Raw genomic sequence first — 114,994 nt, 5'->3', positions numbered from 1 at the left:
ACGGTCCCCGACAACCGGGAACTGGTCGACAATTACTGCGAGCGCCTGCTGGCGGCGGAAGGTCTGGTCATCTGCACGCCGGTCTGGAACTTCGGCTTTCCCGCGATGCTGAAAGGTTACTTCGACCGTGTCTGGCTGCCAGGCGTTTCGTTTCATCTGGAAGATGGCACCTTGACGCCGACCTTGCGCCATATCCGCAAGATGGCGGCCGTCATGACCTATGGCGGCAGCCGGTGGCGGGCGTTTCTGGTTGGTGATCCGCCGCGCAAGGTAGTCAATCGGGTCATCCGGGCACAGATCAAGATCGGCGCACCCGTGAAATATCTGGCCCATTACGACATGAACAACTGCACCCCGGCCTCGACCGGTGCCTTTCTGGAGAAGGTCGGCAAGGAAATGGAGCGGTTCTGACACCGCTCCAGGCTGGCTGGGCTAGAACACCTTCGCCGCGGTCACTTCCACTTCCACCAGAAATTCCGGACGCGTGAAGCCACCAACCACCAAAAGGGTCGAGACCGGTTTCAGCGTTCCGGTGTAGCGGTCGCGGACAGCCATATAGTCGGCGAAATCCTCGCGCCGGGTGACGAAACCGGAAATGCGGATGACGTCATCGAAGCTCATCTCCGCTTCCTTCAGGATGGCGGCGATGGCCTCGAAGCAAACTTCGGCCTGACCGGTCACGTCCGGCGGAATCGTATCGTCCGGCCGGATGCCGAGCTGGCCGGAGGTTACCAGCAGGCTGGCGCCGGGCGGCACGTAAAGGCCGTGATTGTACTGCCCGAAGGGTGTTCGTACGGAAGGGGGATTGAAGGATTTCTTGTCGGTTGGACCGGCCATGAGCGCAGGTTCTCCAGAAATTGCATCTTGTCATGCATGTTCCGGCATAAGAGCCGGAAAGTCATTGAAAAAATGCAGCTTTTCTGAATTTACGATCGTCTCGCGAACCAGTTTTTCAGTACCGGAAAGGTGCCTTGCCGGGGCCTACTCCGGATACCAGAGCTTTGCCTTTTCCGCACCCCGTTCAATGATCACGTGACCGTTGGCAAAGACCCGGTAGCCGTGGCTCCAGTCGCCGTCCGGCCATTTGATTCGCACGTTGGCACGTTCCGCTACACCCAGGCCGAAGTGAACGAAGCCCATCTGGCCGGAGGCATGACCTGCCCCTACCTGGATGTCCTTCACCACGGTCCGGTTTCCCGTCTTCACGCTGATCTTGGCACCAACTGCGCGGGAGTTGGGTTTGCCCGGCTGGCGCACGTCCACAGCCAGCCAGTTGCCGAGCTGTTTCGGTTCTTCTGCCGTGCCCTGTCCGGTATTGCGGAACAGGCTCACCGGTCCGGATCGGTTGACGACAACCAGATCCACCAGTCCGTCGGCGTTGAAATCCGCCAGACCCGCCCCGCGTCCGCGCCGGTTCAGCGCAATCCCGGCGGTGTCGCCGGTTTCCACAAAGCGGCCGTCCCATTGGCCGAGCAGAAGATTGTCCGGGTCATAGGCCGCGAAGTCGGGCATGGCTTCCACATTGCCCTTGGCAATGAAGAGGTCCCAGAGCCCGTCATTGTTGACGTCCTGAAACTCGGAATGCCATCCAGTTGAGGGTTTCAGGTCTTCGCCCGCATAGGGCCGGTGCGCAGTAACGCCGAGGTCGAAGGCAATGTCCTGATAGACCGGCACGGTCTCGTCCGATTCCGGATCGAGCTTCTGCAGCTTGGTGTCGCCCATGCTGGTGAGCGCATACTCTGGAAAACCGTCCACATCCAGGTCGATGGACGCAATGCCCATGCCCCAGATCTTCAGGTGTTGCCAGCCATCGGATTTGCGATAGGGGCGAGGCGGTCTGCCGGGCGCAACGGCCCAGAGCTGCTCCTCGCCACCGCGGTAATATTGCCGGTCGTTCGAGATCCTGAGTGCAGGTTCGCCGGAGCGGTTCCAGTCGGTGAACAGCATCGACAAGCTGCAATATCCCGGCGACAGGCGCGTTGCTTCCGCGTAGAGCGGGCTGCCGTCCTCCGTCTTTTCCGGCCGGAACAGGAAGTTGTCGTGACAGGTGCCCCAAGGCGAGCCGGGGGCAGAACGATCGACATAATTGCCGAATGCAAGCGTTGGATAATCGAGCCCTGGTTCGTAGGTGGCGGAAAAGGAAGTGCTCCATTCGCGGCCGCCGTCGAAGCCAAGGGCCCGGTTGGCGACCTCGAAGGTACAGGCGCCCTTGCCTTCCAGGATCAGGTTTTCACCCAGGCGCAGCACGACGAGATCCAGGATGTCGTCGTTGTTGATGTCGAGCGGATAGGCGCCGAGCACGCCGGTGGCCTGTTTCTCGTTGAGGCCGGTTTCCACCGCGGTGAATTTCAGCGGTCCTGCCACACGGCTTTCGTTGCGAAAAAGCTGCGCCGGGTTCTTGCCGCCGGCAAAGAACAGATCCGGCTTGCGGTCGCCATCGCAATCGAAGATCGCGGTGCCGCCACCAACGAAGAATTCCCACGCACCGTCATAGGAATGTTCGATGCCCGCAGCCGAAGCCTCTTCCACAAACGAGGGGACGGGCGCAACGGAAACCTGACGGGTGTCGTCTGCCAGAGCCGGGGCCGCAAGGCTTACGCTCAACAGCGCACCGGATACGGAAAGGCTGTAAGGCTTCATTCCGCGATCTCCAGGCTGCGCAGGAAAGCGATGATCGTCTGCTGCTCTGTTTCCGTCAGACCTGCATAGGCCTTGCGGCTGTCGGAAGCAGCGCCGCCATGGGCCAGAATCGCCTCTTCCAGCGTCGTGATATCGCCCCGGTGCCCATAGGGCGCCGTGCTGCCGATGCCCCAGAGTTCGGACGTGATGAAAACGTCGCGCGCAACAAAGCGTTGGGCCAGCAGTTCATTGCCGAAGGTGTCGCTGGCCGCATCGGCAATCGTGTGGCGCTTCAGGTCGCCGTAAAGGGGAACCAGCACCCGGCCCTGGTCATCGCGCGGCAGGGCCTTCACCCAGTCCAGCGTGCCGAGGTCAAGTTCGAGCGGTGCCTTCACGTCGCTCTGGCGCAGGGTACCGGCGGTGTCGAACGGGCCGGGATCCTGAAAGATGAGGCTTTCGAGCGGCAATTCGGGAATGTGGCACGAGCTGCAGCCAATGGTGCCGAAAAGCGCTTCTCCCTTTGCTGCCGCCTGCTGCCAGACATCCGGCAGATCCTGTTTTCGGGTGGGCGCGGGAAGCGTTGCCTGGAAAGCGACCAGCGCCGAGATCTGACCTGGCGAAATTTCGCCCGTATGGCCATCACCGTCGAAGTCGTCCGATCCTGTCCATTCGGCGCCGAACCGCTCGACCGCCTGTATGCCATGATGATCGTTGGTGGCGTTCACGCTGAACTGGCGAAGCGACGCAAAGACACCCTTCTGGCTGAAAGGTCGCAAGGTCAGGTCGTCGTCGATGCCCTCGAGACGGGAAACGTCCAGTGTCCCGTCAGGAAAGGCGGTCAACTTGCCGAAGGAGACGCCCTTTGTTTCGAGGCTGACGGTTTCTTCCTGACCGCTTTTCCGCACCCTGGCCAGCAGATCCGTCCGCTGGCTGCGCAGGTCCGTGGTCATTTCCCGGGCAAGCAATTCGATCAGCCCGGCTCCCTGAAGCGCGACCGTGTTGCGCTCGTTGGAAAACTGCGGATCCGTGGTGTCGAAGTCGGCGCTTTCGAAGCCTTCGGACACGAACACGTTTGCTGTGAACGCACCGGAACCACCGATCACAGGCTCATTGTGGCAGGAAGAGCAGGAATTGGCGTCCATTCCAGCAAGACGCTGGAACGCCTGCGGTGCCTTGCGGCGCACTTTTGTCGGCACGATAGCCCGTGTCGCGTCCGGCCGGCCTGCGCCATCCAATGTGGTGAACTTGGCCCTGAACAGCTCTTCTCCAAGCGGCTGCAGCACGGTGATCGCATCTTCGCCCGATTGCGCCAGGGCGTCGATATCGACGTCTTCCTTGATGGCCCGTTCGCTCCAGGGTGCGGGATCGGCAAGTGCTGATGCAGGCAGGGTGATGCCGAGGACGAGAGCAGAGACTGCGAGCCGGGATTTGCCTGTCATGCCGTCGCCTCCTTGCGGTCGAGCCGGGCTATGCGGCCTGAGGGCGGAGTTGCGTTGCCAAGAAAATCCTTGTCGAGACGTTCCATCGACTGGGCGATCAGGCCGCTGCGAATGAAGTCCTCATTCCACGGCATCACGTCCAGGGAGAAATTGTTCCTGAGATCGGAAACAAGAGCCTCTTCCAGCCCTTCCCACATGCCTTTTTCCATGAAGGAGAAGGCACGCATCGCTGCGCCGGTCAGCACCACGCGCTTGGGGTCGATCATCGCAATCACCCGGGCAAGACCATAGCCCAGAACCCGGCCCGCATCGTGAAACGCGTTGCAGGCGTCCTTGTCTCCCGAGCCGGCCAGTTCGATCAGCCGGGCAAGGCCGCTGACGCCCGCCTTGATGGTGCCCGGATCGGTGTTCTCCGGCAGATGAGAGGCAGCCCGCACCAGCGCGTAATCGGATAGATAGGCCTCAAGGCAGCCCTTCTTGCCGCATCGGCAGAGGGCTCCGCCGGGCAGATGGTTGGCATGGCCGAACTCGGCGGCCGTGCCGCTTGCTCCCGAAAACAGCCGGTTGTCGAGGTAAAGCCCCATGCCGACACCGTAATCGAGCATGATCACGGCAAATGTCCCGCTGTACTTGTTCGGGTCCGACCAGTGCAGCGCCTCGGTGATCATGTTGGTGTCGTTGGAAATGTAGCAATCCGCCCCGAAGGCTTCGTGCAATGGACCGACGACAGGGATCTTGCGCCCGGCAAAGGCGGGGCTCCAGGCAACGACGCCGGTTTCCGTTTCGACGACACCCTGTGCGGCAACGCCGATTTCCCGAACCCGTGACGGGCCGATGCCGGCCTCGTCGAGGAACTGCCTGATCGCAGTGATCAGGGTTTCGGGAAAGCTGTCGGCATCTTCGGTGGCGCTGTCAAAATGGCTGCGCCTGTCGCACACCACCTCGCCGGCGAAATTCACCAGCGACAGGTCGATGTTGTTGACCGACAGACGGACGCCAACCGTATAGACCGCGTCCGGCTTGAGCTTCAAAAGGGTGCGTGGCCGTCCACGCGCCTGGGGTGTTTTGGGCTCCTCGCTCTCCAGGCTCAGGATCAATCCCTGGTCCAGAAGATCGGAGGTGATGGCCGTCACCGTCGCGGGGCTCAGCCGTGTCATCTGGCCGAGATCTATCCGCGCCATAGGGCCGTTCCGGCGCAGGGCCTGTAGAACAATACTTCTGTTTTGCCGCCGGATCTGATCCCGGTCCGCCTTGCGTGTCATGCTCGCTCAGCTCTTCCCAAGGTGTTTCCTCTGTCCCGGGTTTCTCCCGGTTTTCCTGCTTCTCACTGGGTGTGTCAAACCCCGCGGAACAGTGTTTTGCAAAACCATGTTGACAGGAGCAGCGCTTTCCTGCAACTTTTTTTCGGGCACCAAAAAAAATAACAATAAGGCTGTCCTTTCTGAAGGCGCCTCGAAAAGGCGCTTCGACACTGACGCATTTCAGGCACATCCGTCCGACGTGGGATGCGCCAACTGGAGGAAACATCGCAATGCGTAAAATCACCACTTTGCTGGCGGGCGCTCTGCTGTCCGCGACCGCACTGAACCTGGCCCACGCAGAAGACGTCATTGTCGGCGTGAGCTGGTCCAACTTCCAGGAAGAACGCTGGAAGACTGACGAAGCCGCCATCAAGGGCGCCCTTGAGGCAGCCGGCGCGACTTACATTTCCGCCGACGCGCAGAGCTCGTCCGCAAAACAGCTTTCCGACGTTGAGGCACTGATCGCACAAGGCGCGACCGCCCTCATCATCCTGGCGCAGGATTCCCAGGCAATCGGCCCGGCCGTGCAGGCTGCTGCCGACGAAGGCATCCCGGTTGTCGGCTACGACCGCCTGATCGATGATCCGCGCGCCTTCTACCTGACCTTCGACAACGTAGAAGTTGGCCGCATGCAGGCTCGTGCCGTTCTGGCTGCCGCGCCGAAGGGCAACTACGTCATGATCAAGGGCTCCCCGACCGACCCGAACGCGGACTTCCTCCGCGGTGGTCAGCAGGAAGTCCTGCAATCCGCAATCGATGCGGGTGACATCACGATCGTTGGCGAAGCCTACACCGACGGCTGGCTGCCGGCGAACGCACAGCGCAACATGGAACAGATCCTGACCGCCAACGACAACAAGGTCGACGCGGTTGTTGCCTCCAACGACGGTACGGCCGGCGGTGTTGTGGCCGCTCTGACCGCACAGGGCATGGACGGCATTCCGGTGTCCGGTCAGGACGGCGACCATGCCGCTCTGAACCGTGTTGCAAAGGGCACGCAGACGGTTTCCGTCTGGAAGGACGCTCGCGAACTCGGCAAGGCCGCCGGTGAAATCGCCGTCAGCCTGGCCAGTGGCACCGAGATGGGCGGCGTCGATGGCGCAGCTGCCTGGACGTCTCCGTCCGGCACCGAGCTGACCGCCAAGTTCCTGGCACCGCTTCCGGTCACCAAGGACAACCTGACCGCGGTCGTCGATGCAGGCTGGATCTCCAAGGATGATCTGTGCCAGGGCGTCGAGAACGGCCCGGCTCCCTGTAACTAATAACACTACGCTTAATGTGCGGCCCCGGTTACTGTTAACCGGGGCCGTAATAACAGGGACAGCTGCTGCGAAAGCCGCTCCCCGGGATGGGCCACCCGATGCGTAAGCGTAATGGTCTCCAAGCAGGAGTAACCTCTATGTCTGACACCGCACTGTCAGGGCCCAAAAGCCCGACAGCACGAAACTTGTTTGCCGCATTGCAGCTGGACACACGGCTTCTCGGCATGATCGGGGCGTTCATCGTCCTGTGCCTGGTGTTCAATGTGATTACGGATGGCCGGTTCCTGACGCCGCGCAACATCTTCAACCTGACGATCCAGACCGTGTCCGTTGCCATCATGGCCACCGGTATGGTGTTCGTTATCGTCACCCGCCACATCGATCTGTCCGTCGGCTCCGTTCTGGCGACGGTTGCGGCGGTCATGGCGGTTGTCCAGACCGATGTCCTGCCGCCGCTGCTCGGCCTCGGCAATCCGGCTATCTGGATCCTGGCCATTCTGGCCGGTGTGGTTGTTGGTGTGCTGATCGGTGCCTTCCAGGGCTGGATGGTCGGTTATCTCGGCATTCCGGCCTTCATCGTGACGCTTGGTGGCCTCCTGGTCTGGCGCAACGTTGCCTGGTTCATCACCTCCGGTCAGACCATCGGCCCGCTCGATGAAACCTTCACCATGATCGGCGGTATCGGCGGCACCATGGGCGAAACGGGATCGTGGATCTTCGGCGTTCTGGCCGTCGCCGTTGCGCTGTGGATGCAGGTCTCCTCGCGCCGCCGCAAGGCTGCGCATGGGTTCCCGGTCAAACCCGGCTGGGCGGAAGTCACCATGGGTGTCATCACGACCGGGGCAATTCTCGGGTTCGTCTGGGTGCTGAATGCCTATGACATTCCCACCGCCCGTCTTGAGCGGATCTTCGAGGCCCGGGGCGAAACCATGCCGGAAGGCCTAGTCATGGGCTACGGCATTCCCTACTCGGTGCTGCTTCTGATCGTGGTTACCGTCGTCATGACCATCGTCGCGCGCCGCACCCGTCTCGGACGCTACATTTTCGCAACCGGCGGAAATCCGGATGCCGCGGAGCTCTCCGGCATCAACACCAGGTTTCTGACCGTCAAGGTGTTTGCCATCATGGGCGGCCTCAGCGCGCTCGCAGCCGCTGTCGCGGCCGCACGCCTCGGCTTTTCGACCAACGACATCGGCACGCTGGACGAACTCAGGGTCATTGCCGCGGCAGTGATCGGCGGCACCGCGCTTGCGGGCGGTGTCGGCACGATCTACGGCGCCATCCTGGGCGCGCTGATCATGCAGTCATTGCAGTCGGGCATGGCCATGGTCGGCGTCGACGCCCCGCTGCAGAATATCGTCGTGGGCACAGTGCTCGTCATCGCCGTCCTCGTCGACATCATCTATCGCAAGCGCACGGGAGACTGAGACATGGACGCGCCTCTCGTAGAAATGAAAGACATGTGCATCTCCTTCGGCGGGGTGCAGGCCGTGGATCATGTCTCTGTCGATCTTTATCCGGGTGAAGTCGTGGGTCTGCTTGGCCACAACGGTGCCGGCAAGTCGACCCTGATCAAGATCCTTTCCGGTGCCTACAAGGCCGACAGCGGCGAAATCCGCATCAACGGCAAGGAAGTGCACATTCACTCGCCGCGCGACGCGCGGGCGCAGAACATCGAGACCATCTACCAGACGCTTGCTCTGGCGGATAATCTCGATGCCGCGTCCAACCTGTTCCTCGGCCGTGAACTGACCTCGCCGCTCGGCTTTGTCGACGACGATGCCATGGAAGCGGAAACCCGCAAGATCATGGGCCGGCTCAACCCGAACTTCAAAAAGTTCCATGCGCCGGTGAAAGCCCTGTCGGGCGGTCAGCGCCAGTCGGTGGCCATTGCCCGCGCGGTCTATTTCAATGCCAAGATCCTGATCATGGACGAACCGACCGCCGCGCTTGGCGTGCATGAAACGCAGATGGTGGCTGAACTCATCCAGGAACTGAAGAAACAGGGCCTCGGCATCTTCCTGATCAGCCACGACATCCACGACGTCTTCCAGCTTTGCGACCGTATCGCGGTCATGAAGAACGGTCAGCTTGTCGGCACCGCCCGCACGACCGACGTCACTGATGACGACGTGCTCGGCATGATCATTCTGGGTAAATGCCCGGAAGGGGCGATCCCGGGTCCAGGTGCTCTTGTGGACGATACAGTGGTCGGATAAACCGACAGGACCCGCGGGCTCTTGCCCGCGGGACTTCCTCATGGTTTGAACAGACGGCCTGGCCCTGTTCGGACGGTGTGGACCCTCATGCCGACACCCGGTCACGGGCCATCGGCATTCTTTTTGATTGTTTTTGAGGAACGCACCTCATGTATATCGGCCTCGATATCGGTACCAGTTCGGTCAAAGCCATTCTTCTTGGTGAGGACCAGTCCCTGATCGCATCGGCAACCGCGGAGTTGACGGTCCAGCGTCCCCATCCGGGCTGGTCGGAACAGGATCCGGACAGCTGGTGGCGGGCTTGCGAAACCGTTCTGGACGCGCTCAAGGCGGAAGCGCCGAAGGCCATGGCCGCGGTGCGTGGCATCGGCTTGTCCGGCCATATGCACGGTGCCACGCTTCTGGATGCCGCCGGTAAGCCGCTGCGCCCCTGCATCCTGTGGAACGACGGCAGGTCGGGCAAGCAATGCTCGGAACTGGAAGCGGCCGAGCCGAAATTCCTGACGCTCGGCGGCAACCGGGTGATGCCGGGCTTCACTGCGCCGAAGCTGCAGTGGGTGCGTGAGAACGAGCCGGAAATCTTCGCCAGAACCACCATGGTTCTGCTGCCCAAGGACTATGTCCGTTTCAAGCTGACGGGCGAGTACGTCGGCGAAATGTCGGATGCCGCCGGAACGCTCTGGCTGGATGTCGCCAGACGCGACTGGAGCGACGCGCTTCTGGCCGCAACGGGCCTCACCCGTGAGAACATGCCGCGCCTTGTCGAAGGCTCCGAAAGCTCGGGCACACTCAAGGCGGATCTTTGTGGCCGCTGGGGTTTCGACGCCGCTCCGGTGGTGGCCGGCGGCGGTGGCGACAATGCCGCTTCGGCCTGCGGTGTCGGTGCGGTCGATCCGGGTTCGGCCTTTGTCTCGCTCGGGACCTCCGGCGTGCTGTTCGTGACCAACGACCGCTTCTCGCCCAACGTCGACAGCGCGGTTCACGCCTTCTGCCATGCCGTGCCGGACACCTGGCACCAGATGGGGGTGATCCTTTCGGCAACCGACAGCCTCAACTGGCTGGCAAAGGTGGTGAAGCGCAATCCGGGTGAACTCACCGGTCTGATTGGCAATGTGGAAGGGCCTTCGCCCGTTTCCTTCATGCCTTATCTCGGCGGCGAACGGACGCCGCACAACGACGTCGACATCCGCGCCGGCTTCTTCGGCATTTCTCACGGAACCGACGATGCCGAACTCTGCCACGCGGTACTCGACGGTGTCGCCTTCGCGCTGAAGGACTGCCTGGAAGCGCTCAGCGTTGCCGGCACCGGGATCGAACGGGTTCTGGCGGTCGGCGGCGGGTCTCGCTCAACGGTCTGGCTGGAGATCATCGCCAGCCTGCTCAAGGTTCCGGTCGACGTTCCGGTGGATGGCGACTTCGGCGGCTCGCTTGGCGCGGCCAGGCTCGGTCAGGCCGCCGCGCTCGGTAGCACCGAGGGCATTTTCACCAAGCCCGCCCTCAAGGCCAGCATCGATCCGGTGCCGGCCCTCACACAAAGATATGCCGAAGGCTACGAGCGCTGGCGCAAGCTTTATCCGGCGCTCAAACAAGCCGGCTTTTAGGAAGCATATTCAAGGAGATGACAACATGAGCACTGGGTTCTTCGGCGATCTTCAGCCGATCCAATACACCGGGCCGGCAAGCACCGAGCCGCTGAGCTATCGCCACTACAACAAGGACGAGGTCGTCCTCGGCAAACGCATGGAAGACCATCTGCGTCTTGCCGTGTGTTACTGGCACAGCTTCTGCTGGCCGGGCTCCGATCCGTTCGGCGGCGAAACCTTCAACCGGTCCTGGATGGCGGCTGGCGGCGATCCGATGGAACAGGCCAAACTGAAGGCAGACGTTGCCTTCGAGATGTTCCAGATCCTGGGCATGCCGTTCTTCACTTTCCATGACCGCGACGTTGCGCCGGAAGGCCGGACGCTTGCCGAAAGCAATGCCAATGTGAACGCGATTGCCGACATCTTCGAAAAGAAGATGGCCGACACCGGCATCAAGCTCCTTTGGGGCACGGCCAACATGTTCTCCAACCGCCGCTTCATGGGCGGTGCGGCCACCAATCCGGATCCGGACGTCTTCGCCTATGCCGCCGCACAGGTGAAGAACGCAATGGACGTCACCTATCGCCTCGGTGGTGAAAACTATGTGCTCTGGGGTGGCCGCGAAGGTTACGAGACCCTGCTCAACACCAACATCAAACAGGAGCTGGACCAGTTCGGCCGCTTCCTCAACATGGTGGTCGAGTACAAGCACAAGATCGGCTTCAAGGGCACGATCCTGATCGAGCCGAAGCCGCAGGAGCCGTCCAAGCACCAGTACGACTACGACGTCGCCACCGTCTATGGGTTCCTGAAGGCCTATGGGCTGGAAAACGACGTCAAGATGAACATCGAGCAGGGCCACGCCATCCTGGCCGGTCACTCGTTCGAGCACGAACTGCACATGGCCCGTTCGCTCGGCATCTTCGGGTCCGTCGACATGAACCGAAACGACTATCAGTGCGGCTGGGATACCGACCACTTCGGCATGAACGTGCCGGAACTGGCGCTCGCCTATTACGAGATCCTGATGGCGGGCGGCTTCACCACCGGCGGCACCAACTTCGACGCCAAGCTGCGTCGCCAGTCACTCGACCCGGTCGATCTGATCCAGGCGCACGTCGGCTCAGCCGACGCGATTGCCCGCGGTCTGAAGGCCGCGGCAGCCATGATCGAGGACGGCCGACTGAAGGGCTTCGTCGATGACCGTTATGCCGGCTGGCAGAAGCCGGAAAACGCCGACATCCTCAAGGGCGGCTCCTCGCTCGAGACATTGGCCGAGCGCGTCCACAAGGCTGACCTGGAACCGCAGCCGAAATCCGGCAAGCAGGAATACCTGGAAAGCCTGGTCAACCTGTTCGTCTGATGCAAACTGCATCCGGGGCGCTGGTTGCAGCGCTCCGGATGGGCTTCTCAGCTGATGTCCGGGATGTGCCATCCGCGATTTGTCGCCACAGGGTTTCAGCTATCCGCGAATTTTTCCCGGTACTCGCCGACGGTGGTATTGAGATGCCTCTTGAACGCCCGCTGCATTTGCTGGAAATCGGAGAAACCGGAAACACGGATAGCGCTTCCCACCGGCGCACCGCCTGACAGGACATCCGCTGCCCGCTTGAGCCTGTAGCGTTCCAGATATTTCACGGGCGTTAGCCCCGCGCTTGCGGAAAACCGTCGGCTCAAGGTCCTCGGGGTCAGACCGGCAACCTCAGCCATCAACTCCAGTGTCCAGTCGCGTCCGGGATTGTCCTGCAAGGCGTCAAGCAGCCGGCCAAGTTCGCGGTCGCCGGAAAACTGCGCTTCAAGCAAGTCCGCGAACTGGGTTTGGCCACCGGCTCTTTTCAGATAGACGACCAACTCGCGGGCAACGGCAAGAGCCAGGGCTCCACCATGGTCCCTCTTGATGATCTCCAGCGCCAGATCGATGCCTGAGGCAACGCCTGCGGACGTCATCACCTCGCCGTCGATATGATAAAGCTCGTCGGTGGACCAGCGAACCTCAGGAAATTGCTGCCGCACCTGTCGGGCGCGCCGCCAGTGGGTCGTGGCTTTCCGGCCATTCAAAAGGCCAGCATTGGCCAGGACCAGCGCACCGGAGCAGATCGAAATAACCCGTCTGTCCTCCATTTCCGAAGGCCAAGTTGCAAGAATATCCAGGATCATCCGGTCATGCATTGCTTGATCGACACCAGTCCCACCCGGTATCAGAAGATCCCGCCGCCCGTCTGTCGATGCGGTCGTGTCCACTTGCAATCTGAGCCCGCACGAAGAGGTGACCCCCATCCCGTCCATGGAAACGAAGCGCAACCTGTAGCGTTCGGTGCCGTCTTCGTTTGCCGAACTGAAAACCTGCGCGGGACCTGCCACATCCAGGATGTTCAGGCCGTCGAAAAGCAGGATGTCGATCTGGCGAAGCGTTTTGTCCATAATTGACGACACTATGTCATTATAGACAGTCGGTTCAACCGTTAAACAGGAGTGATCCCTGGCGTAACCGGTACGGACGGCCTCATGCTCACGAGAAACTTTCTCCTCATTCTCCTTGCGAATATCGTGCTCGGCTCGGCAATGCCGATGCTGATCATCCTTGGCGGTCTGGCAGGAGGCTGGCTGGCTCCCCACGTGTGGCTCGCAACCGCGCCGCCGTCGACGCAGATGCTGGTCGGCATCATCGTGGCAACGCCGGTATCTCTCTTCATGGGGCGCTTCGGCAGGCGAGCAGGTTTCCTGCTTGGCGCGGCAATGCTGGTCTTTGGCGGTGTCTTCGCGGCATTGGCGCTTGTACTGCAGAGTTTCATCCTGCTCTGCCTGGCACATGCGGCTCTTGGGGCCGCATTGATCAGCGTGAACTATTTCCGGTTTGCGGCCTCCGAGGCGGTTCCCGCCGAACATCGGGCTCAGGCGATTTCCTTCACACTGGCTTCCGGACTGGTGGCCGCGTTGCTGGGGCCGCAACTGTTCAATGAAGCAAAGGACGCACTGGCGCCAATACCGCTGGCAGGAGCCTATCTTGCAATCGCCATGCTCGGAGTTCTTGGGGCGTTGCCGGTCTGGTGGTTAAGGATGCCGGCATCGCCACTCAAGGTGGCCCACAGGCGCGCGGAAAGCGCGGTACGGATCCTGAGCCGTAATCCCAGGGCGGTCGGAGCGATCGGGCTTGCAGCTTTGTCACAGGCGATGATGGTTCTTCTGATGACCCCGACACCCTTGGCGATGATCGGTTGCGGGTTCGCCGAAGGCCAGGCCGCGGATGTCATTCGCTGGCACGTGGTCGCAATGTTCGCACCCGGGTTCTTTACGGGGTTTCTGATCCGCCGCTTCGGCGGAACCAGGATCGCCGTCCTGGGGCTCGTTCTCCTGTTCGCTTCCGCGCTGACGGCATGGTCCGGCATCGGCCTGCTCGAATTCTACGGTGCCCTCGTTCTGTTGGGCGTGGGCTGGAATTTCGGTTTCATCGGAGGAACGCATTTGCTGCTGGCAGCCTTGAGCGACGAGGAAAGGCCGCTGGTCCAAGGCGTCAACGATACGCTTCTTGCGGTTTCATCCTCCGGAGCCTCGCTTCTCTCGGGCGTGCTGTTTGCGGGGATCGGCTGGACGGGTCTGGCTGCGGTGTCCGCTCCTGTCCTGGCGCTGCTCGCACTGATCCTGGTGCTTCGTTTCCGGCGCCGCGAAACCGTTGCAAGGGCGTGAGACGAAAGTCGGGCCTAGTAGCTCTGGAACAACTGAACGCCGTCCGGGTCTGACAGGTTGTGCAGGCGGTGTGCGGCATGGCGGGCGAAACGATGGGTTACCGATTTCCGGGTCGCTGCCGCCAGCTTGTGTTCCGGTGCTTCGCGCAGGATCTCCGCCCCGAAGCCGTCGGAAACAATCAGCCCGGCCTCCTCGGGAAAGATCTCCAGCGGGACGTCCGGATGCGTCGCGAAATACAGCCGGTCGCAATGAAGGCGGTAGTCCGGCCACTTGGTATCCGCCCGGAAATCGGCGATCGAGGATTTGACCTCGACTATCCAGAGCTCATGTTTCGGCCCAAGCGCCAGGAGGTCCGCCCGCCGGGCGGAGGCAAGGGTGACTTCCGGCAGGCAGGCGAAATCGAGTTGTCGCAACAGCCGCGCGGCCCCGCGCCAGACCTTCAGCGCGGTTTCCGACTGACGTCCGTCCTTGAGCGGGTCATCCAGCTGAATCCGCCCCGCTAGTGGCTGATGATCGGGTTCCATGCGCATTTTGTTCCACATTTGTTCGTTTTTTGCAAGTTTTGCCGTTGGCGACATTGACCTTTCCTGCCAACTTGCGCGATGTTTCGGCGCATCGGATAATCCGGTTGGATCTTGTCACTCCGGGAGGGGGTAGCGGTTGAACAATTTCACACGAAATGCCTTGTTGGGCGTTGCACTGGCGTTTGCGTGCGGGCCTGCGCTTGCAGGCAAGGGAGACTTGATGTTCCAGGTGCCGAAATCCGCACCCCTTCTGCAAGGCCGGGCACTGGATCTGCGTTTTGCGGATTTCGCGCAAGGAATTTGGGTGCGCGAACTGCAGGATTGTCCGGCTCCGCGGATCGACCGAAGCGCACCCGGCTCGACGCTGGCCATCTACCGCGGCCTTCTGGAAACCCCGGGGCGCATCTGCCAGGTCTATGGGGCTGAAAAGAGCGGCAAGATGACCCAGCGTGCGGCCATCAATTGTCTGCTGACGGATGGCGGCGAGGCGATCGAACTGGTCACCGTTCAGCCCCGTGGCACCGAAGGGCTCATGGTTCAGGAAGGCGAAAAGCCGCCGGTCCATTTCCGCTTCTGCGAGAAGATCGTGCCGATCCTCCAGTTGTCAAACAGCAACTGACACCCTTTTGCTGGTTGGTTTGGGGTCGAGCGGCTCTCGCCTCAAGCGCCTGACAGCAAAAAATGCCTCATCCTGAGGAGCGGTGGATCAGACAGAAATGCGGTAACAACCGGGTCGACCCTCTCACAGCAAAATAGCCAGAGCCGGATCAGATCTCCGGCCCGCTCCACAGGTTCGACTTCGCGGTCTTCTTCGGCGTGCGGCTTTCCGAGATATGCGCCGTCAGCGGGTCGAGCGTGCACAAGGCGTCGTACTGGCTGAGGAACACCTGCCCGCTCAAATGTTTCAGGAAATCGGTCCGCTTCAGTCGGTCCATCACCGGTCCCTTAACCTCCGAAAGGTGGAAGGAAACACCGGAATCCGACAGACGGTGGTTGATTTCCTCAAGGCTCTCCAGGGCACTGGCGTCGATCTCGTTCACGGCCGGGCACATCAGCACCACGTGTTCGATATCGGGCTTTTCGGCCACCAGTGCATAGATCCGGTCTTCCAGAAACCGCGAATTGGCAAAGAACAGGCTTTCATCGACCCGTAGCGTCAGCACCCGGTCCCCCGTCACCACGGCGTGCCGGTCAACATTGCGGAAGTGCTCGGTTCCCGGCACGACGCCGACAATCGCCATATGTGGCCGGCTGCTGCGGTAGAGATAAAGCGCGATCGACAGGGCAACGCCGGTCACCACGCCCGGCTCGACACCGAAGAACAGGGTGATCAGGATCGTCGCGGCCATGGCCGCGAAATCGCTCTTAGAATAGGCGAAGGTCCGCTTGATCGCGCCGAGATCGACGAGCGACAGCACGGCAACGATGATGGTGGCGGCCAGAGTTGCCTGTGGCAGATGCGTCAGCAGCGGGGTCAGGAACAAGGTGGCCAGCGCAATGCCGACGGCGGTGAAGGCACCAGCCGCCGGGGTCGCTGCCCCGGCATCGAAATTGACGACCGAGCGGGCGAACCCGCCGGTGACCGGATAGCCACCGGAAATGGCGGAGGCAATGTTGGAGGCGCCGAGGCCGATCAGCTCCTGATCCGGCTCGATCCGCTGACGCTTCTTGGCTGCCAGCGTCTGCGCAACGGAGACGGATTCCACAAACCCGATGACCGAAATCAGCAGCGCGGGACCGGCAAGCGCCAGCCACAACTCGCCGTCGAAGGCTGGCAGATGCGGCACCGGCAGGCCGGAGGGAATGTCCCCGACAACACGCACGCCTTTCTCGCCGAGTTGAAAGACGGCGGACAGGATCGTGGTCACCGCGACGGCTGCCACCGGCCCGGCCTTGGTCAGGATATCGGCAAAAAACGGTTTCATTCCCATACCAAGCAGCAGCTTCTTCAGGCCTTTGCGCACCCAGAAGAGGAAAGCCGTGGCCGATACGCCGATTGCGAAGGTGATCCAGTTGATCTCGCCAAGGTGCTGCAGGATGGAGCCGAGGATGTCGTAAAGCGTATGCCCGTTCGCCTTGACGCCGAGGATGTGCTTGAGCTGGCTGGACGCAATCAGCAGGCCCGACGCGGTGATGAAGCCGGAAATCACCGGATGGCTCAGGAGGTTCGCCAGGAACCCGAGCCGGAACAGGCCCATGGCGATCAGCATCAGGCCCGACAGGAAAGCGAGAATGATGGCGGCACCCAGATATTCCGGGGTGCCCTGCCTGGCCAGTTCGCCAACGGCGGAAGCCGTCATCAGCGAGACCACGGCAACCGGCCCGACGGCCAGCGCTCGGCTGGTGCCGAACAGGGCGTAGGCGACAAGCGGCAGGATGGATGCATAAAGGCCGACTTCGGGCGGCAGGCCAGCCAGAAGCGCGTAAGCAAGAGACTGCGGGATCAGCATGATCGTCACGATCACCGCCGCAACGAGATCGTTTGTCGCCGTTTCCCTGTCATAGCTTTTGCCCCAGTCGAGAATGGGCAGATAGCGCTTTAGGCGGATCATTTTTCTTGGCCTTTGTCGGGGCTGGTAAAAACTCGAGCCGGGAAACCGGCTCGAGTTGCAGGTTGGTTCGATGGGCCCGTTTCCCGGGCTTGTTATGCTGCCGATACTTTTTCCGGCTTGGCCAGCCATTCCTTGCCGCGCAACATGGCACGCCAGTAAATGGGAGGTAGGATACGCTCCTTCAGGAGCCATGCGGTGCGCGTTGGCTTGGTCCCGTCCACCAGCCAACGCGGGAAGCTCGGCAACAGCGTTCCACCGTAGCCGAACTCGGCCAGGACGATCTTGCCACGTTCAACGGTGAGCGGGCAGGAGCCGTAGCCGTCATATTGGGCCGTCGCGCTGTGCCCTGCGATATCGGAAACGATGTTTTCCGCGACCACCGGTGCCTGTTTGCGCGCAGCCGCGGCCGTCTTGGCATTCGGTGCGTTCATCACATCGCCGAGCGACCAGATGTTGTCGAAGGTCTTGTGGCGCAGCGTGGACTGGTCGACATCGACCCAGCCGGCGGCATCCGCCAGCGGCGAGACGCGGATGAAATCGGGCGCCGTCTGCGGCGGCGTCACATGCATCATGTCGAACTCGACTTCCACCTGGCGTGGATCCTTTTCCGGTTCCTTCACCTCGAAGACGGCCTTTTTGCCAGGCCCGTCGACTGCAACCAGATTGTGGAAGAAGTTCAGGCCGGCATCGTATCGCTTCACGTAGTCCATCAGCGCAGGCACATAGTCCTTCACGCCGAACAGCACACCGCCGGCATTCATGAACTGGATGTCGATCTTGTCCAGAGTGCCGGACTTCAGCCAGTGGTCTGCCGAAAGATACATGGCCTTTTGCGGCGCACCGGCGCATTTGATCGGCATGGGCGGCTGGGTGAACAGCGCCCGTCCAGCCTTCATGGTCTGCACCAGGTGCCAGGTGTAGGGAGCCATGTCGTATCGATAGTTGGACGTCACGCCGTTCTTGCCGAGCGTGTCGACAAGGCCTTCGACCTTGTGCCAGTCGAGCTTCAGGCCCGGGCAGACCACCAGCCGTCCGTATTTGACCACACGGCAGCCGTCCAGAACGACGGCATTGTCCTTCGGTTCGAAGGCGGCGACTGCCGACTTGATCCAGTGAACGCCCTTCGGAATGAGGGAGCCCATGGTCTTGGCGGTGTCCGAGGCCTCGAAGATGCCGCCGCCGACCATCGTCCAGCCGGGCTGGTAGTAGTGAACGTCCGCCGGATCGATGATGGCGATTTCCAGGTCCGACTTGCGGGAAAGCAGACTGGAAGCCACCGAGATGCCGGCCGCGCCACCGCCCACGATGACGACGTCGAAACGCGCATCCTCGGCAGTTTCGGTCGGTGTGCGGCCGCCGTTGGCGATGCGCCGCACCACGCCAGCCATGTCGTAGCCGGCGGCCTTGGTTTTGGAGAGGATGTCGGAGAGCGGCAGCTTTTCGGCCTGGGACAACGACCAGAGCGTTGCCGAGCGCGTACCGGTCCGGCAATAGGCCAGGATCGGTTTCGGCAGGCTTTCCATCAACCGCCCGAACTCTTCGGCATCCGTATCGCCCACCTTGCCGGCAACGATGGGCAGATACCGCGCTTCCATACCGAGCTTGCCGGCAGCCGCTTCGATTTCCTCGAACGAGGGCTGGTCGGCACCTTCGCCATCCGGGCGATTGCAGATCACCGAGCGAAAGCCCTGTTGTGCAAAGTCGGCCATGTCCTCGGGTTTTACCTGGGGAGCTACCGATATCTGGGAATTGATTGCTTTCATGGGTCCTGTCCGCCTCCTCCCGGCGATGAAGTCTCGACCGATTTTCTGCAGACGCCCTCCCCGCGTGGATACGCGGGGATCAGCCGCCTGCTTCGGTTCTGCTAGAGGGGCCGGTCATTGGCCTCGATCAGAGGCCGTTGACCGGCACCTTCAGGAAGGTCTTGCCGCTTTCATCTGCGGGCGGCAGCTTGCCGGCGCGCATATTCACCTGCAGCGAGGGGATGATCAGCTTTGGCATGTCGAGCTGGGCATCGCGTTCCGTGCGGAACTTGACGAATTCTTCTTTCGTCTTGCCGCCACCGACGTGGATGTTGTGTTCCTTCTCGGCACCCACCGTGGTCTCCCACTGGATGTCGCGGCCGTTCGGGCCATAGTCGTGGCACATGAACAGGCGCATGTCGTCCGGCAGGGCCAGTACCTTCTGGATGCTGTCGTAAAGCGTTGCCGCATCACCGCCCGGGAAATCGGCACGGGCCGAGCCACCATCCGGCATGAACAGCGTATCACCGACAAAGGCGGCATCGCCCATCACATGCACCATGCACGCCGGAGTGTGGCCGGGCGTATACATGGCAAAGGCGGTCAGCTCGCCGATCTGATAGACGTCCCCGTCACGGAACAGGCGGTCGAACTGGCTGCCGTCGCGCTGGAATTCCGTGCCTTCGTTGAACACCTTGCCGAAGGTTTCCTGGACGACGGTGATCTTGTCGCCGATGCCCAGCTTGCCGCCCAGTTTCTGCTGGATATACGGCGCTGCCGACAGGTGATCGGCATGAACATGTGTCTCGATCAGCCATTCCAGCTTGAGATCCTTCTCGCGGATATAGGCGATGATCTGATCTGCATGGTCATAGGTGATGCGGCCGGCGGCGTAGTCGATATCCATCACGCTGTCGACAACGGCACAGGCGTTGGAAGCCGGGTCCTTGACCACGTAGCTGATCGTGTTGGTGGCCGGATCGAAAAAGGGTGTGACGTCAGGTTTGACACCCATGTCGACCGGATAGTTTGAGTTGCTCATAACAATCTCCCGTTTGTTTTTGCCGGCCGAGCCGGGTCAGGCTTTTGCGGGTTGCTGGCGATGGCCGAGGACGATCATCCATCTTGCGGTCAAGATGCCGGCAACGATAGCACCGGCGGTCAGCAGAGGCTCCATGCCCAGACCCAGCACCGGAACGAGACCACCCGGACAGAAACCGCTCAGGCCCCAGCCGATGCCGAAAACCGCTGAGCCGCCGATCAGTTTGGCGTCGAGATCGGTTCTCGAAGGCAGGTTGAAGCCCTGTGCCAGCAGCGGCGTGTTCATCCGGAAGACCAGACGATAGCCGATGGCCGTGACAAGAAGCGCACCACCCATCACGAAGGCAAGGCTCGGGTCCCAGGTGCCGGCCACATCGAAGAAGTTCAGGACCTTGGCAGGGTCGCCCATGCCCGAGATCAGGATGCCGCAGCCGAAGAGGAGGCCAATGGCAAAAGCGGAAAGAAGTTTCATGCCGTTATCCTCCAAAGACGTGGCGGGTCAGGTAGACGGTCACACCTGCAGTTGCCATGAACGTGACGGTTGCCACGATGGACCGTGCCGACAGGCGCGAGATGCCGCAGACACCATGGCCGCTCGTGCAGCCGGAACCATAGGTCGTGCCGATACCGGTCAGAAAACCGCCGATCACCAGCAGAAGCGGGGAGGACGGCACGGTGATTTCCGGCAGCTGCCCGGTTACACCAAGCATGATCAGCGGGCTGGCGACCATGCCGGCCAGAAAGGCGGCGCGCCAGGCCCAGTCCTGGTTGAACTGCGTGGTCAGAAAGCCGCTGGCAATGCCGTTGATGCCGGCAATGCGCCCGAGCACGGCCATCAGGGCAACCGTGGCAACGCCGATCAGCGTTCCACCCAGGAAACTCATAAGGGGTGTAAAGTCAGTCATGATGTGCCCTTGATTACGATATATTCAAATATATGAATATACGAAAAAAGTATCAAGGGGTAATTTTCGATCGCGCTTCCGGGAACGGGGAGCTGACACGCGAAAAACAAACTCGGCCATTGGTGCCTAACCTGCTGGAATAACGGCATCTTTTGGCGTGAAGCGAAGCCTGGATCCGAATAGGTCTCACAAGAGAATGACGGCCCATTAGGACATTTTTGGGACCGCGTTGTGTGGAGGCTCAACAGATCAACCGTCTCTAAACCAGCGCAAGGGGCTGGTCCGGAACGTGTTGCAGGCACCAGACCCGAACTGCTGCGATGGCGAGATTACTGAGCCTGCGGTGCAGCCACGGGCGTATCTTTTGCAGGTACCCCGGACGCAGCCGGAGGTACCGGACCATAGCTGAAGCCAAGCACGACTTCCGTGCCGTCCGCTCGCTTTCGCGTTATCGCGCCAGGCAGCAGATGGGCCGGATTGTCGGTCGGGTCCGGAGTTTCGATATCCGTTTTTGGACCGGAGAACTCGCCCATCGGGCGCAGGATATCCTCATGTACCACGCTGCCGAGGTACAGCGGATGCAGGCTGCCCGCTTGCAGGATGGCATAGCGGCTCGGCCAGAGCCGCAGCACCCAGCGTCCGCTTTTGTCTGCGTTGGCGGAATGATCCTTGCGGATGAGAACGAGAGACGGTTGGCGACCGTTCTGGCTTCGGGGCAGGATCGGCAGCGAATCCGGCGGTGTCTTGCCTTCCACGAACCCGCCTGCACTCGAGAGGGACCATTTCGGCGGTTTCTGCCAGCCATCGGCTTCTGCAGCCTGGGCAAATCGGTCCAGGGACCCGGTATATTGGATCACCAGCGGTTCCTCGGTATCGCCATTCAGTTCGATCCGCTCAGCAGGCAATGCCCGCCAACCGCCTGCAAGCCAGCCCGTTGCTGTCAGCGCTTCGGTGTTGGTACGCGGCTCATAGATCTGAAGTGCCTTGTCATAGGTACCTGAAAGGTGCCAGGTGCCGAAGATGCCGAGTGTAGCAACGACAATGACGGCAAGTGTCGTCCGGCCGATCTTCTCGTTGTGGATCGGGCCGAACACGAAGGCGAAGGCGGAAACCATACCAATGCCGAACAACAGTCCGGCCAGGACGTCCGACATCCAGTGGGCGCCAAGGTAGACACGCGAAAAGCCGATGGTAATGACCAGTGTCGCGGTGATGGTGAAAATGCTGGCCTTGGCCCAACGGCTGAGATCGTGGGCGATCAACACGGCGCAAATGCCGTAGAGCACCGCGTTCAGCGTCGCATGGCCACTGGGGAAACTGTAGGCGTCGGCCCCCGCATAAAGTTCGATCGGCCGCGAGCGATGCAGCATCAGCTTGAACAGGGGTACGAACATAGCGGTGCCGGCCATCGCGATGACGAAGCCGATGCCGCGTCGCCAGGCTTTCCTCAGGAACAGATAGGCGGCAACCGCAACTGTGACGGCGGTAACGACGATCCCGTCGCCGAGCGATGTCACGAACACCATGATCCGGTCGCCGACCGGCGTGCGCAGGCTGTCGAACAGGTTCAGGATGGCAAGGTCGGCCCGCACCATCGGTTCGCCGGGGGCGATTTCTCCGACGATCCAGAAGAAGGCCGGCAAGGAAATCAGCAGGATCAGCGCGGAGGCCAGCATGCCTGCCGAGCGTGGATGCGCGGGGTCAAAATTGCGCGCGATCCATTGGGATACCCGGTCCTGACGCCTGGCGAAGCGTTTGACGATGGCCGCATGGGTGTTGGGAAACAGCGGCAGGACTATCAGGATAAGCCAGCGGCCGAGCATCACCGCCAGGAAGACGATGACCAGGAGAGCGCCGAGCACCAGGGCCAGCCGTCCGCTGATCTGGCCGATGGCATCAAGTGCGGAACCTGCAATGATACCGGGGGCGATATGCACGATTGTCCAGGCGAAGGCGGAGGTGACGTTGACCACCGAAAAGCGGGTGAAATTCATGCCGGCCATGCCGGCGATGCCTGGAACCACCGATTTTACACCAGGCACGAAGCGGCCGATAAAGACGCTCTTGCCGCCGTGTTTCTTGAAGAAATTCTCGCCGCTTTCCACAATGTCCGCATATTTGTTCAGCGGCCACATGGTCTTGATCTTGTCCTTGAAGGTGTAGCCGATCCAGTAGGAGATCGCATCGCCTGCGGTCGCTCCCAGGGTTGTCCAGATGAACAGCGGCACGGGATCCAGCTTGCCGAGCCCGACAAGCGTTCCGGCGCCCACCAGCACCACCGTCGTCGGCACGAAAAGGCCGATCAGGAACAGCGCTTCGCCCATGGCGGCCAGAAAACAGATCAGACCTGCCAGAGACGGGTTTTCCGCGATGAAGGTCAGAACAGGATCAAGAAATTCGGTCACGGGGTCGGTCGTGTTGGTCGAGAAAAGTGAAAAACTGTCAAATGCCGGGTGCCTTCAAAGACGTGAAGCAAACGGTTACCGCTTCATATAGTTGCGCCTTCTTCCATCCGATAGCGAAAAATTGAAATCTCCTGCCATTCGGGAACATTGAAGCAAGAGATGGTTTTTTAAGTGCGGGTGTTTCAAGATGCAGCCAGTGCGTCTTTTCTTTTGAGGTCTTCATGTTTGAATCCGCCCGCCTGCCGCAGAACATGGACAAGAAAACCTTCAAGAAACTGGAGCCTCAGTTGCGCGAGGCGCTGCTGGCAGCCCAGCTACCTGTTGTCGAGAAACAGCCGTTCTCGACGATGATCCTGGTTGATGGCCTGGATGGCGCGGGCAAGGGCGAAGCGGTTGCCCGGCTCTATGGCTGGATGGATGCGCGCCATCTAGTCTGCAACGCCTATGGCGAATTGATGGACGAGGCCCGGCTGCGTCCGCCGCTGTGGCGCTACTGGCGCGATCTGCCGCCCAAGGGCGAGACGGCCATCGTGTTCGGGAGCTGGTATCAGACTGTTCTGCGGGACTGGATCTACAAGAAGATCGACGAGGACGCCTTCGACAAGGCCCTGACCCGGATCCGCCGGTTTGAGGAAATGCTCGCCAACGAGGATGTGCTGATCCTGAAATTCTGGTTCTACCTGCCCAAGAAGGAACAGGAAGAACGGCTGAAGCACATCGAGAAAAAACATGCCGCGCGCCATGTGCTGGCCGACTGGGCAGCGTTGAAGCACCACAAGAAGGCGAGTGAGGCCGGCGAAAAGATCATTCTGGAAACCAGCAAGGGCTACGCACCCTGGTTTGTCATCCCCTCGCAGGATCCCGAGTACCGCGATGCCGCGCTGGCACAAACGGTTGCCAATGCCATGAAGCTGAAGCTGGAGGACGGTGAACCGCATTCGATTGCCGCACCGCCCGTGGTCGGCGGGCTGAAGCGCGAAACGGCGGTCGATACCATCGACCTGACGGAAAAGCTGGAGAAGTCGGAATACGAAGAGCTTCGCGACAAGTACCAGAAGCAACTGTCCGATCTGTCGGACATGAAGTCCCTGTCCAAGACGGGTGTTGTTCTGGTGTTTCAGGGCAATGATGCCGCCGGCAAGGGCGGTGCGATCCGCAGGGTGATCCGTCCGCTCGATCCGCGCATCTACAAGGTTCACCCGATCTCGGCACCGACCGACGAGGAAAAGGCCCGCCCTTACCTGTGGCGCTTCTGGCGGCGCGTGCCGGCCAAGGGACATTTCGCCATCTTCGACCGGTCCTGGTACGAACGCGTGCTGGTGGAGCGTGTCGAAGGCTACGCCGGACACGACGACTGGCTGCGCGCCTACAACGAAATCAACGAGTTCGAGCAGGAACTCACGGACTTTGGCTACATTGTCTGCAAATTCTGGCTTGCCATTTCCGAGGACGAGCAGCTGCGCAGGTTCAAGGCGCGCGAGGACACGGCCTACAAGCAGCACAAGATCACGGATGACGACTGGCGCAATCGCCTGAAATGGGACCAATACGCCATCGCCGCCGGCGACATGATCGATCGCACATCAACCCACTACGCCCCCTGGACGCTGGTCTCCTCCGAAGACAAGCGCCATGCCCGGATCAAGGTTCTGAAAACGATCTGCGACCGGCTGGAGGAAAGGCTTTGAGAAGAAAAAGACTTCAAAACGACCCTCATCCTGAGGAGGACCGGTCTGGTCCGTCTCGAAGGATGGGCCGCTTGTACCGGACTATGCCGCCCATCCTTCGAGACAGCGCTGCGCGCTTCCTCAGGATGAGGACCGTCTTGCTGAAGGGGCTGGTGAAAATGCTGCTCAGCAAGCATCGCCAGGCATTTGAACCCGTGTGGAAGGCGGTCGATCGCGCTCAAAATTCAGACACTTTCCAGGACGCGTCCCACCGTTCTCACAGAGCGCCCGCCAGGTAATCCATCGCCGCCTGCACTCCGCCCCGCCCATGGGGAATGCCCAGTTTCTGGAAGCCGAGTTCGATGGCTGACAACGTGCCGAGCAGCATGACGGCGTTGACGTGGCCCATGTGGGCAATGCGGATGCCTTTGCCGGACAATTCGCCGATCGTTCCACCGATGGTGACGCCGCAAACTTCCTTGGTAAAGGTCCTTAGCGCCGCCACGTCGCCTTCGTTGAACCGCACAACGGTGACGGAGTTCGAGCGGGCATGCGCGTCGGTGATGTTGAAGTCGACCGCGCCCTTTTCCGCCCAGACCGCAACGGCCCGCCGGGTTGCCTCGCCCAGAAGGGCATGCCTGTGCCAGGTCTTCTCCAGCCCTTCCTCGAAAATGAGATCGAGAGCCTTGTGAAAGGCAAACAGAAGGTGCTCGGGCGGCGTTCCGCAGTATTTCTGGTAGTGCTCCGGCCCTTGCCGGAAAGTCCAGTCGGTGTAGTTGGTCCGCAGCTCCGCCGTTTCATGTGCCTTGTCGGCTTTCGGGCCGGCGGCAACAAAGGAGAGGCCTGGCGGGCACATCAGACCCTTCTGCGATCCCGTCAGCGCCACATCGACACCCCAGGCGTCCATCTCGAACGGCATGCAGCCTAGCGAGGCAATGGTGTCGACCATGAACAGGGCAGGGTGTGAAGCTGCGTCGATCGCCTTGCGCAAGGCGGCAATATCATTCCAGACCCCGGAGGCCGTATCGACCTGAACCACCAGGATAGCCTTGATCTCGTGGGCGGTATCCTGTTTCAGCCGTTCCTGCAGGTGGGCAGGGTCGACCCCCTTGTCCCAGGCACCGGGCAGAACCTCTATATCGAGGTCCAGCACGTTGGCAGCTTCTCCCCAGCCAAGGGCAAAGCGGCCGGACTCCAGCACGAGCACCTTGTCGCCACGCTTCAGCGTGTTGCACAGGGCGGCATCCCAGGCTCCATGACCGTTGGCTGCGTAGATGTAGGTCTTGCCTTCGGTCCGGAACAGACGCTGCAAACCGTGCAGGCAGAACCCGGTTGTTTCCAGCAAAGGGCCTTCATAAATGTCTACCGCAGGCCGGTGCATGGCCCGCAGGATTTCCTCCGGCACATTGGTCGGTCCTGGAATCATCAGAAATTCTTTGCCATTGCGAAGCGTCATGGCCGGGTCCTCGTTTGAAGGCAGATCCTGAACGGAAGGGGATGGGACGGCCTTGGCCGCCGAAAGATGTGTTGCTGTGAAAATTGCCCGCCTGCAGGCATCCGTCAAGACGCCAGTTGGTCAGCTCGCCGGATTAACATGCGCGATACGATGGTTTGTGCGACCGCGAAATAGTGTGGGAAAGAGAGCTTCGGACCGGAAACGGCTTTCACCCAGAAGCGGTGCAGGCAATAAGGGTTGGCAAGCTGCTGGAAACAATGATCTATTCGACCATGCTTTGTTGCGGGTGTGGTTACGTGTCTTCTGGTTGTAAAGAAAATGTCTTGTTTCCGTTAAGTAAGTTCTCCAAGTTAGAGGCCGTTTGGTCTCGTCGTTTAGGCGTTGCAGCATGATCCTGGTTGAAGAAGGACAAAGCCCGCTGATTGTCTGCCTGCCCCATTCGGGCACGGAGATCCCGAACGCTGTCGAAAAAAGGCTGAATGCCACGGGCCGTCTTCAGGCCGATCTCGCCTGGCGCCTGGAACGCGTGTTCGACTTTCACGGAGAGTTGAGCGCGACAGTGCTGCGCTCCACCATTTCCCGCTACGTTGTCGATCTGGACCGCGATCCCAAGACACCTGTCAGCGCTGCGCAGGATCCGACGCGCGCCTTGTGTCCCGCCACCACGCTGGATGGCAAGCGCATCTATCAGGAAGGCGAAGAGCCTGGCCCGACCGAGATCGAACAACGCACGCTGCTTTTCTATACGCCCTTCCACAAGGCCCTGCGCCGCCAGATCGACCGGCTTTTGCGAAGTCATCGCAAGGTGATCGTGCTGGATTGCCAGTCCATGCGTTCGAACATCAAGGGCGTTACCGAAAATGGACTGCCGCTGGTCAGTATCGGCACGGCGGGCGGAAAGTCGTGTGATCCGGACCTGCGCAATGTGCTGGTCGGCTCGTTCAAGGGGCGGGAAGGGTATACGGTCAGCGTCGATGAGCAGACCCAGGGTGGTTTCATCACCCATACGTTCGGTCGACCGGACCGCGGCCTGCATGCGATGACGTTGCTACTGGCACAACGCTCTTACCTGCGCCATGAGTCACCGCCTTTCGAGCCGGACAAGGTGCGAATGGCCCGTCTGACGGCCGTCCTGCAGGATGCAATGACGCGGCTGGTGGACTGGACGTCGGTGGGCGGTGCTTCATCTGGTCAGAACCAGATTGAAAGCCTGCCCTTGCCGGTGGAAGAGCCTCTGGTGGAGACGACGGACGCTGAAGACAGCGGCAGCAACGCTGGCCCGGTTACCGACAATGCCGAAGCGTTGACGGAAGGCGCGGCAGAAATCCCGGACGATATTTCGGCAGAAACGCCTGACGCGGCACTGGAAAAGGCGGAGATCAGCCCCGCCAATCCATTGACCCTGCCCAAGGTATCCAGCGCCCAGACGAGCAAGGTCGAGGACGGACCCGTCACGCCCTTGCTGGTGGCCGAGTAAGCTTCAGACGGTCAGACCACGTTCTTTTCGATAATCGGTGTTCCGGCAGCCAGCCGGTCGAACGCCAGCGGTGAGAGATCCAGCGTCTGATAGCCGCCTGTCACGACCAGTTCCGCAAGGCCGCGCCCAACCGCGGGTGACTGCTGCAGACCATGTCCTGAAAACCCGAGTGCCAGATAGAACCCGTCCAGCCCCTGCACTGCGCCGACAAAGGCGTTGTGGTCGAAGAGGTTCATGTCATAGCAGCCGGCCCAGGCAGCCCCCGGCCGGATTGCCTCGAAAGCGGGAACGCGCGTTGCCAGTGTCGGCCAGATATGTTCTTCGAAAAGGCCATAATCGACGTCGAAATCGTGGCAGTCCGGATCGCGATCTTCAGGCGGCGCCGAACCGCAGATGTAGCCGGTGCCTTCCGGGCGCGCATAGGTGCCGTTCGGATCGATCAGCAGCGGAAAACGCTCCAGCTTGTCCTTGCATTCAAAGGTAAAGACGCAGCGCTTTTTGGAAACGATCGGAACGTCCATTCCGGCCTGACGGCAAAGCTCGGCCCCGCCGGAAGCTCCGGCGCAATTGACGACGACAGGTGTCGACAGTCTCTCGCCCGTCGATAGCTCAACGCTCCAGCCGCCATTGCCGTCGGATGCCACCCTGGCCTTTGCGGCAATGTAGTCGACATCCAGCGACCGGGCCTTCTTGCGGAAGGCCTGCATCAGGCCATAGCCGTCGAACCAGCCTTCGCCTGTAACGCCATGGCAGCCTGCGGCGAGGTCGGAAACCTCCAGCCAGGGGAACTTTGCCTTGAGACCGTCCGGGTCAAGAAAGGCGATATCCGCGCCGAGCTGCTGCTGCAGGCGGTGATTTTCCTGAAGGATATTGAGCTTGTCGGGCGTTGCCAGGAACAGGTAGCCACCCTCGTGAAGATCGATAGCGGGCCTGTCGCCGTTCACGTTGAGCGCTGCTCCGATCTCCCGCAGAAAGCGGATGCCGTAAAGCGAAATCTCGATGTTGATGGCGCTGGAGAACTGCTGGCGAATGGACGCTGCCGACCGCGCGGAAGCGCAGGTTTCATAGGCGGGATCCGCCTCTATAACGACGATGCGTCCGGAAAAATCGTCGCGCATGGCCAGGTGGCAGGCGACGGACGAGCCCATGACGGCTCCCCCGATGATGACGACATCCGCAGTCTGGTCCGCCATGGAGCCTCCTCAAGCGCTGTCAGGAAAAACAACGGGCCTGCTGACGCAAACCCTTTTCAAGAGAACCGAACGAGAGACGGGCGGCTTGGCCGCCCGCATCAAATGTCATGACTTCAGGGTCTTAGAAGAACGCCTGCAGGCCGGTCTGTGCGCGGCCGAGGATCAGCGCATGAATGTCATGCGTGCCTTCGTAGGTGTTGACCGTTTCCAGGTTCTGGGCGTGGCGCATGATGTGGTATTCTTCCTGGATGCCGTTGCCGCCGTGCATGTCACGAGACTGGCGGGCGATATCCAGGGCCTTGCCGCAGTTGTTGCGCTTGATCAGCGAGATCATTTCCGGCGCCACCTTGCCAGCGTCGAACAGCTGGCCGACACGCAGCGCTGCCTGCAGGCCGAGCGTGATTTCGGTCTGCATGTCCGCCAGCTTCTTCTGGAAGAGCTGGGTCTGTGCCAGCGGGCGGCCGAACTGTTCGCGGTCGAGGCCATATTGACGGGCGCGGGTCCAGCAGTCTTCTGCAGCGCCCATTGCGCCCCAGGCAATGCCGTAGCGTGCGCGGTTGAGGCAGCCGAACGGGCCTTTCAGGCCGGAAACATTCGGCAACAGGGCATCTTCACCCACTTCCACACCGTCCATGACGATTTCACCGGTGATGGACGCGCGCAGGGAAAGCTTGCCGCCGACCTTCGGTGCGGTAAGGCCCTTCATGCCCTTGTCGAGCACGAAGCCGCGGATGGCACCATCATGAGCTTCCGACTTCGCCCAGACGACGAAGACATCTGCGATCGGAGCGTTCGAGATCCACATCTTCGAGCCGGTCAGCTTGTAGCCGCCGTCGATTTTTTCCGCGCGGGTGCGCATGCCAGCCGGATCGGAACCTGCATCGGGCTCGGTGAGGCCGAAGCAGCCGACAAATTCGCCGCTTGCCAGTTTCGGAAGGTATTTCTGGCGCTGTTCTTCCGAGCCATACGCATAGATCGGGTACATGACCAGCGAGGACTGCACGCTCATCATGGAGCGATAGCCGCTGTCGACACGCTCGATCTCGCGGGCAACGACGCCGTAAGCGACATAGGATGCACCGGCGCAGCCGTATTCTTCCGGCAGGGTGACGCCCAGAAGGCCGAGTTCACCCATTTCGTTGAAAATGCCCCGGTCGGTCTTTTCCTCGCGGTAGGCTTCGATTACGCGCGGCAGCAGCTTTTCCTGGGCAAATGCGCGAGCCGTATCCTGGATCAGCTGTTCGTCTTCCTTCAGCTGTTCGCGCAGGTGAAACGGGTCCTGCCAGTCGAAGGAGCCGCCACCGGCCGGTGAGGACTTAACATTCGCGGGTGCGTTCATGGTCGTGTCTCCCAGGCCGTGATCCGGCCAATGATGTGCGGCCGCTTGACGGCCAGGGTCATTCTATTTCCTCTAGTCTTGCCTCAAATCCGTTTGCGTAAAAGCGAAACCTCGTCCATCATTCATGACGAAATGGAATGAAGTAGGGGAATTTGCCATGCGGCGCGCCTTCGTCCCGCCGGCAGACACGCTGATCGCGTTCGAATGTGCCGCCCGGCATCTGAGCTTTACCCGCGCCGCGGAGGAACTGCACCTGACGCAGGGCGCAGTGTCCAAGCAGGTTCGCCAGCTGGAAGACAGGCTGGGCGTCGAGCTGTTTCGGCGGGTTCGCCAGCGCATTGTCCTGACCGACGCGGGCCGGATCTACCTTCACGATATCCGAGGGGCGCTGGAACAGATGACCGCGGCCACGCGGCAGGTGATGTCCTACGCCGGCAGTGCGGACGTCCTCAACCTTGCGGTTCTGCCGACCTTTGGCACCCGCTGGCTGGCGCCGCGGATTGCCGATTTCGGGCGCCGGTATCCGGACGCTGGGCTGAACCTGAGTGTACGCCTGCAGCCGTTCGATTTCGACGAGGAGCCGTTTGACGGCGCCATTCACCACGGCGACCCGGTCTGGGCGGGGGCGATCGCCGAGCGGCTGTTCGACGAGGAAGTCATCCCCGTTGCCTCACGCGTCTTTCGCGATCGGCACCAGATCCGCACACCTGCCGATCTTGCCCGCGTGCCGCGCCTGCAGCTTGCAACACGCCCGCTTGCCTGGCGGCAGTGGTTTGATCTTGCAGGCGTGGAAACAGATGCCGCCTTCCAAGGCGCGCGTTTCGAACAGTTCGTCATGATCTCCGAGGCTGCGATCCACCACGCCGGGGCCGCGCTGATCCCGCGTTTTTTCGTCGAGGCGGAACTGGCCTCAGGACGTCTCGTCCGGCTTTTCGACCTCTCCCTGTCACAACAGACGGCGTATTATTTCGTCTATCCGGAGGGGCGGACGATGCGGCCGGTGGTATCTGCATTCCGAAAATGGCTGATGGAGGAAGCGCGCACCGCACGGACGCGCCGGGAAACAATGCTGCCGGGCTGAAGCAGGCGTCAAGACAGGGCGCTCCGCACGACGGTTCCCCTGGACCTGACTTTTAAGCCATCGGCAGAAATTGAAACCGGCGGGCACATGACCCACTTTTCAGCGGAACGATTGCACCTTACCGGCGTTTTGCTCACAGGCACCAATCGGAGAGACCCGTCCCGCTTTCAAACTGCCGTATTCCCGCCCCGGGTTATGATCTGCTGCCATGCCTGATGGCAATTTTCCCTGCTCGTGTAAGAAAGAAGCAGGGACAAGGAGACGTAATTGGAAAAGCATCATCTGCGCCTGATCCTCAATGGCAAGTCCGCCGGCCGCGACGATGTCCGCAGTGCGGTAGAGGCCGTACGGTCCATGGGCCACGATGTCTCCGTCCGCGTGACCTATGAGGCCGGCGATGTCGAGAGACTGGTTCGCGATGCCCTGCGCGATCACGAGAGCGAGCGGATCGACACGCTTGTCAGCGGCGGAGGCGATGGCACCTTGAACGAGGTTCTGGATGCGGCCCTGCATGGTTTGCCCGAAGGGGAAAAGCCTCCTTTTTCATTTGCGGTTCTGCCTCTTGGAACGGCAAATGATTTTGCCAATCACATTGGCCTTGACCCGGCGGACATCACCTCCTGCCTGCGGTTTGCCGTGCGCGCTTCCGCCAAACCGACCGACATTGGCGAGGTCAACGGCTGTGTGTTCGTCAACATGGCAACTGGCGGCTTCGGTTCACAGGTGACATCACAGACCGACCCGAACCTGAAGCGTGTTCTTGGCGGGGCTGCCTATCTCTTCACAGGTCTGCAGCGGTTTTCGGAACTTTCGGCCTGCGAAGCCCGTATCGAGGCGGATGATTTCTCCTGGGAGGGCTCGTTCCTGGCGCTCGCCGTGGGCAATGGCCGCCGCGCAGGTGGCGGCATTCGGCTATGCCCCGATGCCAAGCTCGATGACGGCTTCCTCGATCTGACCATCGTTCCCTTCCCGCAGTCGGGCAAGGTCATCGATCTTTTGTCGGTGCTGCTGGACAGCGGCGTTGACGACATCAACGGCGGCCCGATCCAGCGCAAGGTGCGCAATCTGAAAATCGAGACCCAGCAGCCCGTGCAGTTCAATCTGGACGGCGAGCCGATGAATGGACAGTCCTGGCAGATTGGGATAAGGCACCACCAGATCGACCTCAGGCGCTGACGGTCGCCGCGCCCGGCAGCAGGCAGAAACGACGTCTTTCCGTCAGGCATGCAAGGTGCGGGAAGGCGCAGGGCACGGCTTTCAAGAGACGGACAGCATGGACGAATACCAGCTCAAGAATTTCCTCAAGTTCGCGCCTGCCAGGCTGGGGCTGGTGCCGAAGAAACACCTGCTCGTCCACATTCCCAAGAACGGCGGCATGTCGGTGCGCCATGCCAAGGCGCTGGAAGGCAATCTGGTTCTTGCCAACCGGCGCCGCCTGAAAAGCAAGGCTTATGCAAACGCGCTGATGACCTTCATGAGGGATCGCGGGCTTCATCCAGGCTACGAACATGCCCGGCTGCGGGATATCGACCTTTCGGTGCGTGCCGGCACGGTGCCTTTTGCGGTTGTTCGCAACCCCTGGGCACGGACTTTTTCCAGATTCAAGTTCTACCTACAGACAAGCGGATCCCACGAGGCGGAATTCGATCTGACGGTGAAGGGGTTCGAGGAATTTTTGGAGACGCGCCACGAGTGGGGCAAGGTTGATTTCTTCTGGCACCGCGCCTCGCTCGGCTGGTACCCGCAAAGCGACTATGTGATCGACGAGAGGGGGCAGGTGGCGGTCAATATCCTGCGTCAGGAAAAACTGGGTCCGGAACTGGCAAGATATCTTGGGGCAGATGACACGCTCGAACAGCGCAATATCTCCCGCAATGCCCGTGCCGACCAGCGAAAATTCTACACCGACAGGAATATCGAGATCGTCGCCGACTGGTACAAAACCGAAATCGAACTGTTCGGCTTCGATTTCGATACGCCAGCAACACGGAACGTCTTTTTCAGCTGACCTTAGTGCGAGAGTATTTTGTGGGCTTGAAGATGCGCCTTACTCTGTCCGGCTCCAGACGCTGTTTCCATCGATAACTTCCTTGGTTATCCCAAGTGCATCGCGGTGTTCCCGGCCGATGTCGATCGCCACATAGTCTCGCCGCGCGCCGATGAACCTGTTCCTGAATTGTGCGGTAAAGGCATTCAGGTCTGGGTTCATGTAGTTCAGTTGTTTTTCCGGATCGAGTGTCTCATCCATCAGCTCGGCACATCTTGCGGCGAAATCGCTGCGCAGGAAGGAGGGGCTGGTTCCGAAGATCGGCCGCTTCTTGTTGAGACCCTTGCCAAGATCCATTCCGAGGAATGTCCTGCGGCCGGGTTCATAATGATAGAAGGACCGATAGCCCCAGTTCTTTTCCCGGGTCAACAGGCTGATCTGGCGAACGTCGCGTGTAATTGCCTTATTGACTTCTTCTGGGCGGACCTCCCGGTTCAGCACCCAGTCGTCTTCCAGGTGGAAGCACCAGTCCGCAGCCGGCTGTCGCCAGAGCCAGCGGATTGCTTTTGTAAAGTGAGGCTTGTCAGGCTTGCGGGTGACGACATTGGCGAAATGCTGTTTGCAGATCTCCTCGCAGGCATCAACCTCCACAGGTCCGCCTTCAAAGGGATCGATGTTGACGTAAAGCGTTCCGATCTCGAAATGCCTGAACAACCGCTGTGAAAAGCTTGCCAGAGTTTTCTCCAACAGCGCAGGCCTTGCCCCCGAAACGAGGAGTACGTCGATTTTCACTGCGTCTGTCATCAAACCTATCTGCAAATGAAGCCGGAAGTGACCACCATTAATCCACCCGTGCTTGAAATCGCCTGAATTCGCCTGGCGGTTCGTTGCCGTCGCGGTTATGCCAAGCCATCAGCTCGAACGCCAGTGATCTTTGACCTGCGCGCTGCTATATCATTATGACTTTTGCTGTTGCCAGTGCATGTTCAACGCACTCGGAGGTCAGGGTTCTCTTTCATTTGATTTTAGAACCGACTATAACGCCCGGATTATTCGGCGCACATTGGGGCGGTCAGACCACTGCGATTGCCCCACCGATTGAGTCCACTGAGAAAACACTTGCGCCCTACAAATGAAACGCATATCCGCATTGCTTCACGGGGAAGCTTTCACGAAGTTAGATTGAGACAAAAGAGTCCGATGCAAAAAACAGCTTTGATCACCGGGATCACTGGCCAGGACGGCGCCTACCTCGCAGAACTGCTGCTTGAGAAAGGCTATACGGTTCACGGTATCAAGAGACGGTCATCGTCGTTCAACACAGGACGGATCGATCATCTCTATCAGGACCCGCACGACCGTGATGTGCAGCTGCACTTGCACTATGGCGACATGACGGATTCCACCAACCTGATCCGTATCATGCAGGAAACGCAGCCGGACGAGGTCTATAACCTGGCAGCGCAGAGCCATGTTCAGGTATCCTTTGAAACCCCGGAATACACGGGAAACGCGGACGCTCTCGGTACCCTGCGCCTGCTTGAGGCCATCCGGCTTCTCGGGTTGAGCGAGAAAACGCGCTTCTACCAGGCATCCACGTCTGAGCTCTACGGCAAGGTACAGGAAGTTCCGCAGTCGGAAACCACACCCTTCTATCCAAGAAGCCCCTATGCCGCGGCAAAGCTTTACGCCTATTGGATCGTCGTCAACTACCGTGAAGCCTACGGCATGCACGCCAGCAACGGCATCCTTTTCAACCACGAAAGCCCGATCCGCGGCGAAACCTTTGTGACCCGCAAGATCACCCGCGCCGCCGCCGCGATCAAACTGGGCCTTCAGGACAAGCTCTACCTTGGTAACCTGGACGCCGAACGTGACTGGGGGCATGCAAAAGACTACGTCCGCGGCATGTGGCTGATGCTGCAGCAGGACAAGGCGGATGATTATGTTCTGGCGACGGGGAAGACTACCTCGGTGCGTGATTTTGTTAATTGGTCATTCTCTGAAGTAGATATCGCGTTAGATTGGCAAGGTTCCGGGGTAGATGAAAAAGGGATCGATGCGGCAACCGGAAAGGTTGTTGTTGAGATCGACCCTCGGTACTTCCGTCCGACCGAAGTCGATCTACTGCTTGGTGATGCCACGAAAGCATTCGAAAGACTGGGCTGGAAGCATGATCGAAGTGTTCGCGATCTCATTTCGGAGATGGTTACAAGCGATCTGCGGGAAATGAAGCCTTAGCCTTAAATGCTTCAGGGATTCGGACTATAATGCCAAGAGTTTTGCTGACCGGCGGTTCCGGTATGGTTGGGAAGAATTTGCTCGCGCATGAGCGCCCCGACAACCTTGAATTTATTGCTCCCGACAGCTCGAAACTCAATCTTCTGAATTTCGACCAAACCGAAGCTTTTCTGAAGCGAGAGAAGCCGGACATCATTGTGCACGCCGCCGGCGTCGTTGGCGGGATTCAAGCCAATATCGCGAACCCAGTACGCTTTTTGACCGACAATTGGAATATGGGTAGCAACTTGATAACGGCTGCACGGTCTGCAGGGGTTCCTCAACTCCTGAATATCGGCAGTTCTTGTATGTATCCCAAGGATCAGGACACGCCCCTCAAAGAAGCTCAGGTTCTCAGCGCCTCATTGGAACCCACCAATGAGGGCTACGCTCTTGCCAAGTGTGCCGTTGCAAGGCTTTGCGAATATATCGTTCGTGAAACGCCAGAGTTTCAATATAAAACAATAATTCCATGCAACTTGTATGGACGCTTCGATAAATTTGATCCTGCTGTCTCCCATTTGGTTCCTGCTGTCATACGCAAAATTCATCAGGCAACACTTGCCAAAAACAAAACGGTTGAGATCTGGGGAACAGGAGAGGCGCGCAGAGAATTCATGTTTGCAGAGGACTTGGCGGACGCAATCGTTTTCTTCTTGGGTAAGTTTGAGAAGCTGCCAGCGATAGCAAATGTTGGTGTTGGAAAAGACTTCACCATTAATGAATACTACGAAATAGCATCTAATGTTATAGGCTATTCCGGCAAATTTACGCATGATCTGACCAAGCCGGTAGGCATGAAGCGAAAATTGCTAGATGTCAGCCTGCAGTCCGAAATGGGCTGGAAGCCCAAGACGAGCCTGAATGACGGTATTTGCCAGGCCTACGAATATTTCCTGTCCCTTGGAGAATGAAATGAATTACCCACTTGCAAGTACAACTTGGGACGAGCGTGAATATGAGGCGCTTCAGCGAGTAATTGAGTCCGGCATTTTCACAATGGGGAAGAAAGTCGCTGAGTTTGAACAGGAATTTGCAAGATTTGTAGGCAGCAATCATGCAGTCATGGTCAATTCCGGCTCTTCTGCAAATTTGCTCATGGTTGCGGCGTTGCGATATAGGTCGAACGCACCCATTCTGCCGGGCACGGAAGTAATTGTCCCCGCAGTGTCCTGGAGTACCACCTATTATCCCCTTTATCAGTATGGACTGAAACTTAGGTTCGTTGACGTCGATGCCGAAACTCTGAATTACGACCTGGAACAGTTGGAAGAGGCAATCACGCCCGCAACTAAAGTTATCATGGTTGTAAATCTACTCGGAAATCCCAATGACTTCGCAGCTATAAACAAAATTGTCGAAGGCAGGGACATCTTGCTACTAGAAGACAACTGCGAGTCTTTAGGTGCACTTTTTGACGGTAAACAAGCTGGTACGTTCGGACTCATGGGAAGTTACAGTTCGTTCTTCAGCCATCACATCTCCACAATGGAAGGTGGCTTGATCACTACCGACGACGAAGAATTATATCATATTCTTCTTTGCCTTCGTGCACACGGTTGGACGCGTAACTTACCAAAAGAAAATCATGTCGCCCCAATGAGCGATAATCCTTTCGAGGAATCGTTCCGGTTCATTTTACCTGGTTACAATGTACGCCCTTTGGAGATGAGTGGCGCAATAGGGCTCGAACAACTCAAGAAGCTTCCAGATATGGTGCTTGAGCGTCGGAGAAATGCTGAAAAGTTTCGTGATTTGATGAAAAAATACCCATCCCTGAGAATTCAACGGGAAATTGGCCAGAGCAGCTGGTTTGGGTTCGCATTCACCGTCAAATCAGACATGGGCTATGATAGAGGGCAGATCATTGCTGCAATGAACAAGTCAGGTATCGAAGTACGCCCTATCGTCGCTGGCAATTTTACAAAAAACCAAACGATGAAGTGGTTTGACTATTCAATTCATGGCGAGCTCAAAAATGCAAATGATCTTGACCAAAATGGTTTCTTCATTGGGAATCATCACTTCTCGCTATCGGATGAATTTGAAGTCTTGGATCGGGTTCTAACTGCGGTTGTTAACGGTCAAATTTAGTTTATTCTTGCAGAGAGTTGTAATTTGCAATTCAAGAAATGAGATTTGGTTCTCTAGATATGTTTGAGAATCGTAATTTTAAACAGCTAATCGAAGTGTCCGCGAATTATCGTAGCGGTTTTGTCCTCAAACCTTTGCGGAGATATTGTTGATAAAAGCAGCTTTTGTGTCTTCGTCGGAAAATTGGGTTTGGACGCGTCAATTTCCCAATCTAGAACCAATCTGGAACAATGTTTATTTTGATTTTTCCAATAATTTGGAAAATTGTGATATACTTTTTGTGTTTGATGCATTGCCAACAAAATATTGTGGTAAAATTAAAGCTCGAAAATGCGTGTTTATAGCGTCAGAACCTCAGAACGTGAAAGTATATTCTTCGAAGTTCTTGAGGCAATTTGATCTCATCGTGACGACTGACAAGACTAGCCAACACCCAAATGCTATCTATCAGCAGCCTGGATTGCCTTGGCATGCTGGTGTTTGGAGCGAATTCAACCGATTAAGTAATGTTCCACTTACCTTCGATTTTTTCAGTGACTACCAACCTAAGAAATCTAAATTGATCTCTGTAATTTCGTCAGATAAGGCCTTTACGGAGGAACATAGAGCGAGATTGCGCTTTGTGGACGCTCTTAAGTCTCATTTCGGAGATAGAATTGACTATTTTGGCCGGAACATTTGTTCGTTTACAGATAAAATGGAAGCTCTTTCACAGTATAAATATCATATCTCATTAGAAAATTGCGCAATCTTAGATTATTGGACCGAAAAACTCTCAGACCCTTTCTTAACTCTGACATACCCAATATATCACGGTTGTCCAAACGTAGATGACTACTTCCCAGAAGGCGCACTATCAAAAATCGACATTCGAGATACGGAAGAATCTATTTCGAAAATAGAGCATATTATTAACTCGAGTTTAGCCGAAGAATCCGAAAGTCTATTGAAGGAAAGTAGGCGAAGAGTCTTGTTTGAACACAATTTGTTTTCTATTCTGGCCAAAATAGCCATCTCATTAAATCAAGATGAATCCGGAGGTTACAAAAAACTTGAGTCGGAAAAGTTTTTCATAAAGAATACCTCAACTCTCAGACGATATCGTAAACGCCTATCGCGTAGGATTGTAAATTTATTGGGCGAGTAGCCAAATGCTGTTTACAGAAAAACAGTTCGATTGGATCAGTTGGAATTTTTCTGCCAATTTTCCCAAACAAACTCATAGCACCATGTTCTATGATGTGTTTTCGAAAGTTTCTCTGTGAGCGTGTTCCGAAGTTCTTTTGCATTATCTACAAAGTCATGAAACTGTACTTGTATATTTTCGAATTTTTCAATCAATCCCGACGAAATCATGTGATCTAGGAGTTGATATTCAGAACCTTCTATATTTATCTTGATAAGATCGACATTCTTGATATGTAAAGAGTCGAAAACATCTGAAAATTTCTTAACAGTCACAGTTTCGATGCCATTCGTGTCAGATTTATGTAGTATGGATGAGCCATCACCTTCATTGGAGAGGGTAAATCGACCGTTCTCGTCAGATAGTCCAAAATTAAAACAATGTACTTTTGAGTTTTGAGTAAACCTTTTTTCACATTTCTCAAAAAACTCAACACTAGGCTCGAACAGATAAACGCAGCAACGATACCGAATGTTGATTTGGTTTGCAAAGTCACCTTGAAACCCTCCCAAATCAAATACGGTTGAATCCTCATTAAGTGGATATGATAATCTCAATGTCTCATCTCCCTTATCCCGAAACCACCGTTTTACTTCTGTAAGCGGCGCTTCATTCTTCGAGTTTTGAAGTGAAGATTGTTTACAGATAAGAAATAGACGTTTTGTCCAGCTTAGCATTGCGAAAAATCTTCCTAGCGTTGAGCTTAATGTTATTATCGGAGGATAATTGCACACAACTAAAGCCTGAAGCAATTGCCTAGAATAGGCCTTTGTGCGACTGCAAATTTTATACATAACCAAGAAATATGATCAACTATCCATTATACGCCGCGTTAAAATGGCCTTTTCAACAAATGTTTCGAATACGAGCGCTATTTGGTGACATCCGTATTTCAGTGTAACCTTAATGTGAAGAAAGTGGTATGTATGAGCCGTTGTCGACAGGTATTAGTTGGTAGCAATTAACGAAATGGCACGGTCGCATCGAATGAAACAGCTCAAAACAATAGACACCTATGTTGTAAACTTGGAGCGATCAGAAAAACGTAGATCTGAAATGTCTACGAAACTTGATGCATTGAACATTCCCTATGAGTTTTTTGATGCGGTTGATGGTCGAATCGAAAATCACCCCCTGTTTGTAAGATATAGTGAGCGTTCTGCGCTAAAGCATTATGGGTTCGAACTCGCGCCTGGGGAACTTGGTTGTTATGCCAGTCATTTCCTTCTTTGGCAGCTCTGCGTTGAAAAAGATAAGCCAATTCTGATTTTAGAAGATGACATTGAGTTCAACTTTAATTTCAATTCAGCATATGAGCTTGCTGTTCAAAAAGTTCACGAATACGGTCTCCTCCGTTTATCCGGACACAAAATCAGAAAATATGCGATCTGCGAGCAAATAAGAGAACTAAAAATCGTTCGTTTTAAGCGAGGTCCGCACGGGACATCGTCATATGCACTTTCACCTCTTGCAGCAAAGAAGCTGATTAGTAAGGCTGAAGTTTGGTACGAACCGGTTGATGTTCATTTGGATAGATTTTGGAGTCACGGCGTTGAGAGTTTCGGGATTCAACCCTTCCCTGTCTCGCACGTTGCTACTTCGGAGGCTGATTCCGAAATTTGGCAAGGAAAACGGCGCGGTAGTCGTCCAAAAGAATTCAAGAAAAATACTCGCTTCATTCGTTTGAATGACTCTTTGCGGCGATTTTTTGTAAACATTCCATATATAGGTCGTTGGAAACATAAATAGTTTTTCGAAATATCTGGAAAGAGACGTATCAGAGAAAGTATAAGTCAGTTGATTATTGTTCAAATAACTGGTGGGCTAGGCAATCAGATGTTTCAGTATGCTATGGGACGATCACTGTCTGAGCAGTCTAGCATGCCATTGAAATTGGATATTTCAAGTTACGAGAATTATAAACCTCATTCATTTTTACTTGATAGGTTAAACATAAAAGCTGAGATTGCTTCCAGAGAAGAAATTCATGAAGTAAAGAAGAAAAAGAGAGAATTTAAGTTTCCATTTACAAATCGCAGATCAATAAATTATGTGAAAGAAGAGGGGTTCACATTCAATCCCGAAGTGTTGAATTTGAAAACATCGACTTATTTTTCTGGATATTGGCAAAGTGAGAAATATTTTAAAAATATCGAAACCCATATCCGAAAGGAGTTTGTGCTTAAAAAAGAACTTGCTCAAAGCCGAGAGAAAATCCGTAAAGAAATACGGGCTTCCAGAAAACCTGTTTCTATTCACGTTAGACGGGGTGATTACGTTAGTAACGCGAAGGCAAACGCATTTCATGGAACGTGCGAACCTGAATGGTACGCAAAGGCAATACAAGAAATTAGAAAAAATTCAGCGGAGATTACACCAGTTGTTTTTTCCGATGACATTGATTGGGTTAAGAAAAATATTGAATTAGATTGCAATGTCATTTGGGTTGAGCCCAATGAAGACGGCCATGACTTCGAGGACATGTACCTAATGTCAGTCTGCCAAAACCATATTACTGCAAATAGTACATTCAGCTGGTGGGGCGCGTGGTTAAACCCTAATAAGGATAAGCGCGTAATTGTGCCTCACAAATGGTTTAATTCCCAATCGATGAAAACCATAGACTTGATCCCAACTGGCTGGGAACGCCTTTAGATCAGATGTCATCGCTAATGTATACTTCAATATCTGTTTATCTTATTGCTAGTGTCTCACAAACAACGCCGTCAATCTCTTCGTTGAAATCTTCTCAAACCTGAACCCCTGCTCGACCAGAAAATGGCACACGGCTGGCAGGGTGGGGTCTTTGGTGAGGCCGCGTTCGGGGCCGCAGTCGACGCAGATGTAGTGGACGCGGTCCAGGATCTTGTCGGCACCTTTCAGGATTTCCGGCTCGGCGCCTTCGCCTTCGATCTTCAAGAGTTTGATCGAGCGGATGTCGTTTTCTTCGCAGTAGTCGTTGAGAGTCGTCGTTTCCACCTCAACAACAGAGCCGTAGCCGGAAAATTCGATGAGGGAGGAATCGGCCGTGTCCGATTTCTCATAGAATTTGAGTGTCGTCTTTTCGTGCCACAGGGCGCGTTGTTCGACAGTGCCACCCGGGTTGTTGAGCTTGCAGCAGGCGGCCTCGTCCCGGCCGGGCTCGAAGGCGATATAGCGGACGGACTTGCCTTCAAGGCGCAATCCGAGGCCGATCTCGCCTATGTTCGCGCCGCAATCGATGACAACGTCGCCGTCTGAAATCATTGCCGGGTCGATGAAATAGTCGTCCAGAAGGCCCTTGGTTCTCGGCTGAACACCGTAACGGTAGAAGCCGACGCGTTCGCTGTGAAGAAAGGAGATCTCCTGGCCCTTATCGTCCCGAACGCGGAAGACCGGCTCATCTGAAACAACCTTGATGTTCCAGCGCTTCTTGCTCCGCAGCGCATTCGAGAACGTGACATACCAATTGAAAAGCTTTGCGAAGGTCTGCCGGTTCGGGTGACGGACGATGAAATTGTATAATCTTTTTTTCTTTTTCATGTTCGCGCCTGCGTGGGTTGCCTTGCGGTAATCGGTGTCAGCTCTCGAAAAGCAGCGTGGAATAGGTCTTGCAAATGGCGTCTTCGGAAAACTGGCCTTCAAGGCGGCGTTTGCCACCGTCAACCAATGCATTTTCCTGATCCGGCTTGCCGAGCAGCTGTTTGACCGACCCCACCAGCCCGTCGACATCCCCGCAGGGCGACAGCAGCCCGGTCTTGCCGTGGTCGATCAGCCAGCTTGGGCCGGGCGAGGCGGTTGCGACAACGGGCAGCCCGGCGGTCCAGCCTTCCAGGACAACGTTGCCGAGCGGTTCTTCGTCGGTCGGGCACAGCAGGATATCGGCAGCTTTCAGGAAAGGCGAGGGGTCGCGTTGCCAGCCGAGAAAGTGGGCGCGGTCCTGAACGCCGAGGTTTGATGCCAGGGCCTTCATGTCGGACATCAGCTCGCCGTCGCCGATCAGCCAGGCATGAACGGTCTCCGGCAGGCCGGCGACCGTTTGAATGGCAAGGTCGAAGCGCTTGCGTTCGACGAAGCGGCCAAGGTGGATCAGCACCGTGGCGTCTTCGGGCGTGTTGTAGTCTGCCCGGTCGACCGGCTTCAGATCCGCGGGCAACGGATCGACAAAGTTGCTGATCACATGGGCACGTTCCGCAGGCCAGCCCATTTCGATGGCCTGGCGGATGATCTCCGGCGTGTTGCCGATCAGGTCCTTGACATTGCCATAGGTGTGGAAGCCGTCCGGCCAGTCGCCAAGGCGCAAAAAGGTGCGCATGTTCGGGCCGGGTTTCGGCATCCATTTGCTGGCCGGGCTCATCCAGCCCATGGTGGAACGCGCGCCGAATGCCTTGATCTGGCGGGCAATGTCCCAGCGGATGACATGGCGTTTCAGGTGCGAGCGGCTGAAGGTCATCTCGCGCACATCGCAGTGTTCGGCAAGGTCGTCGCGCCAGGGCCGGTCCTTTCGGATGAAGGCGATCTGCTCCACGCCCCGCCGGGCAAGGGCGCCTGTCAGGCGCACGAAGAACCGTTCTGCCCCGCCATCAACGCCAAGATGAATATGGGCGAGTTTTTTCGGCTGCATCTGCGTGTCAGTGACCATCGATCACATCGTAGTAGTTATGCGCCCGGCCCAGAAGTCCGCGCAGGTTGCCGGAGCCTTTCATGAGACGGATCAGGCCATAGTAGAAGAGTTTCTCGCCGCGCTTTCTGGCGAAGGGTTTCAACACGAAACCGACGATTGTCGCCAGCAGGCCGAAGAACATGCGCCGCAGGCTTTTGGGAATGAAATGCAGGGCGGCCTTCAGCCGGCCTTCGCGCAGCACGATGTTGAACGCGCCGGAGGTTGCCGCCATGTGCATGCGGCTCAGCAGGCGGCCGGTGGTGACGCGCGAGGCCGGAATGTCCTCCTCGACAAAGGCATCATCCACCCAGATCATCTTTGCGCCCGCCGCGTGGGTGCGGCGGAAGAAGTCGATATCCTCGCTGCCGAAGGTCAGGCGTTCATCGAACCGCAGGCCAAGACCGTTCCGCGCGATGATACGGCCGCTCAGCAACACGTTGTTGGTCGGCGCTTCGGTGATGATCGAGCCGGTCGGCCGCGGCTTCAGGAGCTGCGATTTCCACCAGTGCGGGGCCGGCTTTTCATAAATCCGGCGCACGGGGCCGTTGGCGACTTCGGCTTTGAACTGCCTGCAGGCCGAAAGAAGTTTCTCGATCCAGTCCGGTTCGGCGCGCTCATCGTCGTCGATCAGCGCCACCCAGTCCGGGTCGTGTTCGAGCGCGGCTTCCAGGGCCGTGTTGCGGGCAAAGGGAATGCCCTTGCGCTTTTCGTGGTGGAAGAAAACCGGCAGGGACAGCCTTCCCTTCACGTCTTCAGCGGCGGCACCGGTGAAATGCGGCACGGGATCGTTTTCCACAACGACGATCGACATCTGCGTGTTTTCGGGCACGATCAGCTTGTCGAGGCTTTCCAGGCACGCCTGCAGCATTTTCGGCCGCTGCGCGGTGCAAACGGCAATGACCAGTTTCTGGGTCATGAAGGGGTCTCAACCATTCCTCTTGGGTTGGGCAGGGTTTGGCGCATGTGCCTGCCGCTGTCAAAGGGTTTCGGGAAAAGCCATCTAAGGAAATTGACCTTTCCAGCGCGTCAGCCGCGCGCTAGGCTTCCCCTTCAACCCTTTGAGGGACCGTATGAAGCGGCCGTGTTCTGGGAGGAAACACATGAAGGGAATGATGATGCACCGTCCGCTGAAAATCGCGGACCTCATCACCTTTGCAGCGGATACCTATCCGGCCGGTGAGATCGTGTCCGTGAGGACGGAAGGCGACATTCACCGCACCACCTACAAGGAAACCGCCGGCCGGATCGCCCGGCTGGCACATGGCCTGAAGGCACTCGGCATCACTGAAAGCGACCGGGTGGCGACACTTGCCTGGAATGGCTACCGCCATTTCGAGCTCTATTATGCAATTTCCGGCATCGGCGCCATCTGCCACACCATCAATCCTCGGCTTTCAGCGGAACAGATGATCTATATCGTCAATCACGCCCAGGACCGGGTGCTGTTCGTTGATCTCACCTTCGTGCCGATCGTTGAAAAGCTGCGGCCGCATTTTCCGGCAGATCTGCGGATCGTCATCATGACGGATCGTGCGCATATGCCTGAAACGACACTGGAAGGTGTGCTCTGTTACGAGGAAATCCTTGAGGGACAGCCGGGTGAAATCGACTGGCCGGATTTCGACGAGGATCAGGCCGCCGGGCTTTGTTACACTTCCGGCACGACAGGCAATCCGAAGGGCACGCTCTATTCGCATCGCTCCACGGTGCTGCATGCCTACGACATGTGTGTCACCATTCCCCGGGTCCTCAACGAGGGCTCGCGCATCCTGCCGGTGGTGCCGCTATTTCACGTCAATGCCTGGGGCCTGCCTTATGGCGCGCCGCTTTCCGGCTCCAGCCTGATTTTTCCGGGCGGCGCACTGGACGGCAAAAGCCTGTTCGACCTGATGGAACGCGAAAAGGTCTTTTCCGCCTGGGGTGTGCCGACCGTCTGGATAGGTCTCATGAACGAGATCCGCCAGCGCGGCCGCATTCCCGAAGGCTTCGGCGATATCGTCGTTGGCGGATCGGCTGCCTCGCGCTCTCTGATCGAGGCCTTCGAAAAACAGGGCATCAATGTCTGCCATGCCTGGGGCATGACGGAAATGAGCCCGCTCGGCACCCAGTGCAACCTGCCGCCAGAGATGGCGGATCTGCCGTTCGACCAGCGCATCGACAGGAAGCAGAGCCAAGGGCGGCGGATCTTCGGTGTCGACATGAAGATCGTCGATGATGCCGGCAATCGCCTGCCCCATGACGGCAAGACGCCGGGCCATCTCTATGTGCGCGGCAACACCATCACCTCCGGCTATTATGAGGACCCGGAAGCCTCGAAACCCGTGTTCGACAAGGAAGGCTGGTTCTGCACCGGCGATATCGCCGCCATCAGTCCTGAAGGCTTCCTGACGATCACGGACCGGTCCAAGGACCTCATCAAGTCGGGCGGCGAATGGATCAGCTCGCTCGACCTGGAAAACATCGTCATGTCTCATCCGGGGGTGGCGAATTGCGCGGTGATCGCGGTACCCGATGCCAAGTGGGACGAGCGTCCGCTGCTCATCGTTCAGCCGTCGGACGAGGCGCAGCCGCAGAAGGAGGAGATCCTCTGTCATCTGGCGGAACGGGTCGCCAAATGGCAGGTGCCGGATGACGTCGTCTTCGTCGATGCGTTGCCGATGACGGCAACGGGCAAGGTGTCGAAACTCACCTTAAGAAAACAGTTTCCGGAGTCACCGCATGACGCCTGATCACTTGTTCGGCCTTGGCGGCAAAACGGCACTGGTCACGGGCGGCGCGACCGGGGTCGGCCGAATGGCCGCCGAGGGGCTGATGGCCGCGGGTGCGCGGGTGATGATCGCCAGCCGCAAGTTGGAAGCCTGCCAGGCGGCTGCCGAAGAGCTGAACGCGCTCGGCTATTCCGGAAAGGCGGAAGGCTTTGCCGGAGATGTTGCAACGGAAGAAGGTGTTGCGGCGCTGGTGGGCGAAATCGGCAAGCGCACCGGCAGCCTGGAAATTCTGATGAACAATGCCGGCACAAGCTGGGGCCAGCCGCTTGGCGACTTTCCCTATCACGCCTGGGAGCGTGTGATGCGGGTGAATGTCACCGGGTTGTTCCAGCTGACGCAAGGCCTTTTGCCGCTTCTGGAAGCTGGCTCGAGCGACGACGATCCTGCACGGGTCGTCAACGTCGGCTCGGTCATGGGGGAAACGGCCCATGGCGACAGGGCCTACAGCTATGCGGCCTCCAAGGCTGCGGTTCATCATCTGACGCGGATCCTTGCCAAGGAGCTGGCGGAACGGCGCATCACAGTCAATGCGCTGGCCCCGGGACCTTTCGTCAGCAACATGACGGCCTTTGCAACGGCGGACGAGGATGTCCGCTCGCGTGTGGGAGCCCAGGTGCCACTCGGCCGTGTCGGCCGGCCGGAGGATATCGCAGCTGCCATGCAATATCTGTGCGGGCGAGGCGGGGCCTATATCACCGGCGCCATCCTGCCCATCAGCGGTGGCATCAATGTGGAAACCGGGCCAGACCTCTTCCAGGAGGCCTATTGAGTGAGCGCTGATACGCTGTCACGCACCCTTGCCGCAAGCGAGCTGGAAACGCTTGTCGGAACGGAGGTCGGCGTGTCTTCCTGGTACCTGATCGACCAGGCCAGGATAGACGCTTTTGCCGAGGTGACGCAGGACCACCAGTTCATCCATGTTGATCCTGAAAGGGCGGCGGAAACACCTTTTGAAGGTACGATCGCGCACGGGTTTCTGACGCTGTCGCTCCTCTCCGCGATGGGGGTTGAAGCCCAGCCGAAGATCAAGGGCGCAACGATGGGCATCAATTACGGTTTCGACAAGGTGCGTTTTCTTGCACCCGTAAAGGTGGGCAGCCGGGTCCGCGGTCGGTTTGTCCTCGCCCGTCTTTCAAGGCCGAAACCGCAAGAGGTTGATATCGTCTGGCAGTCGACGGTGGAGATCGAGAACGGCAAGCGGCCTGCGCTGGCCGCCGAATGGCTCAACCGGTTCTACCTGGAAGGAGAGGCAGACAAATCATGTTGAAGGCAAGATCCCTTCCCAAGGCTCTGCAGGGCTTGAGGCTTCCGGCCGTCGCGGCACCACTCTTTATCGTCTCGTGTCCGAAGCTGGTGATCGCCCAGTGCAAGGCCGGGATTGTCGGCAGTTTTCCGGCCCTCAACGCAAGAGACGAGCCTGGCGGTCCGGTTGTTCTGGAAGCCTGGCTGAAGGAGATCACCGAAGCGCTGGACCGGCACAACCAGGAAAATCCGGATCGGCCTGCCGCGCCTTTCGCGGTCAACCAGATCGTCCACCGGTCCAATGAGCGACTGGAGCGGGATGTCGAGATCTGCACGCGGTGGAAGGTGCCAGTCTGGATCACGTCCATGGGCGCGCGTGTCGAGGTGAACGAGGCGGCCCATTCCTGCGGCGGTATCGCCCTGCATGATGTCATCAACAACACCTACGCAAAAAAGGCCGTCGAAAAAGGCGCCGACGGGCTGATTGCGGTGGCGGCAGGGGCAGGTGGTCACGGTGGCCCGCAGTCACCTTTCGCGCTGGTGCGCGAGATCCGGGAATGGTTCGACGGTCCGCTGCTTCTGGGCGGGGCCATCTCCACCGGCGAAGCGCTGCTGGCGGCACGCGTTCTGGGCGCCGATCTTGGCTATGTCGGCTCGCCTTTCGTTGCGACGGAGGAAGCCAACGCGGACCGGACCTACAAGGACATGATGGTCGCAGGCGGGGCCGAGGACGTGCTGACGTCCTCTCTCTTTACCGGGCATCCGGCCAACTACCTGAAAGGCTCCATTCGCAAGGTCGGTCTCGACCCGGATCATCTGCCGGACGAGTGGGATGTCAGCGTCATGCCGGACGACAGCCCCAAGCCGAAGGCCTGGCGGGAAATCTGGGGCGCTGGCCAGGGCATCGGCGCGATCAAGTCCGTCGGGCCGGCAGCCGCCGTGGTCGAGCGCTTGGAAACCGAATACCGCGCCGCCATTGAGCGGCTGCGCGCCGATATCTGTTAGGGGGAAGTGATGGATCTTGGAATGACCGAACGGGTGCGACCGCTGATCGAGCAGGTGCGCCAGATGGTGGAAACCGAAATCGCCCCTCTCGACCGGGAATATCACGAGGAAGTCGGCCGTCACCCGTCCGGTGATCGGTTCCGGATGACGGAGCGCCAGCTTGAAATTCTGAACAGCCTCAAGGCCACGGCCAAGGAACGCGGGCTCTGGAATTTCTGGCTGACGGACAGCGAAAAAGGCTTCGGCCTGACGACCGTGGAATACGCCTATCTGGCCGAGGAAATGGGCAAGGTCGGCATTGCCGCGGAAGTCTTCAACTGCAATGCCCCCGACACGGGCAATATGGAAGTGCTGGAGCGCTACGGCACCGAGGCTCACAAGGAAAAGTGGCTGAAGCCTCTGCTTCGGGGCGATATCCGCTCGGCCTATCTGATGACGGAGCCCGATGTTGCCTCCTCGGATGCCACCAACATCGCGCTGACGGCTGTGCGCGATGGCGATGCCTGGGTGCTGAATGGCGACAAGTGGTGGGCAACGGGTGCGGGCGATCCGCGCTGCGCGCTCTACATAGTCATGGCCGCAACCGATCCGGACGCCCACAAGCACAGCCGCCATTCCATGTTCCTGATCCCGGCGGATGCCGAGGGCATCGAAGTGCTGCGGCCGATGCATGTCTTCGGCGCCGACGATGCGCCGCACGGCCACATGCATATCCGTTTCACCAATGTGCGGGTGCCGCAGGAAGACCTCGTGCTGGGTGAAGGTCGGGGTTTCGAGGTTGCACAAGGACGCCTCGGTCCGGGCCGCATTCACCACTGCATGCGGGCCATCGGCCAGGCTGAAAAGGCGCTGGAACTTCTGTGCAAGCGAGCCATGGGCCGGGAGGCCTTTGGCAAGAAGCTGATGGATCTTGGCGCCAATTACGACATCATCGCCAATGCGCGCATGGAAATTGAAATGGCCCGTCTGCTCTGCCTCAAGGCAGCCTGGGTGATGGACACACAGGGCACCCGTGCCGCGCAGCCGTGGATCAGCCAGATCAAGGTGGTGGCGCCCCTCACCGCCCTGAAGGTGGTCGACGAGGCCATGCAGGTGCATGGCGCCGCCGGCATCAGCCAGGACTTTCCGTTGGCGGCCATGTGGACCCACCTGCGCACCCTGCGCTTTGCCGATGGTCCCGACGCCGTCCACCGTCGCCAGGTTGCGCGCACGGAGCTGCGGAAATATTCCAACGGGAAGCTGTGAGGATGGAGTGTCCGCTGCAGGTGAAGCGGCTCTCCGAAACAGAGACTCCGTCCACCCCTTTCCTCATCCTGAGGAGCCGCCCTTGCGGCGTCTCGAAGGATGGGCCCCTTGCTCCAGTGTTTGCCGCCCATCCTTCGAGACAGCGCTGCGCGCTTCCTCAGGATGAGGAGGTGAGGAAGACAACGGCCGATGGACTGGTTCAAGGAATGGGTTTCACCACACGGACATCCCGCTCATGACCTTGGGCACGGACCTCGACCTCACGGCCTTAGGTAGCTGGCTGGAAGGGGCTCTTCCCGGCTTCAAGGGCCCGCTCAAGGCCGAGAAGTTCAACCGGGGGCAGTCCAACCCCACGTTCCGGCTCAGCGCAGCGTCTGGTGACTATGTCCTTCGCCGCAAACCACCCGGCGTGCTGCTGAAATCAGCGCACGCGGTCGAGCGTGAGTTCCGTGTGCAAAAGGCGCTGGCCGGGTCGGATGTGCCGGTCGCACGCATGCATGTCCTGTGCGAGGACGACAGCGTGATCGGGTCTGCGTTCTACGTCATGGATCTCGTCCGGGGCCGCAATTTCGATGAACCGCGATTGCCGGATCTGGATCCGCAAACACGGCGTGGCATTTACGACGAGCTGAACCGCGTCCTGGCGGCCATCCATGGCATTGATCTGGAAGCGCGCGAGCTTGCCGACTACGGCCCCGGCGGGAATTACTACCGCCGCCAGATCGACCGCTGGACCAAGCAATACCGGGCAAGTGAAACCGGCCCTATTCCCGCGATGGACGAACTCATTGCCTGGCTAGACGCCAATGTGCCCGAAGACGACGGACGGCGCACGCTGGTGCATGGCGACTATCGCATCGACAACCTCTTGTTCGCGGTAGATGGGCCAGCCTGCGTTGCCGTGCTCGATTGGGAACTGTCGACCATCGGCCATCCGTTTGCGGACCTGGCAGCCTTGATCATGCAGTGGCAGCACCCGCCCGGCACCGAAGGCCGGGGGCTGGCCGGCGTTGACCGCAAGCCGCTGGGCATTCCGGAAGACCAGGACTTCATCGACGCATACTGCGCCCGCATGGGGCTCACCGGCATTCCGGGTTTCGGTTTCTACCTGGCCTTCGCCTTCTTCCGCATGGGGGCGATCCTTCAGGGCGTCAAGAAACGCGCCCTCGACGGAAATGCCTCCAATCCGGAGCTCGGTCTGAAGCTGGGCGAGAGCGTTCCGCACTACGCCGCTGGCGGCTTGAAGGCGGCCCGACAAGGCTAGACACCCTCCAGAAAGCCGCAAGAGGCTCGTCCGGGGCGACATCTTGTGTGGTGGCGTATGCTTTTACCCATCAACACCGCGCGCAGCGGCGCGGGTTGCCGCCCTTAGTCACCCCTTCGCGTTCATCACCGCAAAGGTTCCACCAGTTTCGGCGATCTCCCGCAGGAGAGCCGGGACTTTCCAGTAGTAGGTGTCTTCCCTGGCATACTCTTCGATCCGGCGAACCAGTTCACCCGCGCCGATGACATCTGCCGTGTGCAGCGGGCCGCCGCGGAAACGCGGGAAGCCGTAGCCGTTGAGGAAGACGGCGTCGATGTCGATGGGGCGAAGCGCGATGCCTTCCTCCAGAACGCGCACGGCTTCGGAAATCATCGCGGTCATGAAGCGGCTGACGATTTCATCTTCCGTGAAGCTGCGCGGCGTGACACCGGCCTTCTCCCGTTCCGCGTCGATGATCGCGAGCGCTTCCGGGTTCGGCCGGGAACCCTGATCATCGTAGATGTAAAAACCCTGACCGGTCTTGCGTCCGAACCAGCCGTTTTCACAAAGACGGTCGGCAATCGGAATGTAGCGTTCTTCGGCTGGGCGGGTGGCGGCGCGGCGCTTGTTGGCGGCCCAGCTGATGTCGAGCCCGGCAAGGTCGGCCACCTGGTAAGGCCCCATGGCAAAGCCGAAGCCGCGCATGGCAGTGTCGATCTGTTCCGGCGAGGCGCCATCCATCATCATGTAATCGGCGGCCTTCTTGTAGAAGGTCATGATGCGGTTGCCGATGAAGCCGTCGCAGACGCCCGAGCGCACGGCGATCTTCTTCAGTTTCCTGGCCAGTGCGAAGCCGGTCGCAACCACGTCGTCGCCGGTCTTGTCGGCAACCACCACTTCCAGAAGTCGCATCACGTGGGCGGGCGAGAAGAAATGCAGGCCGATGACATCCTGCGGACGGGAGGTCGTCGCGGCGATCTCGTTGATGTCGAGATAGGACGTGTTCGAGGCAAGCACGGTGCCGGGCTTGCAGACCTTGTCCAGCGTCTGGAAGATGTCGCGCTTGACGCCCATGTCCTCAAAAACGGCCTCGATGACGAGATCTGCATCCGATAACGCGCCAAGATCCGTCGAGGTGCCGAGTTTCGCGGCCAGAATGTCGTCGCGGCCAGCTTCCGAAAGCTTGCCGCGTTTGACCGCACCGTCGAGGTTCCTGGTGATCGTCGCAACACCGCGGTCAAGTCCGTCCTGGTCGCGTTCGGTCAAGGTTACGGGCAGGCCGGCCAGCAAGATGGCAGTTGCGATGCCGGAGCCCATGGTGCCGCCGCCGATGACACCGACAGAGTTGATCTCGCGCGCGGTCGCGGTGGCTTCGGGGATCTTGGTGACGGCGCGTTCGGAAAAGAAGGCGTGGATCAGGCCGGCCCGCTGCGGGCTCGCCATGCATTCCTCGTAGAGCCGGCGCTCTTCCTTCATGCCGTCGCGGATCGGCAGGTGGCAGGCTTCGACGGCATCGACGCATTTGTGCGGCGAGAACAGCAGCGGCTGGCTCTTGGCGAGCTTTGCCCGCATCGCCTCGATGGCGGCGGGGTCCGGTTCGGCGGTCAGATCACCCGTCTTGCGGTTCGGCAGATCACCGGCCAGAAGATCTTTGGCGGAGGAGAGGGCAACGTCACGCGGATCGCCTTCAACGATCCGGTCGATCAGGCCGTTGGCCAGGGCCTCGTCGGCACCCATAGGCTTACCGCTGGTAATCATGTCGAGAGCCGTCGCGATACCGGCAAGCCGGGGGGCACGCTGGGTGCCGCCGGCGCCCGGCAGAATGCCGAGCGTCACTTCGGGCAAGCCCACTTTCGAACCCTTCAGCGCCACGCGCGCATGGCACGACATGGCAACTTCCAGGCCGCCACCAAGCGTGGTGCCATGCAGGACGCAGACGATCGGCCTGGAGGCGCTTTCGATGAAGTTGCACAGTTCGGGCAGCCACGGGTCGAGCGGCGGCTTGCCGAATTCGCGAATATCGGCACCGGCAATGAAGGTCCGTCCCTTCGCATAAAGCGCGATCACCTCAACGCCGTCGGTCTGCTGCAGGGTTTCCACTGCCTGCCACAAGCCGGAGCGGATCGCGTGGGAGGCAGCATTCACCGGCGGATTGTCGAGAGCGATGAGGCCGACAGAGCCGTTGATCTCGATCGAGACGACGTCGTTGATACCGGTTTCGTCGGCAGGGGTTTCCGTAGGCATGAATTCCTCCCAGGGCGCCAGTCGGGGCGCGAATTTTGGGCCGGATTGTCAGGTCCGGGCAGAGCTTGTCAAGGTGACCGAAGAGGGCAAGTGAAGTGTTCAGTCCTTCGGCGGTGCTTTCGGTGTGAAAGCACAGCGGTCAGGTTTCAGGTCGATAAGCGGGGTGCCGTCGAGGCAGTCAAGCCCGCGCACGATCAGGTTCGGACCATCGACGGAAACGAGTTTTGCCAGAACGGTGCCAATCGGGTTCGGCCGGACGGGCGAGCGCAGGGCAAACGTGCCAAAAATGTTGTCGCTATGTGCCGGGTTCTGGACGATGAGATCCCGCCGGGCCTTGTCGAGCCAGTAAAGCAGTTCAATCCTGTCGTATTCTTCGATGCCCTTCAGTGCCGGGACCCAGGGCTCGAAAATCTCGATCCGGCACTCTGGTCCGTCAACCTTGCCCTGGCGCGGGCAATCCTTGCGGTCCTTCCAAGGGGTGTGGATCCTGCCGATGAAGAAGAGCCTTGCATCGTCCGGTTCCTGGATCGGAACCGAAATTTCATGCGGGCGGATATCGCTCATCGTTGTCTTTCCTGAATGTATGCCGGAACACTGAAGGCGGCGCGGGTCAAGCGGACAACCAGCGGACGGAGCCGTGGCCGGCCAGGTCATAACCGCCGAGCGCCGCGGCCTTGTCCTGGAACTCTGACGTTCGTGCAAATTCGAACAGCATCTGAACCGGCGGGGTGAAAAAGGAGCGCCGATCGATAAGCAGGTCGAAGCATTCCTCGGCCAGCGGCACGAAGGCCAGCTTGAAAGGTCTTGCCGCGGTTTCGATGCCGAGCGCGGCATCGGCTTCACCGGCGGCAACGGCCGACGCCGCATCGTTTTCCGTGTGGGCGGTGGCAGGGCCGGTGGTCAGATCTGCTTCGCTCAGGCCGGCATCGGCAAGCAATCTGGAAAACAGGAGGGCAGTGCCGGTGCCCGGCTGGCGCATGGCAATGCGCCTGCCTTTCAGATCGGCAACGGATCGAACAGTCGGTGCAGCTTCCTGGGAAACCAGAAGGCCGCGTTTGCGGGATGCCCAGCTGATCAAGACCGCGTCCTTCAGGCCCAGTTCGCTGACTGACGCGACATTCCAGCCGTTTTCTTCCGGCAGATGCAGGCCGGCGAGGGCGGCGTCTCCGGCCGCAAAGCGGTTCAGACCGTCCGCGCTGCCGTTGCACAGCATGGCCAGTCCGCAACCGGAAGCATGAACCGCCCAGTCCAGCAGGGGGTCGTGTGATCCGGCCAGAACGCCAGGGCGTTCCGGTGTCGCGGCGGCAGTCGGACCTTCGATCCAGGACCGCAGTTCGGCTGCGGGGAACAGGAGTTTGCCCGTGATTCGCCGATGCGGGATCTCGTTGGCGGCGGCAAGGTCGTAAACCTTGCGTTCCTTGACCCGCAAAAGGTCGGCCACTTCCTTCGTGGTCAGGAACTGAAGCTGCTGTGTGCCGGTGTCGTGCAAGGTGTTGCCCATGATTGATTCAAGGGACATTATCGGAGGAACTTCCGGGGAGACAAGACTGTCCGGAGAGACTTCGCCTGGTCGGTTTGACGGATAAAGGAAACCGTACCGCCCGGGCCGGATTTTTCTGACCTGATTTTTTAAAAAGTGGAATAAATTTCCTCAAAGTTCGAAAAGAGGAAATCTTTTATTTTTATCTTTTGCCGGATACGAGAGGAATTGTCTCACCTCGCGTGACTTGCTAATGAAGCTTTAATGAAGGCAAAAATGCCTCGTTCAAAGAAGCAGCAATGGCTTCCGGGGGTAACAAAAAGAATATGGATTACTTTTTACAGCAGCTGATCAACGGCGTGACGCTAGGGTCGATCTACGGCCTGATCGCCATTGGCTACACGATGGTGTACGGCATCATCGGGATGATCAACTTCGCCCATGGTGACATCTTCATGGTCGGCGCCTTCATCGCGCTGATCTTCATCGTCGCTTTCGGCATCACGGCAGGCCTGCCAGTGGCGCTCCTCATTCTGGCGCTGATCGGTGTCCTGGTCATTTCGATGGCCCTGACGGCGGCCTGGGGATGGACGGTCGAGCGGATCGCCTACCGCCCTCTGCGCGGCTCCTTCCGCCTGGCGCCGCTGATCACCGCGATCGGCGCTTCCATCACGCTTCAGAACTTCGTTCAGATCTCGCAGGGCGCGCGCAACAAGCCTCTGCAGCCCTTGATCTCCGGCGGCTTCACGCTGAGCGACGGCGGACCGGACGGAACCGGCTTCATCGTGCAGCTGTCCTACACGCAGATCCTGATCATCGTGGTGACCGTCGTTCTGATGGTCGGCTTCACCTTCCTGATCAACAAGACCTCTCTGGGCCGTGCGCAGCGCGCCTGCGAGCAGGATCGCAAGATGGCGTCGCTCGTCGGTGTCAACGTCGATCGGACGATCTCGCTGACCTTCGTCATGGGTGCAGGTCTTGCGTCCGTCGCAGGTCTGATGTTCCTGCTCTACTACGGCGTGATCGACTTCTACATCGGCTTCCTGGCCGGCGTGAAAGCCTTCACCGCTGCGGTTCTTGGCGGTATCGGCTCGCTGCCGGGTGCCATGCTCGGCGGGTTGCTGATCGGGCTCATCGAGACCTTCTGGTCCGGCTATTTCTCGGTCGAGTACAAGGACGTTGCCGCCTTCTCGATCCTGGCGATCGTGCTGATCTTCATGCCCGAAGGCCTGCTCGGCAAGCCGGAAGTGGAGAAGGTCTGATCCATGTCAGCAAAATCTGAGAACCTCTTCATGGTGTCGCTCAAGGATGCGGCGGCCGGGGGTGCGATCGCGCTTGCCCTGTTCGGTGTCCTGATCGGCATGAAAGCCGAGGTCGCAAGCGGCCTTGGCGGTCAGCTCGGCATTGAATACCGCTGGGCAGCCGTTGCCATTGCAGTCGCCATCGTCTTCGGTGGGCGGCTGCTCCTCAACCTGTTCGTCTGGAAGGCCGACAAGCCGGTCACCGAAACAGCGAAAGGCTTCCTGCCGAGCGCCAAGCCCCTGGCCAAACTCGGCAAGTTCGCGATGCCGGTGTTTCTGATCCTGGCTGTGGTCCTGCCGTTCCTGCTGATGTCGGCCTATGGATCGCGCGGGTCGCGCCAGTATCTCGACCTTGCCATTCTGGTGACCACCTACGTGATGCTCGGCTGGGGCCTGAACATCGTGGTCGGTCTCGCCGGCCTGCTTGATCTGGGATACGTCGCCTTCTACGCGGTCGGTGCCTATTCCTACGCGCTGCTGGCCCAGTATTTCGGCTTCTCCTTCTGGATCTGTCTGCCGCTCGCCGGCATCCTGGCCGCTTTCTGGGGTATCATCCTGGGCTTCCCGGTGCTGCGTCTCAGGGGGGACTATCTTGCCATCGTGACGCTGGCCTTCGGGGAAATCATCCGGGTGGTCCTGCTCAACTGGTATGACTTCACCGGTGGCCCGGACGGTATCTCCGGCATTCCGCGGCCGAGCTTCTTCGGTATCGAATTCGAGCGCGGCCCGGGCGGCTTCGCCGACACCTTCGGTCTGGAATACAATTCCATTCACCGCATCATCTTCCTCTACTACCTGATCCTGATCATGGCTCTGGTCACCAACTTCGTGACCATGCGTCTGCGCAAGCTGCCGGTCGGGCGGGCTTGGGAAGCCCTGCGCGAGGATGAAATCGCCTGCCGCTCGCTCGGCATCAACACCACCAACACCAAGCTGACCGCTTTTGCGCTCGGTGCGATGTTCGGCGGTTTCGCGGGCTCGTTCTTCGCCACCCGGCAAGGTTTCATCTCGCCGGAAAGCTTCACCTTCATCGAATCCGCGGTCATCCTGGCGATCGTCGTTCTCGGCGGTCTTGGCAGCCAGATCGGTGTCGTCATCGCCGCAGTCGTGATGATCGGTGGTTTCGAGTTCTTCCGCGGACTGGAAGAATACCGCATGCTGGTGTTCGGGCTCCTGATGGTCGTCATCATGGTCTGGAAACCGCGCGGCCTCATCTCCACCCGCATGCCGTCGATAACCCTCAGCGGCAAGAAGGCCAAGGGCATCAGTGCCGACCTCGTTCAGGAGGGCCACGGATGAGCTCCTGGGATACAAACCCCGTCCTGACGATCGAGCATCTGACCATGCGCTTTGGCGGCCTGGTCGCCATCGACGATCTGTCGTTCAATGTCGGGCGCGGTGACATCACCGCCCTGATCGGCCCGAACGGCGCCGGCAAGACCACCGTCTTCAACTGCGTTACCGGCTTTTACAAGCCGACCGAAGGGCGGGTCGTGATGAACCGCACCAACGGCGAGCATTACCTGCTTGAGCGCATGGCGGATTTCCAGATCTCTGCGAAAGCCAAGGTCGCCCGTACCTTCCAGAACATCCGCCTGTTCGGCGGCATGACCCTTCTGGAGAACCTGATGGTCGCGCAGCACAATCCGCTGATGCTGGCTTCGGGCTATTCGCTTGCGGGTATCTTCGGTCTGGCAACCTTCCGCAAGGCAGAGCGTCAGGCAGTCGAAAAGGCGCGTTACTGGCTGGAAAAGACCGCGCTCATCGACCGGGCGGACGCCCCGGCCGCTGACCTGCCTTACGGCGACCAGCGCCGTCTGGAAATTGCCCGGGCCATGTGCTCCGGTCCGGAGCTGCTGTGTCTGGACGAACCGGCCGCGGGCCTGAACCCCAAGGAAAGTGGCGAACTGAACGCGCTCCTGCAGTACATCCGCAAGGAGCACGGCACCTCTATCCTTCTGATTGAACACGACATGAGCGTTGTGATGGAAATTTCGGATCACGTCGTGGTTCTGGACTATGGCGAGAAGATCTCCGACGGCACGGCGGCCGCAGTGAAGGACGATCCGAAGGTGATCGCCGCCTATCTGGGCGTACCGGACGAAGAAGTCGACGCCGTGGAAGAGGAGGTCGGCATATGACAACCTCCAACCACCTCCTGGAAGTCAGGAACGTCGAGACCCACTACGGCAAGATCATCGCGCTGCGCGGTGTCGATCTGACCGTCGACCGGGGCGAGATCGTCTCCCTGATCGGGGCCAACGGCGCCGGCAAGTCGACGCTGATGATGACCATCTGCGGCACGCCGCAGGCCAGCTCCGGCCAGGTCATCTACGACGGCGAAGACATCACCCGCATGCCCACCCACCAGATCATGCGCAAGTCGATTGCGCAGTCTCCGGAAGGGCGGCGGATCTTCCCGCGCATGAGCGTGATGGAAAATCTGATCATGGGTGCGGAAATGGCCGGCAACCACGATCTGGAAGCAGGACTTCAGCGCGCCTTCGACCTGTTTCCGCGCCTCAAGGAGCGCCGGAACCAGCGCGGCGGCACGCTTTCGGGCGGTGAGCAGCAGATGCTGGCGATCGCCCGGGCCCTGATGTCCAACCCGCGTCTTCTGCTTCTGGACGAACCGTCTCTCGGCCTTGCACCGCTGATCGTGAAACAGATCTTCGATGCTATCCGGGATCTCAACCAGAGCGACGGTCTCACCGTCTTCCTGGTGGAACAGAACGCCTACCATGCGCTGAAACTGGCACACCGGGCCTACGTGATGGTGAACGGCAAGATCACCATGTCGGGTTCCGGCAAGGAACTGCTCGCCCGCGAGGACGTGCAGGCGGCCTACCTCGAAGGCGGAAGACACTAGGAGCGCGCTATGGGTATTCTTTATCAGACCAGTTTCGGCGTGTTTCTCGTCCTGCTGTGCTGCCTTGGCGGCGGCGCGGCCTGGATGACGGGACGTGCCTGTGCCAACACCTGGCGGCCGCTTTATGTGCTGTTCTGGTTCGTGTTCCTGTTGAGCCTTGCGATCAGGTTCCTGACCTTCGCCCTGTTCGACGGAACGCTACTGTCGGTGCACTATCTGGTTGTAGACTATCTCATTCTGCTTGCAATCGGCCTGGCGGGATGGCGGTATACACGCACCAACCAGATGACGACGCAGTATGTCTGGCTTTACGAAAAGACGAGTCCCTTCAGTTGGCGGTTGAAGACCGGCCAGACGGACAAATACGCCAAGGATTGAGAATTCCGGAGGTGCGTTTTCCGCACCGATGGGGAACCGGCTGGGAATGGACGAAAAACAACAAGAATCGTCCCTGGCCCGGCCAAAACGGAAGCACGGGCTTCCATTCCAAGTGGTCCAGATAACTGGAACCAGGGGAGTTGATGATGAAAAAGTATCTTTTGGCTAGCGTTGCTGCAGTTGCCGGTGTGGCCATGTCCACCGCCGCTTTTGCAGACATCGTGATCGCAACTGCAGGCCCGATGACCGGCCAGTACGCCTCCTTCGGCGCGCAGATGAAAGCCGGTGCCGAGCAGGCCGTGGCGGACATCAACGCAGCTGGCGGCGTCAATGGTGAACAGCTGGTGCTGGAAGTGGGCGACGATGCCTGCGACCCGAAACAGGCTGTTGCCGTTGCCAACCAGATGGTCGGTAAGGGCGTGGTCTTCATGGCCGGTCACTTCTGCTCGGGCTCTTCCATCCCGGCATCCGCCGTTTACGCGGAAGAAGGTATCGTCCAGATTTCTCCGGCTTCCACCAACCCGAAGTTCACCGACGAACGTCCGGGCCCGGGCACCTTCCGCGTTTGCGGTCGTGACGACCAGCAGGGTCAGGTTGCCGGTACCTATCTGGCAGAGGAATTCGGCGACAAGAACATCGCCATCGTTCACGACAAGACTGCCTATGGCAAAGGCCTCGCCGATGCCACCAAGGAAGTCATGAACGCTGCCGGCAAGAACGAAACCCTCTACGAAGCCTACACTGCCGGTGAAAAGGACTACACCGCGCTGGTTTCCAAGCTGAAGTCGGAAAACATCGACGTTCTCTACGTCGGCGGTTACCACACCGAAGCCGGCCTGATGAAGCGTCAGATGGTCGACCAGGGCATGAGCACCGTTCTCGTTTCCGGCGATGCACTCGTGACCGACGAATATTGGTCGATCACCGGCCCGGCTGGCGAAGGCACTCTGATGACCTTCTCTCCGGACCCGCGCAAGAATCCGGAAGCTGCTCCGGTCGTGAAGGCGCTTGAAGACGCCGGCAAGACCGCTGAAGGCTACGCGCTCTACACCTACGCCGCCATCCAGGCTTGGGCAGCAGCTGCCGCAGCTGCCGGCTCCACCGAGTATGACGACGTTGTCGGCGCCCTGAACGACGGCGACTTCAAGACCGTTCTCGGCGACCTCTCCTTTGACGACAAGGGCGACGTCACCCTGCCGGGCTACGTCTGGTACGAGTGGAAAGATGGCCAGTACGACTACAAATAAGCCGTATACGCTGCAAGGTTGATGCTTAGCGTCAGGCCCCGTCCGGCAGTTGCCGGGCGGGGTTTTTTGTTGCCCGCACGGTGCCCGCGGCTCCCTTGCCGCGCTATTTTCCGCATGACGCAGCCAGAGCATTCCGTGACGTTCTACGGCTATTGGTGCAAGTTGGCTTGCGCGAAACTCTTCTAGAGGCACAACAAAGAACATCGTTGTGTAGTAAAGATTGCCGAACCCGGAGAAAGATATTTCTTTCTTCGGGCGCTTCTTCTTGAGTAAAAAATACGGCTTCATACCGCGCTGCAAAATATTAAGTCGGCGCCTGACTAAAAAATATCCAAATTTTTTTCATAACCCCTTTCCAAAAGGCAGTAATTTTGTTTTTCTATGCGCGTTCGCACACATCGATAGCTCTTCAGGAACAGAGGTTACCTGGAGGTTATTGGTCGTGCGTCTAATAATAATGATAGAAGCTGACTTGGGGACACAATGGCGAACACACGGGGCGCTGCTGTTAAGTATGACAGCGTTCAAAAGAGCTATGACGGGGAAACCCTGGTCGTAAAGAACCTCAATCTCGATATTCCGCCGGGCGAATTCCTGACAATGCTCGGCCCGTCCGGTTCCGGCAAAACCACCTGCCTGATGATGCTGGCCGGTTTCGAACCGGCAACGCATGGCGAAATCTACCTGAACGACCGTCCGATCAACAACGTGCCCCCGCACAAGCGCGGCATCGGCATGGTGTTCCAGAACTACGCCCTGTTTCCGCACATGACGGTGGCCGAGAACCTCGCCTTTCCGCTTCAGGTGCGCGGTGTCGGCAAGGCTGACCAGCAGGAAAAGGTCAAGCGGGCTCTCGAGATGGTCGAGCTCGGTTCGTTCGGCAATCGCCGTCCGGCACAGCTCTCCGGTGGTCAGCAGCAGCGCGTCGCAGTCGCCCGTGCCCTGGTGTTCGATCCGGAGCTGGTACTGATGGACGAGCCGCTCGGTGCGCTCGACAAGCAGCTGCGCGAGCAGATGCAGTACGAGATCAAGCACATTCACGAGAACCTGGGCGTCACCGTCGTCTACGTGACCCACGATCAGACCGAAGCGCTGACCATGTCGGACCGCGTGGCTGTGTTCAACGATGGTGTCATCCAGCAATTGTCGACGCCGGACGATCTCTATGAAGATCCGAAGAATTCCTTCGTCGCCCAGTTCATCGGTGAAAACAACAAGTTGAACGGCAAGGTCGTCGAGATCAACGGTTCTGAGTGCCTTGTTGAACTCGATGACGGCACTAAGCTTAAGGCTGACAAGGTCAACGTGTCCGCCGTCGGCGACAGGACGACCCTGTCCCTGCGGCCGGAACGGGTGGAGTTCGACACCCATGACACGATGGACAATCTGGTCAACGGCCGGATCGAGGAACTCATCTACCTCGGTGACCATATCCGCGTTCGCATGAACGTGGGCGGCAACGACGAGTTCATCGTCAAGGTTCGCAACCGCGGAGAAAAGCGCAAACTCGCCGTCGGCGAGACAGTCCGCGTCGGCTGGGCGCTGAACGACTGTAAAGCGCTCGATGCGGTTGTCTGAAATCGCCCGGCGGCCGGCAACCGGCCGCCAGCGACCACAACGGAAAAATCCGTTAAATCCTAAAAGAGGGAGCTAACTCACATGAAGCTCAAAACTGTAATTCTCGCAGGCACCGCTCTGGCATTTGCCGGCAGCGCGGCCATGGCGAAGGACATGACCATCGTTTCCTGGGGCGGCGCCTATCAGGCCTCCCAGAAAAACGCCTACGCCGATCCGTATGTCGCGGAAAACTCCGACATCAACGTGATCTGGGACGAGTCTTCAAACGAGGCTGTCGCCAAGCTGCGCGCCATGAACGAAGCCGGCAACATCACGTGGGATCTGGTCGACGTGGTTGCTTCCGACGCGATCCGTCTGTGCGACGAAGGCCTGGCACTGGAAATCGATCCGGACACCGACCTTGCCGATGCACCGGACGGTACCAAGGCTTCTGAAGACTTCGGCGACCTGCTGGTCTCCGAGTGCTTCATTCCGCAGATCGTCTACTCCACCACCTTCGGCTATCGTTCCGACATCGCGGAATGGAACGGCAAGGAGCCGGACGACATCTGTGACGTGTTCGATCTGGAAACATTCCCGGGCAAGCGCTCGCTGGAAAAGCGTCCGATCAACAACATGGAATGGGCTCTTCTGTGCGACGGCGTGCCGAAGGAAGAAGTCTACAACGTTCTTGAGACCGAAGAAGGCCAGGAGCAGGCATTCAAGAAGCTCGACACCATCAAGGACAACGTCGTGTGGTGGTCTGCTGGTGCGGAAACCCCGCAGCTTCTGGCCGACAAGGAAGTCGTGATCGGCTCCACCTACAACGGCCGCCTGTTCTCCCTGATCGAAGAGCAGAAGCAGCCGGTCAAAATGCTGTGGGACGCTCAGGTGTTCGACCTTGACGGCTGGATCATCCCGGCCGGTCTGCCGGAAGACCGCCTCGCCATGGTGAAGGACTTCGTCAAATACGCCACCGACACCCAGCGTCTGGCGGATCAGGCGAAGTACATCTCCTACGGCCCGGCTCGCAAGTCCTCGGCACCGCTGGTTGGCAAGCACGCCGACCTCGGCATCGAAATGGCTCCGCACATGCCGACCGACCCGAACAACGCCAAGAACACCTTCCTCTATAACTACGAGTGGTGGGCGGATTACCGGGACGACATCGACGCCAAATTCCAGGCGTGGCTGGCCCAGTAATCAACTGATGCTGTTCGCGTTCGGATGAACGCGGACAGATGAGAAACCGGTCCGGGTGAGGCGATGCCTCACCCGGATCTTCCAACGGATTTGCGGAAGACTGTTTCATGAGCGATACCCACGCGGGCGAGGTTCTGACGACGCAAGACGGCAAGCCGCTGAAGGCAGCCCTTGCCAAGGCGCTGCGCCGCGAGAAGCTGCGCGCCCTGGCGCTGATTGCGCCCCTGCTGATTTTTGTCCTGCTCACCTTCGTTGCCCCGATCGTGGACATGCTGTTCCGCTCGGTCGAAAACGGGATCGTGGAAGACACGCTTCCCAAGACCGTCATCGCTCTTCAGGAGTGGGATCCAACCTCCGGCAATGTGCCCGATGAGGTTGTCTTCGCGGCGCTTTACGACGACCTGGTCGTCGCCGTCGAAGAAAAGACCCATACCCGCCTCGGCTCACGCCTCAATTACGAGGAAACCGGCGTTTCCAGCCTGTTCCGCAAGACAGGGCGCGGCGTCAAGCGCATGGACGAAGCCGGTCCCTACAAGGAACAGTTCATTGACCTGGACAAGGACTGGGGCAATGTCGAGACCTGGCAGGTCCTCAAACGGTTCTCGCCGCGCTATACGGCCGGCTATTTCCTGAATGCCTTCGACGCGCAGCAGACCGCGAACGGAATCGAACTGAAGCCGGAAGACGAACGGATCTACATGTTCCTGTTCGGCCGCACCCTGTTCCTGTCTATCGCGATCACCGTGTCGTGCCTGCTTCTTGGCTATCCGATCGCGTTCCTCTTGTCGGCCTTGCCGCTGCGTTCCTCCAACCTGCTGATGATCCTTGTGCTTCTGCCGTTCTGGACATCGCTTCTGGTGCGGACGTCGGCCTGGAAGGTGCTGTTGCAGCAACAGGGGGTGATCAACGACTTCCTTGTCTGGACAGGCATCATCAGCGACGCCGGACGCCTGGTCATGATCAACAACCAGACCGGCACCATCATCGCCATGACGCATATCCTGCTGCCGTTCATGATCCTGCCGTTGTATTCGGTCATGAAAACCATTTCGCCGTCCTATGTGCGCGCGGCCAAGAGCCTTGGCGCCAACGACTGGACCGCGTTCTGGCGGGTGTATTTCCCGCAGACCGTGCCGGGCATCGGCGCGGGTGCCGTGCTCGTCTTCATTCTGTCGATCGGTTACTACATCACACCGGAACTGGTGGGCGGAACGTCGGGCATCTTCATTTCCAACCGGATTGCCTACCACATCTCGTCGTCGCTCAACTGGGGTCTGGGCGCAGCGCTCGGCGCGTTGCTGCTCGTCGCGGTTCTGGTGCTCTTTGTTGTCTACGACAAGATCGTCGGCATCGATAACGTGAAACTCGGATAGGTGGCGGCATGAGTGCACTTCCTCCCTACGCGTCTCCTCTCCAGCGGACCTGGTACTATACGTTCCGGGTGATTTGCGGGCTGATCTTCTTCTTCCTGATCTTCCCGATCCTGGTGATCCTGCCGCTCAGCTTCAACGCGGAGAACTTCTTCACCTTCACCAAGGCGATGCTGGCTCTCGACCCGGCAGGCTATTCCTTCAAGCACTACCAGGACTTCTTCACCAATCCGGACTGGCAGCAGGCGCTGACCAATTCGGTGCTGATCGCACCGGTCGCCACCATTCTGGCAACGGGCTTCGGCACCCTGGCGGCCATCGGCCTGTCCCAGTCCCATGTTCCCTACAAGTCCGCGATCATGGCAGTGCTGATTTCGCCGATGATCGTGCCGCTGATCATCTCGGCGGCAGGCATGTATTTCTTCTATTCGCGCATCGGCCTGCAGGGCACCTATTGGGGTGTTGTTCTGGCCCATGCCGCGCTTGGAACGCCCTTCGTCATCATCACGGTGACGGCGACACTGGTCGGTTTCGACCGCAGTCTCGTGCGGGCGTCAGCCAGCCTGGGCGCTAACCCGGTTACCACCTTCTTCAAGGTGCAGATGCCCCTGATCATTCCAGGTGTCGTCTCCGGAGCGCTGTTTGCCTTCATCACCTCCTTCGATGAAGTGGTGGTGGTGCTGTTCCTGGGATCCGCCGGGCAGAAGACATTGCCCTGGCAGATGTTCACCGGCCTTCGCGAACAGATCTCGCCGACTATTCTGGCGGTGGCATCCCTGATGGTGGCGATTTCGATCTGCCTGTTGACCGTGCTGGAGCTGCTGCGCCGCAGGTCTGAACGCCTGAGAGGTCTGTCCCCGGGCTGACCCCGGGCGGGCGCGAGGAGCGCCCCGCTGCTTTCAAGGTGAGCCGGTGGCGGAACGCCAGTCACCGGGTGGAGACAGGGTCTCCCGGTAGCAAGACATTTTGAATTTGGGCCTGGCGGGCCGGCTTCTTCGCGGAAGCCGGCCCGTTTTGCGTTTCAGGCCCCTGGAAACCGAAGCTCGAACGAACGGAAGGAGCCTTCAATGAGCAACGACATGATCCGCATTTATGAAATGAACAATGGCGAGAAGGCGTTTTCGCCCTTCTCGGCAGCCGAAATGGACAGCCGCCAGGCAAAACTCCGCAAACTGATGGCGGACCGGCAGATCGATGCCGCCCTGTTCACCTCCTATCACAACATCTGCTACTACTCCGGCTTCCTCTATTGTTACTTCGGCCGCAAATACGGCTTTCTGGTCACACAGGACAAGGCAACCACGATTGCGGCCGGTATCGACGGTGGTCAGCCGTGGCGCAGGACCCACGGCGACACCGTGATCTACACCGACTGGCGCCGGGACAATTACTTCCACGCCATCCAGTCGTTGCTTGGGGTGCCCAATCCTGCGGTCAAGCGCATCGGCATCGAGTTCGACCACGTCTCCCTCGACATGCTGAAGCTTCTGGAAGCCGCGCTTCCGGGCGTGGAGCTGGTCGACATTGCCACCGACGCAATGGCGCAGCGCACGATCAAGAGCGCCGAGGAGCACGTGCTGATCCGCGAAGGCACACGCATCTGCGACGTCGGCGGCGCGGCTCTGGTGGAAGCGGTTCAGGCCGGCGTTCCCGAGCACGAAGTCGCCATGGCCTCGACCAATGCCATGATCCGGGAAATCGCGAAGTCCTTCCCGTTCGTCGAGCTGATGGACACCTGGACCTGGTTCCAGTCCGGCATCAACACCGATGGAGCGCACAACCCGGTCACCAACAAGAAGGTGGAAGCCGGCGATATCCTCAGCCTCAATTGTTTCCCGATGATCTTCGGCTATTACACGGCACTGGAGCGGACCCTGTTCTGCGAATATGCCTCCGACGAGCACCTGCGGCTTTGGGAGATCAACTGCCATGTCCACCGCGAGGGACTGAAGCTGATCAAGCCGGGTGCGCGGTGCTGCGATATCGCAAGCGAGCTGAATGACATCTACCGTAGCCACGATCTCCTGAAGTACCGCAGCTTCGGCTACGGCCATTCCTTCGGTGTGCTCAGCCACTACTACGGCCGTGAAGCTTCAGTGGAGTTGCGTGAGGATGTCGACACGGTGCTTCAACCGGGCATGGTCGTCTCCATGGAGCCGATGATCATGATCCCGGAAGGCGAAGCCGGAGCAGGCGGTTATCGGGAACACGACATTCTGATCGTTTCGGAAACCGGGGCTGAGAACATTACCGGTTTCCCGTTTGGACCGGAGCACAACATCCTGCCGAAACGATAAGGCGGCAAACTTTCCGGTGTTGGGAAGAACACTGGCGGCAAGGTGCGGGCATCTTGCCGCCAGTGACGGTCTCGAAAGGAACCCGTCGCAATGCAGCAAATGCTCCGGGGCGATCGCAGGACCCTTCAACAAACATCTTGGGTTACCCGGCAAGGCGTGATTTAACCGGGCTATCTTCGAGCGCCTGCGGAGGGCTGAATGACCTCATCCGACACCATGAAACCTGCTCTGGCCAGCCTGGCCCGGACCTGTGAAGCGATCGCCAACGGGCGCTTCGACGAGGTCGAGGAGCTTTATCAGGTGATCACGGACGAGGGTGTCGAAGCCGATATTCGCGCTTTGGCGGAAACCTTTTCAGGCATGGTCGTGCAGGTAGAGGCACGCGAATTCCATTCCAGCCAGCTCATTGCGGAACTGACGGAAACCAAGCGCCAGCTGGAAGCGGCCGAAGCGAAGCTGCGCAAGGAAAATGCCGAGCTGAAAACCCGGCTGGACAAGTTCGAAGTCACCTACGACAAGGAACAGGTGCAGGCTGAAATCGAACAGGTGAGCGATTCCGACTATTTCCGCTCGCTGCAGTCCCGCGCCAAGGATCTTCGATCCCGGTACAAGTCCTGAACTTTCAAAACATCCTTCGAGAATGATCCGTGACTAAAATCATTTCCACTCATTCCTATCGCGGCGGCACGGGCAAATCCAACGTCACGGCCAACCTGGCCGCGGTGCTTGCCCTGCGTGGTCACAGGGTCGGCATTGTCGACACGGATATCCAGTCCCCAGGCATTCACACCCTCTTCAAGGTTGATCTCAACACGGTCAACAACACGCTGAACAACTACCTGTGGGGGCATTGTTCGGTGACTGATACGGCTGTCGATGTCACGGAAAACGTGGTCGATGGCGATGGCAACCCAACGGTGCCGGACGGTGGCAAGGTCTTTCTGGTGCCTTCATCGATCAAGACCGGTGAGATCGCACGGATCCTGAAGGAAAAATATGATGTCGAGGATCTGAACCGGGGCTTTGTCGACCTCTGCCGGGACCTGGAACTCGATTATCTGCTGATCGATACCCACCCGGGCGTCAACGAGGAAACACTGCTTTCCATCGCTATCTCCGACGCGCTGCTTTTGATCCTTCGTCCTGATATCCAGGACTATCAGGGCACCGCAGTCACATTGGAACTGGCGCGCAAGCTTGAGGTGCCGCAGCTGTTTCTGGTGGTCAACAAGGCTCTGGAAACCTTCGATTTCAACGAGTTGGCACAGCGCATCTTTTCCAACTACCGCACGCCGGTGGCAGCTGTCCTGCCGCTGTCGACGGATCTCATCCAGATCGGCAGCACAGGCCTGATCAGCACCCAGCAGCCGGATCACGGTTTCACGCGGGCGATCGAGACGATCGTCGATTCCATCGAGTGATTACAGTTGCCGGCCAGGTTGCCGGGTGGTCTCGGCTCAGTCCTGCATTTCAAACAGGCCCTTCAGGAAACTGTCGACGTCTCCAAGGCGTTTGTTGCGGTCGAACTCGAGCGCCTGGCGCAAGGTGTTCCAGGCTTGCGGGGAGAGCCCCTCGACAGGCGCCGGCACGAGACCTTCCCGCGCGACCTCGTCTATCGGCCGGAACTGGAACGGATGGCCGCCGGTCAGGATCTGGTAGGTGATGCAGCCAAGCGCAAAGACATCGTCTCGGGGATCACGGTCCGCGTGCCGGAATTGCTCGGGGCTTGCGTAGGCCGAGGTCAGGCTATCCCGGATCGGATGGTCCGCACTGGCGGTTGCCGCTGCCGCCAAGCCGAAATCAAGGAGCTTGATCGTGCCATCCGTCAGCAGAAAAATGTTGCCGGGCTTCAGATCCGAATGAACGACGCCCCGGCTGTGCGCATGGGACAGACCTGCACAGGTGCCGCGCAGGACCCGGGCGCATTCGCCCAGAGGTAGAGGTTTGCCAAGGGCCCGCCCGATCCGGCGGTCCAGTCCCACGCCGTTTAGCTGCTCCATGACGATAAACACATCGGCCTTGTCGCGATCGAAGTCGTAGACGGTGGTGATATTCGGATGCGCGAGTGCCTGAGACTTGCGCGCCTCGGCCTCCAGAAGCCGCACGGCTTCGGTGTCGTTGCGATAGCTCTCTTTCAGAAGCTTGATGGCGACATAAGGCTGGTCGTGAGCGGCCTCCAGGCGCCGGCGATCAACGGCTGAATAAACGTGCCCCATGCCGCCGCTCCCGATCTCGGTGTCCAGAATGAACCGGTCACGCAAAATGGAGCCGACACCGGCGCGTTTCACCTGGGGTGTCGCCAGCTTGTTGACGTCGAGACTGTCTCTTTGTCCGCCGCCGGAAACGCGGCGCGCGTCGGAACGAAACCGGGCACTTTTGAATTCGGTCAGATATTTGTCCAGTTTGCCGCTGTCGGCTGAAGGTGGTGGTTCTTCGGCGGCATTCGCGCGTCGACTGCGAAAGCCGGCGTAGCCCGCAACGAGTGAGGTCAAAATGGCCTCGTCCATCTTGCTCCGTGTCTCGTCACTTGCTGTCTCGTCACCCGTTGCCCCGGCTGGCTCGTTCAACAATGGCAATGGCGGCAGGTTTGCAGGGGGCGTTGCTGCCTGCTCAGGTGCGGGAGCCGATACCGGTTCCTGCTGTGTGCCGTGAACAGCATGTGGACGTGGCGGATTGTCTTTCACGTCGTAACCGGAAGGTTTGGCATCGCCCGCCGGCAACTGATTCAGAAGCCTCTGGCCGAGCTCGTTCGGAAGGTGGCCCGCTTCGACAAAATCCCGGATCGCCTGCCGCGTTTCATCAAGGGCGTTCGCTGATTGCTGTGCACCGGTCCGCAGCTGCTTCGACAAGGCGTCATAAGACAGCTTGCCGGACACGAAGGCGGTTATCAGCGTGTGCGTGGCGGAGGTCATGTCTGACGTCAAATCTGCAGGATCCCTGGCGACAATTCGGCCCGAAGCTTCTCTTGGCCCCGGAACAGGAGCAGCGCAAGCCGTTGGGGCGACAAAGGTAGAGCTGGGTAAACGCGTGGGGTATGGTTCGCCAGCCGACGCTCAGTATGCGCGCTGCAGTCGTTTTGTTCCAGCTGGCTTCGCGCATTTTTGCTTGGATGACCTGGGCGTTGATCGGATCGTCGAACGATCCGGGGGCAATTTTTGAAACGCCCATCCACCCCTGATAGATTACCCTGACGGCAGGTGATTTATTGGCGAGGGATGAAAGAGGAATTGACTGCGCGCAACCTTGAAACCGGCTCTGCTACACCCTGACACGCTGCAACGGTGCGTTGGCACCAGGGGTATGAAACCGACGGCAATATCGTGATCGCGCAAGCCGCATTCGCCTTCATGTCAATTTGAGTGAAACTTACAATCATCAATAGGGGTTGATCGAAATGACCGGGGAAGACGACATCAAAGGCGGGATCGCCAGCTTCTCGATTGGCCTCGGAAACAAGGGTCACGGTGCACTCCAGATCAAACCGGCACCGCCTTTCAGGGCGCTGATCGCAGGAGACTTCGGCCTTGCGGCAACCGGCGTGGCTTTCAACATCACCGGCCAGGACGTCGAGGAAATCCTGGAACAGAAAACACCATCCTTTTCCGTCTCGGCGGCCAATATGCTCGGTTCGCATCCACCCGAGCTGGAAGAACAGGTCTCCTTCGCGCGCCTGAAAGATCTGGATCCGACAAAACTGCTGCGCGGATTTCGCTTTGTGCGGGATCTTGAGGCGGCTTCCGGTGACCAGGATCAGCTTGCCGTTCATGACCAGCGGTACGACAAGATCGGCAAGTCAGCACTGGATGAGCAGAAGTCATTGCTGGAAAGACTGCTGAAAGACGACGAATTGCCGGCTTCAGCGCAAGGCAAGCGTAAGGAAAACGATGCCTCGAGCAGCAGCAAGGGAACCGAGGGGCTCGACGCCCTCCTGTCGATGATCCGCAGTCCGGAGGAAAAGGCTGCTCCTGGCGAAAGCGGCAGTGCTGCGAAAACCGCCGTGGATGCCTTCATTCAAAAGACCCTCCAGGAAACGGGCCAGGTTTCAAGTGCACCCGTCGAGGGGAAAAAGAAGGATGCGCCAGCCGATACGCTGCAGCTGGAACAGGCGCGTCTCTTCTTCGAGAGCCCGAAACTGAGCAAGGTGCTGCTGAACTGGCATGGATTGAACCTGCTCCTGAGTGAAGTTCCGTTCGACCTGCCGCTGGAACTTCATCTCCTTCAGCTCGATCACGATCTTGATGCCGTCGAACTGCAGGAGGTTCTGGGCGAAACCGGCGAGGCCCTGCAGGCAGAACTCTACGATATCGCCCTTTTTGCGAACGAAATCGGCCTTGGCCCACGCGACACGGAACGGCTGAAGGTGCTTGCGCGGGAATGCGCCGAAAGTGACACGGTCGGGCTTGCCGCGCTTGCCGGGCACTTTGCCGGAGTACCGGGTGAGGAAGTTGCCGACATCGAAACGCCACATCAGTTGCTCGACAAGCCGGGCTTCGAAGGTTTTGCAGGCCTGAGGGCCAGCGATGCCGCCTCTCACCTGGCACTGTTCTGGAACGATGCCCGGTTGACCGCCGAAGAGGACGGTGCGCCGGCGCTGTTTGTGTCGGGTGCTTTTGTCGCCCTTTCCGAAATACTGGTCCAGCTTGAAACTGAAGTGTTTCCGCGGCTCCCCGTCGGCATGCCGAAGGATTACGATGCGCTGGAGCTTGTCGAAAGCCGGTCGATGGGCGGTGAAGTTGCCATGGCAACACGGTTTGCCGTCGGTTCGGACACGGCACCGTCGCTCGCACTTGCCGGCATCAACGTGCTGGAGGGCGTCGCCAACAGAACCAGCCTTGTATTCCGTCGGGCCGTGACGGTCCAGCCTGGCGAAGACGGTCGGGGCGCGCTGGATCAGGCCCTACTGGTGTCTCGCCTGTTTTCCCTGTTCCAGGAAGCTCTCGGCGAGGCGGTGTTTGCAGGGCAGGATGCTGACGAGCGCGAGGCTGCGGTCGCAACGAGCCTGGAAGTCCTGAGCAGATCCCTCTCAGACAAGGTCACTTTCGAAGTGGAACGCATGGCGGTGGAAGATCAGGATCTGATCGGCGTAACGGCATTCGTGCAGGATGGTTGGGCCTCGGGCCAGCAGCATTCCTTCTATCTGCCGGCTTCCGGCAGCTGAGCATCTGTTTCCGTCCAAACGGTTATCACCGTGATGTCGTCCGAGGATCCGCCGGCCACAGCGCGCGAAACAAGCCGGTCAGCAAGACCGGAGGTTCCCTCGGTGGCCATCCTGGCCAGCGTGGTTTCGTCCATGCCTTTCAACAGCCCGTCGGTGCAAAGTACGAAAACATCGTCGGGCATCATCTCCAGCGTTCGGCGGTCAAGCTGAAGCGTGTTTTGGATGCCGACAGCGGCAGTCAGCCGTCCGGCTTTGTCGGCATGGTCCTCCGAGATGAGGAACAGTTGCTGCTGGCGCAAAAGGTAAAGACGCGAATCTCCGGCCCAGATGCAGCTGGCTTGTGTCCCGCTGATGATCAGGCTGAGAGTTGTCGTGCCTGAAATGTCTTGTTCGGGGAGAGCGAGAAAACCGGCGTAAAGACCGTGATTGACGTGGTTGAGCTTGGCTTCCAGGGCAATCTGCCGGGCTTCGTGGCTGCTCGGCGGCATGTTGGTCAGTTGCGAGATGGCGTGAACCGTTGCACGGCTGGCAACGTCACCCTCTCTGTGACCGCCCATGCCATCGGCAATCGTGAAGAGCCCATGCGACGGGGCCGCAAAGTGGCTGTCCTGGTTGACCTTGTGTCGGCGTCCGCGCCGGGTCGCTGCTTCGGATCGCAGCAACGCAACAGCGGCAGAAGTGTCGACCGTATTCAAACGCACGTTCTCCCGAGTAAGGGCCGCAGGACCAGTCCGGGTTCGATCTTAACGCGCAGTCATTCTCCGGAAAAGAAGTCTCCGGTTTCCAGCCAGGCGCCGGTTATGTTCGTCTGGATGAGGTGACCCGTCGCAGGGCCCCGATAGCTGTCCTCGGCAAGCAGACCGAACGCGAGCCGGATCGAGAGTTGCCGGGAAGCATGCAAAATTTGCTTATCCCCGGTCTCGTAGCCTTTCGCGTGGTGCGCCTTTATAAAATGTACAAGTTTCACGCCGAAATTGCGTGGCAGATGCTTTCATCGGTTGAAACCGGAGGCTGTCGGCTTTTTGCACTCCGGGCACCGATGCAGATTTGGGAAATGGCAATGACCGCAGACGTCGCAGAAATCACCATCGGCCACGAGACGGACGGCGACCTGATCGTTGTTCGTCCTGTCGGCAAGCTGGACACGCTCAGCGCAAAAACCTTCGAAACCTACCTGAAGAACCTGATCTCGGAAAAGCCGGCAACCTTGCTGATCGACATGGGGCAAGTGGACTACGTCACCAGTTTCGGGCTGAGATCACTGTTGATCGTTGCCAAGCTTCTGGCTCCTTCCGGAGACAAGCTGGTGCTGTTCCAGGTGAACCAGTCCGTGGTCGAGGTCCTCAAGATCTCCGGCTTTCTGAAGATCATGCAGGTGGCGGAAAGCCGGGAAGACGCAAAGGCGCTGGCGGGTTGAACGAAGCTCACACCCGGCAGCTTGAATTGAACAACGTCCGGCAGGGAACGGGATGGTGGATCTCGAGACGGTGACAGTTCGAAACGACCTGGAGGACCTGCCGGCGGTCTATACCGTGCTGGAGCGGTTCTGCACAGGAGCGGGCCTGTCCGACGCGGTCCGACGTACCCTGTGCCTGGTCGTTGAAGAGCTGTTCGCCAATACCGTTGCCTACGGCTATCCGGATGGCGGCAAGGACCAGATCGCGATCACGGCGGCGCTTGGGCCGACACACGTCAAGCTCGTCCTGTCCGACAGGGCGAGACCATTCGACAACAGCGGCATGCCGTCCGGTCCACCGGAAGCGGACACAGTCGAGGACATGGGCATTGGCGGTTTGGGCCTATATCTGGTGCACCAGCTGGCCGATGACGTGGCGACCCAACGGATCGGAAACGTCAACCACACCACGGTTCTGGTGCCTCGCGCCAAGGATTGACAGGCACCTTGCTGCAAGGCGGTTCCCTCAGAAGGCAAATTCCATCATGGAGAAATCGTCCGGCAGGGGCGCATTGTCGTGGAATGTGGCCAGCCAGTCGTAGATGGCTTGAGGGACGGTTCCGTCCACGGATTTCGATTTGTCCGCGAGCTCGGCCCAGGTCAGCGTCCGGCCATCCGCATCCTCGATTTCGTAGGTGCCGTCGCTGATGACAAGCAATCGGTCGCCCGGGCGAATGTCGAATGTACCGCCATCGAATTCCATATCGGGGATGGCGCCGATAACCATGCCCTCCGGCGTTCCGAGGCCGATGACGTCCAATCCCGATGCCGAAGGCCGCATGAGAATGGCAGCAGGGTGGCCGCCGGAGGCATAGGCCAGTTGCCGGGTCGAGCGCCGGTAGACGCCATACCAGATGGTGAAGAACATGTTGTTCTGCCGTTCCATCGGAAAGGCATTGTTCAGTTTGGCAAGAACGTTTGCCGGGTCACGAAAATCGGTGCCCCCAAGCGCATTCGAGCGCAGCACGTTGATGATCGCGACAGACAGCAATGCGGCCCCGACACCATGGCCACAGACGTCGATCAGGTAAATTGCGAAATGATCGTCGTCGAGGTCATGATATCCGAACGAATCACCGCCCAGTTCGGTCGACGGCACCAGAAGCCAGTCCGCTTTCGGGGCTTCCGGTCGCCTTTCCGGCAGGATGGAATAAACATAATTGCCGGCATCACGAAGCTCCGCTTCCAGGCGTTCCTGGGTGCGGGTCAGCAGGATGTTGTATTCGGCCAACTGGTCTTCCACGGCCTCGCCATGTTCGATGGTTGCCTCGTAAAGCAGCTTGAGGTCGTCATGTTCAGCGCGCAATTCCTCAAGTTCTCTGCGCACTCGCGCGAGTTCGCCAGCGGAAGTGTCTGGTTGGGCAGCGGCGCCAAAATTACTGGTGCTTGTCATGTTGTAAATATGATGCCTTTACGGACGCGCGGTGGAAACCCAAAGTTTAGAGTTCTGCTGCTATGTTAATGAAGCAGAAAACATTGGAGCAATCGCGGTTGATATATCCTTGGCAATGAGCGACACCGTATTGTTAAATACATGAATTATCGATGACACGAGTCCAATCGGCCAAAATTTCCAGCTTTCTCGTATAACAGAAGTGCATCGCTTTGAGGTGCAATTGACCACGCCAGCGGGGGAATAAAAATGCAGGCACCTTCTGAAGGCATATCATCAAATTCCGGTCTGCCGCAGATGATTCACCTGGATTTGGACATCAAGGATTTTTGCACCGACTGGACCCATTGCGATCTCATGTCGGGATACATTGCCCGGATGGTCAGCCACAACCGGCTGGATTCGCTCCTGTTTTCCAATCTCTATTCGTCGGCTTTGAACGAGCTGCTGGAAGCGGTGTACCGCACGCACGGCTCAAGCGGCAAACTGCAATGCGCGGTTCAGCGCGACGGCAATGTCGACAGGATCGAACTGACTTTCCCTGCGGACGAAGAAACCTACAAGATCTATGAGACCGCCATTGCGAAGGTCAACGGCGAGGACGCCGAAACGCTTTATCTGGAAGCGCTGTTTGCCGACGCCGAACCGGATGCGAGCCTGGGGCTCCTGGAACTCGGCGTCGACTATGGCGCCCGGCTTGCCATCGGACGGAGCGAAGACGGCCGCATGAGCCTGGTTGCAGAGCTCGTGCTTGAGGACGACACAGAATGATCGCTGATAATATGACACAGGCCTTTCAATGGACCTTCAACGAGAACGATCAGGAGTTCTCGCTCCATGGCAGCTTGCGCCCCCAGCGGGCCGAGGAACTGCATGGCTGCTTTTCCGCGATGGAACAGTCCGTCGCCAAGGTGAGCGGAAAATTCTACGTCAACGTCAGGCGCCTGGTGCGCATGAACAACGTCGCCTTCCACGCATTTGCCGGCAAGATCCTGGATCTTGTGCGCAACCGCAGCGATCTGAGCGTTCATGTGACGACGTCGAGTGTCGTCGGCTGGGCAACGCGCAAGTTCGCCGTGCTGGAGACGATGTCCGACAAGATCACCGTCAGCGAATACGACAACGAGTTCTACCCGGGACAGTCCTTCGTCGAGGACAGTGAATTCATTCATGTCCTGCGGACACAGACCAAGCTTACCTGGCGCCATGAGAAGGAACTCCTTCGCCGCCACGGCCTGAAGCCGGGAATGCAGGTGGCCGACATTTGCTGCGGCATCGGCGATTTCGCCGTACTCCTGCAAAAGGAGTTCGAGCCGGACCGGCTTGTCGCGCTGGACCATTCCAGATCCAGCCTCGACTACGCACGCCGTGTCGCCGCCGACTTCGGCATCAAGGGCATTGACTATGTCTTTGGCGATGCCGCGGACATGCTGCTGGAGGACAATCAGTTCGACTTCGTGACCTGCCGACATTCCCTGCAGGTGTTCGATCAGCCGGAACTGATCCTCAAGGAGCTCTATCGTATCTGCAAGCCGGGCGGCCGCATTTACGTGACCAACGAAAAGAACTCCCATTGCCTCGGCGAACCAAGATCGGAGTCTATCCAGTGGACCTATAACGAGGTCGCCAAACTCTGGCACCATTTCGATATGGATATCGAAATCGGCCCGAAATGCCGGCGCCTCCTGATCGACGGTGGTTTTGAAAACGTCACCATCGGCTCCTTCATGGTCACCAACACCGACGGCGACCCGCAGGATTTCGCCGACGTCATCGCCTCGTGGAAAAATCTCTTTGCCGGCAAAATGGCGCAGGAACGCGGCGACAGCCCCGAGTTCATCGAACGCTTCGCCAAGGGTTTTGATGATCATATTTTCGCAGCGCTCCACCCCAAGGGGTATGCGGGCTGGCCGATCTGGGTTGCCTCGGGGCGTAAGCCGCTATGAATGCACCGGTAAAGAGCCCTCAGAGTGAAAAGCAGATAGGTCGCTTTTCCCTGCGAAGCTTTCGCGCCAAGTTCATTCTTGTCGTGGGCGTGGCGGTGTTGTTCGATCTGGCGCTTGCCGGTGGCATTGGCATCTGGAACGTGCAGAAGCTGTCCAGGGATGCAACGGAGCAGGTCGGTGAAGGCCTGACCACCGCGACCGAAGACTATCTGGAAACCTACATCGATACGACTGCGTTCCGCGCCGACCTTCTGATCGAGCGCGTTCATTCGGAACTTGCGACGCTTGCCTCGTCGATGCAGACGCTGATCGACCACCCGGATATCCAGGAAGCGGTCGGCAACACGATTGAAGGCAGTTCGGAGTTTTCCTCCGCACTGGTCTACGACGAAAAAGGCGGCTGGTCGCAGAACACCGAGGGTGTTCCTTCCGCAGTCAGCGTCTGGGGCTACTTGCTCGATGAAGACAAGAACCCGCTTCCCAAGGCCGCAGATGAGCTGAAGAACAGCTCCTTCCTCAGCCTTGTCGGGCCTTCGATGATGTCGACAGGCGCTCCCAAGCTGCAGATCTATTATGTCGGCCCCAAGGACGCGTCGATCATGCGCGCGACCCCTTATTCGGAACAGGCGCAGACATTCGACCTGCTTTACCCCGGCCATAACGAGGGCGCGAACTTCTGGGATTTCTTCTTTCCCGGGGTCTACGAAGGTTGGCAAGGCTGGATCAAGGATCCGTCTTCCAAGCCGGTTGAATCCAATATCGTCACCACTGCTCCCTACATCGATGCGATCACGGGCAAGCTGATCGTCAGCTTCTTCCATCCCCTGTGGACGCAGGATCGCAAGGATGTTGCGGGCATGGTCGCGGTCGACATCACGCTCGAACAGCTGACTTCGCTCGTCGAAAGCCTTGAGATTTCGGAAAGCGGCTTCGGCTTCCTGACGATGTCCGACGGCAACGTGGTGGCAACGCCGAAAGCCGGCGAGGCCACACTGGGTCTGGTTTCGAGCGACGTCAGCGGCCAGGGTGTTACCGGCGTGAACCGGAACCTCAAGGAAAGCAGCCAGCCCGCCATCTCTTCCCTTGAACTCAGTGCCAAGGACGAGACCGTCATCAAGCACATCTTCCTTGAAAATGACGGTGAAGAGGTCCCCTATCTTCTGGTTCTCAAGCAGCTCAACCCGACCAACCTGTGGGATGGAACCGGCATCACGTCGGAAACGATGACGCTGGGCTTTGTCGTTTCCGAACGCGAGATCTACCAGTCGCTGATCGATGCCACCAACAACATCTCCGAGGCGACCGCCCGCATCCTGAACTACCAGCTGATTGCCTTCTGCGTCAGTATCTTCGTTGTGTTCGTTGCGGTCTATGCCATTTCCGGCCGTATCACCAAGGGCTTGTCGCAATTGGCCGCCGCGGCGCGTGCGCTGCAGAACAAGGATTATTCGGTTCGCGTTGCTATTCCGACCCGCGACGAGGTTGCGGCCGTGGGGCTTGCGTTTAACCGGATGGCGGAAGAGATCAGCTATCATACTGAGAACCTTGAAAATCTCGTCGAGGAGCGGACCAGGAAGCTGGAAACCGCGAACCACGAGATCGGCGAGCTCAACAAGCGGCTGAAATCGGAAAACCTGCGCCTCGGAGCCGAGCTGGATGTCGCCAAGCGCATTCAGGAAATGGTTCTGCCACGGTTGAGCGAACTGGAAGTCATCCCGCAGATCGAGATTGCCGCCTTCATGGAACCGGCAGACGAAGTCGGCGGCGATTACTACGATGTTCTGTTCGACGGCAGCCGCATCAAGGTCGGTATCGGCGACGTGACTGGCCACGGCCTGGAAAGCGGCGTGTTGATGCTCATGGTGCAGTCGGTTGCTCGTGCGCTTCAGGAGAAGGGGGACAAGGATCCGATTGCCTTCCTGGATGTGCTCAACCGCGCTGTCTACAAGAACATCACCCGTACCAATTCCGACAAGCACCTGACCCTTGCCTTCGTCGACTATGAGGACGGACAGGTCACCTTGTCCGGCCAGCACGAGGAAGTGCTGATCATTCGTGCCAATGGCGAAACCGAGCGGATCGACACGATGGATCTCGGTTTCCCGGTCGGGCTCGAGGCCGATATTTCACCCTTCGTGGCCACACTGGATCTTGCGTTCGGACCCGACGACATCCTGATCCTGCATACGGACGGGATCACGGAAGCGGAAAATGCGAAGGGCGAGATGTATGGCCTCGACCGGCTTGCCCAGAGCGCCCATGAAAATCGCGAAAAATCCGCTAAAGGTATTGCCGCGGCGGTCATTAATGATGTGAAGTCGCATATCGGCGACTACAAGGTATTTGATGACATCACTCTTGTTGTCTTGAAGCATAGGTAAGGCATGGTCGAGGATTTTGGAGAGACGGCTGCTTTGAACGGCGGAGACGCGAGACAATTTTGTCTCACGCTGATGGCAGAGCCGCTGGAGCTGAGCTGGCATCATTGCGGCCTGACATCGGATTTTATCGGGGAATATTTCAGCAGGGCTTGCGGCAAAGGCATCGATCCTGTCGATGCCCGCCACAGCATCAGTTACATGATCAACGAGATTCTGGAAAATGCGATCAAGTTCCGTCACGGCGGCGACATCGCGATTCATAGCTCGCTGGAAGAACAGACGTTTGAAATCCGGATCGTGAACCGGATCGACCAGGAAACGGCCGTCAAGTTTCAGGGTCACCTGAAAGCCCTGCTCGACCGCGAACCGGGAGAGCTGCTCCTGGAACGCATCGAGGAGAACGCCCTTAACCCGGACTCCTCCGGCTCAGGCCTGGGTTTGCTCACACTTATGAGCGACTACGAGGCCAAATTGGGCTGGTCTTTCGCGTCTGAGCGTGTAAGTGAAGGCGTTGAGTTGACGACATATGCTTCTTTGCGACTTTCCTGATCGCTGACATATTCCAAAGGAAGAAATCACAATGGAAATCAGCACGAACGATTACCGCGTTTGGACTGAAGGCTCCGCCATCCACTACGAAGGAACGATGCGGCTTTCAGGAACAGATGCCTACGCACCTATTCTGGACATCATGAATTCCGTTCTGGCGGCCAAGCCGGAACTCATCACCATGGACCTGACAAGCCTGGAATTCCTGAACAGCTCCGGCATCAACCTGCTCGCAAAGTTCACGATCGAAATCAGAAAGCAGCCGGAAGTTGGCGTTCGGGTTCTGGGCTCCAAGTCCATTCCCTGGCAGTCTAAATCACTTCGCAACCTGCAGCGTCTGCACCCGGCGCTTGAACTGACGATTTCCTGATCCCGCACACAGGCGCGTGAGGACGTGCTGATGCAAGCGCAACGGAAATGCCCGCAGACTTCCGGCCTCGGTTTCAAGAAGGCCGGATGAATTGCGCATGTCGCAGGCCTAATATCCGTCCTCGTTGCAACAGGCTTTCAGTCGTCCCGCCAGTCTCCCGGACTTGAAAGAGAAGATTTCGGCAAGGCCATCCTGATCACGGCGCAGGCCGCAGCTGGCGCTATCAGCGCCGTGAAGGTTGCCTGCAAAGCGCCGGTCAAGCGATCGGGCAGGGTTTGCAATCCTGCTCAGAGCCTCAGGCCATGAAGTTCCTGTCGCGGCGGTGCAGGGCTTTCCACCGCTCGTAATCTGCCAGGCCGGTTCCTGACTTTCCCGTTTCAAAAATCCCTTGGCCGGCAATGCGATCCGGCGGAATATGCCGGTTGATCCGCCGGCTCCCGTGCCGCGGGCAGCCCACTCCTGGCAGGACTGGCGGCATCGCTTTTTGGATACCGTTTCTGACCTGCTGCTTCTTGTCAGCGCCATCTTCCGGAGGCCTTAATGACCCTGTCCGCTGAAGCCGTCGAAATCCTGAAATCCGTCAGCACGGCGACACTCACCACGATCCTTCTGAAAAAGGGACTGCGCAACGTCTGGATCCGCGGGGCAATGCCGCTCGATCGCTCCAGACCTCGGATCGTCGGGCCGGCATTTACCCTTCGTTTCGTGCCTGCGCGTGAGGACCTGGCAACGCCCGCTTCCTGGGGCTCTCCCATTTCAACACGTGCGGCCATCGAGGAGATGCCGGAAGGATGCGTCGCGGTCATCGATGCGATGGGCATCCGCGACGCCGGCGTCTTCGGCGATATCCTGTGTGCCCGTATGCGCAAACGCAATGTCGCTGGCATGGTCACAGACGGCACAGTGCGCGATCTGGCCGGTGTGCTGGCGTCGGATCTGCCGGTCTGGTGCAGCGGTGTCTCGGCTCCGCCTTCGGTGGCCGGTCTAACCTTCGTCGGCTGGCAGGAAACCATCGGTTGCGGCGGCGTTGCGATCATTCCGGGCGATATCATCGTGGCAGACGGCGATGGTGCGGTCGTGATCCCAGCAGCCACGCTCGACGACGTGCTGAAAGAAGCCCCGGAGCAGGAACGCATGGAGGCCTGGATCGTCGAGCAGGTCGACGCCGGGGCGAAGCTGCCGGGCCTTTACCCGATGAACGAGGAAACCAAAGCGCGCTACGAAGCCGAACGCTGAGGGGCGTCGGATGCCGGGATCTGCATTCGATAAGGGAATCTGACGACGATGCAGCCCGGCTGCCATGCCTCTTCCGGCCAGACTGTTCTGATAACGGGTGCTCGCGCGCCTGTTGCCCTGCATCACGCCCGGCTGTTTCATACCGCTGGTTGGCGTGTTGTTCTGGCCGATATGCCCGCGCGCCCAGTCTCCCGGGCAAGTCGTGCCTGCGCACTCTATCAGCGTCTGCCATCGCCAAGGTTTTATCCGGAAGATTTCACTGACGCGCTCGAGGCGCTGATCGAACGCGAAAAGCCGTCCCTGATTGTCCCGACCTGCGAGGAGATCTTCTACCTGGCGGCAATCCGGGAAAGGCGCGGCCTTGGGGCGGAACTGTTCGCGCCAGGTCTCGACCTGCTTCAAACGTCCCATAACAAGCATGACTTCATCAGGTTGTGTGAAGGGTTCGGGATTGCCGTGCCCGAAACACGGCTGCTGACGTCTCGGGAAGATGTCACCAACCTTGGCAAGCAGGCCGAAAACCTTGTGTTCAAGCCCGTCTGGTCGCGCTTCGCCGGTCAGGTCCTTGTGTCGCCAGCGTCCCGCAAGTTGAAGCAGGTGGTGCCGAGCGCTGCAATGCCCTGGGTCGCCCAGGAACGGTTGGAAGGAGACGAGATCAGTGCCTACGTTCTGGCGCGCGACGGCAAGGTGCTGGCAGTGTCGATATACCGTTCGCTATACCGGGCCGGTGCTGGCGCGGGGATCTGTTTTGAACCGGTAACGGACCCGGCAGCACGGGCTGTTATCGAAACATTCGTCGGGAACACCGGTTGGACCGGGCAGGTTTCGTTTGACCTGATGCGCCTTGAAGACGGCTCTGTGCGCCCGCTGGAATGCAATCCGCGCGCGACCAGCGGCCTGCATTTTTTCAAGGACGCGGCCCGGTTTGTCCGCACGCTTTTGCAAGGCGGTGACGAAGTCTTGCCGGACGTAGCAGGCAATCAGGCCGTGCGGCTGGCCATGTGGGTCTACGGTCTGCCTTCAGCGCTCCGCTCACGAGACTTTGCCCGTTTCCGGGAGGTTCTCGGTGCGGCCGAGGAGATCCTCGGAACCTCGGACGATCCGTCGCCGGGGCGTGCTCAAATACCTGCCTTGCTGGAAATCGCGACCATAGCCATGCGCAACCGGATCAGTCTTCAAAGCGCCACCACGAGGGACATCGAGTGGAACGGGCCGGATCAAAGTTCGATGTAGGCCCATCTGGGGGACACTGCCGCATCTGGCAGCTCGCCTTCTTCAATTGCTGCGATGTCCCTTCGCAAATAGTCGAGCGGTCCGATCAGAGGTTTTGCGTCCGGAAAGCGCGCCGCGTTTTCAAGCGAGGATTTCAACACGCGGCGGTCCTGTTCCAGAGCTATGCGGAACATCGGCTGAAACATCCAGGACTTGACCCGGTCGAGCAGTCCCTCGTTCGGTCCGATCAGGCAACCGATACCTTCAACAAGTCCGTCGGCCGCCTGCCGCAAATGGAAGGTGGTTGCCAGTGCAAGGCCGTTTTCGCCCCAATATTCCAGCTCGGCGATACCGGGAAAACGATATCGCCCGACCGTCCGCACCCGCCCGGCTTCCAGCAGCCTGCTGATCAGGCCATGCTGCCGGTCCTCCCCGGTATAGACGGCCTCGACCCAGCCAGGCCCACCGGTGATATCGACCCGAACCCGATGCCGCTTGCTGCTGAGGCCGCGCAGCAGGCCCTTGTGGGTGAAATGGGTGTGCGTCGCATCGAGGATGTTTTCGGCAGCATCGATCAATGTCGAGTTGGTGCTGCTGCGCACCAGGCGCACCACTATCTTTCTGCCTTCCATCGGGTGCAGGTAGGGTTCACTTGCGGGGTCTCCTTTGGATAGAAAGACCACGCTGTCCTTCACGAACGTCTTGAGGCCGGGAATACGGTACCCCGGCACGTCGCCCATGTGTCCCGGAATGGCGGTGCAGCGTCCGCCGCCGTCAAAACGCCAGCCGTGATAGGGGCATTCGATCTCGCCTCCGACGACCTTTCCTTTCGACAGTTCCATCAGCCGGTGCGGACAACGGTCGGCCAGAGCCGAGATGCCGGACGCGCTCTTGAACAACACCACAGGTTCGCCGCCGAATTCGACACGGGCCGGTCCGCGCTTCAAATCCTTAAGGAGCGCCGCGGCCTGCCAGAAATCCCTTGATGAAGTCATAGGTCGAAGGCCTCCAGAAGGGGAATGCCGATGCGCGACAGAAGTTTTTCGAGGCTTCGCACTGCCAGTTGCCTGCGCCGGGACAGATGACCCGCATAGACGGCGTTGAACTCGATTTCCGGTTCTGCCCCGCGCAGCCGTTTGAAGTGGCCGGCGCCCGCGCTCATGTTGAAAAAGAGAGTGTGCCGGTCTGCAATGTCCTGGCCTGCCGCCATGACCAGCCGGTAGAGCCCGTCTTTCATCGGCAGGCGGGTGTCGTATCCAACCAGCGGCTGCGTCAATGTGCAGCCGTTGGCAAAGAAACCGGCTACCGCCACCAACTGGCCGCTGTCATCGCGATAACCAAGCAGTTGGAACAGGCCTCTGCGGTGGCATTCCCGGATGTAGGTTGCGGTATACTGCGGATTGAGCGGTGTGTACTTGTCGAGATAGAGCATCTTGTAGAGCTCCGCGGCACGGTCAAAATCCGAACCCTCGAAGCTGTCGTTTTCCGCGAGCCGATAGGGCGTCTGTTGCATCAGCCTTGTGTCGTAGTGGCGGTTTTGCGTCGGCCGTCCTGGCGTTTGGTCACCGGAGTAGAGATAGATCCGTCGTGCCGCCAGAAGCCTGAACCCAGCTTGCCTGAGGGCGTTCATCGATGACCGGTCCGCCCGGCCATTGAGCGACCGGATGACAATGGCATGCTCCGGATGGCGCTGAGACAGGGTTCTGGCGATCTCGCGGGCTGCGGCTGCATCGATTTCCGGAACTGGATTGGTTGATAGCAGCCAGTTGTTCACCTGCACCTGTCGATCAAGCCCGCTGGCCTCGATCAGCGGCGCACAAGCCCGGATCAGCGGTCGTACCAGATGGTAGGTCAGTGGCGACTTCAGGAAATTGCGTGTTTCCTCGATTGCATAGTCGATATAGGCGGCGCTGGGTGAACAGATGTAACACGTCGGCGGACGGCTCGGTTCGTTGATCGTCACCGGAAAACACCGCCCTGCAATCTCCAGCGAGCTGACACGCGTCGTGAGGTTGGCAACAAGATCAGGCATGGCAAAGTCGTTGCACAAACGCACGAAGGCATGAACGGTCTCGGGGGTGTTGCTCACACCTCCATTGGCCGACGTGTCCCGCATGACCGTCTCCTGCGCTGTGGTCATGATTGAGCCTGCCGCCTAAACCGGCTTTCCACCCGCCGCAGCTTGCGGGTGCTTTCCAGGGGCAGCCTGTCCCGGCGGAGCGAAATTGCAGGTAAGAGGCCCAGTGCGCTCAGGGTTTTGCCAAGTGCCGCAAGGGCCGCTTCAGCGCTCGTCTCCGCCACCTCCGGCGGGAGCTGCAGGGTCACCGATCCATCTGCTTCCTGCACAAGGCGAAAATCGGATATCTCGCGCGAGGCATCCAGAACCGAATTGCGCAGGATGTCGGGCGTAACCGGTACGTCCGTTCCCGCTTCGCTGGTGAAGAGAAAGATATCGTCCATCCGTCCGATCACTTCATCAACCGTCTGAAGCGGCGAGCCACAGGAGCATGGCGTCGACGACAGGCGCAGGAGATCGTTCATCCGGTATCGCGCCATGATCTGGAAATCGCGGCGAAAGCCTGTCACCAACGGAGTGACGAGATCGTTTGCGACCGGCTCGAACTCGAAAAAATTGGCGTCCTCGGCAAGATGCAGGCGGCCATGAGCACACGTCACGGCGAAAAGGCCTTCGGTTGCCATGTAGATCTGCCCGAGGAGAATGCCGAACCTCTTTTCGACAACGACCCGGTCGATCGGGTCGAGCGTTTCCGCACCTGCATAAAGCTTGCGAGGGGCAAGTCGGCCTGACGTTTCCGCCAGGTACCGCAACACCCTCGGCGGCGCGACGATGGTCGTCGGGTTGAAGGTTTCCAGTTCGTCCAGCCAGGAAGCGATGCCATGGCGCAGATCGAAGAACCGCAAGTGCAGTTGCCGTAGTCTGGCCGGGCTTTCGTAAAGCGAGGAGGACTGCGGCAGGATGATCGCAACCCGTTCCGGATGCCAGAGAAAGCGGGGTAAGGTCTTGGCCAGAATGGTGCCGAGCCAGCGGAACCGTTCCACTGCGGTAATTGCATAGAGGCCGCGGTTGCCACTGGTGCCCGTACTGGCTCCGATGTTGATCCCGTCGATCTCGCCGCCCGCCTCCAATGCCCGCCATCCGGCCTCGGCGGTGATCCGGGCCCTGTTGAAGGCCTCGAACCGGCTCATCACGATGGCTTTGTCGATCACCGGCAGTTGGTCGAGGCGCGGCGGCGCGTCGCGGTAGAAATCGACCTTGGGAAGCGACTGGCGCAACCAGCCATCCAGTCGACGTTTCTGCCAGTCCTCGAAAGCCTTTCGAGATCGGCCACTGCGGCCGGTCCAGAGCGTTTCGGCAAAGGCAATGCCAGTCTGAAAACGCCCGTTCATTGCGGGACCTCCGGCAAATCGTATGGACTGTCGGACGGATCGTGGCACAGCAGAACATCGCCGCCTTGCTCCCGGAAGGCGGCAACCCGGCGGCCGCTTGCGGCAAGTGCCCGGCGATCCGAAGCGACAAGAGCCGCGGGCAGTCCGGGGGCCTTGCCGGGATCAAGCGCTGCCGCACACCACTGGGTATCGACCGCATAAAGCAATGGCACCGGCTGTGCGGCAAAGCAGATGCCGAAATGGCCTTCCGCATGACCGGGCAGATTGATGGCCAGCGTCTCACCATCACCAAAGAGATCAGCTCCTTCGCCAAGTCCATTGGGAGCGGGCTTGACCGAGAGTTGGTCGATATCGACGATCCGGCTGGAGAGATCCTGCGGCAGCAACTCGTCAAAGACGCCGTGGCGCAGATTGGAAAACCTTGAGCGCGCCTCGACACGAGCGTGCACTGCTGCCTTCGCATAGATCCTCGCCTTCGGGAATAGGTGAAGCGCGGCAACATGATCGGCGTGAAAATGGGTCAGCACGATGGCTGCAACATCTGCTGTGCTTGCGCCCAGGCGACCAAGCACACGGGTGGGCTGATGCTCTTCGATCAGCGTCGGCCGGAGCAGACTGGCATAGATCCGAAGCGGCAGACTGCGCCCAGAACCTTCCGTGACCCGGGGACCGTAACCTGTATCGATCAGCACCAGTCCGGCGGTCGGGTGCTGGTGAACCCCATAGCGTACCTTGAAGCGGAGCGGGTGACGCCCACCCCTACGGACCACCAACCGCTCCGGCGCGGAAACAAAAGCGCTGTTTGCAAACATCGGGGTCAACGGGCGTTCCCTTCGCCAAGTGTTTTTGCAAGGCCGCTTTCGAAGTCGATCTGCGGTCGCCAGTCCAGCAACCGCTCCGCCTTGGAAATGTCGAGGCTCTGCCGGAAGGCGAAGAGGCCGAGCGTATAGGGTGTCGCCAGAGGTTCGCCGGCGCCGGGCACAATCAGACTTGCCGTCTCCAGAAGCCTGGCCACCAGGACAGCCGGGGCCAGGGAGCGGTTCTGCCAGCGAACCGGAATGCCCTTGGCGGCACAGACACGCTCGACAATGAAACGTACCGGCAAAGGTTCGCCGCCGGAAATGTTGAACGTCTCGCCTTCGCATTCCGGAGAGGCTTCAAGGGCCGTCTCGACGGCTGAGAGCAGATCATCGACATGGGTCAGGTCGATGGAGGCAGCTCCATTCCGGAAAACCGGCAAGGGCCGCTTCTGGGCTGCGGCGAGCAAACGCGGCAGGAGTGTCGTGTCCCCCGCACCATAAAGGCCGCGCGGACGCAGGTTGATCGGGCCAAGGTCGGCGCGGGTCAGCACCAGCTGTTCGGCCTCGGCCTTTGTCGCCGCATAAGCGTTGATGGGCGGCGGCAACAGCGCATCTTCCCGGACGTTCTCCTTGTCCTTCATCTCGAAATAGACGGTGGGCGAGGAAATGTTGACGAACCGCCGCACGCCAAGCTTTTCCGCAAGATCAAGCAGGTGTTTTGTCCCGGTGACATTCGCCGCCACGAAGGCGCTTCGTGGTCCCCAGGGCGCGGAGAGCGCAGCGCAGTGAACAACGGCGCCGACCGGACCAAAAGGCGCGATCTGATCCTTGTCGCAGGGGTTGGAAAGATCCATTCGAACGACGTCGAAGCCCTTGGCCTCAAGGTGCTGACACTGCAACTCGCTGCGGCCAAGAGCGATCGGGTTGGAGCCCTTCGCGCGCATATGACGGATCAGGGCACCTCCCAGAAATCCCGTTGCTCCAGTGACCAGCAAGCGCCCCATGGTCAAACCTCAAGGGCCATGCCGCCGAAGGTCACACCGGCCGATGTCCCGAGCAACAAGACACGCATGCCGGGCTCGATCCGGCCCTGGCGCCAGGCAATGTCGAGCGCGGTTGGCAGCGATGCCGCTATCTGGTTGCCGTGGGTGCAACCGATGTCGACCACCCGGCTGCGCTCCATGCCGGTTTCCCGGATCATGTGCTCCAGCGCGAGCGGGCTTGCCTGGTGCGGAACGACGAGGTCGATATCCTGCCGGGCCCATCCGGCTTTCGACAGCAGTTGGTCGACGAACTGCGGAAAATGCTTGTGCGTGACACGGAAGAGGTCCTTGCCGTCCATGTGGAACACGGCATGCCGGGCGAAGGTCTCGCGGTCCTTGTGAAAATCGAACCGAGTGCCTCCGGCCCCGATTTCGCATGCTGCATAGGCGGAGGGGTAGGTTCGCAGCAGCGAGGCCGCAATGCCCGGGCCATCACCGCCTCCTGTCGTCAGGACTGCTGCAGCCGCGCCATCGCCGAACAGGGCGGCAACATCGGGCTGGTCTTCCCAGGGCAGTGCGCGCGAGGCAATGTCCGCGGCAAACACCAGCACCGACGTTGCTTGCCGCAGCGCAAGTTTGTTGGCGGCAAGCTCGAAAGCGGTCAGGAAGGAAAGACAAGTCGCATTGACGTCGTAGGCCGCCGCCGTGCCATCGGCAAAACCCAGTCTCTGCATCACCAGTGGCGCGGTTGCCGGCAGGGTCTGGTAGGGAATACCGCACGCACCGAGGACGAGGTCGATGTCTCGAGGCGTTTGGCCTGCCTTTTCAAGCGCGGCTTGGCAAGCCGCAACCGCCAGATCTATCTGGCTTTCCTCTGCTGCGACAAACCGGCTTGAAACGCCGGACAGTTTTTGAAGATGTCCGGCAGGAAAACCCAGCTTAAGATCGAGGGTTTCCGAGGTGACGGACTTTGCAGGCAAGGCATGTCCAGTGCCTGCAATTCTGACGGGAAGAATGGATGCGGCCTCCGTTTGCGCTCCGGTCCGGACCGGCTTCAGACAAGGATCTAAGTCACGGGCAGAAGACACGCAAGGAGGATGGGGCATTGGACCAGGCGGAGAAGCCGGAACCGGCTTGCCAGGAAGAGGGGTCGCGTTTCAAAACCCGGGCAGTTCGCGGCCCCAGGACCCGGTCATGCCCTTTGAAACGCTGCCTGTGTACCCGCAGAGCAAAGACGCTGATTGTGCGGTGTCACGCCGAACCTGTTTTGATAGGTGCGGATGAAATGCGAAGCGGATTCGTAGCCGCAGGCCAGGGCGATCTCAGACACGGACCGTTCGGTCTGCAGCAGGAGATTGCGGGCACGCGTGAGCTTCTGGTCTATGGCAAATCGTTTCGGCGACACCTTCAGGTGTTTCTGGAACAACCGCTCGAGCTGCCGGGTGGAAATGCCGATCTTGCGGGCGATCTCGGATGTCGGCAGGTAATAGGGCGCGCTTTCGTTCAGCAGACGAATTGCCTCTGCAATATGCGGGTTCCGGATTCCGTGCCGCGCCTGTAGCGAGATCTGCTGGGCCGCGTTGGCAGGCCGAACACCGGAATAGACCATCATGTCCGCAATCGCGACCGCCAGGTCCGTACCGTGGGCTTCGCCGATCAGGTGAAGCATCATGTCGGTCGCCGCGGTGCCGCCGGATGCGGTGACGAAGGCCTCGTCCGTGACGAAGACATTCTTGCACAACTGCACGTCCGGAAAGGTTTCCTCGAAACTGTCGTGGAACGACCAGTGAATGGCTGCGCGGCGGTCGTTCAACAGGCCAGCCTTGGCAAGAATATAGGCGCCCGAACAGATAGCACCGATCTGGGTGCCCCGGGCACGCTCCCGCCGCAGGAAGCTCAGCACCTCCGGCGCCGCCCGGTCGCCGACATTCTGACCGGAGATCAGGAACAGGCTGGAGCGCGCGGGCAACGGACCGAGGCCCTGATCCACCAGCGTCACGGTTCCGTTGGAGCAGACCGCCCTTTGACCATCGGGTGAGGCTAGTCGCCACCGGTAGATTTCCTCTCCCTGAAGCAGGTTGGCGATACGCAGCGGCTCCACCGCGCAGGCGAAGGCGATATGCGAAAAATCTTCAAGCAACAGGAAGGTGACGTCAGTGGTTCGGGACATGTCGCTTTTCTCCGGCCTCTGTCGCCTCTGGCCGATCAGGGCCTTTCGGGCGCATGTATTATTATTGTGTTGATATTGTACACATTATGTATACAAACGAGTCAACTGAATTCGGAATGGAGCGTCACATGCCCCCTGTACGCGGCACGGCAAAGTCGAATGCCTATGAGGATCTGAAACGCGCGATCCTGACGTTGGAGCGCAAGCCTGGCAGCCCGCTGGAAGAAACCGATCTGTGTGATCTCTACGGCCTCTCCCGGACCCCTTTGCGCGAGGTGCTGCAGCAGCTGGCGGGTGAAGGCTATGTCACGCTGCAGCTCAATCGGGGTGCGCGCGTTTCCGACATGACCCACTACACGCTGCGGGACTTCTTCCTTGCCGCACCGCTGATCTACAGCGCCGTGCTTCGGCTCGCCGCGCAGAACGCGACGCCGGCACAGATCGAGGAACTGCGTCAGGCTCAGAAAGAATTCCGGGCCGCCATGGCAAGTGGCGACGTGATTGAACGGGCACTTACAAACGACCGTTTCCACCGCATCACCGGCCACATGGCGGGCAACAGCTACCTGCTGGCGAGCCTTGACCGGTTGCTGATCGACCATACCCGGATCGGCATGACCTTCTTCCGCCCCAAGTCCGGTGCGAAGGAAGATCGCCTCGAGCTGGCCGGCCGCCAGCATGACGAGATGATCGAGGCGATCGAGCAGGGCGACGACAACCGCGCCGCGGAACTGGCGCTGGAGCACTGGGCTCTCTCGCGTGACCAGATCGAACTGTTTGTCATGCCTGAAGGCCTGGAAGCTCCGCTCGGCATCCCACCCAAACTCAAATCCGCATGAGGCAGACACCGCGATGACCCCAATCATGAAGTTCGAAGGCATCTACACGCCCGTGGTCACGCCCTATGACGGCGAAGGCAACGTGGTCTGGGATGCCCTGGCCGCTGTTGTCGACCATCTTGTCGACAGTGGTGTGCACGGCCTGATTTCCGGTGGATCAACGGGCGAAAACTATGCCCAGACCGTTGAGGAACGTCTCGAACTGGCGCGCTTTACCGCGCAAAGACTTGCAGGCCGCCTGCCGCTGATCGTGGGAACGGGAACCATGAGGACACCGGATTCCATCGCGCTTGCGGAAGGTGCCGCGGAGATCGGGGCCGATGCCATTCTGGTGGCAACTCCGCCCTATTCGGTGCCGACCGAGAGGGAAAACGCGCTCAATGTCCTGACCATCGACCGGGCCGCCGATCTTCCGATCATGCTCTATAACTATCCAGGACGGATGGGGGTGAACATGGGCGAGGAATTCCTCGACCGGGTTGGCCGTTCGCGCAATGTCTGCGCCATCAAGGAAAGCTCTGGCGACATCAACCGCGTCCACCTTCTGGCACGCGACTACCCGCACATCCAGATGTCCTGCGGCATGGACGATCAGGCGCTGGAATTCTTCGCCTGGGGGGCACGCAGCTGGGTGTGCGCCGGCTCGAATTTCCTGCCCGAAGAACATGTTGCCCTTTACCGGGCCTGCGCCGTCGAAGGGGATTTCAGCAAGGGGCGGCGGATCATGTCGGCAATGATGCCGCTGATGCGCGTGCTGGAACAGGGCGGCAAGTTCATTCAATGCGTCAAGCACGGGGTGGAAATGAGCGGGCTCTATGCCGGTCCGCCGCGCCCGCCGTTGAAGGCGCTCAACAAGGACGACAAGCGCCAGCTCGACCAGGTCGTCCGGGTTCTGAAATCCACCATTCAAGACATCACGGCGGGAGAATGATCATGACCGACCTTCTGACGCGCGAGGAATACAAGGCGCTCGCTGCCGGCCTGACCTTGCCGACAAATGCCTTCATCGACGGCTCTTACCGCCCGGCGGCGTCGGGCAAGACCTTCGAGACGGTCAATCCCGCCACCGGCGAGACACTTGCCTCCGTGGCAGCCTGTGGTGCAGAGGATGTCGATTTCGCCGTGCTGAAGGCCCGGGAAGCCTTTGAGGACGGCCGGTGGTCGAAGCTGCATCCGGCGGACCGCAAGGACACGCTGATCCGCTTTGCCAAGCTCATCACCCGCAACCGGCGGGAGCTGGCCGTGATGGAGAGCCTCGACAGCGGCAAGACGATCTACGATTGCGAAATCGTGGATGTGCCCGAGACGATCCATTGCCTGAAATGGCACGCAGAGGCGATCGACAAGATCTACGATCAGGTCTCGCCCGCCTCCGATGATCACATCGCCATGATCGTGCGCGAACCGGTTGGCGTCGTCGGGCTGGTTCTGCCCTGGAACTTTCCGCTGCTGATGCTCGCCTGGAAAATCGGTCCGGCGCTGGCGGCGGGATGTTCGGTCATCGTCAAGCCGGCCGAAGAAACATCGCTCACCGCCCTGCGCATCGCGGAACTTGCCATGGAAGCCGGCATTCCGCGGGGTGTCTTCAATGTCGTTCCCGGCTCCGGTCCGGACGTCGGTGAACCGCTTGGCCGGCACATGGATGTCGACATGATCTCCTTCACCGGTTCGACGGAAACCGGCCGCCGGTTCCTGCGCTACGCCGCCGACAGCAACCTGAAGGAGGTTGTTCTGGAAATGGGCGGCAAGAACCCGAGCGTTGTCCTGAAGGACGCGGAAAATCTCGACCGGGTGGCTGCTCACGTCGTCAATGGCGCGTTCTGGAACATGGGCGAGAACTGTTCGGCAAGTTCCCGCCTGATCGTGGAAGAAGACATCAAGGAAGCGCTGCTGGAGCGTATCCTGGCCCATGCGCGGGAATGGACGATGGGAGATCCCCTTGATCCGGAGCATCGTGTCGGTGCGCTCGTCTCCAGCGATCATTTCGCCAAGGTCAGTTCCTATCTGGACAAGGGCGCAAAGGTGTTGATGGGCGGCGGCAGCCGCGATGGCGCCTTCGTCGAACCGACCGTTCTGGAAACCGATCCGGGGTCCACCATTGCGCGGGAGGAAATTTTCGGTCCGGTCTTGAGCGTTCTGACCGTAAGAAGCTTCGATGAGGCCATCGCGCTGGCCAATGATACACAGTACGGCCTTGCCGCCTCGATCTTCACCGGCAACGCCAGAAAGGCGCTGCGTGGTGCCCGGGCGATCCGGGCCGGCACCGTGACCGTCAATTGCTTTGGCGAAGGCGACATCACCACGCCGTTCGGCGGGTTCAAACAGTCCGGTTTCGGCGGGCGGGACAACAGTTTGGCGGCACACGACCAGTACACCCAGCTGAAGACCATCTGGCTGGATCTGTCCGACGACGAGGACGAGGCCGTCGGATGACGAAACGGGCCGCCGACACTCTGCCGAACCTGCAAGGCCCGGCGGCCTGGAACACCATCCTGCCGAGACAACAGCCTGCGCAGCTGCTGAGCGAACAGATCAGCGCGGATGTCACGATCATCGGCGCTGGATTTGCCGGTTTGTCGGCTGCTCGCCGTCTGCTCCAGTCAGACCGAAATCTCAAGGTTGTCGTGCTCGACGCTTGCCGGGTTGCGGAAGGATCGGCCGGACGCAACTCCGGATTCATGATCGACCTGCCGCATGAGCTGACATCGGAGGATTATGCCGGTAACGGTGACGACAAGTCCCTGATCGCCTTCAATCGAGAGGCAATCGGCTTTGCGCGTGGCGCGGTCGAGGACTACGGGATCGACAGGCACTATTTTGATCCGGCAGGCAAGATCAACGGTGCGGCTAGCATCAAGGCCGATCTTCATAACCGCAGTTATGCCGACCATCTGACGAGCCTCGGTGAAAAATATGAGCTGCTCGACCGCCAACAGATGGCGGACCTGACCGGAAGCAGACACTACGTTGGCGGACTTTATACCCCCGGTACGGTCATGCTGCAGCCCGCCGGATATATCCGCGGACTTGCCGCCGGACTTCGGCGGGAAGGCGTGCAGGTTTTCGAGCAAAGCCCGGTCCTGTCTTTCACCAGGGAAGGCGAAGGCTGGAAGGTGGAAACGCGATCCGGATCCGTTTCAACGGCAAAAGTCATCCTCACGGTCAATGGTCATCTGGAGAGTTTCGGTTTCGAACGTGACCGGCTGATGCAGCTGTTCCTGTTTGCCGTCATGACGCCCGAGCTCGACGGTGCGGCGTTGAAGAAACTTGGCGGCCAAAGCCGCTGGGGCATCACGCCATCTGATCCGATGGGGACGACCTTGCGCCGGATCGACACCGGTCAGGGTGGAAACAGGATCGTTACGAGAACCTGCGCCGTGCTGAAACCCGACATGCGACTGACACCGGCAAGTGTGGAACGTGCGGCCCGTGTCATGCAACGCAAGTTCGATCGGCGTTTTCCGCAGTTGGCAGGGTTGAAGATGGAATACAAGTGGGCAGGACACCTTTGCCTGTCGCTGAATGGTGTCGCGGTCATGCGCGAACTGGAGCAGGACGTGTTTTCCGGCTGCGTGCAAAATGGTCTCGGCACCGCACGCGGAACCCTGACCGGTATGGGCGCTGCTGATCTCGCGCTGGGACAGACCAGTAGCATCACCCGTCATTTCGGTGCTGAAGCCCGGCCGAAAAAACTGCCGCCACAGCCATTCCGGGAAATTGGCGCCAATGCCATGCTGCGCTGGAAGGAATGGCGCGCGGCCGAGGAATGATCCCGGCCAGAGGCCGACCGGGCGTCAGCAGACCCATTCGAACACATAGCCCGAGATCAGTGACCCGGTAACGGCAAGCGCCAGGTAAAGCAGAAACGGGCGCAGTTTCAGCACGGGAAATATCGCAAGTGCTCCCCAGATGCTGACAACACCTCCGGAGACCAGAAACGCCATCGCCGCGCCGGGCGACATGCCGTTGTCGATGAGACCGCGGGTCAGCGGCAAGGCCGCATAACCGTCGATATAGGCCGGTGCGCCGACGAAGACGGCAACGGGTATGGCCCACCAGGTGTGCGAGCCAAGATAGGCTGCCAGCGATCCCGGGGTCAGAGCTGCATTCAGCGCATATTCGGCGAAGAAGGCGGGGATCAGGCAGATCAGGATCAGCCGTGTCGTGGCCGCTGCCTGCCGCGCGAAGGCCTTGCGCCGGCTGCTGTTACGCCAGACACGCGGTTCAAACGATGTCGCGCCGTCACAGCACCGCTTCGTCAATTTTGCGGTGAGCCCACCAGACCGCAGCGCCGCTTCACCGCTTTGCTCACGCGTGAGCGCTGCTGTGACGGATCCGCCAAATACACCCAGACTGAAGGCCGCCACGGTCTTGCCGACTGCAAAGGTAATGCCGAGGGTCGCCGCCGTAGTCGCCAGCATAGCCGGATCGGTAATCGGCGAGGACAGCCAGAACGCCATGACCGGGGCAAGGGGAACCCCGGCTGCCAGCAACCCGGCCATCAGAGGCAGGATCGTCACCCCGCAGACCGGCGTAATCGCCCCCATGGCAGACGCCACGAGGACCGCGCGCATGAGCCGTCCTTCAAACGCGCGGCCGATGATCCTGTCGGCACCGCTGGCCATGATCCAGGCCGTGAGGGCTATGCCCGGCACGACGAGCGGGGCAACCTGAAGGAGACCCTGTCCGGTGAACAGGATCCCCTGTTCGAAGAACTGCGGCCACAGCCAGACAAGCCCGGCGAGAAGGCCAGCTCCGGCTCCGGCGGCAATTTTTCGGGATCCAGAAAACGTGGCTGTTGCCGTCTGTCCTTCCATGAAGGCCTCCAGTGATTGACGGCTTCAGACTAGGCGTGATCTAAGTATTGGTGAAACGAATATCTTAAATGTCAGATATTGAAAAATTGGATGAATAGTCTCGACAGTGAACTCCTCCGAACTTTTCTGGCGGTCGCCGGGACGGGCAGCGTCACTGAAGGTGCCCGCCTGATCGGCCGGTCACAATCGGCAACCAGTCTTCAGATCATGCGCCTTGAAGAGGTGATCGGGCGGGATTTGTTCGAGCGGACCGGCCGCGGTGTGACGCTGACGGAGACCGGGCAGCGCCTGATGCCGGTCGCAAGGGATGTGAAAGAACGGCTGGATGCCGTCCTGAGGGAAATCACCGCCGACGGTTTGCGCGGGAAGCTTCGCCTCGGCATTCCTGACGACCATGGCCAGGCAAAGCTTGCGAAGATCCTGTCTGCCTTCGCACAATCGCACCCGCAGGTGGAGCTTGAGGTAACCTGTACGATCAGCACCGATTTCCCGGAGCTGCTGTCCAGGGGAAGGCTGGATCTTGCCGTCTACGAGGTTGAAACGATCGGCAGGAATGAAGAGGTGGTTTTCGAGGACCCGACCTGCTGGGTAATGTCGCGTTACCGGGATCTTCTGGCCGAAGAGCCGGTTCCGGTCGCCCTTTTCGACCGCGCCTGCTGGTGGCGTGAGGCGGCCCTCAAGTCGCTTGAGGCAAGAGGGAGGCCTTACCGGATTGCCTTTTCAAGCCAGAGCGTGGCGGGCGTAACGGCTGCCGTGGAAGCGGGTATTGCGATAGGACTTCTGGGTCGGTCTACTCTCGCGGGCCACCTCAAGGTGCTTGGTAACGACCATGGGTTTGCCTCGACACCCATGTCGAAACTTGTCATCGGCGTTGCAGCCAGCGCCAATCAGGATCTCGTCAGGACAATGAAGTCCGCTATTCGGCAGGCATTTTGAACCGCTCCAAGCCCTTCAGGGCAAGCTCAACCTGGTCATTCTGCCACCGTCGACCGTGTAGACCTGACCGGTGACAAAACCGCTTTCCTCCGCTGCCAGGAAAGCGACCAAGGCGGCAACTTCCTCCGGCTTGCCCGTCCGGCCAGCCGGATGGATCTTGCCAATATCGCGCCGGAAGGCATCTGGATCCGGGGTCGCCTTGATGAATTCGAGATTGAATTCCGTATCGATCCAGCCTGGTGCAACCGCGTTGCAGCGGACGCCGTCCTTGCCGTGATCGACCGCAACGGCGCGCGTCAGGCCGTGAAGCCCGGCCTTGGAGGCGGAATAGGCAGCGTGTAGCGGATTGCAGCCGATGCCTTCGATGGAGCCGACATTGACGATGCTTCCGCGTGTCTGGCGCAAATGCGGCAAGGCATGTTTGATCATCAGGAAAGGCGCGGTCAGATTGACCGCCAACGAGTGCTGCCAGTCGGCGAGCGACATGTCTTCGATCGCCGCTTCCTGCATCAGGCCGGCATTGTTGACGAGCACATCCAGCCTGCCGCCTTTCGTTACCACGTCTTCGATAATGCGGGCAGGGGCTTCCATGTCGGCAAAATCCGCCTGGACATACTCAAACTCCGTATCCTCGCCGCGCTGGGCCGTGAAGACCCTGGCACCTTCATTTTGCAAGCGCCGGGCAATCGCACGACCAATGCCGCTTCGCCCGCCCGTGACGAGGGCAATCTTCCCTTCGAACCGCATCATGACACCGGTTTTCCGCCGTTGACCTCAACCAGCGAACCGCACATGTAGCGCGCGGCATCGGAGGCAAGAAACAGAACGACGTCCGCGATATCATCCGGCCGCGCCACCCGGCCAAGCGGAACGGTCCTGCCGAGTTCGGCAATCGCCGTTGCGGGGTCAAAGCCGCGCTTTTCGAACCCGGTCCGCAGCATCGGTGTGTCGACCTCGTTCGGGCAGACGGCATTGATATGGATGCCCTGGTGGGCATGGTCCCGGCCCATGCACTGGGTCAGCGAAGCGATCGCCGCCTTGGTCATGCAATAAACAGCGTGGTTCGGGCCCGGATGAACACCCCAGCAAGAGGCGATATTGACGATGGCCCCACCTCCGGCCTCCGCCAGCAACGGGATACCCGCCCGGCAGATGCGGAAAGGAGCTTCGACATTGACCCCGACCGACAGCGCCCAGTCCTGATCGGTGGTCTCGGTCACGGGACCGCGGGTAATGACGCCGGCGTTGTTGATGATGATGTCGAGGCCGCCAAGTGCCTTGGCCGCCGTGTGGGGCAGTGCGTCTGCATAGGCCGGGTCGAGCAGGTTTCCCGAAATCCGGACTTCCGCATCAACGGCATCGCAATTCCGGTCGGCTGCGGCCACGCGTGCCCCTTCTGCCCGCAGCATGTCGGAGATGACTTTGCCGATCCCACCGGCGGCGCCCGTTACGAGGGCACGTTTGCCTTTAAAGCGCATATCGGTTTCCAGTTCAGAAAGAAGCCATGGCGGTGCCGAACAGGGTCTCGTCCGGTTCGACACCAAGGCCCGGGCCTTGTGGCAGGGCAATGTGACCGTCCCGGATGCGCACGCCTTCGCCGATGGAATAACTGCCCTCGATCATGGGCTCCGCAAGCCAGACCCCTTCCAGCAGAGACGGCTTCACCGTCGCAGCTACATGGGTACAGGCGGCGGCGATGATGTCGCCGCCCCAGGCATCGTCGCAGGTATGCGGCAGCGAGACGGCTTCGCAGATATCCCGGAACGCAGCCATCTGCTGCAGTCCGCCGATCCGGGTCACTTTCATGCCGAATCCATCGACCAGTCCGCGCCCGGCGGCCCGGATGACCGTTGCCAGGTCGACACCGTTCTCGTCCATGTAAAGTCCGTGGTGGATCTGCGGCCTGATCTTCTCCAGGTCCTCGATCCGGTTGCAGGGCTGTTCCAGAATGAACGGAATATCCGGGCATTCGCGACTGACGCGCAGCGCGTCTCGTGTGGTCCAGCCTCGGTTGCCGTCGACCGCAAGACGCATGCCGGATCCGGCGATCTTGTCCCAGACCCTGCGGATCGTCTCGATATCGCGCTCGACGTCCTTACCGCTCATCTTGATCTGCAGGCGCGGGTAGCCTTCGTCCCGTTTCTCCGCGGCAATGCTGGCGATCTCTTCGGGAGCACCGACACCGGTTGCGTAATAAGAGGGAACGCGTTCCGCCGCGACACCACCGAGAAGATCGGCAACCCTAAGTCCCAGATGTTTGCCGAGCAGGTCATGAACGGCAATGTCGATTGCCGCCTTTGCGTAGTTGTGCCCGTTGAGCTGGCCGTTTATGAGGCGACCGATCGTCAGGGGGCGAACATCCTGGCCAATCAGCGCAGGGGCGATCTGCTGCAGCGCCGCCTGCGCTCCACCGGAATGCGCTTCGGCGTAAGTCGGGCCGACGGGGCAGGTTTCCCCCCAGCCGATATGCCCGTTGTCCGCGATCAGCTTGACCAGGGTGGTCTGGAGAGACCAGACCTCGGCGTTCGCCATCTTGTAGGGGCCGCCCTTGACCGGCAGGTCATGGCGGAAGATCTCGACAGACTTGATTTTCATGAACCGCCTCGCAGGGCAGAAGAGAAAGCACGGGCAGCCCGGTTTTTGGCCGGTACCGCGGTTCAATAGTCCTGGTTCAGCGCATCTGCCGCCGGGATTTCACGCTCGCGCCGCGCGATGTAATCGAGAAGGGCCTCGTTTTTGGCGGTCTCGAGAGCAGGCTCCTGATACTCGGACAGAAGCTTGCGGGCGATGCCAAGCGCCCGTTCCGTGATCTCCACTTCTCCCTCGGCCTTCCATTGCTCGATGGAATTGTTGTCGAAGGTCTCCGGCATGAAGAACGCCCGCTGGAAATTCTCCTGGGTGTGCGGGTGCCCCAAGTAGTGGCCTCCGGGGCCGACGTCGCGAATGGCGGCAAGGCCTTCATCGAAATCGTCCCAGCGCGGGCCCTCCGCCATGCGGTAGGCCATTGCGCATTGCTCGGCGTCGACAATGAACTTGGCAACGGAGCAATGCATCCCGGCCTCGTTCCAGCCGGCCGCGTGCCAGATATAGTTGGCACCTGAATGGATAACGGCGCTCAGCGTTGCTGCGCTCTCATACCCGGCTTGCGCGTCAAAGGTCTTGGCACCGCCGAGCGATCCGGAGGTCCGCCAGGGCACATCGTAGAACCGCGCCATTTGCCCGATCATGAAGTTCATCAGGCTGATCTCGGGGGTGCCGGCCATCGGCGCACCGGATTTCATCGAGACCGTCGACAGATAATGCCCGTAAATCGCAGGTGCGCCCTTCCGGATCACCTGCGTGTAGGCAAGCGCGCTCAGGGCTTCCGCGTTGAGCTGGGCAACGGCAGGGACGACGCTTGCCGGGGTATTGGCACCGCCAAGCACGAAGGGGGAGCAGAGCACGGGCTGGTTCCGTTTCGAAAAGGCCCGCATTGCTCCCAGCATGGTCTCGTCCCAAACCAGCGGAGAATTGCCGTTGCAGTTTCCTGTCGTGACCGGATGGGTCTCCAGATAGTCCTCACCGAACAGGATCGCGCACATTTCCATGACATCTTCGGCGTTCTTCGGGCTTGTCGTCATGCCCATGAAGGTCTTGTCCGAATGCTTGATCGAAGAATAGGTGATGCGCAGGTGCCGATGGCTGATGGGGTGGTCGTAGGGCTCCACGATGTGGTGGGCGCTTGAATGCAGGGCCGGCAGCATATGGCTGAGCTTGTGGAACATGGCCAGGTCCGCAAGCGTCGGATTGCGCCGCTGATTGTCGAGATCACGCAGAAATGGTGCCCCGGTCATCGGCACGAAGATCGAACGATCTCCTCCGAGCGGGACATTCTTTGCCGGATTGCGGGCATGATAGGTGAAGCTGGATGGGATCGAACTGATGAGCTCACGCACCAGCCCCCGGTCCAGGTAGACCCTCTCACCCTCGACCTTGGCGCCGGCCCGCTTCCAGTCTGCAAGGGCAATCGGATCGCGAAAGACGATTCCAACCTCTTCCAGGATTGCCATGGAGGCATCGTCCAGCTTTCGGACCTGCTCTTCGTCCATGGGTTCGCACAGGGGAAGGGTGCGCCGCAGACCGGGCAGCATGGTATGGTCGGGAGCGGTGCGAATAGCCCGGCGGCCGGCACGGCCGCCGCTGCGGCTGCGTTGGGCAACACTCATCTTGTTCTCCGGTAATCGGTTATTTTGACAAGAAGAATGCGCCTGATTTACCGCCCGACAGTGCCGAAATACGAACTGGCACTGCATTTTCCGACATTGTTGGAGAATAATCGTTTTTCATCTAAAAGAATTATCTGAGATCTGTCTCAGTAGACCAGAATATACGCGCGTAGCATTTTCCGTGCCTGTCTGAAAATCAAAAATCATTCATAATAATGTTGCTGTGCACAATATCTGGGCAACCAGTCAACATTAAACATTTTAAATGAGGAATTTACCCATGGGGGTGGCAGAGCAGGGGCAGTTCGTGTTTTGCTATGTAAATGTCGCAAATGAGCATCATGGTTACAAAAAAACAACGGATGCTACGTTTGGGAAATTGGCAAGTGACTGTTTAAGAAGAACCGGAAGGGGAGACAGATGACGAAGTCCAAAGATGCCGAGATGCTCGAAAGGCTTGAAGCAGCGGCCCGCACGGGAGGGATCAGTAAACGTGATTTCCTTCGCTACTCCGTGCTGGCCGGACTGACAGCAAGCACCGCAACAGGCCTGTGGTCGACCGAGGCGAAAGCCCAGCCCAAGCAGGGTGGGACGTTCCGCTGGGGGATCCACGACGGCAACACCTCAGATTCTCACGATCCGGGCACCTATCTGACCCGCGTGATGATTTTCCTCGCCCACACGCACCGCAGCTACCTGACGATGATCATGGGCGACGGGTCGCTTGGGCCGGATCTGGCCGACAGCTGGGAAGCCAGCGAGGATGCGTCCGAATGGACCTTCAAGATCACTGAAAACGCCGAGTTCCACAGCGGCAGGAAACTGACGGCTGACGACGTCATCGCATCGCTGAACCACCACCGCGGCGACAAGACAACCTCCGCAGCCAAGGCGCTGCTGACGGATGTCACCGACATCACCAAGGATGGCGACTACACCGTTGTCGTGAAGCTGTCCGGCGGCAACGCCGACTTCCCATGGCTGATGACCGACTATCACATGGCGATCTGCCCGGCCAACGACGACGGCACGATCGACTGGCAGTCCGGTGACGGCACCGGTCCCTACAAGATCGACAACGGCGAGTTCGGCGTCCAGTTCAGCCTCAGCCGGCATGACGGCTGGCACCGTGAGGGCGCCTATTTCGACAAGGTCGAGCTGATCACCCTGAACGATCCGAACGCTCGCCAGACGGCACTTGTGACCGGCGACGTGGATGCGGTCTCGCTGATCGAGCTGAAGACCATGGGTCTGCTGCAGCGCAATCCGAACATCAAGATCCACAACATCCCGTCCGCGGGCGCGATCACGCTGCCGATGTTCTGCGACACGGCACCGTTCGACAATCCGGACGTGCGCAACGCGCTTAAGCTGGCCATGAACCGGGATGACATCATCGAGAAGATCACCTTCGGTGCAGCCACCAAGGGCAATGACTTCCACCATTCGCCGGCCCAGCCTTACTGGCCGGACGACATCCCGCAGCGTGATTACGATCCGGACCAGGCCAAGTCCCTGCTCAAGAAAGCGGGCGCAGAAGGTCTCACGGTCAGCCTCAGCACCGCGGACAGCGTCTATGCGGGTGCGGTCGACATGGCGGTGCTTTATGCCGAACACGCCAAGGCGGCGGGTATCAACATCAATGTCGTGCGTGAACCGAACGACGGTTACTATTCCGACGTCTGGCTGAAGAAGCCGTTCTGTCTCGTGTCCTGGGGCGCGCGTCCGACACCTGATGTCATGTACACGCTGGCCTACAAGAACGACGCGGCCTGGAACGAGTCTCACTGGAAAAACCCGCGCTTCAACGAGCTTCTGCTTCAGGCCAAGGCCGAGTTGGACGACACCCGGCGCGCGGAAATGTACCGCGAGATGGCGATGCTGGCCCGGGACGATGGCGGCACCATCATCCCGTTCTTCAACAACTTCGTTTACGCCAACAGCGCGAAGGTAGGCACGCCCGAGAAACTGGCTGCCAGCTGGGAAAATGACGGCGCGCGCGCCGCCAGCCGCTGGTGGTTCGAGTCCTGATTGAGGGGTTAGGCGGCGGCTAAGGCCGCCGCCTGCAATTTGGCCCTGCCCCGGACGCGGGACGGGCCGACCTGGACGGACAGGGCTCCTGCCAACGCAAAGCAAAAAGAGCTGACAGGAACCTGCCCGATATGTGTCCGGCGGCGCTATGTGCCGTGCCGGGCTTTCCTATTCTGGAGGGACAAATGGGGGACATCCTACAGCTGGTCCTTAAGAGACTTGGCTTAGGTGCGATCACGCTACTAGTGGTCTCTATCCTGATCTTTTTTGCAGTTGAACTGCTGCCCGGCGACATTGCCCAGGCCGTTCTTGGACAGGGAGCAACGCCTGAAACCGTCGCCGCCCTGCGAGAGAAACTCGGCCTCGACCAGCCCGCGATCCTGCGATATTTCCAATGGCTCGGCGGTGCACTCACCGGTGACTTTGGCGTCTCGCTCGTCTCTGGCGAGCGGGTCAGTGCTGCCATCAGCGACCGGTTCGTCAACACGCTTTTCCTGGCGACCTATGCGGCTGTCATCGCGGTGCCGGTTTCCATCGTTCTCGGCGTGATTGTCGCTCTCCTGCGCAATACCCTGTTCGACAGGGTCGCCAACGTGGTCACGCTGACATCGATTTCCTCTCCGGAATTCTTTCTCGGCTACATCCTCATTCTCTACCTGGCGGTCAAGACCAACTACTTCCCCGCCATTGCCAGCCTCAGCGCGGACATGAGCTTCGGGGATCTGTTGCATCGAACCTTCCTGCCGGCGCTGACCCTGGTGCTGGTGGTGACGGCGCACATGATGCGCATGACACGCGCGGCGATCATCAACCTTCTGGCCTCGCCCTACATCGAGATGGCGCGGCTGAAAGGCGTGCCGCCCTGGAAGGTGATCGTCAAACACGCTCTGCCCAACGCCTGGGCGCCGATCATCAACGTCGTCGCACTCAATCTCGCCTACCTCATTACCGGCGTGGTTCTGGTGGAAGTTGTCTTCGTCTATCCGGGCGTGGGCCAGCTTCTGGTGGACGCGGTTGCCAAACGCGATTTCCCGATCGTGCAGGCCTGCTGTCTGATCTTCGCGGCAACCTTCATCCTGCTGAACCTGGCAGCCGATGTGGGCGCGATCCTGACCAATCCGCGTTTGCGGCATCCGAAGTAAGGGCAGCGACATGAGCACATTCGTTATTGGCTACTATGCGCTGCTGATCGGAGCTTCCTGCCTGGCGGCCTATTTCAACAAGCGCAAGATCTTCATTCTTGTCTTTTCCCTGACGATGATCTCCTTCATCGCGGGGATCATCGGCGGCGCTCCGGCGCTCCGGTTCATTACTACGGCTGCCGGTCTTCTGGCACTGGCCGCCGGGACATCCTTCGCGTTCCGGGAGTTCCTGATCATCATCACGCCCGCCGGTGTTTCCAAGGAGTTGCGGACCGCACCTCTCACAGCGGCCTTCGGCATGTTCGTGATCTTCACCTACGCCATCGCCGGGGTCTTTGCCCCCGTGATTGCACCTTTCGGTGAAGCGCAGGTCATTTCGTCGGCCTTTGCGCCGCCGGATGAAACCATGCTTCTGGGGGCAGACCAGCTCGGCCGCGACATGTTCAGCCGCATCATCTACGGCGCGCGCAACTCTGTCGGTCTCGCGCTGCTGGCAACCATGCTGGCCTTCTTCATGGGAGCATTTGCAGGCCTGCTTGCCGCCACCAAGGGCGGTTGGTTCGATCAGCTCATCGGCCGTGTCGCAGACGTCATCATGTCGGTACCGTCACTGATCTTCGCCCTGCTGATGCTCAGTATCTTCGGCACCAACCTTGTGGTGATCGTGATCGTCGTTGCCGTCATCTATTCGCCACGCGTCTTCCGCCTTACCCGGGCGGTTGCCGGCAACGTGGTGGTGATGGACTACATCGAAGCGGCCAAGCTGCGAGGCGAGGGCACCTGGTACCTGATCCGCCGGGAAATCCTGCCAAACTCGACAGCACCACTGATCGCCGAATTCGGTCTCGAATTCTGCTTCGTGTTCCTGCTCATCGCAGGCCTGTCGTTCCTTGGTCTCGGCATTCAGCCGCCGACCGCCGACTGGGGCTCCATGGTGCGTGAGAACGCGACACTGATTTCCTTTGGCGAAATGACACCGCTGATCCCGGCGGCGGCCATTGCGCTTCTGACTGTCGCGGTGAATTTCGTCGTCGACTGGATGCTGTTCCGGTCTTCCGGCCTGAAGGAGGTTTGAGAATGGTGCCGAAAAAAGACGTACTGCTTCGGGTCACCGATCTCCGGATCGAGGGGTACTCGGACGAAAAATGGGTCGAGATCGTTCACGGCGTCAATCTTACCCTGCACAAGGGGGAAGTGTTGGGGCTGATCGGAGAATCGGGTGCCGGCAAATCGACCATCGGCCTCGCCTCCATGGGCTTTGCCCGCGACGGCTGCCGGATTTCCGGCGGTTCCATTGAGTTCGACGGCATGGAACTGACGACGACGCCGGAGAGCGATCTCCGGGCGTTGCGCGGATCGCGCATCGCCTATGTCGCCCAGTCGGCTGCTGCCTCGTTCAATCCGGCACACCGGATTATCGACCAGCACACGGAAGCCCCGATCCAGTACCGCATTCAAAAGCGGGTCGAGGCGCAGGAAGACGCCATGGAGCTTTACGAGCGGCTGCGCCTTCCCAACCCGAACGAAATCGGCTTCCGCTATCCCCACCAGGTCTCTGGCGGCCAGTTGCAGCGCGCGATGACCGCCATGGCCATGGCATGCCGGCCGGATCTCATCATCTTCGATGAGCCGACCACCGCGCTGGACGTGACCACGCAGATCGAGGTTCTGGCGGCGATCCGGGACATTGTCGACCAGTTCAACACCGCGGCGATCTACATCACGCACGATCTGGCGGTGGTGGCGCAGATGGCTGACACTATCAAGGTGCTGCTCAAGGGCGAGGAAGTCGAAGAGGCGCCGACCGAGCAGATGCTCGGGTCTCCCAAGGAGGATTACACCAAGAGCCTTTGGGCCGTCCGCAGCTTCCAGCGGCCGCAGAAACAGCGGCCGACCGAGGCAGGTGCCATTCCGATCGTTTCCGTGCAGGGAATTGATGCGGCCTACGGCAAGACCAAGGTGCTGGACGATGTCTCCTTCGACATCTATCCGGGCATGACGGTTGCGGTTGTCGGCGAATCCGGTTCCGGCAAGTCGACGACAGCGCGCTGTATCACCGGTCTGCTGCCGCCCACCAAAGGGCAAATCCTGTTCAAGGGCGAGCCGTTGCCGCCGCGCTATCAGGACCGCAGCAAGGATCAGCTTCGCCAGGCGCAGATGATCTACCAGATGGCCGATACCGCACTGAACCCGAAGATCAGGATCAGCGAGATCATCGGCCGGCCTGCCCAGTTCTATGGCGGGCTGCACGGCGCGAAACTGAAAAACCGCGTCGACGAGCTTTTGGACCTGATCGAGCTGGACCCGTCAAAATTCTACAATCGTTATCCGCCGGAACTTTCCGGCGGCCAGAAACAGCGTGTGGGCATTGCCAGGGCCCTGGCGGCCGATCCGGCCTTCATCATCTGCGACGAGGTGACGAGCGCGCTCGACCAGCTCGTGGCGGAAGGTATCCTGAAGCTGCTCGATCGGCTGCAGCAGGAGTTCAACCTGGCCTACATGTTCATTACCCATGACCTGGCGACGGTGCGCTCCATCGCGGACGAGGTTGTGGTGATGCAGCGCGGCAAGGTGGTGGAGCAAGGGCCGAAGGACGAGATGTTCACGCCGCCGCATCATCCCTACACGGATCTGCTTCTGTCTTCGGTTCCCGAAATGGATCCGAACTGGCTGACGACGCTTCTGGAAGAGCGCGGCACCGATGCCATTGGGGAAGCCGCCGACGTCTGATTGCAGGCGGTTTGCCTGCCCTGAAATGCAATCACCCCCGGAGGTCGCTCCGGGGGTGATTGAAACTCTGCCGACTTTTCGTCAGGCGTGCGGGATCAGCCGACCATCAGGTAGCCGGAAAGAGCCATCGCACCCACGATAACGGCGTAAACGCCGACAAGCGCCGGCCAGGAGCCGCTCTGTGCCTTGTATTCGCGAATGAGATCGTCCCGGGTCATGCCGACCTCCAGAATTTGCCCAACTCTTGAGCGGGCTGGTGAATATTTGATCTGCCGGACAAATACGGGAGGAAAGTTAAGATTTCAATGAGTGAAAGCACGAATCTCCCTCCTATTTTTGCATAACTGTTCTGCGTTCCATTCACGTAAAGCATAGCAACTCGGTGAAACCGGGAGATTGCGGTTCAGCCGGCTGACCGGCTGTAGCAAGAAAGACGCCTCGGGCCCTTGCAAGGTCCTGCATGGAGACGGTATCCGTCACGCCGACAGCGAAGCTGGAACGCCTTGTGGCGAACCGGCCGGTCCGGACAACCGGGCAACCGGAAATCGCTCCCAATCACCTGTCCGCGCGGCCCGAACCGGTCGCAGGCAAAGATGGCGACGGAACCAGATGATCGAGACACCCTACTATCTGATCGACAAGGCGAAGCTGCTCCGCAACATGCAGAAGATCGCCTACGTTCGAGAGCGGTCTGGCGCAAAGGCCCTGCTGGCGCTCAAGTGCTTTGCGACCTGGTGTGTTTTCGACTTCATGCGCGAGTACATGGACGGCACCACTTCGTCGTCGCTGAACGAAGTCCGGCTGGGGCATGAGCGCTTCGGCAAGGAAACCCACGCCTATTCCGTGGCCTATGCCGACTACGAGATCGATGAAGTGATCTCCCATGCCGACAAGATCATCTTCAATTCCATCAGCCAGCTGGAACGGTTCGCGGACAAATCCGCAGGCATCGTGCGCGGGCTGCGCCTCAACCCGCTGGTCAGCTCCTCCAGTTTCGACCTTGCCGACCCGGCCCGGCCTTTCTCCCGCCTCGGAGAATGGGACGTGGCCAAGATTGAAAAGGTCATGGACCGGATCAGCGGTTTCATGATCCATAACAACTGCGAAAATGCCGATTTCGCGCTCTTCGACCGCATGCTTGGCGATATCGAGGAAAAGTTCGGCGGGCTATTGAGCCGGGCGGAATGGGTGAGCCTTGGGGGTGGTATCCATTTCACGGGAGACGACTACCCACTCGACCTCTTCGCCGACCGCCTCAAGGCCTTCGCCGAAAAATACGGCGTTCAGGTCTACCTGGAACCGGGCGAAGCCTCGATCACCCGGTCGACCACACTGGAGACAACGGTGCTGGACACGCTCTTCAACGGCAAGAACCTGGCCATCGTCGATGCGTCCATCGAAGCTCATATGCTCGATCTGCTGATTTACCGCGAGACCGCGAAGGTGACCCCCAACGAAGGGCCGCACAGCTACATGATCTGTGGCAAGTCCTGCCTTGCCGGCGACATATTCGGCGAGTTCAACTTCCCTGCCGAACTCAAGACCGGTGACCGGGTTTCCATTCAGGATGCGGCGGGTTACACGATGGTCAAGAAAAACTGGTTTAATGGCGTGAAAATGCCCGCGATTGCGGTCAAGGAAGTGGACGGAACAGTCCACGTTGCTCGTGAGTTTTCATACCAGGACTACGAGCAAAGTCTGTCTTGAGACTTGAACCCCGAACACCCCCAAAGGTCCAAGGAAGGTATCTTTATCAAATGAAAAAGACTGTTCTCATCATCGGCGCCGGAGGTGTCGCTCAGGTGGTGGCGCATAAGTGCGCTCAGAACAATGATGTTCTCGGCGATATACATATCGCCTCGCGCACCAAATCTAAATGCGACGACATCATCGCAACCGTGCATGCCAAGAAGGCGTTGAAGCAGCCGGGTGTTCTGGAAGGACACGAACTCAACGCTCTGGACATTGCCGCCACCAGCGCGCTGATCCGCAAAACCGGTGCGCAGATCGTCATCAATGTCGGCACCGCCTTCCTGAACATGTCCGTCCTCAGCGCCTGTCTGGAGACGGGAGCGGCCTATATCGACACGGCCATTCACGAAGAGCCGGGCAAGATCTGCGAGACCCCGCCCTGGTATGGCAACTACGAATGGAAACGGGCCGAGGAATGCGCCGCCAAGGGCGTCACCGCCATTCTGGGCGCCGGTTTCGACCCGGGCGTCGTCAACGCCTATGCCCGCCTTGCCAAGGACGACTATCTCGACAAGGTGAGCGAGGTCGATATCGTCGACATCAACGCCGGCAGCCACCAGCGCTATTTCGCCACAAACTTTGATCCGGAGATCAACTTCCGGGAGTTCACCGGCACGGTCTATTCCTGGCAGCAGGGCAAGTGGCAGGAAAACAAGATGTTCGAGATCGGCAAGGAATATGACCTGCCGGTGGTCGGCAAGCGCATGGCCTATCTGTGCGGCCACGACGAAGTGCATTCCCTGGCAAAGAACATGGACGGTGCGGACGTCCGCTTCTGGATGGGCTTCGGCGAGCACTACATCAACGTCTTCACCGTTCTGAAGAACATCGGCCTCCTGTCCGAGCAACCGGTCAAGACGGCGGAAGGACTGGAAGTCGTACCGCTGAAGGTGGTCAAGGCGTGTCTGCCGGATCCGTCTTCGCTGGCGCCTGAATATACCGGCAAGACCTGCATCGGTGATTTCGTGAAGGGCACCAAGGACGGCAAGGAGCACGAGGTGTTCATCTACAATGTTGCCGACCACAAGGAAGCCTATGAGGAAGTCGGCAGTCAGGGCATTTCCTACACCGCCGGCGTTCCGCCGGTCGCGGCCGCCATGCTGATCGCCACCGGGGAATGGGACGTGAAGAAGATGGCCAACGTGGAAGAACTGCCTCCGCATCCCTTCCTCGGCATCCTCAACCGCATCGGCCTGCCGACCCGCATCAAGGACGCCAACGGCGACCGCGCCCTGGAGTTCTAGGTCCAGGCCCTTTCCAGCTGATCAACCTGTGCAGCCCCGGTTACCCACCGGGGCTGTTTGCGTTTCAGTCAACCGCAAACGGGCTGCATAGTGTCCTCAGGCCTCGCCCACGAACAGAAAGCCGTCTTTCGAACAAATATCCTGCAGCCAGCCAGCCCAAGCCGGTCGTCTGAGCGCCCAATGACAGATTGCGATACTGAAAGTCAGGAGAATTGGCGCACCCGACAAATGGTGGCTCCCGTCACAGGCGTCATCTGAAACATGATATCTAACGATTCCAATCACTTAACATGGCCGGGTTCGATACCAAGAGGCGATTTTGGTCTACTATTTGGTCTACCCCTTAAACGGCCTGTAGTTCCCCCACGATCCCTTTAGTGCACTTATGGTACCGCGTGCTTCGCCCCCTGAAGAGTGCGAGCAAAGGTTTTCGCCGAAACGTGCGAGTTCATGGATCCTCCTTATTCGTTCAATAGGGACAGTGTTTGGGGAAGAGCTGAATGGATCTCTTCGATAGGCACGGTCTTAAGGACGAGGAGGGGTAATCGGACCGAAAACGTTATTGATTAGAATGAGTTGCCAGTCTGATGATTGCCCTTTCAGCGAAGGCTTAGAGAATGAGATTTTGCGGCTATGATTGAAAGCCGGGCGGTAATGGAAGCCGGTGTATCGCGTGCCAGCAGTTGAAGTGTCGGTTGACATCACCTTTGCCGAGTGCTGAAGATAAGCCATTGCTTTCAAATGGTTCTCACCCATGTCGTCGACGAATTTCGATCACCTGAAGCCTTTGAGCCCGGAGCTTCACAGACTGGGTGCGCTCGCAGAGCAATTCTTCTCCCAGGACGCAAACACTTCGCTAATCAAGAGCCGCCAGTTTGCCGAACTCATGGTGAAGGAAGTCGCAGCTATCACGGGACGCTACGACCCGGCGCTTCGTGAGACCACAAACGACCTTCTTCGTCGATTGACCTCGCAGCAGGTACTTCCAAGAGAAGTGTCTGACGTTTTTCACGCCGTCCGCAAACAGGGCAATCAGGCCACCCATGAGTTCACGGGCACCCCTGGCGAGGCCTTGTCGGCGCTGAAGTTCTGTAGATCGCTCGGTGTCTGGTACCGGCGTACCTACGGCCGGGATCCGAACTTCAAGCCGGGTCCGTTTGTGCCACCGAAAAGTTCGTCAGACATAGACGAAGAGACCAAGGCGAAGATTGCCGAATACCAGCAGAGGGTCGTTGCCGCTGAGGCGTCTCTGGAAAAGGCCAAAGCGTCTGCGGAAGACCTTGCCAAAGCGAAGGCTGCAGCTGAAGAACTCGCCAGACAGGCCCAGCAGGACAGCGAGGAGTGGGCGAAGACCGCGCTGGAACAGGAAGCGACGGCTGCTGAACTTGCCGAAAAGCTGGCCGAACTCCAGAAGAAGGCCGAAGCAGAACCTGAACAGCTCCAGATGGAGTTCAAACAGGCGGCCTGGCAAGCAGCGAGCAAGCTGGAGCTGGACGAGGACGACACGCGTCTCCTGATTGACGTTCAACTGATCGATATGGGCTGGGATGCCGACAGCAAGCAATTGCACTACGCCAAGGGCACCCGACCGGAAAAGGGTCGCAACCTTGCGATTGCCGAATGGCCCGCTGAAGGTGGCCGGGCAGACTACGCGCTATTTGTCGGAGAAACCTGTGTCGGCGTCATTGAGGCGAAACGGGAGGCGGCAGATGTTCCTGGCGTTCTTGCCCAGGCACAGCGCTATGCCACCACCTTGCGGCTGGAACCGGAGAACATCGCCGAGGGTGGCCCCTGGCAGCACGGGCTTGATGCTCCCTATCGGGTACCGTTCATTTTCGCGACCAATGGCCGACCATTCATCCAGCAATGGAAGACCAAATCGGGCATCTGGCATTGTGACCTGCGCCACGCTAACAATCACCCGTCCGCAATGCGTCAGTGGTTCACACCACAAGACTTGCTGGCCAAGCTGGAGATCGACCTGGAAGCAGCCGTCGAAGGCATGGCAGAGAAGACCTTCGGCAAGGGAGCGCTTCGGCCCTACCAGGAAGACGCCATCGACGCCATCGAGGACGCCATCGGCGAAGGGCAGCGGGAAATCCTGATTTCCATGGCGACCGGTACGGGCAAGACACGTACCAGCATCGCGCTTATGTATCGGCTTTTGAAGCACAAGCGTTTCAATCGGATCCTCTTCCTGGTGGACCGCAAGGCGCTGGGCAAGCAGACGGAAGACGCGCTGCAGACGACAAGCCTGGAAGGGATGCTCAACTTCGCACAGGTCTACGGTGTTGCCGGTCTGGATGACAAGTTACCGGAAAAGGACACCAAGGTTCACGTGGCGACCGTGCAGTCGCTGATTGCCCGGATCGAAAGCGGCGATGATGTCAGCAAACGTCCGACACCAGGCAGCTATGATTGTGTCATCGTCGATGAGGCCCACCGGGGCTACACGCTAGATGCAGAACTGAGCGAAAGCGACATCGTCTTCCGGTCTCTTGAGGACTACCAGTCCGCCTATCGTCAGGTCCTTGATTATTTCGACGCGGTGAAGATTGCCCTGACGGCGACACCAGCGCTCCATACCCGCCAGATCTTCGGACACCCGGTCTACCACTACGGTTACCGCCAGGCGGTGATCGAGGGGTATCTGATCGATCATCTGCCACCGAGGCGCATCACCACGGCGCTCGCCGAAGCGGGTATCCATTTCGAAGGCGGTGAGGAGGTCGAGATTATCGATCGCAAGACCGGTGAAATCGATCTCTTCGAATTGCCAGATGATGTCGAGCTTGATTATGACCTCGCCACCTTCAACAAGCGGGTCTATTCGGAAAACTTCAACCGGACCGTCTGCCAAGCCCTGGTGACGGAGATCCCTCCTGATAGCCCGGGCAAGACGTTGATCTTTGCCGCCCGGGACGAACATGCCGACGATGTCGTCAGGATCCTTACCGAAGAACTGATCGAGGAGTATGGCGAGAGCTCTGTACCTAACGGCATGGTGAAGAAGATCACCGGCAAGACCGACCATACCCAGGACTGGATTCTGAAATTCAAGAACGATCCCTTGCCGAAATACGTTGTGACAGTCGACCTGCTCTCCACCGGTATCGACGTTCCGACAATCTGCAATCTGGTTTTCCTGCGGAGGATCAAAAGCCGCATTCTCTATGACCAGATGATTGGCCGGGCAACACGCCTCTGCCCGGAGATCGGCAAGCAGAATTTCCGGATCTTTGACGCGGTCGATCTCTATGCCGAGCTGCAGGAAATGTCTGACATGCGTCCTGTGGTCGTGAAGCCGGATGTGCCGCTGAAACAGCTGGTGTCCGATTTCTTCAACGCGCCAGACGATGACGACAAGACCCGAGTGGCCGGTCAGGTGATCGTCAAGATGCGCGGGCTCGCTGGCAGGATCGATGAGGAAACGCGCGAGAGCTTTCTTCACCACACCGGCCAGACGCCTGAAGCCGCCCTGGAAAACCTCTCCACCCGACCGGCTGCCGAGCTGGCCTCCTGGCTTAAGGAATACCCCCGGGCTGTCGAAATTATTGAGCGTAAGCCGGTCCGAAAGGACAGGTCGAATGATGGTGTCGTCATCTCCAAGCACGAGGACGAGCTGCTGCGGATCGAGGAGATCTTCGGCAAGAACACGACGCCGGAGGACTACATTGAAGGCTTTGAACGCTACGTGCGGGAGAACATGAACAAGATCCCGGCGCTGATCGCCGTGACCCAGAAGCCACGGGAGTTGACCCGCAAGGAACTGTCCGAGCTGGCAGCCCTTCTGGATGAGGAAAACTACTCTGAATCCATGCTCCGTGCAGCTTATGGCAAGGCGCGGAATGCGGACATTGCTGCCCACATCATCGGCTTTGTCCGCCAGGCGGCGCTGGGTGATCCACTGGTCCCTTATGCGGACAGGGTTGATGCGGCAATCGAACGGATCGAGAAATCTCGTGCGTGGAGCAAACACCAGAAGAACTGGTTGCGCCGTATCGGACGCGCCCTGAAGGACAAACCGGTGGCGGACCCGACCTTGCTCGATCAGGGCGTTTTTGCCGACAAGGGCGGTTACACGCGCATCTCAAGGGAGTTTGGTGAGGAAGACCTCAGCGACGTCCTGCAGCAATTCAACGAGGCCATCTGGGGTAACTCCGCTGCCTGACCTCGCCAAATTTGTCGAAGGCCGTTAAGGCTTGCAAGAACAACAACTGAATCCGCTTGGAACCCACATGAACGCCAATGCCATCGTCCAGAAACTCTGGCGCCTTTGCGCAGTCCTTCGCAAGGACGGTATCACTTATCAGCAGTATGTGACGGAACTGACCTATCTGCTGTTTTTGAAGATGATGGCTGAGCGTGGGCGTGAAGCGGGTGCAATCCCCCTGAGTTGCCGCTGGGGCGAATTGGCAAAGCTCAACGGCCTGGAGCAACTGGACCTGTATCGTTCCTCACTGGTGGCGCTGGGCAGCACAAGTTCCCGCATCGGGCCAAATGATGCACTGGTTCTCAAGCCGACAGAGGCAGCCGGGCGAGAAGAACGCGAAAGGTATGCGGATGCCAGACCGATCCCTGAAATGGTCCAGTCAATCTTTGACAATGCCTCCACCTTTATTCGCGAACCGCAAAACCTGACTACTTTGGTCACAGCGATTGACGATCTCGACTGGTTCTCTGAGGAGCGAGACCAATTCGGCGATCTCTATGAAGGCTTGCTGCAGAAGAACGCAGAAGAAACCAAGCGTGGCGCCGGGCAGTATTTTACTCCCCGTGTCCTGATCGAACTGTTGGTCCGGTTGATGCAGCCCCAACCCGGCGAAGTCATTCAGGACCCGGCTTCAGGAACAGGTGGGTTTCTTATTGCTGCAGACCGCTACATGAAAGCCAGAACGGACGGCTACTTCGATTTACCCGACAGTGGCGCCTGGCAAAAAGCAAATGCGTTCCACGGAATGGAAAATGTCGCCGGGACATACCGCCTGCTGCTCATGAACCTTTATCTCCACGATCTTGCGCCAGAGCACGTAGCGATGGGCGATACCCTATCGGAAAAGGGGAAGCGCCTTGGCAAGGCCAACCTGATCCTGACCAATCCGCCTTTCG

At 59.3% G+C, this 114,994-nt stretch carries 101 protein-coding genes (2 of these 101 only partly in view); 61 read left to right on the top strand and 40 right to left on the bottom strand.

All coding sequences use genetic code 11. The features are described from left to right. Nucleotides 1–411, top strand: partial view of an NAD(P)H-dependent oxidoreductase gene (locus HEP89_RS06975; RefSeq protein ID WP_022999255.1) — the 3' portion only. 171 nt of this gene lie to the left of the window's left edge; the window shows 411 of its 582 coding nt (coding positions 172–582); its start codon lies beyond the left edge, outside the window; its stop codon occupies nt 409–411. Nucleotides 412–432: 21 nt separating this feature from the next. On the opposite strand, the gene HEP89_RS06970 is transcribed toward HEP89_RS06975, so the two are convergent. The 4 genes from HEP89_RS06970 to HEP89_RS06955 all read right to left on the bottom strand — a co-directional run bounded on the left by HEP89_RS06970 (nt 433) and on the right by HEP89_RS06955 (nt 5,239). Then, nucleotides 433–837 (bottom strand): Rid family hydrolase, encoded by a 405-nt coding sequence (locus tag HEP89_RS06970; protein WP_077291233.1) that lies wholly within the window; start codon nt 835–837, stop codon nt 433–435. 144 nt (nt 838–981) lie between these two features. Then, nucleotides 982–2,640: a CRTAC1 family protein gene (locus HEP89_RS06965; RefSeq protein WP_168691625.1), complete on the bottom strand. Its 1,659-nt coding sequence runs from the start codon at nt 2,638–2,640 to the stop codon at nt 982–984. Then, the gene (locus HEP89_RS06960; RefSeq protein WP_168691624.1) at nt 2,637–4,058 is read right to left on the bottom strand and encodes a di-heme oxidoredictase family protein; all 1,422 of its coding nucleotides are present in this window, start codon (nt 4,056–4,058) and stop codon (nt 2,637–2,639) included. Before HEP89_RS06960 ends, HEP89_RS06965 begins: the two co-directional genes overlap by 4 nt. Then, nucleotides 4,055–5,239 carry an ROK family protein gene (locus HEP89_RS06955; RefSeq protein WP_208997797.1) on the bottom strand — a complete coding sequence of 395 codons (1,185 nt, stop codon included), beginning with the start codon at nt 5,237–5,239 and terminating at the stop codon, nt 4,055–4,057. The genes HEP89_RS06960 and HEP89_RS06955 overlap by 4 nt, the downstream gene beginning before the upstream one ends. 350 nt (nt 5,240–5,589) lie before the next feature. Here HEP89_RS06955 and xylF point away from each other — a divergent pair, with 350 nt between their 5' ends. The 5 genes from xylF (at nt 5,590) to xylA (ending at nt 11,786) form a co-directional block, all read left to right on the top strand. Continuing rightward, entirely contained in the window at nt 5,590–6,621 is a 1,032-nt protein-coding gene (xylF, locus tag HEP89_RS06950; RefSeq protein ID WP_022999249.1) for a D-xylose ABC transporter substrate-binding protein, read from the top strand. Nucleotides 6,622–6,758: 137 nt separating this feature from the next. Continuing rightward, the gene (locus HEP89_RS06945; RefSeq protein ID WP_031268746.1) at nt 6,759–8,048 is read left to right on the top strand and encodes a sugar ABC transporter permease; all 1,290 of its coding nucleotides are present in this window, start codon (nt 6,759–6,761) and stop codon (nt 8,046–8,048) included. A 24-nt stretch (nt 8,049–8,072) separates the two neighbouring features. Further along, the gene (locus tag HEP89_RS06940; protein ID WP_006939086.1) at nt 8,073–8,840 is read left to right on the top strand and encodes an ATP-binding cassette domain-containing protein; all 768 of its coding nucleotides are present in this window, start codon (nt 8,073–8,075) and stop codon (nt 8,838–8,840) included. 149 nt (nt 8,841–8,989) lie between these two features. Beyond that, entirely contained in the window at nt 8,990–10,441 is a 1,452-nt protein-coding gene (xylB, locus tag HEP89_RS06935; protein ID WP_168691623.1) for a xylulokinase, read from the top strand. A gap of 25 nt (nt 10,442–10,466) precedes the next feature. Continuing rightward, nucleotides 10,467–11,786 (top strand): xylose isomerase, encoded by a 1,320-nt coding sequence (gene xylA / locus HEP89_RS06930; RefSeq protein ID WP_022999245.1) that lies wholly within the window; start codon nt 10,467–10,469, stop codon nt 11,784–11,786. A gap of 95 nt (nt 11,787–11,881) precedes the next feature. Here xylA and HEP89_RS06925 read toward each other — a convergent pair whose 3' ends face one another. Continuing rightward, complete coding sequence (locus tag HEP89_RS06925; RefSeq protein WP_077291229.1) at nt 11,882–12,844, bottom strand: DJ-1/PfpI family protein; 963 nt, start codon at nt 12,842–12,844, stop codon at nt 11,882–11,884. 84 nt (nt 12,845–12,928) lie between these two features. Here HEP89_RS06925 and HEP89_RS06920 point away from each other — a divergent pair, with 84 nt between their 5' ends. Beyond that, nucleotides 12,929–14,107 carry an MFS transporter gene (locus tag HEP89_RS06920; protein WP_168691622.1) on the top strand — a complete coding sequence of 393 codons (1,179 nt, stop codon included), beginning with the start codon at nt 12,929–12,931 and terminating at the stop codon, nt 14,105–14,107. A 14-nt stretch (nt 14,108–14,121) separates the two neighbouring features. On the opposite strand, the gene HEP89_RS06915 is transcribed toward HEP89_RS06920, so the two are convergent. Further along, nucleotides 14,122–14,631, bottom strand: coding sequence for an MmcB family DNA repair protein (locus tag HEP89_RS06915; RefSeq protein ID WP_168691621.1), 510 nt, complete (start codon nt 14,629–14,631; stop codon nt 14,122–14,124). A gap of 136 nt (nt 14,632–14,767) precedes the next feature. Between HEP89_RS06915 and HEP89_RS06910 the strand changes: the two genes are divergently transcribed. Further along, entirely contained in the window at nt 14,768–15,250 is a 483-nt protein-coding gene (locus tag HEP89_RS06910; RefSeq protein WP_168691620.1) for a hypothetical protein, read from the top strand. 148 nt (nt 15,251–15,398) lie between these two features. On the opposite strand, the gene sulP is transcribed toward HEP89_RS06910, so the two are convergent. From sulP to HEP89_RS06875, 7 genes are all read right to left on the bottom strand, one after another. Next, complete coding sequence (gene sulP, locus HEP89_RS06905) at nt 15,399–17,183, bottom strand: sulfate permease (RefSeq protein WP_168691619.1); 1,785 nt, start codon at nt 17,181–17,183, stop codon at nt 15,399–15,401. Nucleotides 17,184–17,275: 92 nt separating this feature from the next. After that, nucleotides 17,276–18,946, bottom strand: coding sequence for a bifunctional protein tyrosine phosphatase family protein/NAD(P)/FAD-dependent oxidoreductase (locus HEP89_RS06900; RefSeq protein ID WP_022999240.1), 1,671 nt, complete (start codon nt 18,944–18,946; stop codon nt 17,276–17,278). 127 nt (nt 18,947–19,073) lie between these two features. After that, nucleotides 19,074–19,967, bottom strand: a complete 894-nt coding sequence (locus tag HEP89_RS06895; protein ID WP_022999239.1) for an MBL fold metallo-hydrolase — start codon at nt 19,965–19,967, stop codon at nt 19,074–19,076. A gap of 36 nt (nt 19,968–20,003) precedes the next feature. Beyond that, nucleotides 20,004–20,438 carry a DUF6691 family protein gene (locus HEP89_RS06890; RefSeq protein ID WP_168691618.1) on the bottom strand — a complete coding sequence of 145 codons (435 nt, stop codon included), beginning with the start codon at nt 20,436–20,438 and terminating at the stop codon, nt 20,004–20,006. A 4-nt stretch (nt 20,439–20,442) separates the two neighbouring features. Continuing rightward, nucleotides 20,443–20,871, bottom strand: coding sequence for a YeeE/YedE family protein (locus HEP89_RS06885; RefSeq protein WP_197923157.1), 429 nt, complete (start codon nt 20,869–20,871; stop codon nt 20,443–20,445). Between the two features lie 329 nt (nt 20,872–21,200). Beyond that, the gene (locus tag HEP89_RS06880) at nt 21,201–23,276 is read right to left on the bottom strand and encodes a bifunctional DedA family/phosphatase PAP2 family protein (protein ID WP_168691617.1); all 2,076 of its coding nucleotides are present in this window, start codon (nt 23,274–23,276) and stop codon (nt 21,201–21,203) included. A 37-nt stretch (nt 23,277–23,313) separates the two neighbouring features. Next, nucleotides 23,314–23,499: a hypothetical protein gene (locus HEP89_RS06875; RefSeq protein ID WP_139314197.1), complete on the bottom strand. Its 186-nt coding sequence runs from the start codon at nt 23,497–23,499 to the stop codon at nt 23,314–23,316. On the opposite strand from HEP89_RS06875, the gene pap reads away from it, so the two are divergent. Next, nucleotides 23,498–24,964, top strand: coding sequence for a polyphosphate:AMP phosphotransferase (pap, locus tag HEP89_RS06870; RefSeq protein ID WP_062491077.1), 1,467 nt, complete (start codon nt 23,498–23,500; stop codon nt 24,962–24,964). The two genes, HEP89_RS06875 and pap, sit on opposite strands and share 2 nt — an antisense overlap. Before the next feature lie 256 nt (nt 24,965–25,220). Here the strand turns inward: pap and HEP89_RS06865 are convergent, their stop codons facing one another. After that, a complete protein-coding gene (locus HEP89_RS06865) occupies nt 25,221–26,399 on the bottom strand; it encodes an aminotransferase class V-fold PLP-dependent enzyme (RefSeq protein WP_062492040.1) in 1,179 nt (392 codons plus the stop codon). A 388-nt stretch (nt 26,400–26,787) separates the two neighbouring features. Between HEP89_RS06865 and HEP89_RS06860 the strand changes: the two genes are divergently transcribed. Continuing rightward, nucleotides 26,788–27,876, top strand: coding sequence for an N-formylglutamate amidohydrolase (locus HEP89_RS06860; RefSeq protein WP_022999233.1), 1,089 nt, complete (start codon nt 26,788–26,790; stop codon nt 27,874–27,876). Nucleotides 27,877–27,887: 11 nt separating this feature from the next. On the opposite strand, the gene HEP89_RS06855 is transcribed toward HEP89_RS06860, so the two are convergent. Both HEP89_RS06855 and HEP89_RS06850 read right to left on the bottom strand, forming a co-directional pair. After that, nucleotides 27,888–29,069, bottom strand: coding sequence for an FAD-binding oxidoreductase (locus tag HEP89_RS06855; RefSeq protein WP_062491073.1), 1,182 nt, complete (start codon nt 29,067–29,069; stop codon nt 27,888–27,890). A gap of 121 nt (nt 29,070–29,190) precedes the next feature. After that, a complete protein-coding gene (locus HEP89_RS06850; protein WP_062491071.1) occupies nt 29,191–30,408 on the bottom strand; it encodes an acyl-CoA dehydrogenase in 1,218 nt (405 codons plus the stop codon). Between the two features lie 157 nt (nt 30,409–30,565). Here HEP89_RS06850 and gcvA point away from each other — a divergent pair, with 157 nt between their 5' ends. From gcvA to HEP89_RS06835, 3 genes are all read left to right on the top strand, one after another. Further along, nucleotides 30,566–31,489 (top strand): transcriptional regulator GcvA, encoded by a 924-nt coding sequence (gene gcvA, locus HEP89_RS06845; RefSeq protein WP_022999230.1) that lies wholly within the window; start codon nt 30,566–30,568, stop codon nt 31,487–31,489. Nucleotides 31,490–31,756: 267 nt separating this feature from the next. Further along, nucleotides 31,757–32,665 (top strand): lipid kinase YegS, encoded by a 909-nt coding sequence (yegS, locus tag HEP89_RS06840; RefSeq protein WP_062491068.1) that lies wholly within the window; start codon nt 31,757–31,759, stop codon nt 32,663–32,665. A 97-nt stretch (nt 32,666–32,762) separates the two neighbouring features. After that, nucleotides 32,763–33,497: a hypothetical protein gene (locus HEP89_RS06835; protein ID WP_062491066.1), complete on the top strand. Its 735-nt coding sequence runs from the start codon at nt 32,763–32,765 to the stop codon at nt 33,495–33,497. A gap of 39 nt (nt 33,498–33,536) precedes the next feature. Here the strand turns inward: HEP89_RS06835 and HEP89_RS06830 are convergent, their stop codons facing one another. Next, nucleotides 33,537–34,280, bottom strand: coding sequence for a hypothetical protein (locus tag HEP89_RS06830; protein ID WP_168691616.1), 744 nt, complete (start codon nt 34,278–34,280; stop codon nt 33,537–33,539). A 396-nt stretch (nt 34,281–34,676) separates the two neighbouring features. Between HEP89_RS06830 and gmd the strand changes: the two genes are divergently transcribed. The 4 genes from gmd to HEP89_RS06810 all read left to right on the top strand — a co-directional run bounded on the left by gmd (nt 34,677) and on the right by HEP89_RS06810 (nt 38,997). Then, complete coding sequence (gmd, locus tag HEP89_RS06825; RefSeq protein ID WP_168691615.1) at nt 34,677–35,717, top strand: GDP-mannose 4,6-dehydratase; 1,041 nt, start codon at nt 34,677–34,679, stop codon at nt 35,715–35,717. A gap of 29 nt (nt 35,718–35,746) precedes the next feature. Then, nucleotides 35,747–36,670 carry a GDP-L-fucose synthase gene (locus tag HEP89_RS06820; protein ID WP_168691614.1) on the top strand — a complete coding sequence of 308 codons (924 nt, stop codon included), beginning with the start codon at nt 35,747–35,749 and terminating at the stop codon, nt 36,668–36,670. Between the two features lies 1 nt (nt 36,671). Beyond that, nucleotides 36,672–37,850 carry a DegT/DnrJ/EryC1/StrS family aminotransferase gene (locus HEP89_RS06815; protein ID WP_168691613.1) on the top strand — a complete coding sequence of 393 codons (1,179 nt, stop codon included), beginning with the start codon at nt 36,672–36,674 and terminating at the stop codon, nt 37,848–37,850. Nucleotides 37,851–37,998: 148 nt separating this feature from the next. Further along, nucleotides 37,999–38,997 carry a glycosyltransferase family 10 gene (locus HEP89_RS06810; protein ID WP_168691612.1) on the top strand — a complete coding sequence of 333 codons (999 nt, stop codon included), beginning with the start codon at nt 37,999–38,001 and terminating at the stop codon, nt 38,995–38,997. 35 nt (nt 38,998–39,032) lie between these two features. On the opposite strand, the gene HEP89_RS06805 is transcribed toward HEP89_RS06810, so the two are convergent. Beyond that, nucleotides 39,033–39,713, bottom strand: a complete 681-nt coding sequence (locus tag HEP89_RS06805) for an FkbM family methyltransferase (protein ID WP_168691611.1) — start codon at nt 39,711–39,713, stop codon at nt 39,033–39,035. 310 nt (nt 39,714–40,023) lie between these two features. Between HEP89_RS06805 and HEP89_RS06800 the strand changes: the two genes are divergently transcribed. Further along, nucleotides 40,024–40,785 carry a glycosyltransferase family 25 protein gene (locus HEP89_RS06800; RefSeq protein ID WP_168686585.1) on the top strand — a complete coding sequence of 254 codons (762 nt, stop codon included), beginning with the start codon at nt 40,024–40,026 and terminating at the stop codon, nt 40,783–40,785. Nucleotides 40,786–40,794: 9 nt separating this feature from the next. Further along, entirely contained in the window at nt 40,795–41,691 is an 897-nt protein-coding gene (locus HEP89_RS06795) for an alpha-1,2-fucosyltransferase (protein WP_324252106.1), read from the top strand. A gap of 48 nt (nt 41,692–41,739) precedes the next feature. Here HEP89_RS06795 and HEP89_RS06790 read toward each other — a convergent pair whose 3' ends face one another. Genes HEP89_RS06790 through HEP89_RS06780 form a run of 3 tightly spaced genes read right to left on the bottom strand, consistent with a single transcriptional unit; the run spans nt 41,740 to nt 44,594 of the window. Further along, a complete protein-coding gene (locus HEP89_RS06790; RefSeq protein WP_168691610.1) occupies nt 41,740–42,558 on the bottom strand; it encodes an FkbM family methyltransferase in 819 nt (272 codons plus the stop codon). A gap of 37 nt (nt 42,559–42,595) precedes the next feature. Then, nucleotides 42,596–43,657: a glycosyltransferase gene (locus HEP89_RS06785; protein WP_168691609.1), complete on the bottom strand. Its 1,062-nt coding sequence runs from the start codon at nt 43,655–43,657 to the stop codon at nt 42,596–42,598. Continuing rightward, the gene (locus tag HEP89_RS06780; protein ID WP_168691608.1) at nt 43,647–44,594 is read right to left on the bottom strand and encodes a glycosyltransferase; all 948 of its coding nucleotides are present in this window, start codon (nt 44,592–44,594) and stop codon (nt 43,647–43,649) included. The genes HEP89_RS06785 and HEP89_RS06780 overlap by 11 nt, the downstream gene beginning before the upstream one ends. A 184-nt stretch (nt 44,595–44,778) precedes the next feature. Here HEP89_RS06780 and HEP89_RS06775 point away from each other — a divergent pair, with 184 nt between their 5' ends. The 6 genes from HEP89_RS06775 to HEP89_RS06750 all read left to right on the top strand — a co-directional run bounded on the left by HEP89_RS06775 (nt 44,779) and on the right by HEP89_RS06750 (nt 51,202). After that, a complete protein-coding gene (locus HEP89_RS06775) occupies nt 44,779–46,407 on the top strand; it encodes a long-chain fatty acid--CoA ligase (RefSeq protein WP_168691607.1) in 1,629 nt (542 codons plus the stop codon). After that, on the top strand, nt 46,397–47,215 hold the full coding sequence (locus tag HEP89_RS06770; protein WP_168691606.1) for an SDR family NAD(P)-dependent oxidoreductase: 819 nt from the start codon (nt 46,397–46,399) through the stop codon (nt 47,213–47,215). The genes HEP89_RS06775 and HEP89_RS06770 overlap by 11 nt, the downstream gene beginning before the upstream one ends. Continuing rightward, entirely contained in the window at nt 47,216–47,713 is a 498-nt protein-coding gene (locus HEP89_RS06765; protein WP_197923156.1) for a MaoC family dehydratase, read from the top strand. After that, entirely contained in the window at nt 47,707–48,693 is a 987-nt protein-coding gene (locus tag HEP89_RS06760; RefSeq protein ID WP_055656990.1) for a nitronate monooxygenase family protein, read from the top strand. Before HEP89_RS06765 ends, HEP89_RS06760 begins: the two co-directional genes overlap by 7 nt. 9 nt (nt 48,694–48,702) lie before the next feature. Further along, nucleotides 48,703–49,938, top strand: a complete 1,236-nt coding sequence (locus HEP89_RS06755) for an acyl-CoA dehydrogenase family protein (protein ID WP_168691605.1) — start codon at nt 48,703–48,705, stop codon at nt 49,936–49,938. Nucleotides 49,939–50,173: 235 nt separating this feature from the next. Continuing rightward, a complete protein-coding gene (locus HEP89_RS06750; protein ID WP_168691604.1) occupies nt 50,174–51,202 on the top strand; it encodes a phosphotransferase family protein in 1,029 nt (342 codons plus the stop codon). Nucleotides 51,203–51,310: 108 nt separating this feature from the next. On the opposite strand, the gene HEP89_RS06745 is transcribed toward HEP89_RS06750, so the two are convergent. The 3 genes from HEP89_RS06745 to HEP89_RS06735 all read right to left on the bottom strand — a co-directional run bounded on the left by HEP89_RS06745 (nt 51,311) and on the right by HEP89_RS06735 (nt 54,944). Next, nucleotides 51,311–53,425 (bottom strand): 3-hydroxyacyl-CoA dehydrogenase NAD-binding domain-containing protein, encoded by a 2,115-nt coding sequence (locus HEP89_RS06745; RefSeq protein WP_168691603.1) that lies wholly within the window; start codon nt 53,423–53,425, stop codon nt 51,311–51,313. 99 nt (nt 53,426–53,524) lie between these two features. Beyond that, complete coding sequence (tsaA, locus tag HEP89_RS06740) at nt 53,525–53,989, bottom strand: tRNA (N6-threonylcarbamoyladenosine(37)-N6)-methyltransferase TrmO (protein WP_022999211.1); 465 nt, start codon at nt 53,987–53,989, stop codon at nt 53,525–53,527. A 46-nt stretch (nt 53,990–54,035) separates the two neighbouring features. Continuing rightward, nucleotides 54,036–54,944, bottom strand: coding sequence for a helix-turn-helix transcriptional regulator (locus tag HEP89_RS06735; protein ID WP_209014470.1), 909 nt, complete (start codon nt 54,942–54,944; stop codon nt 54,036–54,038). Between the two features lie 287 nt (nt 54,945–55,231). On the opposite strand from HEP89_RS06735, the gene HEP89_RS06730 reads away from it, so the two are divergent. The 13 genes from HEP89_RS06730 (at nt 55,232) to HEP89_RS06670 (ending at nt 68,548) form a co-directional block, all read left to right on the top strand. Beyond that, complete coding sequence (locus HEP89_RS06730; RefSeq protein ID WP_022999209.1) at nt 55,232–56,167, top strand: branched-chain amino acid ABC transporter permease; 936 nt, start codon at nt 55,232–55,234, stop codon at nt 56,165–56,167. A gap of 3 nt (nt 56,168–56,170) precedes the next feature. Continuing rightward, a complete protein-coding gene (gene livM, locus HEP89_RS06725; RefSeq protein ID WP_031268733.1) occupies nt 56,171–57,505 on the top strand; it encodes a high-affinity branched-chain amino acid ABC transporter permease LivM in 1,335 nt (444 codons plus the stop codon). Beyond that, complete coding sequence (locus tag HEP89_RS06720) at nt 57,502–58,347, top strand: ABC transporter ATP-binding protein (RefSeq protein WP_022999207.1); 846 nt, start codon at nt 57,502–57,504, stop codon at nt 58,345–58,347. Before livM ends, HEP89_RS06720 begins: the two co-directional genes overlap by 4 nt. Continuing rightward, nucleotides 58,344–59,075 carry an ABC transporter ATP-binding protein gene (locus tag HEP89_RS06715; protein ID WP_022999206.1) on the top strand — a complete coding sequence of 244 codons (732 nt, stop codon included), beginning with the start codon at nt 58,344–58,346 and terminating at the stop codon, nt 59,073–59,075. The genes HEP89_RS06720 and HEP89_RS06715 overlap by 4 nt, the downstream gene beginning before the upstream one ends. Before the next feature lie 9 nt (nt 59,076–59,084). Then, nucleotides 59,085–59,453: a DUF6867 family protein gene (locus HEP89_RS06710; protein WP_022999205.1), complete on the top strand. Its 369-nt coding sequence runs from the start codon at nt 59,085–59,087 to the stop codon at nt 59,451–59,453. A gap of 146 nt (nt 59,454–59,599) precedes the next feature. Beyond that, nucleotides 59,600–60,700 (top strand): branched-chain amino acid ABC transporter substrate-binding protein, encoded by a 1,101-nt coding sequence (locus tag HEP89_RS06705; RefSeq protein WP_031268732.1) that lies wholly within the window; start codon nt 59,600–59,602, stop codon nt 60,698–60,700. Between the two features lie 483 nt (nt 60,701–61,183). Continuing rightward, nucleotides 61,184–62,278 (top strand): ABC transporter ATP-binding protein, encoded by a 1,095-nt coding sequence (locus HEP89_RS06700; RefSeq protein WP_022999203.1) that lies wholly within the window; start codon nt 61,184–61,186, stop codon nt 62,276–62,278. Nucleotides 62,279–62,359: 81 nt separating this feature from the next. After that, nucleotides 62,360–63,460, top strand: coding sequence for an extracellular solute-binding protein (locus tag HEP89_RS06695; protein ID WP_022999202.1), 1,101 nt, complete (start codon nt 62,360–62,362; stop codon nt 63,458–63,460). A gap of 107 nt (nt 63,461–63,567) precedes the next feature. After that, nucleotides 63,568–64,833, top strand: a complete 1,266-nt coding sequence (locus tag HEP89_RS06690; RefSeq protein ID WP_168691602.1) for an ABC transporter permease subunit — start codon at nt 63,568–63,570, stop codon at nt 64,831–64,833. Between the two features lie 8 nt (nt 64,834–64,841). Next, nucleotides 64,842–65,696, top strand: coding sequence for an ABC transporter permease (locus HEP89_RS06685; protein WP_031268731.1), 855 nt, complete (start codon nt 64,842–64,844; stop codon nt 65,694–65,696). Between the two features lie 201 nt (nt 65,697–65,897). After that, nucleotides 65,898–67,127 (top strand): M24 family metallopeptidase, encoded by a 1,230-nt coding sequence (locus HEP89_RS06680; protein WP_168691601.1) that lies wholly within the window; start codon nt 65,898–65,900, stop codon nt 67,125–67,127. A 198-nt stretch (nt 67,128–67,325) separates the two neighbouring features. Continuing rightward, the gene (locus HEP89_RS06675) at nt 67,326–67,745 is read left to right on the top strand and encodes a hypothetical protein (RefSeq protein WP_168691600.1); all 420 of its coding nucleotides are present in this window, start codon (nt 67,326–67,328) and stop codon (nt 67,743–67,745) included. 29 nt (nt 67,746–67,774) lie between these two features. Further along, on the top strand, nt 67,775–68,548 hold the full coding sequence (locus tag HEP89_RS06670; protein WP_168691599.1) for a MinD/ParA family protein: 774 nt from the start codon (nt 67,775–67,777) through the stop codon (nt 68,546–68,548). A gap of 36 nt (nt 68,549–68,584) precedes the next feature. Here HEP89_RS06670 and HEP89_RS06665 read toward each other — a convergent pair whose 3' ends face one another. Further along, nucleotides 68,585–70,039 carry a serine/threonine-protein kinase gene (locus tag HEP89_RS06665; RefSeq protein WP_168691598.1) on the bottom strand — a complete coding sequence of 485 codons (1,455 nt, stop codon included), beginning with the start codon at nt 70,037–70,039 and terminating at the stop codon, nt 68,585–68,587. 482 nt (nt 70,040–70,521) lie between these two features. On the opposite strand from HEP89_RS06665, the gene HEP89_RS06660 reads away from it, so the two are divergent. Continuing rightward, complete coding sequence (locus HEP89_RS06660) at nt 70,522–72,285, top strand: hypothetical protein (protein ID WP_168691597.1); 1,764 nt, start codon at nt 70,522–70,524, stop codon at nt 72,283–72,285. On the opposite strand, the gene HEP89_RS06655 is transcribed toward HEP89_RS06660, so the two are convergent. Continuing rightward, a complete protein-coding gene (locus HEP89_RS06655) occupies nt 72,261–72,986 on the bottom strand; it encodes a protein phosphatase 2C domain-containing protein (RefSeq protein ID WP_168691596.1) in 726 nt (241 codons plus the stop codon). The two genes, HEP89_RS06660 and HEP89_RS06655, sit on opposite strands and share 25 nt — an antisense overlap. A gap of 359 nt (nt 72,987–73,345) precedes the next feature. Between HEP89_RS06655 and HEP89_RS06650 the strand changes: the two genes are divergently transcribed. After that, a complete protein-coding gene (locus HEP89_RS06650; RefSeq protein ID WP_168691595.1) occupies nt 73,346–73,702 on the top strand; it encodes an STAS domain-containing protein in 357 nt (118 codons plus the stop codon). Between the two features lie 52 nt (nt 73,703–73,754). After that, a complete protein-coding gene (locus HEP89_RS06645) occupies nt 73,755–74,180 on the top strand; it encodes an ATP-binding protein (protein ID WP_168691594.1) in 426 nt (141 codons plus the stop codon). Nucleotides 74,181–74,207: 27 nt separating this feature from the next. On the opposite strand, the gene HEP89_RS06640 is transcribed toward HEP89_RS06645, so the two are convergent. Further along, nucleotides 74,208–75,068 carry a SpoIIE family protein phosphatase gene (locus HEP89_RS06640; RefSeq protein WP_062491026.1) on the bottom strand — a complete coding sequence of 287 codons (861 nt, stop codon included), beginning with the start codon at nt 75,066–75,068 and terminating at the stop codon, nt 74,208–74,210. 315 nt (nt 75,069–75,383) lie between these two features. Here HEP89_RS06640 and HEP89_RS06635 point away from each other — a divergent pair, with 315 nt between their 5' ends. The 7 genes from HEP89_RS06635 to HEP89_RS06605 all read left to right on the top strand — a co-directional run bounded on the left by HEP89_RS06635 (nt 75,384) and on the right by HEP89_RS06605 (nt 82,849). Further along, entirely contained in the window at nt 75,384–75,905 is a 522-nt protein-coding gene (locus HEP89_RS06635; RefSeq protein ID WP_168691593.1) for a ubiquinone biosynthesis methyltransferase UbiE, read from the top strand. Then, on the top strand, nt 75,902–77,080 hold the full coding sequence (locus tag HEP89_RS06630) for a class I SAM-dependent methyltransferase (protein WP_022999187.1): 1,179 nt from the start codon (nt 75,902–75,904) through the stop codon (nt 77,078–77,080). Before HEP89_RS06635 ends, HEP89_RS06630 begins: the two co-directional genes overlap by 4 nt. Continuing rightward, nucleotides 77,077–79,461, top strand: a complete 2,385-nt coding sequence (locus HEP89_RS06625; protein ID WP_022999186.1) for a SpoIIE family protein phosphatase — start codon at nt 77,077–77,079, stop codon at nt 79,459–79,461. Before HEP89_RS06630 ends, HEP89_RS06625 begins: the two co-directional genes overlap by 4 nt. A 3-nt stretch (nt 79,462–79,464) precedes the next feature. Then, nucleotides 79,465–80,010: an ATP-binding protein gene (locus tag HEP89_RS06620; protein ID WP_051990044.1), complete on the top strand. Its 546-nt coding sequence runs from the start codon at nt 79,465–79,467 to the stop codon at nt 80,008–80,010. A 31-nt stretch (nt 80,011–80,041) separates the two neighbouring features. After that, nucleotides 80,042–80,380: a hypothetical protein gene (locus HEP89_RS06615; RefSeq protein WP_022999184.1), complete on the top strand. Its 339-nt coding sequence runs from the start codon at nt 80,042–80,044 to the stop codon at nt 80,378–80,380. Nucleotides 80,381–80,920: 540 nt separating this feature from the next. Further along, nucleotides 80,921–81,616, top strand: coding sequence for a ribonuclease activity regulator RraA (locus HEP89_RS06610; protein WP_022999182.1), 696 nt, complete (start codon nt 80,921–80,923; stop codon nt 81,614–81,616). A 48-nt stretch (nt 81,617–81,664) separates the two neighbouring features. Next, nucleotides 81,665–82,849 carry an ATP-grasp domain-containing protein gene (locus tag HEP89_RS06605; RefSeq protein ID WP_168691592.1) on the top strand — a complete coding sequence of 395 codons (1,185 nt, stop codon included), beginning with the start codon at nt 81,665–81,667 and terminating at the stop codon, nt 82,847–82,849. On the opposite strand, the gene HEP89_RS06600 is transcribed toward HEP89_RS06605, so the two are convergent. From HEP89_RS06600 to HEP89_RS06570, 7 genes are all read right to left on the bottom strand, one after another. After that, nucleotides 82,834–83,823 carry a Rieske 2Fe-2S domain-containing protein gene (locus tag HEP89_RS06600; RefSeq protein ID WP_168691591.1) on the bottom strand — a complete coding sequence of 330 codons (990 nt, stop codon included), beginning with the start codon at nt 83,821–83,823 and terminating at the stop codon, nt 82,834–82,836. The genes HEP89_RS06605 and HEP89_RS06600 overlap by 16 nt on opposite strands. Further along, nucleotides 83,820–84,968, bottom strand: coding sequence for a GNAT family N-acetyltransferase (locus tag HEP89_RS06595; protein WP_168691590.1), 1,149 nt, complete (start codon nt 84,966–84,968; stop codon nt 83,820–83,822). The genes HEP89_RS06600 and HEP89_RS06595 overlap by 4 nt, the downstream gene beginning before the upstream one ends. Continuing rightward, nucleotides 84,965–86,236, bottom strand: a complete 1,272-nt coding sequence (locus HEP89_RS06590; protein WP_168691589.1) for a CoF synthetase — start codon at nt 86,234–86,236, stop codon at nt 84,965–84,967. The genes HEP89_RS06595 and HEP89_RS06590 overlap by 4 nt, the downstream gene beginning before the upstream one ends. Then, complete coding sequence (locus HEP89_RS06585) at nt 86,233–87,006, bottom strand: MBL fold metallo-hydrolase (RefSeq protein ID WP_286201025.1); 774 nt, start codon at nt 87,004–87,006, stop codon at nt 86,233–86,235. The genes HEP89_RS06590 and HEP89_RS06585 overlap by 4 nt, the downstream gene beginning before the upstream one ends. 47 nt (nt 87,007–87,053) lie before the next feature. Further along, nucleotides 87,054–88,040, bottom strand: a complete 987-nt coding sequence (locus tag HEP89_RS06580) for an NAD(P)-dependent oxidoreductase (RefSeq protein ID WP_168691587.1) — start codon at nt 88,038–88,040, stop codon at nt 87,054–87,056. Between the two features lie 2 nt (nt 88,041–88,042). Next, on the bottom strand, nt 88,043–88,999 hold the full coding sequence (locus tag HEP89_RS06575; protein ID WP_286201024.1) for a 3-oxoacyl-[acyl-carrier-protein] synthase III C-terminal domain-containing protein: 957 nt from the start codon (nt 88,997–88,999) through the stop codon (nt 88,043–88,045). Nucleotides 89,000–89,211: 212 nt separating this feature from the next. Next, the gene (locus tag HEP89_RS06570) at nt 89,212–90,189 is read right to left on the bottom strand and encodes a GlxA family transcriptional regulator (protein ID WP_022999174.1); all 978 of its coding nucleotides are present in this window, start codon (nt 90,187–90,189) and stop codon (nt 89,212–89,214) included. 128 nt (nt 90,190–90,317) lie between these two features. Here HEP89_RS06570 and HEP89_RS06565 point away from each other — a divergent pair, with 128 nt between their 5' ends. Genes HEP89_RS06565 through HEP89_RS06550 form a run of 4 tightly spaced genes read left to right on the top strand, consistent with a single transcriptional unit; the run spans nt 90,318 to nt 94,798 of the window. Then, nucleotides 90,318–91,028: a GntR family transcriptional regulator gene (locus tag HEP89_RS06565; RefSeq protein WP_031268723.1), complete on the top strand. Its 711-nt coding sequence runs from the start codon at nt 90,318–90,320 to the stop codon at nt 91,026–91,028. A gap of 25 nt (nt 91,029–91,053) precedes the next feature. Beyond that, the gene (locus HEP89_RS06560; protein ID WP_075283745.1) at nt 91,054–91,959 is read left to right on the top strand and encodes a dihydrodipicolinate synthase family protein; all 906 of its coding nucleotides are present in this window, start codon (nt 91,054–91,056) and stop codon (nt 91,957–91,959) included. Nucleotides 91,960–91,961: 2 nt separating this feature from the next. Continuing rightward, the gene (locus HEP89_RS06555; RefSeq protein ID WP_077291193.1) at nt 91,962–93,461 is read left to right on the top strand and encodes an aldehyde dehydrogenase; all 1,500 of its coding nucleotides are present in this window, start codon (nt 91,962–91,964) and stop codon (nt 93,459–93,461) included. Next, a complete protein-coding gene (locus tag HEP89_RS06550) occupies nt 93,458–94,798 on the top strand; it encodes an FAD-binding oxidoreductase (protein ID WP_168691586.1) in 1,341 nt (446 codons plus the stop codon). The genes HEP89_RS06555 and HEP89_RS06550 overlap by 4 nt, the downstream gene beginning before the upstream one ends. A gap of 24 nt (nt 94,799–94,822) precedes the next feature. Here HEP89_RS06550 and HEP89_RS06545 read toward each other — a convergent pair whose 3' ends face one another. Further along, nucleotides 94,823–95,845, bottom strand: coding sequence for a permease (locus HEP89_RS06545; protein ID WP_168691585.1), 1,023 nt, complete (start codon nt 95,843–95,845; stop codon nt 94,823–94,825). Between the two features lie 90 nt (nt 95,846–95,935). Here HEP89_RS06545 and HEP89_RS06540 point away from each other — a divergent pair, with 90 nt between their 5' ends. Continuing rightward, a complete protein-coding gene (locus tag HEP89_RS06540) occupies nt 95,936–96,781 on the top strand; it encodes a LysR family transcriptional regulator (protein ID WP_168691584.1) in 846 nt (281 codons plus the stop codon). Between the two features lie 15 nt (nt 96,782–96,796). On the opposite strand, the gene HEP89_RS06535 is transcribed toward HEP89_RS06540, so the two are convergent. From HEP89_RS06535 to HEP89_RS06520, 4 genes are all read right to left on the bottom strand, one after another. Next, a complete protein-coding gene (locus HEP89_RS06535) occupies nt 96,797–97,531 on the bottom strand; it encodes an SDR family oxidoreductase (protein WP_168691583.1) in 735 nt (244 codons plus the stop codon). Beyond that, a complete protein-coding gene (locus tag HEP89_RS06530; RefSeq protein ID WP_168691582.1) occupies nt 97,528–98,259 on the bottom strand; it encodes an SDR family oxidoreductase in 732 nt (243 codons plus the stop codon). The genes HEP89_RS06535 and HEP89_RS06530 overlap by 4 nt, the downstream gene beginning before the upstream one ends. Nucleotides 98,260–98,272: 13 nt before the next feature. Beyond that, nucleotides 98,273–99,376 (bottom strand): mandelate racemase/muconate lactonizing enzyme family protein, encoded by a 1,104-nt coding sequence (locus HEP89_RS06525; RefSeq protein WP_168691581.1) that lies wholly within the window; start codon nt 99,374–99,376, stop codon nt 98,273–98,275. A 62-nt stretch (nt 99,377–99,438) separates the two neighbouring features. Further along, the gene (locus tag HEP89_RS06520; protein ID WP_168691580.1) at nt 99,439–100,986 is read right to left on the bottom strand and encodes a trimethylamine methyltransferase family protein; all 1,548 of its coding nucleotides are present in this window, start codon (nt 100,984–100,986) and stop codon (nt 99,439–99,441) included. A 420-nt stretch (nt 100,987–101,406) separates the two neighbouring features. On the opposite strand from HEP89_RS06520, the gene HEP89_RS06515 reads away from it, so the two are divergent. The 4 genes from HEP89_RS06515 (at nt 101,407) to HEP89_RS06500 (ending at nt 106,889) form a co-directional block, all read left to right on the top strand. Then, nucleotides 101,407–103,017 (top strand): ABC transporter substrate-binding protein, encoded by a 1,611-nt coding sequence (locus HEP89_RS06515; protein ID WP_022999163.1) that lies wholly within the window; start codon nt 101,407–101,409, stop codon nt 103,015–103,017. 185 nt (nt 103,018–103,202) lie between these two features. Beyond that, nucleotides 103,203–104,159: an ABC transporter permease gene (locus HEP89_RS06510; protein ID WP_031268720.1), complete on the top strand. Its 957-nt coding sequence runs from the start codon at nt 103,203–103,205 to the stop codon at nt 104,157–104,159. 10 nt (nt 104,160–104,169) lie between these two features. After that, nucleotides 104,170–105,234, top strand: coding sequence for an ABC transporter permease (locus tag HEP89_RS06505; protein ID WP_022999161.1), 1,065 nt, complete (start codon nt 104,170–104,172; stop codon nt 105,232–105,234). A gap of 2 nt (nt 105,235–105,236) precedes the next feature. Next, the gene (locus tag HEP89_RS06500) at nt 105,237–106,889 is read left to right on the top strand and encodes an ABC transporter ATP-binding protein (RefSeq protein ID WP_022999160.1); all 1,653 of its coding nucleotides are present in this window, start codon (nt 105,237–105,239) and stop codon (nt 106,887–106,889) included. Between the two features lie 95 nt (nt 106,890–106,984). On the opposite strand, the gene HEP89_RS29820 is transcribed toward HEP89_RS06500, so the two are convergent. Beyond that, nucleotides 106,985–107,107, bottom strand: a complete 123-nt coding sequence (locus HEP89_RS29820; RefSeq protein ID WP_022999159.1) for a hypothetical protein — start codon at nt 107,105–107,107, stop codon at nt 106,985–106,987. Nucleotides 107,108–107,498: 391 nt separating this feature from the next. Between HEP89_RS29820 and nspC the strand changes: the two genes are divergently transcribed. The 4 genes from nspC to HEP89_RS06480 all read left to right on the top strand — a co-directional run. Beyond that, complete coding sequence (gene nspC / locus HEP89_RS06495; RefSeq protein ID WP_168691579.1) at nt 107,499–108,596, top strand: carboxynorspermidine decarboxylase; 1,098 nt, start codon at nt 107,499–107,501, stop codon at nt 108,594–108,596. Nucleotides 108,597–108,646: 50 nt separating this feature from the next. Beyond that, nucleotides 108,647–109,885, top strand: a complete 1,239-nt coding sequence (locus HEP89_RS06490; protein WP_168691578.1) for a saccharopine dehydrogenase family protein — start codon at nt 108,647–108,649, stop codon at nt 109,883–109,885. A gap of 754 nt (nt 109,886–110,639) precedes the next feature. Further along, the gene (gene hsdR / locus HEP89_RS06485) at nt 110,640–114,056 is read left to right on the top strand and encodes a type I restriction-modification system endonuclease (protein WP_168691577.1); all 3,417 of its coding nucleotides are present in this window, start codon (nt 110,640–110,642) and stop codon (nt 114,054–114,056) included. A gap of 67 nt (nt 114,057–114,123) precedes the next feature. Beyond that, nucleotides 114,124–114,994, top strand: the 5' portion of a protein-coding gene (locus tag HEP89_RS06480) for an N-6 DNA methylase (RefSeq protein ID WP_168691576.1). The gene runs 662 nt beyond the window's last position; only the first 871 of its 1,533 coding nucleotides appear in the window; its start codon is at nt 114,124–114,126; its stop codon lies beyond the right edge, outside the window.

This window comes from Labrenzia sp. 5N, from assembly GCF_012395805.1.
GTDB classification, from domain to species: Bacteria; Pseudomonadota; Alphaproteobacteria; order Rhizobiales; family Stappiaceae; genus Roseibium; species Roseibium algicola.
Note: the sequence above shows the minus strand (reverse complement) of the source record. Positions and strands in the feature narration are given on the sequence as shown.

What these genes read in the sequence shown, in the direction of transcription:
- HEP89_RS06970 (WP_077291233.1), bottom strand. Translation starts at nt 837, where the DNA reads ATGGCCGGTCCAACCGACAAGAAATCCTTCAATCCCCCTTCCGTACGA.
- HEP89_RS06965 (WP_168691625.1), bottom strand. Translation starts at nt 2,640, where the DNA reads ATGAAGCCTTACAGCCTTTCCGTATCCGGTGCGCTGTTGAGCGTAAGC.
- HEP89_RS06960 (WP_168691624.1), bottom strand. Translation starts at nt 4,058, where the DNA reads ATGACAGGCAAATCCCGGCTCGCAGTCTCTGCTCTCGTCCTCGGCATC.
- HEP89_RS06955 (WP_208997797.1), bottom strand. Translation starts at nt 5,239, where the DNA reads ATGGCGCGGATAGATCTCGGCCAGATGACACGGCTGAGCCCCGCGACG.
- xylF (WP_022999249.1), top strand. Translation starts at nt 5,590, where the DNA reads ATGCGTAAAATCACCACTTTGCTGGCGGGCGCTCTGCTGTCCGCGACC.
- HEP89_RS06945 (WP_031268746.1), top strand. Translation starts at nt 6,759, where the DNA reads ATGTCTGACACCGCACTGTCAGGGCCCAAAAGCCCGACAGCACGAAAC.
- HEP89_RS06940 (WP_006939086.1), top strand. Translation starts at nt 8,073, where the DNA reads ATGAAAGACATGTGCATCTCCTTCGGCGGGGTGCAGGCCGTGGATCAT.
- xylB (WP_168691623.1), top strand. Translation starts at nt 8,990, where the DNA reads ATGTATATCGGCCTCGATATCGGTACCAGTTCGGTCAAAGCCATTCTT.
- xylA (WP_022999245.1), top strand. Translation starts at nt 10,467, where the DNA reads ATGAGCACTGGGTTCTTCGGCGATCTTCAGCCGATCCAATACACCGGG.
- HEP89_RS06925 (WP_077291229.1), bottom strand. Translation starts at nt 12,844, where the DNA reads ATGGACAAAACGCTTCGCCAGATCGACATCCTGCTTTTCGACGGCCTG.
- HEP89_RS06920 (WP_168691622.1), top strand. Translation starts at nt 12,929, where the DNA reads ATGCTCACGAGAAACTTTCTCCTCATTCTCCTTGCGAATATCGTGCTC.
- HEP89_RS06915 (WP_168691621.1), bottom strand. Translation starts at nt 14,631, where the DNA reads ATGGAACCCGATCATCAGCCACTAGCGGGGCGGATTCAGCTGGATGAC.
- sulP (WP_168691619.1), bottom strand. Translation starts at nt 17,183, where the DNA reads ATGATCCGCCTAAAGCGCTATCTGCCCATTCTCGACTGGGGCAAAAGC.
- HEP89_RS06900 (WP_022999240.1), bottom strand. Translation starts at nt 18,946, where the DNA reads ATGAAAGCAATCAATTCCCAGATATCGGTAGCTCCCCAGGTAAAACCC.
- HEP89_RS06895 (WP_022999239.1), bottom strand. Translation starts at nt 19,967, where the DNA reads ATGAGCAACTCAAACTATCCGGTCGACATGGGTGTCAAACCTGACGTC.
- HEP89_RS06890 (WP_168691618.1), bottom strand. Translation starts at nt 20,438, where the DNA reads ATGAAACTTCTTTCCGCTTTTGCCATTGGCCTCCTCTTCGGCTGCGGC.
- HEP89_RS06885 (WP_197923157.1), bottom strand. Translation starts at nt 20,871, where the DNA reads ATGACTGACTTTACACCCCTTATGAGTTTCCTGGGTGGAACGCTGATC.
- pap (WP_062491077.1), top strand. Translation starts at nt 23,498, where the DNA reads ATGTTTGAATCCGCCCGCCTGCCGCAGAACATGGACAAGAAAACCTTC.
- HEP89_RS06875 (WP_139314197.1), bottom strand. Translation starts at nt 23,499, where the DNA reads ATGAAGACCTCAAAAGAAAAGACGCACTGGCTGCATCTTGAAACACCC.
- HEP89_RS06865 (WP_062492040.1), bottom strand. Translation starts at nt 26,399, where the DNA reads ATGACGCTTCGCAATGGCAAAGAATTTCTGATGATTCCAGGACCGACC.
- HEP89_RS06860 (WP_022999233.1), top strand. Translation starts at nt 26,788, where the DNA reads ATGATCCTGGTTGAAGAAGGACAAAGCCCGCTGATTGTCTGCCTGCCC.
- HEP89_RS06855 (WP_062491073.1), bottom strand. Translation starts at nt 29,069, where the DNA reads ATGGCGGACCAGACTGCGGATGTCGTCATCATCGGGGGAGCCGTCATG.
- HEP89_RS06850 (WP_062491071.1), bottom strand. Translation starts at nt 30,408, where the DNA reads ATGAACGCACCCGCGAATGTTAAGTCCTCACCGGCCGGTGGCGGCTCC.
- gcvA (WP_022999230.1), top strand. Translation starts at nt 30,566, where the DNA reads ATGCGGCGCGCCTTCGTCCCGCCGGCAGACACGCTGATCGCGTTCGAA.
- HEP89_RS06835 (WP_062491066.1), top strand. Translation starts at nt 32,763, where the DNA reads ATGGACGAATACCAGCTCAAGAATTTCCTCAAGTTCGCGCCTGCCAGG.
- HEP89_RS06830 (WP_168691616.1), bottom strand. Translation starts at nt 34,280, where the DNA reads ATGACAGACGCAGTGAAAATCGACGTACTCCTCGTTTCGGGGGCAAGG.
- gmd (WP_168691615.1), top strand. Translation starts at nt 34,677, where the DNA reads ATGCAAAAAACAGCTTTGATCACCGGGATCACTGGCCAGGACGGCGCC.
- HEP89_RS06820 (WP_168691614.1), top strand. Translation starts at nt 35,747, where the DNA reads ATGCCAAGAGTTTTGCTGACCGGCGGTTCCGGTATGGTTGGGAAGAAT.
- HEP89_RS06815 (WP_168691613.1), top strand. Translation starts at nt 36,672, where the DNA reads ATGAATTACCCACTTGCAAGTACAACTTGGGACGAGCGTGAATATGAG.
- HEP89_RS06805 (WP_168691611.1), bottom strand. Translation starts at nt 39,713, where the DNA reads ATGCTAAGCTGGACAAAACGTCTATTTCTTATCTGTAAACAATCTTCA.
- HEP89_RS06800 (WP_168686585.1), top strand. Translation starts at nt 40,024, where the DNA reads ATGAAACAGCTCAAAACAATAGACACCTATGTTGTAAACTTGGAGCGA.
- HEP89_RS06790 (WP_168691610.1), bottom strand. Translation starts at nt 42,558, where the DNA reads ATGAAAAAGAAAAAAAGATTATACAATTTCATCGTCCGTCACCCGAAC.
- HEP89_RS06785 (WP_168691609.1), bottom strand. Translation starts at nt 43,657, where the DNA reads ATGGTCACTGACACGCAGATGCAGCCGAAAAAACTCGCCCATATTCAT.
- HEP89_RS06780 (WP_168691608.1), bottom strand. Translation starts at nt 44,594, where the DNA reads ATGACCCAGAAACTGGTCATTGCCGTTTGCACCGCGCAGCGGCCGAAA.
- HEP89_RS06775 (WP_168691607.1), top strand. Translation starts at nt 44,779, where the DNA reads ATGAAGGGAATGATGATGCACCGTCCGCTGAAAATCGCGGACCTCATC.
- HEP89_RS06770 (WP_168691606.1), top strand. Translation starts at nt 46,397, where the DNA reads ATGACGCCTGATCACTTGTTCGGCCTTGGCGGCAAAACGGCACTGGTC.
- HEP89_RS06760 (WP_055656990.1), top strand. Translation starts at nt 47,707, where the DNA reads ATGTTGAAGGCAAGATCCCTTCCCAAGGCTCTGCAGGGCTTGAGGCTT.
- HEP89_RS06755 (WP_168691605.1), top strand. Translation starts at nt 48,703, where the DNA reads ATGGATCTTGGAATGACCGAACGGGTGCGACCGCTGATCGAGCAGGTG.
- HEP89_RS06750 (WP_168691604.1), top strand. Translation starts at nt 50,174, where the DNA reads ATGACCTTGGGCACGGACCTCGACCTCACGGCCTTAGGTAGCTGGCTG.
- HEP89_RS06745 (WP_168691603.1), bottom strand. Translation starts at nt 53,425, where the DNA reads ATGCCTACGGAAACCCCTGCCGACGAAACCGGTATCAACGACGTCGTC.
- tsaA (WP_022999211.1), bottom strand. Translation starts at nt 53,989, where the DNA reads ATGAGCGATATCCGCCCGCATGAAATTTCGGTTCCGATCCAGGAACCG.
- HEP89_RS06735 (WP_209014470.1), bottom strand. Translation starts at nt 54,944, where the DNA reads ATGTCCCTTGAATCAATCATGGGCAACACCTTGCACGACACCGGCACA.
- HEP89_RS06730 (WP_022999209.1), top strand. Translation starts at nt 55,232, where the DNA reads ATGGATTACTTTTTACAGCAGCTGATCAACGGCGTGACGCTAGGGTCG.
- livM (WP_031268733.1), top strand. Translation starts at nt 56,171, where the DNA reads ATGTCAGCAAAATCTGAGAACCTCTTCATGGTGTCGCTCAAGGATGCG.
- HEP89_RS06720 (WP_022999207.1), top strand. Translation starts at nt 57,502, where the DNA reads ATGAGCTCCTGGGATACAAACCCCGTCCTGACGATCGAGCATCTGACC.
- HEP89_RS06715 (WP_022999206.1), top strand. Translation starts at nt 58,344, where the DNA reads ATGACAACCTCCAACCACCTCCTGGAAGTCAGGAACGTCGAGACCCAC.
- HEP89_RS06710 (WP_022999205.1), top strand. Translation starts at nt 59,085, where the DNA reads ATGGGTATTCTTTATCAGACCAGTTTCGGCGTGTTTCTCGTCCTGCTG.
- HEP89_RS06705 (WP_031268732.1), top strand. Translation starts at nt 59,600, where the DNA reads ATGAAAAAGTATCTTTTGGCTAGCGTTGCTGCAGTTGCCGGTGTGGCC.
- HEP89_RS06700 (WP_022999203.1), top strand. Translation starts at nt 61,184, where the DNA reads ATGGCGAACACACGGGGCGCTGCTGTTAAGTATGACAGCGTTCAAAAG.
- HEP89_RS06695 (WP_022999202.1), top strand. Translation starts at nt 62,360, where the DNA reads ATGAAGCTCAAAACTGTAATTCTCGCAGGCACCGCTCTGGCATTTGCC.
- HEP89_RS06690 (WP_168691602.1), top strand. Translation starts at nt 63,568, where the DNA reads ATGAGCGATACCCACGCGGGCGAGGTTCTGACGACGCAAGACGGCAAG.
- HEP89_RS06685 (WP_031268731.1), top strand. Translation starts at nt 64,842, where the DNA reads ATGAGTGCACTTCCTCCCTACGCGTCTCCTCTCCAGCGGACCTGGTAC.
- HEP89_RS06680 (WP_168691601.1), top strand. Translation starts at nt 65,898, where the DNA reads ATGAGCAACGACATGATCCGCATTTATGAAATGAACAATGGCGAGAAG.
- HEP89_RS06675 (WP_168691600.1), top strand. Translation starts at nt 67,326, where the DNA reads ATGACCTCATCCGACACCATGAAACCTGCTCTGGCCAGCCTGGCCCGG.
- HEP89_RS06665 (WP_168691598.1), bottom strand. Translation starts at nt 70,039, where the DNA reads ATGACCTCCGCCACGCACACGCTGATAACCGCCTTCGTGTCCGGCAAG.
- HEP89_RS06660 (WP_168691597.1), top strand. Translation starts at nt 70,522, where the DNA reads ATGACCGGGGAAGACGACATCAAAGGCGGGATCGCCAGCTTCTCGATT.
- HEP89_RS06650 (WP_168691595.1), top strand. Translation starts at nt 73,346, where the DNA reads ATGACCGCAGACGTCGCAGAAATCACCATCGGCCACGAGACGGACGGC.
- HEP89_RS06645 (WP_168691594.1), top strand. Translation starts at nt 73,755, where the DNA reads ATGGTGGATCTCGAGACGGTGACAGTTCGAAACGACCTGGAGGACCTG.
- HEP89_RS06635 (WP_168691593.1), top strand. Translation starts at nt 75,384, where the DNA reads ATGCAGGCACCTTCTGAAGGCATATCATCAAATTCCGGTCTGCCGCAG.
- HEP89_RS06630 (WP_022999187.1), top strand. Translation starts at nt 75,902, where the DNA reads ATGATCGCTGATAATATGACACAGGCCTTTCAATGGACCTTCAACGAG.
- HEP89_RS06625 (WP_022999186.1), top strand. Translation starts at nt 77,077, where the DNA reads ATGAATGCACCGGTAAAGAGCCCTCAGAGTGAAAAGCAGATAGGTCGC.
- HEP89_RS06620 (WP_051990044.1), top strand. Translation starts at nt 79,465, where the DNA reads ATGGTCGAGGATTTTGGAGAGACGGCTGCTTTGAACGGCGGAGACGCG.
- HEP89_RS06615 (WP_022999184.1), top strand. Translation starts at nt 80,042, where the DNA reads ATGGAAATCAGCACGAACGATTACCGCGTTTGGACTGAAGGCTCCGCC.
- HEP89_RS06610 (WP_022999182.1), top strand. Translation starts at nt 80,921, where the DNA reads ATGACCCTGTCCGCTGAAGCCGTCGAAATCCTGAAATCCGTCAGCACG.
- HEP89_RS06605 (WP_168691592.1), top strand. Translation starts at nt 81,665, where the DNA reads ATGCAGCCCGGCTGCCATGCCTCTTCCGGCCAGACTGTTCTGATAACG.
- HEP89_RS06600 (WP_168691591.1), bottom strand. Translation starts at nt 83,823, where the DNA reads ATGACTTCATCAAGGGATTTCTGGCAGGCCGCGGCGCTCCTTAAGGAT.
- HEP89_RS06595 (WP_168691590.1), bottom strand. Translation starts at nt 84,968, where the DNA reads ATGACCACAGCGCAGGAGACGGTCATGCGGGACACGTCGGCCAATGGA.
- HEP89_RS06590 (WP_168691589.1), bottom strand. Translation starts at nt 86,236, where the DNA reads ATGAACGGGCGTTTTCAGACTGGCATTGCCTTTGCCGAAACGCTCTGG.
- HEP89_RS06580 (WP_168691587.1), bottom strand. Translation starts at nt 88,040, where the DNA reads ATGGGGCGCTTGCTGGTCACTGGAGCAACGGGATTTCTGGGAGGTGCC.
- HEP89_RS06570 (WP_022999174.1), bottom strand. Translation starts at nt 90,189, where the DNA reads ATGTCCCGAACCACTGACGTCACCTTCCTGTTGCTTGAAGATTTTTCG.
- HEP89_RS06565 (WP_031268723.1), top strand. Translation starts at nt 90,318, where the DNA reads ATGCCCCCTGTACGCGGCACGGCAAAGTCGAATGCCTATGAGGATCTG.
- HEP89_RS06560 (WP_075283745.1), top strand. Translation starts at nt 91,054, where the DNA reads ATGAAGTTCGAAGGCATCTACACGCCCGTGGTCACGCCCTATGACGGC.
- HEP89_RS06555 (WP_077291193.1), top strand. Translation starts at nt 91,962, where the DNA reads ATGACCGACCTTCTGACGCGCGAGGAATACAAGGCGCTCGCTGCCGGC.
- HEP89_RS06550 (WP_168691586.1), top strand. Translation starts at nt 93,458, where the DNA reads ATGACGAAACGGGCCGCCGACACTCTGCCGAACCTGCAAGGCCCGGCG.
- HEP89_RS06545 (WP_168691585.1), bottom strand. Translation starts at nt 95,845, where the DNA reads ATGGAAGGACAGACGGCAACAGCCACGTTTTCTGGATCCCGAAAAATT.
- HEP89_RS06540 (WP_168691584.1), top strand. Translation starts at nt 95,936, where the DNA reads ATGAATAGTCTCGACAGTGAACTCCTCCGAACTTTTCTGGCGGTCGCC.
- HEP89_RS06535 (WP_168691583.1), bottom strand. Translation starts at nt 97,531, where the DNA reads ATGATGCGGTTCGAAGGGAAGATTGCCCTCGTCACGGGCGGGCGAAGC.
- HEP89_RS06530 (WP_168691582.1), bottom strand. Translation starts at nt 98,259, where the DNA reads ATGCGCTTTAAAGGCAAACGTGCCCTCGTAACGGGCGCCGCCGGTGGG.
- HEP89_RS06525 (WP_168691581.1), bottom strand. Translation starts at nt 99,376, where the DNA reads ATGAAAATCAAGTCTGTCGAGATCTTCCGCCATGACCTGCCGGTCAAG.
- HEP89_RS06520 (WP_168691580.1), bottom strand. Translation starts at nt 100,986, where the DNA reads ATGAGTGTTGCCCAACGCAGCCGCAGCGGCGGCCGTGCCGGCCGCCGG.
- HEP89_RS06515 (WP_022999163.1), top strand. Translation starts at nt 101,407, where the DNA reads ATGACGAAGTCCAAAGATGCCGAGATGCTCGAAAGGCTTGAAGCAGCG.
- HEP89_RS06510 (WP_031268720.1), top strand. Translation starts at nt 103,203, where the DNA reads ATGGGGGACATCCTACAGCTGGTCCTTAAGAGACTTGGCTTAGGTGCG.
- HEP89_RS06505 (WP_022999161.1), top strand. Translation starts at nt 104,170, where the DNA reads ATGAGCACATTCGTTATTGGCTACTATGCGCTGCTGATCGGAGCTTCC.
- HEP89_RS06500 (WP_022999160.1), top strand. Translation starts at nt 105,237, where the DNA reads ATGGTGCCGAAAAAAGACGTACTGCTTCGGGTCACCGATCTCCGGATC.
- HEP89_RS29820 (WP_022999159.1), bottom strand. Translation starts at nt 107,107, where the DNA reads ATGACCCGGGACGATCTCATTCGCGAATACAAGGCACAGAGCGGCTCC.
- nspC (WP_168691579.1), top strand. Translation starts at nt 107,499, where the DNA reads ATGATCGAGACACCCTACTATCTGATCGACAAGGCGAAGCTGCTCCGC.
- HEP89_RS06490 (WP_168691578.1), top strand. Translation starts at nt 108,647, where the DNA reads ATGAAAAAGACTGTTCTCATCATCGGCGCCGGAGGTGTCGCTCAGGTG.
- hsdR (WP_168691577.1), top strand. Translation starts at nt 110,640, where the DNA reads ATGTCGTCGACGAATTTCGATCACCTGAAGCCTTTGAGCCCGGAGCTT.